Genomic DNA, 108,389 nt, shown 5'->3' with positions numbered 1-108,389 from the left:
GAGGAGCGGGGGGCGGCGGGGTGGTCGGTGCGGGCGTGCGCGGCGCAGGGGCCGGTGCGGACGCTTCGGCGACTCCGGCTCCGAAGCCGCGACCGACGGCCTGCCCCTGGATGATTCCGGCCAGGTCGAGGCCTGTCGCGGAGTGCACGCTGTCGAACACCGAGCGCATGGCCTTCGCGCTGTCGGCGCCCACGACGTTCGACGCGCCGTCCTCGGCGGACCCGCCGACGATCGAGACGCTGCCGATGGCGGCGTAGCCCTTCGCGAACTCCGACATGATCGACGGCAGCACTTCCAGCACGCGCTGCGAGAGGAAGGCATCCTGGTTGGAGGCGATGGCCTTGGCCTCGGCCTCGACAGCGGCTGCACGGGCCTCACCCTCGGCGCGGATCGCCTCGGCCTCGGCGTTGGCGCGGAGGCGACGGGCCTCGGCTTCGGCCTCCGCCTGGGCGCGCAGAGCATCCGCGTCACCGGTCGCCTTCGCGATCGCGGCGGCAGCCTCACCGTCGGCGCGCGCCTTGTCGGCCTGCGCCTGCTGCTCGGCGATGCGGGTGCGCGCCTCGGCCTGCTTGACCTGCTCGATCGCCGCCGCCTCGGCCGCCCGCTCACGCGTGTAGAGCTCGGCCTGCGCGCGGGTCTCCGCCTCGTACCGCTGGGCGTCCGCGACGCGCTTGACGTCGGCGTCGAGCTGCGCCTGCTTGTTCTCGGCCTGCTGCTGCAGCACGGCCTGCTCGGCCTGGGCGCGGGCGAGCTGCTCGGCCTGCTCCGCCTCGGCGCGGGCCCGGCCGATGCCGGCGTTGGCGTTGGCGGTGTTGGTGTCGAGAGCGGTCTGCTCGACGAGGTTCGCCTCCTGGTTGGCGATGTTCTTCTGGTTGATCGCGCGGTCGGCGTTGGTCTGCGAGATCTCCGCGGCCTGGCGCTTGGCCTGGATCTCCGGCGCACCGAGGGACTGGATGTAGCCGACCTTGTCGGTGATGCCCTTGATCTGGAAGGAGTCGAGGATGAGGCCCTGTTCGGCGAGCTCCTGGGAGACGTCGGCGGCGATCTGGTCGGAGAACTTCTTGCGCTCCCGCATGAGCTCCACGACGGAGAGCGTCGCGACGATGCCGCGCAGGGCGCCCTCGAGCTGCTCGGTGGTGAACTGCTCGATGGCCTTGTCCTGGGAGGCGAAGCGCTCGGCGGCCCGGCGCACCAGCAGCGGGTCGGAGCCGATCTTGACGATGGCGACGCCGTCGACGTTGAGCGTCACGTTGTCGAGCGACTGGGCCTCGGCGTTGAGCGACACCTGCCGTGAGCGGAGGGAGATGATCTCGTGGCGCTGGGTGATCGGGTTGACGAGCGACTTCCCGTTCACAATGACCGTGACGGGCGATTCCGTCATCTCCGAGCTGCTGGTGCCGTCGGCGCCGATGACGGCACGCTGCACCTTCTGCTTGCGTCCGGAGATGACGAGCGCTTCGTCGGCGCGAGCCACCTTGATCCAGCTGCGGGCGAACAGCAGCAGGATCAGCAGGACGACGATCGCGGCGACGACCGCGATCCCGATGACGATGAGGATGCCGACGATTCCGGCGATCTCCATGGATGACCTCCCTGGTTCCCCCCGAGGGGGCGGTCCGATATGCCCACGGTCGATGTGGGCGTGCGCAACCCACCCTGCCAGAAAAGAGACGCCCGCCACCGCGTCGGGTGCCATCATGCCGGTATCGGTGGACGTTCCTCCCGCCGCCCTGCCTGCGGAGGAGGGGAGCGGTCAGCGGGTGCGGAGTTTCTCCGCGAGGTCGCGCAGCAGGCGCAGCTCCTCGTCGTCGAGGCGTGACATCCGGTCGGCGATCGACCGGCCGTGCACGGTCGCGAGCGCTCGGAAGGCCCGGGCGCCCTCGTCCGTCGCGCGGATCAGGGCGCCGCGGCCGTCGTCCGGGTCGGCGCACTTCGCGACCAGTCCCCGCGTCACCATCCGGTCGACGAGGCGGGAGACGCTCGGCTGGCTGATGAGCATGTTGGCGGTGATGTCGCGCAGGCGGGCGGTCATCTCCGGCGAGCGTGTGACGGTGAGCAGCACGTCGTACTCGGCCTGCGTGATGTCGCCGGTGTCGAAGTCGGCTGCCATCTCGGTGAACAGTTCGTGCTGCGCGCGGAACAGGCTTTCCCAGGCCTCCAGCGCGAGCTTCCGATCGGTCATCCTCACAGAGTACCGGGCGCAGTAAAGGGCCGGTCGGAGAGGCTCCCGACCGGCCCTTGTCCCTTGCACCAAGAGTGTCCTGCAATCACATGCGGTGGATGCCACAGCAAACATTCACCGTGCGATCACTGTATAACGGCGAGGTAACGAATGCAACGGTTTGATCACAAATGGCAGGCCCCCCGCGACGATGGTCCTGTCCGATCTCACGAAAAGTGTCGGAGTCTCACGAAGGCTGTCGGAGAGTCTCACGAAAGTGTCGGAGTCTCACTAGACGTGTCGGAAGAGCGGCGTGTCGACCAGCCTCGTTGGGTGCCGGACATAGTCTGCCCGTGAGCAGATCCCCAGTCGGGGCATCTTTGTCAGGGCTCAGGACATAGGCCAGTACCGCTCCCCAGGAGAGAGGCTGACTGCCGAATAGGAAGTATCCGTCGATGTCGATTGGATCCCTATGGACCTGACTCAGCAGTGGCCTGTTCCTCCCACCACTAAAGCCAACCGGACGCGAGCTCGCGTTGAGTACCGTCTCGATGGCGTGCAACTAGAGCTCGACGCCGTCGACTGCGACAGCGTGCCCTTCGAACGAGGCGATCCCGTTCGGAACTTTCCCAGTTGGCGGCTCAAGCGTCATTACGACGGCTACCACTGGATGGGTGCGCTTGGCGCGTCTGTCGGATTCGAGTCGCTGACGGAGCGGGGCTGCCTCATCGAATTGGACCGCACCCCGGGCGTGGTTGCGATCGCCAGCCAGCCCATGTGGATCCGATGGACCACACCCGACGGCCCGCGCGAGCACTGCCCGGACTACTTCGTGCGTCTGGACGACGGGCACGCCGTGCTGATGGACGTCAAGCCGGCGACTCAGATCAAGGACGACGTCAGAAGACAGTTCGACATGACAGCGGTGTTCGCCGCTGAGCGCGGCTGGCGGTATGTCGTCTATGACGCGGAATCGGTAGTCCGCGAGGCCAACCTCCGATTCCTGGGCCCGTTTCGAGACTGGGCGAGCAGCGAAGAACTGCCAATGCTCCCAGAAGATGGGCTGCCCCTGGCTGAGGTAGCTGCGCTGCTCGGCGTCGGATCCGAGGGCTTCGCACACTGCTACGCGCACCTCTGGTCAGGGGCGCTCGAGGCAGATCTCGATCAAGCCCTCAACATCAGAACGATCGTGTGGCAAAGGAGCGTGTAATGCGGGTTGTAGTTGGCGGGTCGCTCACGTGGCGTCAACGCAAGTTCTCGGTCTTGTTCATCGAGAAGGATTCGGCGATGCTCCGAGATGAGGACGGAAGTGAGGTCGAAGTCGCTCTCGACGAGCTTCGACATGATGCAACACCGGTGCCTAGCGACACTTCAGGTCTGCTGAACCTTCCTCTGCAGGTGCAGGACATCACGCCGGACATGGATGCGTGGCTGCAATCCTGCATACGTATCGAGGCGACCCGAGAAGAGATCGGGGTCGGGAAGGCTGTTGAAGCAGAGCGCGAGTGGCTGGAGGTGCGCCTAAGTAGAACTGTCTCCACGCGCGCCGTGGAGCGTCGGCTTAAAGCGTTCCGAGAGCAGGGGACGACCACTGCAGGCAAAGGCTCCCCACGCAAGAGCACATGGGATCCACGCCTCGTCGAGGCCATCAACCACGTACTCGGAGGAAAGAGCCGCGCCTCGACTGTGAGTCGAACTACAGCGATCGAACAAATCATGAGGCGCGTCGAACGTCTCCACGGCGATGCGGTGAAGCTGCCGAGCCGAGCGACGTTCTTCCGACTTCTCGAAGCAGACGAGCACGGGCAATTCACCTTCGGTTCGGCCAAGACTCGCGAGTCGCTTGCGCTTCAACCCGACGGCACATTCGGCACTCGCACCGCACTGCGTCCCGGCGAACTGGTCGAGATGGACTCCACGCGGATTGATGTCATGTTGCGGATCGATGACGAAACCGTCGGCCGGCCCGAACTGACGATTCTCCTTGACGTCGCAACGCGCTCGATTCTTGCCGCGATGCTCCGCCCCGAAGGGACGAAGAGCGTCGACCTGGTGGCTGTCCTTGCACGGGCCCTGGTGCCCTATGGCCGGCGTATGGAAGGGGTTCGCGAGACCCGACAGCTGATTTCGACGGCATGGGCTGACGATCAACTGATCGATCAGGAGCGATTTGAGCGATTGCGTATCGCGCAGCCGTATGTGTTTCCGGACACGATCACCACCGACCGCGGACGAAACTATTTGTCGCGGCATTTCCGCGCTGCGTGTGAAACCTTGAATATCTCGCTGATCACCTCGGCGCCGCACACACCAACGGACAAACCGCACGTAGAGCGAGCGTTCGGGGCAATCAACTCAATGCTGCTGCAGCATGTGAAGGGATATGTCGGCCGCAGCGTCGAACATCGCGGGCGCGACACAGACACGGAATCCGACGAACTACTGACGATCGCACAGGCCCAGGAGCTCCTAGAGGACTGGATCGCGGTCGAGTGGCAGAATCGTCCGCATGACGGACTGCGGGACCCGTTGCATCCGCGCATCAAGTTGTCGCCGAACGAGATGTGTCGCGCGTTCCGCGCTTACGTGCCCGAACTCCACGTACCGCTGACGCGAGACGACTACATCGCGCTGCTACCTGTGGACTACCGAGTTCTGAACCGCTACGGCGTGCGCATCGATAACCGCGTCTACAACTCCGAGCGGCTCAAAGGCCTGTGGAGGCGCAAGTCTCCTGACAAAGCGCGGAACGGCCGATGGCCGATCCGCGTAGACCCCTACAATCTGCACGTCGTCTGGCTCGAGCGGGACGGCGAGTTCATCCCTCTGAGATGGTCCAATCAGGTCCATGAACTCCCGATGCTGGGTGATGTCTGGCGGTACGCTCGCACGTCGCGCTCCGGTGGTGTCGCGGATCTCGATGCTGAACGTCGCGAGCTTGCGATGGCGATCAAGGCGTTCGCCGGTCAAGGGAATCCGGCCCCTCGAAGCAACGGTCAGAAGCGAAGCGGGCGAGAGCGCGCTCGATTGGCAGCGATCGCTGAAGATCCGATGAACTTCACCAGTGTGAAGGGCATCGAGGACGAGAAACGACCTGCTGACGATGACAATTCGTCCATCGAGACCACCTCTACTGAGGAATGGCCTAACACCGGTGGCTTCCCTCTCATCGGAGACAGGCTCGACGAGGTGCGGCGGAGGATCGACGAATGATCGAGATCGCGACCAAGGAAGGCTGGCGCGAGCACGTCGACACCGCGTATGAGCGCCCGGCGCCGGTCACATCCGAGGAGCTTCGGGCCATGAGCTTCGGGGACCGCGCGTTATACAACCAGGGACGAGCTCAATACTCGCAGGCAGGCGCCTTCGTGCGGACACCGCAGTTCGAAGCCTTCCAGCGAGCCGTGCGGGATCGCGTCATGCTCAACGCCTACCGACGAGTCGGGAAGCTAGGCCTGATCCTCTCGGGGGAGCCAGGCCAGGGCAAGACTACTTCGCTAGTCGAGATCGGTAGAGCACACGAACGCAGGCGGCGAGACACCGGCCACCCGGCTGCGGGGCCGGGCATGCTCCCAGTCGTGTATGTCGCGGTACCCGCCCAGTGCTCAGCCAAAGCTCTGATGCATGAGTTCGCCCGATTCCTTGGTCTCCCGGTTCTCAGCAGGATGACCTACGGGGACCTGCTGGAAGCGGTCTCGAACGCCCTGCGCAGATGCTCCACCGAACTTGTCTTGGTCGATGACGTGCATCACCTCGATCTGAAGTACCGGCAGAACGTCGAGGCATCAGACATGCTCAAGCAGCTTTCCGAGCGATGTGGAGGCACGTTCGTCTACGCCGGAATCGCAGTTGAGGGGACCGGACTTCTCGACGGCTCACGTGGTGGGCAGATCGGGAAGCGATTCGAAGTGCACGTGGCCTTACCATTTCCTTTGATCTCGACCGCGGAGAAGGCTCGCTGGGGTGATCTGCTTCTCGCCATGGAGAGCTCACTGTGTCTAGCAGAGCAACGGCCAGGATCGATTCTGTCCGCGGCGCCGACACTGCACGCGCTGACGGGCGGGGAGATCGGACTGCTCAAGGACCTCTTGCAGTTCGCTGCCCTGAGCGCGATGGACGACGGAACCGAGAAGCTCGATTCGGCCGCATTTGAACGCGATCTTGCCCGCCGTCAGACGGCCGCAACGCTCCACACAAGCAAGCCGCGACGATCGCGAACGCCTGTGAGTGCGGCATGACCTCGCGTCCCGGGCTTCCGACTTCCGTTCGCCTGTATCCGGGAGAAACGGCGGCGAGCTACTGGGCGCGGCTTTGCGCCGCAAATGCAATCGGCGAAAAGGACCTCTGGTTGGCGTTGCGACGCGAGGATCGAACCCTCCCAATTCGGGTGACACCGAGAAGCGCCCTCCGGAAGATCGAGGCGTTGGGTGGGCTTCCGGATGGTGCATTGCTCCGCGAAGCCGGCGGTCGCGCCTGTGGACATGGTGGCGCCACGCGTCAAGTCGAATGCCCGAGTTGTCGCATGATTCCGGCAGCTGTGGCTCTCTGCAGACGGTGCGCCCGAGGCGATCAGGTCACAGTCGCGCGTATGCACGGTCCGGTCTGCGTGCGACACCGGAGGTGGCACGGAAGCGGCCGAGATATTCCCCTGCCGGGGAGGCACAAGCACCTGCTCGCGCAACGCCTGCTGAATGGAACTCTCACTCTTCGAGGTGTGCCGTATCGGTCACCCGAAGTTGATGCGGCCGCGGAGTTGCTGCGACTGCGAAATCTCGAAGGTGGGTGCGCAGCTGAACTTCTGGATGACGAGATTCTTCAATTTCCGCGGCGAATCGCGCTCACTGCGCGGCTCACTGACGCTCGTCTCGCGAACGTTCTGATGTCGCAGGGTCTCGGTGGGTACGCACTGGCAATGCTGTTCGATCGCGTAGTCGCCGCGCACTCTCTAGGGCATCGCGCCGTGGACGGCATCTTCGACAGCCTGAGAATTCAGGGACGGGAACTCTGGATCGGCAGGTCCGCGGTCGCGACGCAAGGCGGCTGCGTGCTTACGCCCGCTGCCAGGCGCATGCTTCCGAGGGTCAAGGCGATCAGGGCGCATGTGCTGAACCATCGTGTGGAACTGAGGTCGAGGTAGGCATGCGAACTCTTCCCTGTCGTGTGATTCCGCTGCCCGGGGAGACGCCTGCCGGTTTCCTGGCTAGGTTGGCCGTCGCCAACTCGCTCGATCTCAGCGCGCTCACCCACTATTTGGAGCGGACGGTTGGTGCCAACAGGTCGAGCTCGACCAACGCTCGATTCACATCTGCGACTGAGGCAATCGGTGCGCTGCCTCCCGGGTACTTCGCCAAGGAGCGCGCACGCTTCCGTCTGTATCGGCGCTGCCACCACGTTCGGTGGATGCTTCGACGCTGCGCCACGTGCGAAGTTGTTGATCGCGCTCGCTCCGCGTGCTTGGTATGCAGCGACGGAAACCCGACTGAGGTGTTCAGTAGGGGAGGTGGGTTTTGCATTCGCCACCGTCGATGGCACTTCCTCGGTGAAGATGAACTCCTGTCCACCCCGTCGGCGTGCCATCGCGCCGAACAGTCGATTTCAGGAGTCCTTTGGAGACGTGGAGTGACGATGCACACGGGCGAATACGACCTTGCCCTGCGCTTGATCATCGACAGCTGGCAAGAGCGACCTGACGCGCGCTGGCTCCGAGCCTCGTGCTCGTATGCGCCGGCAGTTGACCTGCTCGTGACGCTAACGCACCCTGACGTCACGCTCAGCTTGTTTGCACTCGCCGAGAGCGACTCCCAGCAGGTCGAAGGGCTTATCGGGCTCGTCGTAGGCATTGGAGGTGGAAGCCGGACGGCGGAACTGGAATCGACCGCAGCCACGGTCGTAGCGGTTCACCGCGCCGCGATGTACACCGCGATCCGAATGCCGAAGTCGAGCGGGGCGACGGTATCGAAAACGCCATTTGAGAAGGGGGTCGCGGAAGCGTCCTACCGTGAGAAAGCGGTTCTCCTGCGCCACATCACGCGCTCCGGCAGAAGAGCGGACATCCTGGAGCGTTCTGTGCGTGCGGCACCTGCATCTCGGGTCGTATCCCGGCGCATCGTTCCCGGCTGGGCCGACGATGCACCGTGGGTCACGCAGGGGCCTGAACAGCGCTCAGCGACTTCGAAGATCGGGAGCGTTCCCCGGGACCAGATCGGTCAAGGTGATGCCGAGCACCTGGGTGAGAGCCAGGAGAGTTCGCAACGTCGGGTTAGCCGGGTGGCCGGGGCGTGATTCGCCCTTCTCGTACTTCTGATACGTGTACCGGGTCAGCCCGGCGCGGTAGGCCACGTCTTCCTGGCTCAGATTGGCTTTGTGGCGAGCAGTGCGAAGGGAAGTGGCGAAGCGCTGCGCGAACGCATCCCAATCTGCTTCCAAGTCGTCGTTCCGCTGGCGCACCTTCCAAGCGTCTAGATCCGGGCTCTCATGCTTGGCCTAATCGGTATGGCATAATTTGGGAGGCCATACGAAACAATCATCATCTTCGTCGGATTGCTCCGCTACTCCCTGCACGTGTGCTGCCCATCCCGGTGACTGGCGGTCGCGCCGCGGGATCGGCCCGTGCATGCGACCGCGAAATGTGATGGTGTGCGTCATGTGTGAGGCGTTCCCGATCTGGTGGCAGGACATCACGAGTCCGCCGCCTACAGAATGGGTGTACATGTTCGAAGAGTTCACCGGCGATGACACCGCGGAGGAATGGGCGCTGGCTGCCGCCATCTTCATCGCGCAGACTCGACGCCGCACGGGCCTCGGTCCGACGTTCGCCGAACTCTTCACCCACCTGCTGCCCGACACCGGTGGATTGCCGGGTCCTTTCCCAGAACTCGAGTTCATGGAGCGCCGACGGGCGGTCACGGGATTTCGAGGTCACGCCGCTATCGAGTGGCGTCGTCGAGGAATGATTAGCTTCGACAGGGCCGTGATGCGCAGTCTGCGCGTAGGGCGCGCGTTCCGTGAGCATTCTCGACGGCGGCAACAGTCCCGAGCGTCCCTAGTTGCCCGTAACGGTTCGAAGCATTCCACACTGGTCCTGCTTGCGGAACCGCTGGAGGTGGCTGACGAAACGAACGAAGGTACGTAGGCTCCCATCGAGCCGATGTACCCGTGAGCCACCACTAGCCCGTTCGAGTCGTCTAGAGCGGAGAACGTCGATCAGGAGGGGACGATATGACTGAGAACGCTCCGCCGGGGCTTCGGCGGATCATTGCTCGCATCGAACCTGGCTGGCCTGAGCTCATCGATGTGAGCTCCGGCTGGTACCCGCTTCTCGACCGGCTTGACAGAAAGCTCGCGGCGATCGCTCCGGGCTACGTCGTTCAGCAGATCAAATCAAAGTTTGGCTCTCTCAGCTTTTACGCTCGTGCATCCGACGACGTCTACGACTACAACGAAGTGTTCAGCGACGCCATCCTTGCTGCTGAGTGGGAGAGCACGAGGACCTGCGAAGAATGCGGGGCACCGGCGAGGACCTACACGATCCGAATGTGGGTGTGGGCACTCTGCGCGTCTCACGCTCGTGCCAAGGCCGGGGAAGCATCCGAATGAGGGCCGCCCTGCCTGGCGGACGTTCAGACTACGAGCTGCTCGTCTAGGAACTGATCAATTTGCCCAACATCGGCAAGGGTGAGGCCCACGAACTTGTCGGGGCGGACGACCAGCGATGGGACCTCCGTCATCGCGGTTAGCCGTTGCTCAGCGTCCTCGGGAGCTCGATCGTCTGCCCACACGACCGCATCTGGGCCCGTCTGCCGGATGTGCGAGATGAGGCTCATCGTCCGCCATCCACTCTTTGGCCAGTTTTGCCAGGGCACGTAAGGGCCATTGAGCTTGCCGCGTAACGGCTCGCGGATCAACCAGCCGACCTGATCGCGCGGCCAAGTCGTCAACCACGCGAACTGCACGTCGGCTCGCAGTGCGAGATCGTCAAGCGCGTCCACGAGGTCATCGTCGACCGTCATCCAGGAGCGCCAGCCTTGTGCGTTCTGGTGCAGCGTGCGCTCTTCCTCGCGGTGGATCCTGGAGATCGTGCCATCGACGTCGAGCACAAGCAGTGCGGAGCGCTGATGCGAGCGTCTATCCATGATCAGGCATCTCCCCGTAAGTGCTCGGGGGTTTGGACGTGCAGCCGCCTTGACGTGTCCGACGAAGGCTCCGAGATCGTCATAGCGCGAGCTTACGACCCCCTTGAGTTTGAGGTGGAAGTGGCTAAGCGTGAGTGGTCAGCGACGCCGGGTGCCGAGTGATGCGCCGGAGTGTCTCCTTCGGGTGGGAGAAGCCGCGTGCGTTGAGAGCCTCGTGCGCTTGGTCGGTGGGGTACATGCCGGATGTAGGGGTGGCTCGTCAATTTATGAAGTGCTCGAGCGTAGCTCGGCTGCCGAGGTACGTGCTGAAGATTGGACGGAACTCGGCTAGTTCGTGACGTACTGCAACCACGCGCGGTACTTTGAGCGTACAGCGATCCATCCCAGCGCTCTGGCACGAGCCACAGGTTGGACACGACGAGGCTTGCAAGGGGGCGGCGATGAGAACAGTCGATGATCAGATCCGTAGCGCCGATCGTGCCATCTGTGACAGCATCGCTGCGCTGAAAGGCGATCGTGCACTTATGTCGCTCGTGGTTTTGTCACACCTTCGAAATCTCGTAGAGGGAGCAGCGGTTCGCCTTCACACGGGCCGTGCTGATGCTGACTACGACTACGACGCGATTCAGGCGGCGCTGGTCGCCATCGGGTCAGCGCCGAAGCGCGTTCAGTTCCTGCACCGTTTCCACAAATTGCTACAGGAGAGCGTGTCGCACTACACGATGGATGGTGACACCTCCGAGCGGCTGATGCTCAAGTACTACGAGTACCTCATCAGGCTACGCCTGCTGCTGCGGGCAGCTTGCAAGATTGAGACGCTCAATAATCTGGAGGATTTTCCGGTCAACCTCGATCCTTCACTTCGCGAGTACCACCGCAAGATCGCCGCCCGGATCGATGCCGTCCGCGCCAATCCGACACCAGGAGGTGTTCGGAACCGGTACTACGTCCATCGAATCCGGCCGATCTTCACGAAGGGGCGGATTCTCTACGAGGTAGTCTTCCGCGCGACGACTGATCACTTGCAGAAGGTCGACCGAATCATTGCCTTCACGGACATCGAGATGACGGACAAGTACGCGGCGAACCTTACCGTGGTTTCCGAAGCCATCGACGTGCTCGGCCAGACGATGCCGATCACCATCATCACGGACTGGGAGGTCTCGATTCGTCCGTGCGAGTTCGACAACTTCGCTCGGTTGTTCGGAGTGGCGTCGAAGGTATCGTCAGGGTCCAGTGAGTACCGCGTGCTTATGGAGTATTTGACTCGAACGGAGACTGGACTCCTCGATGTCGTCGCGCTTCCTGACACTAGGTTTGCGGGGCTACGAGAGGATGCCACGCGGCGCGTCCAGAAGGCGGCGATCTTTCCCGTGCTTGAGAGGGCCCGCGATCTGATTTCCCGCCATCGCCCCGGGCACAACATGATCCGCTACCTCATGCTCAGGATGAATAACCTGATCCTCAAGCAGCAGTACAGCTCTCAAACCTCTAGCCTGCTTTCGAATCTCAACCTGGATCGCGGATGCAAGCCATTCGATTCAATGCCCTTCTGCACCTCGCCGAAAAAGCACAACGTCACGTTCTCCGACCTGGTCGAAAGTCTGGACACTCGTGACCGCGTCCACGAGCTGCTTGCTCGTCGTGTAAAGAACAACGTCGAGCAGCACGGCATGCTCTACACACCCGATGAGGAGCTTGAGCGCTTCGGCGACATTGACGCTTTGATCGCGACCTTCAACAGCAAGCTCTGGCACGGGCACCGCCCGGCGCGGGACCTCGTCCACGACAAGAAGCACGTCTTCGTCCAGGAGTACGAAGACGACTCGGTCGAGACCATCGAAGAACTTCAGGCCCACGCCAAATCTGGGATCGGCGGATATACCGAGGCGGTCGAGCGATGGCTTGAGGAGACGCCGACGGTGAACGTGGATGATCCGGTGAAAGAGGCAGCGCTCAAAGCACTGTTCGCGAGTTCCCAGGTCGCCTTGATCTACGGTGCAGCCGGCACGGGAAAGTCGACGATGATCGACCACATCGCTCACTTTTTCAACGACAAGAGGAAGTTGTTCCTGGCGCACACCAATCCGGCGAAGAACAACCTTGAGCGGCGCGTCAGTGCCCAGAACTCCACGTTTCGAACGATCGCGAGCCACCTCTGGAACGACACCGGCACCGAATTTGACGTGCTGTTCATTGACGAGTGCAGCATCGTCAGCAACGACGATCTCCTCCAGGTGCTACGGCGGACGTCGTTCGAACTACTTGTTCTTGTCGGGGACAGTTACCAGATCGAATCAATAAAATTCGGCAACTGGTTCACGTTGGCTCCGGCGTTCCTGCCGGACTCCTCGGTGTTCGAGCTCACCAGCCCCTACCGCACGAAGAGCGCCCAGCTACTGAAGTTCTGGGATGCCGTGCGCGGCATCGAGCCGAACATCGAAGAGTTGCTGGCTCACTACGGCTACTCAGCCGTGCTCGACGAGACCCTCTTCGCACCGCGCAATGACCAAGAGATCATCCTGTGCCTCAACTACGACGGCCTATACGGCATCAACAACATCAACCGGTTCCTCCAGAGCGGCAATCCTGGCGAAGCGACCGTTTGGGGCGTCTCAACGTACAAGATCGGCGACCCCGTCTTATTCGGGGACACCTCGCGATTCAGAGGAGTCATCTACAACAACCTCAAAGGAACGATTGTTGGAATCGAAACCTTCCCCGGTCAGATCCAGTTTGACATCGAGTTAGATCGGATACTCACGGCATTTGATGTCGCGCGAGTCTCCGGATTGCAGTGGCTCGGCGGCTCGACGGTCCGTTTCTCCGTTTCGGAGCAGGGGAGTACCGACGAGGAGGACGAGTCCAATAGCAAGACGGTTCCGTTCCAAGTCGCCTACGCGGTTTCCATCCACAAGGCGCAAGGTCTCGAGTACGATTCCGTGAAGGTTGTGATCACCGACGCCAACGAGGACCGCTTCTCACACAGCATCTTCTACACGGCGGTTACCCGAGCTCGAGAGCGCCTCACGATCTTTTGGACGCCAGAGACCCAACACGCTGTGTTGAGCCGGCTCGAACGACCGCACCAAGGACGGGACCTCGGTCTACTCCGTGGACGCCGCGGGCTCAAGTCGATTGGGTCGAAGAAGCGTCCCTAGTCTCCGGTCGGTGTCGCCACCGGCTGCTGAGCGGGGTCTGGTCAGGCCCAGCGGCAAGATCGGCACCACGACCCGCGTCGCCGAAGTGGGGAACAGCCCGAAATGGCCGACTTCATCTCCACTCGTCTCCGTGCATGTGTGCGGCGCGCGCGGCGGTTGGGGTTCGCGTGCAGTTTCGTGACGGTCAGTCGAGTTGGTCGGAGACGGGGCGGCGGCCGGCGCCGCGTTCGTAGATGACAGACACCCCGTGCGGGACGCGCCAGCTCTCGAGGGGGAGAGAGGCGATGAGGACTTCGAGGAGTGCGGCGGTGTGTGGGTCGTCGATCAGTTGCGCGGTCGAATTGTCGGTGACGGTGTCGTTGTGCACGAGGGTCACGCCGACCTCGCCGCTGCCGAACGGTGGTGCGTGGTAGAAGTTCAAAGCATCGAGGAGGGGTCTGAGGGCCACGACCGCGTCGCCGGGTTCTGGCAGCGACGAGATGTGGTCTTCGAGGACGGTGCCGAGGCAGTCGAAGGTCTCGGAGGTTCTCGACAAGATCGGTTCTGTGGCGTCCCGGAGCGCTGCCTGACTGATCCCTGCGTCGAGCTTGGTCATCGCGAGGAGGAACCGGGCGGTGTGACTTGCTCGTGGAGTCCCGGATAGGGCCTGGATGAGTGTGTTGCGAATGAGGCTTCGTGTGGTGGAATCGGCGCTGGCTGCTGCGGTGAGGCCGTCCGCGAACGCCTGCATGTTGCGTGGTGCCGGGCCGGTCAATGCTCGGAGGGCGACTTGGACGAGTCGGCGCAGCCATTTAGGTGTCTGGGTGGCGAGGCCATCGTCGAGGAGGGCAGCGGCGAGTTCGGGGCCGATCGGGCTCAACCAGCCGGGCCACGTCTCGCCGATGTCGACGTTCTCCACGATGTGGACGATCATTTCTCGTTGTTCGTCGGTGCCGTTGGAGAATACGTATCCGGCCATGAACACCCAGGTTGCGCGCCAGTGCGGGCTGGGGGCGAGGGCGATGAGCCGCGTGCGAAGGTTGGCGTCGTTGGTTTTCACGAGTGACCGAGCAGCCATGAGTTCTTGAAGGCTGCGGACTTCGAAGGCGAACCCGTCGTCTTCGGCGGGCACGAGGAGGACGAGCCGTTCGGTTGCGGCTTGCATGATCCGGTCCCCGATCTGGGTTCGGAGGCGGTCTGTGTCGTGTTCGAGTTCGGTGAGTCGGGCGTCGAGAAGCTCGCGCATCTGCCCGCGGGGCATCACCGATTTTTCGCCTCCGGAAGTTTCCGCCTTGATGTGGAGGACCCGGCCGACCGTTTCGTGCAGATAGATGATGGCGTGATTCTGTGACGCGAGGAGGGGTGCCAGGGTGGTGGGTTTTCCTGCTTCGCGCGTGTACATCGTGTCGAAGTACTGGGAGTAGAGCTGGTAGCGGTCCGAGGGCAGTGTTCCGACTCGCTCCAGGATGATCGTCATGATCAGTACCTGGAGCGGAGTCTTCATGAGGCGTTGCATCGTGCTCAGTGAGAACTGACGTTCCAGGGACGCGAGGAGTGGGTCTCGGCGGTCCGGATCGTCGGCGAGGCGCCGTTGAGTGACCATGCGCCCGTAGCGTTCTGCTGTTTCCCGATCGAGGGAGGTGAGGTTAAGTTGACGGAATCGTTCGGGCATGAATCGTTCCGCGTCGCTGGAGGGGCGGGTGGTGACGATGCAGAGGAGGTCGGCGTTGCTGTTCTCGAGGTCTTCCACAAAGTAGGTGATCGCGTCGAGCACTCGTGGGCGGACCTCGAGCGCGGTCACTTCATCGAGCCCGTCGAGGATGATGATCGACGGCCAGGAGGTGAGCCACCGTTTGAGGACGTTCGGTTTGATGTCGATGTCGGCCCGGCGCGAGATCGTGTCGGCGAGGAATCGGAGCAGCATGAGGTCGCCGCTCGGCCCGATGGCCGCAGCGAAATCCGTGAGCCTGATGAGCACGGGCCATCGCCGCCCGGTAGGACCATCCGTCCCGAGGCCGCGGAATGCTGCCTCGGTTGCTTCGCGGACGTGCCGAGCGGTGGGTGGCAGAGACTCTTCTGCCGCAAATTGTGAGCGAAATGCCTGCGTGACGAATTTCGTGATGGTGCTCTTGCCGCTTCCTGCTCGTCCGGTTATGACGACGTGGGGGCGCTCCACCCGATCGGCCATCATGGGTTTCAGCACAGCGCTTGACCGGGTGAAGATCTCGGAGAGGACCGTAGACTCCGTTGCGTCTTCGTCGGTAGTTTTCAGGTCGATGACGATCTGCTCGACGGACTCGCGGTCGCTGCCGCCAGCTTCTTGAAAATGGACCCAGCGTTCGGCGGACAGCGCCGCTCCCGCGTGGGTGTGTAAGAAGGGATGCAGCTCGTCGGGCCTCAAGGTGTCGGAAATCTGAGTGAGGCGTTCGAGCAGGTCACCCACGGTGAGGAGAGCCCTGAACCCGTTGCGCACGGATCCGTGCGCGGTGAGAAGAGAGTTGACTTTGTCTCGGTGCCACACCCGGATCTGTCGAAGGCCGCGCTTTCGCAGGGTGACTCTCGGGTCGCCGGACGCGGGGTTGTCCAACCATTTGGCAAGGTGCGCGGTGAGGCGGTCGATGCCGGCGCCCGGCGCACTCGAGATGCGGGCGTTCGTGACGAAAAGGAGGTGGTCCGGGACTGAAGCCCGGGTGCTGGACATGTCCAGCCATTTCTCGAGTTCCGCGTCGATCTGCTTGAGAAGCCAAGAGAGGTTGTTAGCGGGATCGACGGAGTGATGCTCGCGCTGTTTCGCTTGGATCACCGTGTACCCATCCCACACGTTCGGATCGTCAGGCTCGGTGCCCCACCGAATGAGCCCACGGAAGGTGGCCTCGCGCCCCCCGTCCGGCCCCGCCCCGAAGGCTTCAAGCCCTGGACCGAACACCTCCTCACACACGGCGATCGTCATTTGTTCGAAAGCGCGCGGACTGAGTTCCTCGAGCGGGTAGTCCTGGGCCATGGGGGCTCCATTCGTGGTCTTTCGAGGCGAGACGATTCAATACGTGACAGATCCAGTCGGTCGCATCAATGTACCGAACAGGGCCACTGTTTCACGGCAGGGTGCTCGCCGAGGCTGCTCGAGCAGGAGCGTTGAAGATTGTGCGAAGCGCCCTCCCTTACGAGTGACCCGTGCCGAACATGTCCGGAGAAGCGCAGAGCGTCGGCCTCGGTAAGATCACGTGACCGCCAGGAGGCCACGTGATCTATCTAGCCGCCCTCGCCTGCGTCGCGCCGGCCCCTAATCCTCTTGCCGACCTGGTGCAGGTGGGGATCCTGGTCGTCGCGGCTGTGGCACTCTTCTGGGCTGTCCGGGAGTGGGTATGGGGCGGCAGCATCCTGAAGGTGCAACTCGAGCTCGGCCGAACCGATGGCCTCCGGATGGTACGTGCCTCTCCGGCAGATATGGAGAACCCCGATGCCATCGACTGGCGGATGCCATACAGACTGGACGGTCCCGCACTCGATGTCGCTGTCATCACAGTGATCAACAAGGGCCGAACCCCGGTGACGGTACTCAGCCCGGCGCTGCTCTTCAGCTCGAAGGGTGCGGAGGACTTGCGAGTGTCGGGTCAGCTGGTAGGCGGCAGCTGGGGAGAGGACGAAAGCCGGATCCGGCTCGAGGTCCATGACTCCTGCGTCTTTACCCTGATGCTGCAGCCGATGGCCGTCATCGCGCGCAGCGACATGACCTTCCAGAAGCCTCAAGGAGCGGGGGGAAATATCTGGGCTCGCGCAGCCGTGACGTCGGGGAAAGGTGGCGTCAAACTATCGCCGAGCTCCGTCCGGTCGAGAGCGAAGTGGTACTCGCTGAACCGCCTGGATGCTCGATGGAAGGTGAGCACTCCGTTGCGCGGGAAACCCCTCACTCCCACCGAAGAGCTGATGGCGCAGTTCCTAGCCCCCGGCGGAGATGTCTACGATCAATCGGTGCTGCTCGGCAGCGTGCTCGGTGCCGCGGAAGCAGGAGAATCCGTGAACGAGCTCGCCGCGCGGGTCGAAGACCGATACGGGATCATGAATGCCGGCAAGATCGCGATGCGCGCGATGGTCCTCGCTGGGAAGCTCTAGGGGCTTCGCGGCCTTCGAGAGTGCAGGCTGACCGCTACGCCAATGGCTGCGCACGGGCACCTCGCCCCGGACGCTTCTGATTGGGGAGGGTAGTGCGGGGTGCAGCTGTGTACGTGAGCGTGAGGATCTCGCCAGCTGCAGGGGTCTTCACGGCGAGTGGTCGATAGGTGCGTTCCCACTCGGCGGGCACCGCGAACTCCGCAGGCGGCTCCAGGTGAGACAGGCGCGTTTCGCGTCGATCGCCATCTGCAGCCCGCCACTATGGCGTAGTTGGTGAAGCCCGCGTGCAGGAAAGTTCTGGTGAGGATCGCGCCTGCCTTGCTGGCCGAGACGGAACTGATGGGCTGCCGGTGCTCTGTCCGTGCTCGGCGCGTCGACTGCGTTGTGCCGAACTCGTCGGTGCTACGGGAACGACTTTTCATCGATTCCGGTGAGATCCCACGGCGACGCGAGCACTGGCTCGGTTTCAGAGCGGACTAACCGTGTGGGGGCCCACGCTACAAGGTGCTCGCCTTGCGGCGGACTCATGATGTAGTCGCGCGGGTGCCCGGGGCTGTCGGTCGCCGTGGTGGGATGCACCTCGAGCTGCTGATGCCAGAGGTGCGTCGCGGGCGTTGGGATCTGTTGCCCGGCGAACGCGATCGATCCCTCCTTGATGGTGATGACCTGCGGTGGATTTCCCGATGGTGAGGTGACGGTCGCGCTCTTTAGGCGGGCATGGACGACTTTGCCTTCCCAGATCAGACGTGTCTGCCGCAGTCTGACGCGTTCCAGGTTAGTGAAGCGTCCGTTGCAGACTCCGATCTCATTTCCCGTGATCCTCTCGATCTCGATCACATCACTGAGCGCCTCCTCGATAACGCGCATCTGGAGTTCCTCTTCGGCGCTGAGGTCCTCCATCGAGATGGTGATGTTTCCGCCGGGGACGTCGAACACCGCGCGATCTGCTGAGTGCAGGCGCCGTGCGAGCTGTGTGGAGCGAAGCTTTTGCGCGTTTGTGAGTTCGAGGTACTTTTCCTCAGCGAGGGTGCATGCGACTGCCCGATCGTTCTCGAATGTGAACGCGAAGGTGAGGATGAGGCACCCATCGACGAAAATGTCCCATTCGACGCCGCCTTCTTCAGGGCGACGGTGCATGACTGCGGCTTCGAGGTTCGTATGCTCGTCGCCAGTCTGAAGGGTGAGGGACACCTGATTGGCGGGGTCCTGCAGGAACAGGTCAGAGACGGTGAAGCGCGACCATTCGGTCGGCAGGTCGCTGCCTTCCGCTAGATCAGGGACCGCGGTGCCGGTGTCGGCGTAAAACACGCGCACATCGATCGGTGACTCCGACTCGTGAACGCTTACCGCGGACGTCCATGCATCATCAGGCAACATGATCAGCGATCGTTCTTGCAGGTCGCGAACAAGGTCCAATGTGTCGAGTGTGAGCATTGCGATGCGCGAGAACACGCGAACCGCCGCGGTGTAGCGCTCCTTGAGATCATGCTCGAGCGCCGCCACCTTCGCTCCGCGGGGGTCCGCGTGGACGAGATCTGCGTAGAGCCAGCCTGCCGCAAGTTGCGTATCCGAGACGATGCTGGTCGGTGCATGATCGGGTCCGACCGCCTGAACGGTGTATCCCTGGACTTGTGTTCCCTGGATTTCCGTAGACCCCCAGGCTGCTCGTAGGGCCGTGATTCGCTGCCTATCGGAAGCTGATGCCGCCCCGGCAGTCAATGCGGTGATCGCGTCGAGGACCCGGTTGTAAAAGATCGGCTCCGACTCGACCGTGAGCGGGCGCAGGCGAGCGACGAGAGACTCGAAGGTCTCCTCATCGGGCAGGTCCTCTACGACGGTAAAGCGGCCCGCGAGATCGATGTTGCCGCGGATCATGGTGTTGGCGAACGCCTGGAGGCGGTCCCTCGACTGCGAGAGTGAGTGCGCGGCAACCCGTCGCGCACGCAGAACAAAGCGTTCCACGATCTTTGCGGGCTCGATCGTCGGTGCCACCTTCTTCTGGCCGCGACGATCGTTCTGAGCCGCCATCAGTCCACACGCCTTGTGAATCCCGTGATCGGGTCGAACGGCCAATCGACGGCGAAGACGCGATTGAAGCTGATCACCATTGCCGATTCCGTTAGTTCATCCGAGGCTGCCATCAAGATGATCTCGCCAGGGCTCGGTTCGTGTGCGGAACGCGCGACCTTGATGGACCTCGCTACGTCGCCGAGCTCAGCCTTCTGGTCACGGGGCACGTCTCGGGCAACGAGGAGCTCAGCTCTCAACGCATCAGCGCGGGGCGTCCGCGGGATCGCGTGCAGCGCAACGCATCCGGCCAAATATGCAGTCTTGACCGCTGCGATGTGCGAACGGGTTGCGTCGACAATCTCGTAGCTCATCTCGAACTCCTGTTCTCCCAAGATCTGAGAGACCGCCGGGTCGTGTTTGCCGTGTTGGAAGAGAACAAACCCGCCGGATGCGTTCTCGCGTAGTAGGTACTCGCCAACGCTGCGGCGGCCGGGAACGGTCTTGCCCGAGAGTCGTACCTTCCCGATCGCGTTCTCATACCAATTGCGCAGGTGCGGCTCGTACTTGCTGCCGAACTCGTTGTTGCAATTTTCACAGGTCATCGTGATCACGCTCCCGCCAACTGAGTGGGGCGGCACATGCTCTCGGCTTCGCGGCTCCGGCGCGAAGCAGATCGGGCAAACACCAAAGTCGACAAAATCGAACGCGACAGGGAGCGCCTGAAAATACCGCTCTGTTCCCAATGGCCGCGGCATACGCACCTCGAGCGTCGACCCATCCTCCAGACGAAGAACGGCCTGGCTGAGCTCAGGGATGCCGCGACCATTCGCACGCCCATTGACGCTTTCAATCACACCGCGTACACGAGGCTGGCCAGACGAATCGCTCACGGGTCAGACTGTACTCGTCGTCCTCGACGTTGCGGGAATGTCCGCTAGCTCTCTAAATCGAGGAAGTAGCGCGACTGCGTCGCCTCTATCGGTGAATTCGCTCAGGCTTCATGACGGATCGCGCTTGTGAGCCGGATGTAAATTCCGGGGCATGCAGAGTCGTTTCTCTCTGGGGTGAACGGAAAGAGTCGTAGCCTGCGCGGGACTTCGTCCCCAACGTTCCGGCCGAGCTACGCCCATTGGTTCGCCTTCGAAACGGGCCGTGTCGGTGTCCGCCGCTAGCATGCACTTGCGGCGGACTGTCGCCGTGGGCTGGGGGAAAGATGCATCGACGAGAGACAGAACCGTCAGAGGCGGGTCGTGACTTGCTTCTCAACCAGGTGAGAGAGCTATATGGGCGCATCGCGTACACGCAGAAGACCCATGAGAAGCAAGCTGACATCTGCGCGATGTCCTCGCGGAGGCAAAGAGTCTGGAAGTTCGTTCTCACGGCGGTCGGATCGGGGACGTTCCTAGCGTCACTCTTCGGGCTGCTGCTGGACCCGCAGTGGGCATCGCTAGCTACCTCCTTCATCGCCGTGCTAGTCACGGCGGCAAGCCTGGGTGACCGGACATTCCGATACGGCGAGGAGATGCAGCAGCACCGCGACACCGCGGCTTTGCTATGGAACTTGCGGGAGTCGTATCTGTCGCTGATTGTGGACCTGAAGTCCGAGTCTCTGCCGCTCGACCAGGCGCGGCAGAAACGAGACGAGCTGCAGAAGGCGGCTCAGGCCGTGCTGAAGGACGCCCCGCGAACGACACCGCAGGCGTATGCCATGGCTCAATCCGGCCTGAAGGACAAGGAAGATCTCACTCTCAGCACGCAGGAGATCGATTTGATGCTGCCGGAGGCGCTTCGAGAGGATTGGGAGCACTGATGTCGCAAACCGGTGACATCTTCGATGGTCTCCTCACCAATCTCAGGGTCAACACTGCTGAGAGCATCGCCGACCGGCGGGACGAAGTAACGAAAGCTCTGAACAGCGAGTTCCGCAGCTTGACCGGCTCCACGGCGAACAAGCTGATGGTCGGTTCCTACGGTCGTTGGACAGCGATCAAAGGTATATCGGACCTTGACCTCCTGTACATATTGCCGTCCAGTCTGCGCGCCTCATACGAGGAGGAAGGCGGGCCGCTCAAAGCGCTGCGGCGCGCCCGCGCTGCGATCCAGAAGCGGTATCCGACGACGACTGTCGGGGTCGACAGGCTGGTCGTCGTAGTGGAGTTCTCGAACTTCACTTTCGAGGTGCAGCCCGTGTTCGAAAACGAGGACGGGTCCTTCGACTACCCGGACACTTACAGCGACTCGTGGAAGATGACGAAGCCTCGCGATGAGATCTCCGCAATCAGCGAGGAAGACTCAGCTACTAGTGGCAATCTGCGACGCTTGTGCAAGCTCGCTCGAGCATGGCGCAACAAGCAAGGAGTCGTGATGGGCGGGCTGCTCGTAGACACCCTTGCGTACAATTTCCTAACGTCTACGACGGAACATCGCTCTGGCACGTCCGAATCCTACGGCGAGATGATGCGCGACTTCCTTCTGTACCTCGCGGACCAGGTGGACCACGATTTCTATCTGGCGCTTGGAAGCCGTCAGCGCGTTCGAGTCAAGAAGCGCTTCCAGAAGAAGGCTGCGTCCGGCGCTGAGCTTTGCACCGAGGCGGTCGACGCTGCTGGTCAGAAGAACGAGTACAAGAAGTGGAGAGCAGTATTCGGAAAGTCCGTCCCAGCAGTAGTGGCTGGAGGGGAGAATGCGCTTGCAGCCAGATCGTTCAACGACACGGAGGAGTTCATCGAGGACACCCATCCCGTGGACATCCGTTTTTCGGTCGAGATCAGCTGTACCGTGACCCAGGACGGATTCCGTCCTACCTCGCTGAACTCATTTCTCAACCTGTTCTCGCTACTGCCCGCAAAGAAACAACTTACGTTCGCGATCGACAACATCGACGTGCCGGGATCATATGAGGTGCGTTGGAAGGTACTGAACCGAGGAGCCGAAGCTGAGCGGCGGGATCACGTACGCGGTGAGATCATCCGTCCGACCCACGGCACCGAGCGCCGCGAAGTGACCTCCTTCCGAGGGAATCATTACGTGGAGTGCTACGTCATCCAGCGCAACGTCGTCGTGGCTCGCGGGCATATCGACATCCCGATCGCAGCAGAGTCTTCCTAGACCGCGCCCCTGGTGCAGTGGGTGCCCATGCCCGCGGCCCTGCGGCGATCCACCCTGCCACAGGTGACTGGCTCCAACGCCTCTCGAGCAAGTCAGCTTGGTCGATCATTCTCGTCGTCGGAATTTTGATAAGCGTCATGAGGCAAGTCGCTCCATGTGCCGGCTACAGCTGTCCCGGAAACTCGCGGGATCGCGATCCGATCTCACGACAACTCTCGTGAGATCGGACATCAAGCAGATTTCGACAGGCCTGTCGTTTCTCACGAAAGTCGTCACTTTCTCACGAATGTTGTCGCAGTTCTCATGGAAGGTGGCGGATTCTCATGAAACCTGTCGCAGCACCGATCGGCGGCGAAGCTACCGACCCCGCCGAGAATGATCGTGTACGGCGGGATGACTCGTACAGCCGCTGAATGGGGTCCAGAAACGTGAGCCGTCAGAGGGTTTTGGCAGGCGTATTCGCTGACCTCTGGCGCTCCGCTCCAGTCAGCTCAACGGTTGAGAAGTGAGCTCTGGATCTTCTCGGATACGGCTTGGCGCAGCGGGCGCACTGCTTCGGCGTCCCAGGACTCCGGGTTGGGGAACGACCATTCCAGCACTTCGCCGCGGGGGGTGGAAGGCAGGGTGAGTCCGGGCTTCATCAGGACCACGATGTCGGCAGTATCCAGGTCGTCGATGGTGACGGCGCGAGGTGCCCGGGCGGTGATGTCCATTCCGAGTTCTGCGACTGTGGTGGCCACGGCGGGGTTCACTTGGTCGGCAGGGGCGAGGCCTGCGGAGGTGGCGCGGAATCGGTCGCCGGCCAGGTGCTCTAGGAGAGCTGCGCCGAGCTGTGAGCGGCCGGCGTTGTGCTGGCAGATGAATAGGACGGTGGGGGTGGTGTCGGTCACGGGTTTTCTTCCGGGTTGGGTTTCAGCTGGCGGCGAGACGGGGCGCGAGTTCCGCGATGCGGCGCTCCAGCTCGTCGTAAGTGGTGTCGAAGGCGTCATCGGTGCCGATCCGCACGGGGTCGGGGATCGACCAGTGCAGGTGCCCGGAGACGCCGAGTTCTTCGTGAGCGTTATCGCACACCGTCACCACGAAATCCGAATCGGTCAGGACCGAAGTCAGGGCGCGCGGTGATTCCGTAGGCAGCGCGAGGGCGTGGCGCTCGGCTGTAGCAACCGCGCCCGGATCTATCCGCTCGGCCGGGTGCGTTCCTCCCGATGACGCCGGGATGCTGCTGCGGGTAGACCACAATGCCGCAGCAAGCTGCGACCGGGCGGAGTTCGCCGTACAGACGAACACGACGCGATCCGCGCGCTCCACTCGGCCCGGAGTGAGCCCGCGAAGTGCAGTTTCGGCCAGGTGAACGTAGCTGCGCCGTTTGTCGGCCTCCGAGCGAGAACGCGAGACCATCCCCACGGACTCCAGCACATTCAGATGGTGCGTGACGAGGTTGGAAGGAAGGCCCAACGCCACCCCGATTTCGGTGGGGGAGAGGTCGCCCAGCGTGAGACGGTCGACGATCCGCAGGCGAGATGGGTCACCCAGCGCGGCGTGCTTCGCCGCGCGCGCCTCCACCTGATCAGTTCGTTCAGTGTTCATTGTTTCAATCTTGACTGAACTACACCTCTCGGGTCAAGATAAGCCGACATGAACATTGCTACCCGCTCCCAGTCCGAGCCCGCGCGACCTCACCTGCTGCGCCGAGCTGCTGCCGAGTTCCTTGGAACTGGCCTGCTCGTCACGATCGTTGTGGGTTCCGGCATCGCGGCGCAGCGACTCTCGCCGGATGACGTCGGCCTCCAACTGCTGGAGAACAGCCTGACCACCGCGCTCGGTCTGACGGTCCTGATCCTCATGCTGGGCCCCGTGTCCGGTGCGCACTTCAACCCCGTGGTGTCGATCGCGGATTGGCTGCTCGGAGGCCGCGCCCGGACGGGACTCCCGCTGCGCGACCTCGCCCCGTACGTGCTCGCGCAAGTTCTCGGCGGTATCACCGGAACGTTCTTGGCGGGAGTGATGTTCGACGCGGCCCCCGCGCTCTCATCGAATGATCGCGCGACCGGTGGACACCTGGTCGGGGAGGTGGTCGCCACGGCGGGACTGGTGCTGTTGATCTTCGCGCTCGCGCGCACGGGCAAGGGATCTGCCACGGCGGCCGCGGTCGGTGCGTACATCGGCGCCGCGTACTGGTTCACAAGCTCTACGTCGTTCGCGAATCCCGCGGTGACGATCGCCCGCATGTTCACCGACACCTTTGCCGGCATTGCGCCCGCCTCTGTCGCGCCGTTCATCGCTGCACAGCTCGTCGGGGCTGCGATCGGCCTCGCTGTGCTGCTCGCCCTCTACCCGACCGCCTCCCGCACGGCCGGCGACGTCGTGGTCCCTCAGCAACTCGAAAACCAGCCCTGAAAGGCACCCTCATGCATCTTGTAGCGATCGGCGGAAGCGACGCTGGAATCTCCACCGCCCTCCGGGCCCGCGAACTCGACCCGTCCGTCGACGTCACCGTCGTGGTAGCCGATGCGTATCCGAACTTCTCGATCTGCGGCATCCCGTACTACTTCTCCCGCGAGGTGCAGCCCTGGCAGTCGCTCGCCCACCGCACCCACGCGGATCTCGAAGCCACCGGCATGAACCTCCGCCTGGACACCCTCGCCACGGGTATCGACGTCGACAGCCGACGACTCACGGTCCGCGACGCGCACGGCAGCGAATCGACCATCGCGTACGACGAACTCATGGTCGGCACCGGAGCATCCCCGTCAATCGCCGGCATCGCAGGCCTCGACCAGCTCGGCCCCGACGACGGCGTGCACCTGCTGCACTCGATGGGCGACACCTTCGCGCTCGAGAAGTACCTCGACGAACATCAGCCCGAGACGGCAATCATCGTCGGAGCTGGCTACGTCGGCCTCGAAATGGCCGAAGCGCTCACCGTGCGGGGCCTCCAGGTCACCCAGCTGCAGCGCGGCCCCGAAGTCCTCTCCACCCTCGATCCCGAACTCGGCTCCCTCGTCCACGACGAACTCACCCGACACGGCGTCGACGTCCTCACCGGCACGCGCGTCGAAGCCGTCGCCCGTGAAGCCGGACGGATCGCCGTCACCGGCACCCGTGACGGCGAAGCATTCTCCCGCAACGCTGACGTGGTCCTCGTCGTCGTCGGCGTGCGACCCAACACCAGCCTCCTCACCGCAGCCGGCGCAACCACGGGAGCGGGCGGCGCTGTCGTCGTCGACGAACAGATGCGCACCGGCCTGCCGAACGTGTGGGCGGCCGGCGACGGGGTGGTCACCCATCACCGCCTGCTCGGCGTCACATACCTTCCTCTCGGCACCACGGCGCATAAGCAAGGGCGCGTCGCAGGGGAGAACGCGATCGGCGGCGACACCCGATTTGCAGGGAGCCTCGGCACGCAGGTCGTGAAGGTCTTCGACGTCGTGGCCGCACGCACGGGGCTCCGCGACCACGAAGCCACAGCCGCCAGCTTCGCCCCGCACAGTCACACCGCGATCGCGGACGACCACAAACGGTACTACCCGGGCGCCACGCCCATCAGCATCCGCATCACCGGAGACACCAACGACGGCCGTCTGCTCGGCGCGCAGCTCGTCGGCACCCGCGGTGCCGAAATCTCCAAGCGCGTCGACACCTACGCCACGGCTCTGCACCACGGCATGACTGTCGCGGCGATGAGTGACCTCGACCTGTCGTACACGCCCCCGCTCGGCTCACCGTGGGACGCCGTGCAGGTCGCAACCCAGGCGTGGGAGCGGGAAACGCGCCGGTCGGCATCTGCGCTGCGACAGCCTGCTGCTTAGGATCGCTCTGACGTGGGGATACTCCGGGCCCACCAACGACGCTGGAAGCCTTACTCGAGTCCTCTTTCGACGATCGCGATTGGTCACCGATGGCTGTATAGTTCAGTACGTGCTGACTATTGCTTCCCGTATCGATGTAATGAACCGGCTTGGCCGGGCGATGGCCGATCCGACGCGCTCCCGGATCCTGATGACCCTGCTCCAGGGGCCCAGCTATCCGGCCGTCCTCTCGCGCGATCTGGTACTCACTCGTTCGAACGTGTCGAACCACCTGACGTGCCTGCGCGATTGCGGAATCGTCGTCGCGGAACCAGAAGGCCGCCAGACTCGCTATGAGATCGCCGATCCGCACCTCGCTGCTGCCCTCATTGCGCTGGTGGATGTGACGCTGGCTGTGGATGAGCACGCGCCGTGCGTGGACTCAGCGTGTACGGTGGCCGGTTGCTGTGCGACGGGGGTGGACGCGTGAGCGCGGCGTGTGGCTGCGAGCACGAGCCTGCCAGCGCGGTGGACGAGGAAATCGAAGAGGCCGAGCGCCCCTGGTGGAAAGACCGCGGAGTTCTGGTGCCGGTTTTCTCCGGGGTCGCGTTCCTGGCCGGCCTGATCTTGGAGTGGTCTGGCCAGGAGATCCCCGCGCTGGTGCTGTTCTGGGTCGGTCTGCTGCTGGGTGCCTCGACGTTTACGCCGGGAGCGGTTCGAAAGCTGTTCAAGGGCAAGCTGGGCATCGGTCTGCTGATGACGATCAGCGCCATCGGTGCAGTCATCCTCGGCTACGTGGAGGAGGCCGCAGCTCTCGCGTTCCTGTACTCGATCGCTGAGGCGCTCGAGGACAAGGCGATGGACCGTGCCCGCGGCGGCCTGCGCGCACTGCTCAAGCTCGTACCGGAAACAGCCACGATCCTGCAGGGCGACACTACTGTGCAGGTGCAGGCGAGAGAGCTGACGGTCGGCCAGGTCATGGTGGTCCGGCCGGGCGAGCGGATCGCGACCGATGGGGTCGTGCGTTCTGGTCGCTCGAGCCTGGATACCTCGGCGATCACCGGCGAATCGATCCCGGTAGAGGTGGAGCCCGGCGATGCGGTGTCGGCGGGTGCGATCAACAGTGCCGGTGCGCTGGAGGTCGAGACGACGGCTGCTGGCACCGACAACTCGCTCACTACGATCGTGGAGCTGGTAGAGAAAGCGCAGACAGAGAAGGGCGAGCGTGCTCGTCTCGCGGACAGGATCGCCCGCCCGCTGGTGCCCGGTGTTCTGATCCTCGCGGCGCTCGTCGCGATCATCGGGTCGCTGCTGGGCGATCCAGAGGTGTGGATCACCCGCGCGCTTGTCGTGCTGGTCGCGGCTTCTCCGTGTGCACTCGCAATCTCGGTGCCACTCACGGTCGTCGCCGCGATCGGCGCCGCAAGCAAGTTCGGCGTGATCATCAAGTCCGGTGCCGTCTTCGAGCGCTTCGGCACCGTCCGGCACGTTGCCCTCGACAAGACCGGCACCCTCACCCGCAACGAGCCCATCGTTACCGCTGTCCTCACCGCAGATGGCGTGTCGGAGGCTCAGGCGCTGGCGTGGGCGGCAGCGCTGGAGCAGCACAGCACGCATCCTCTCGCTGCCGCGATCACGGCGGCCGCTCCGGGTGTCACAGCCGCTGCGGACGTGACCGAGCGGGCTGGTCACGGCATTGACGGCACGGTCGACGACTCGAGAATCACTGTGGGAAGCCCCCGCTGGCTGGACGCCGGCGCGCTCGGGGATCGGGTCGCGGAGCTCGAAGAGCAGGGCATGACCGTCGTGATCGTGCATCGTGACGGGACGCCGGTCGCCGCGATCGGCGTCCGTGACGAGCTGCGCCCAGAAGTCCCCGAGGTGGTCCGAACGCTCACCGGCCAGGGCGTCGGCGTGACGATGCTCACCGGCGACAACGCCCGGACTGCCCGTGCGCTTGGTGCGCAGGCCGGGATCAGTGACGTGCGAGCCGAGTTGCGTCCGGAGGACAAGGCGACCGCGATCGCGGAGTTGTCGAAGGTAGGGCCGGTCGCGATGATCGGTGACGGAATCAATGATGCCCCGGCTCTCGCCGGCGCAGACATCGGCATCGCGATGGGCGCGACCGGCTCCGACGCAGCGATCGAATCCGCCGACGTCGCGTTCACCGGTCACGATCTGCGTCTGATCCCGCGCGCGTTTGACCACGCCCGACGGGGACGACGGATCATCAACCAGAACATCATCCTGTCGCTGCTGATCATCACCGCACTGCTCCCGCTCGCGCTCTTCGGTGTCCTCGGGCTCGCGGCGGTCGTCCTGGTCCACGAGGTCGCCGAGGTCATCGTTATTCTCAACGGCCTGCGCGCCGCCCGCACTCCGCGAGTGAAGAGCTGATGCTCGCGACCATCGGATCAGCGATCGGCCTGTTCGCTGCGACCAACATCGATGACATTGTCGTGCTCACCGTGCTGTTCCTCGCTTCCAGCCGAGGAAAGCCGCGACCGTGGCAGATCGTCGCAGGCCAGTACTTCGGGTTCATCACCCTCGTCGTGATCAGCGTGATCGCCGCGCTCGGCCTCACGATCGTCCCGGACGAGTGGGTGGGCTTCCTCGGGCTGATCCCGCTCGGCATCGGCATCTGGACGCTCGTACGTGGCTTGCGTCGAAACGGTGATGACGATGATGATGACGCCAAGATCACAGCGGTCGGGTTGTGGGGCGTCGCCGGGATCACGATCGCCAACGGGGCCGACAACATCTCCCTTTACACGCCGATCTTCCGCACCAGCGCGCCCGGCGACGTCGTCGTCATGATCGTCGTGTTCCTCATCCTCGTCGCCGTCTGGTGCGCTGCCGGACGGCTGATCGGCACCAACAAGGCCGTCACCGAGGGGCTGGAACGAGTCGAGCACTGGCTCGTACCGGCCGTATTCATCGGTCTCGGGCTGTTCATACTGATCGAATCCGGCGTCATCGTTCGCCTGATTGAGGTCCTCGGATGATGTCGTCCGAGGCCGAAGCTCGCCCGTCTATTGCGCGAAAAGTGCCGTCGGCGCCGCGCTGGCAACTCACGGTTGGAGCGCTCCTGATCGCCGTGTTCGTCGTCCTGATCGATCAGGGAACGAAAGTGTGGGCGGTAGCGACTCTCACGGAGCGCGAGCGCATCCCGCTGGCGGGCGACCTGCTGGGCCTGCAGCTTGCGTACAACCCTGGTGCCGCCTTCTCCTTCGGCGAAGACTTCACCTGGGTGTTCGCGCTGCTCGCTGTCGCCGCCACCGTTACAGCGATCGTGTTCGCGTTTCGAGTTCAACGCCTGGGATGGGCGATCATCATCGGCGCGCTCGGAGGAGCCGCAGCATCACACGCAGGCGACCGTCTCTTCCGAGATCCCGGGTTCGCCCGCGGACACGTCGTGGACTTCCTCGCCTACGGGAACTGGTTCATCGGAAATGTCGCGGACATTGTGATCTTCGCTGCTGCGATCGCCGGAGCGTTCCTTATGATCCGCGGCGGCGATGAGACCCAAGAATGAGACGTCTAGGGCAGCCGCTAATGCGCGGATGCGGTAGGAGGGCTGATTGCGGCGGCAGGACGCGAGAGGGTTCGAACACTCGAGGTCAACGGTTGGTCGCCTCGTCGAGTGCGTTAGTCAGGTCGCTGAGCTGAGTGAGTTCAAGCTTCTCGCCATCCAGGAAAAATGATGGCGTGCCGCTGACCCCAAGATACTGTCCATCGTTGAAGTCAGCTTCGACTCTCTCCCTAGTCGCCGGGGCGGCTACAGCCGCGTCATAGGCACCCAAATCCAACCCGAGGTCCTCCGCGAAGGTACGGAACAGGTCCGCTCGCGAGGTCTGCTGTTCGCCCCACTGAGTCTGCGTTTCGAACAGGCGCTGATACATCTCCTCGAACTTCCCCTGCTCGGACGCGGCTTCCGCAGCCAGGGCGGCGTTCATCGAATTGAAGTGTCCGGGGAGGGGGTAGTAGCGAACGACGTAGTTGATTCCACCCTCGTACTGTTCGCGGATCTGCTCGACGACCGGATAGAACGCACCGCACGCTTCGCACTCGAAGTCGAGGAACTCAACCAGCGTCGGAGCGTCTGGCCCGGCCGCGTCGAGCACATGCGAATCCGCACGGGTACCAGGCAGTGCACCTTCTGTGCGGGATTCCGGAGCTGCGGGGCGGGTCATCAGGACGACCACGAGCGCCATAATGGCGAGCACGGTGAGGGTGGAGCCGGTGACGAGGGCGACCTTGACGGGGGGTTTCAAGACGGATGCTCCAGATCGGTGGCGGGCGTCGCCAAGGTAGGGAGGTTTAGAAGAGGGCGAGTAGGGGCGTCTCGTTCATTGCATCGAGACGAAAGCAAAAGTCAGCACACGCTGACTGTACAGGGACTGCTGACTAACTCTCCTGGTGATCCGGTGGATGGTCGCGTCGCAGACGAAGCGCAACCCACCAGCCGCACCGGCGACAGATGAACACCCCGCGCTTCCCAAGGGCATGCAATTTCCTTCGGGGCAACGATCGCCCGCAACACGTACATGTCTCGTCTGACTCAGCGGCCACGAGTGATGATCGCCTCCCGGATCTGATCAACCGTCGGCGTACCTGCCACGCCCGCGGGTGTCGCGTAGACGCGACACGCTAAGGCGACGCTGTGATCCGCGCCGGGGAACAGATCCTTCCCGTTCAGTGTGATCGTGGGAGACCCGGCAAAGGGAACCGCAGCGGCATCCTCCTCCGTGCGGATGAGTCGATAGCGCAACGGCGTGGCCCCATGGCCTGTCTCCCGAAGCGCCTCGGCAACATTGTGGCCCGCGGCGATCCAGCTGGGACAGCCCGCGATATGCAATAACTCAATCTCCATGATCACAAGGATCCTCCCATCTGCTGCTGACCGCGCAGCATCGCCGGAGGCCTACGCTTCAATCTTTTGTAACGATCGGCTATGGCAAGGCAGCGGTCGTCGTCAACCAGGTGCGCGACCAGCCGAAAACGATCGTTTCCGGCGCGGGCATGACCGGAGGGCGCGGGTCCTGCCGTAAGCAGTAGCCGAAACTGGGTCTTCGGGTGGGTCCGGGTCACTAGGGTGGTTCTCATGGCCAGTCTTGTGTACGGGGATGGCGGGGATCCGATTCATATTGAGGATCGGGCGCTCGCGCATCTGAAGATCGTTATTGCGACGAAGTTGCGTCGTAATGAGAGCTTCACGTTGTCGTGGAAGCATCCCGAGGGTGATCCGGGGGGGGCGTTCGACGATCTGGATTCATCCGTCGATTCCGCTACGGTTCACTTTCGATGAAGTTGAGCCGCCGCCGATCAGTCTCAGGTGGGTCGAGCAGCTCATGCACACCGCGAATTCGTCGGGCGGGATCACGCTCGTCGACGAAGTGCTGGATGCCCCTGAGATCGAAGCTGCTGCAGACTAGAGCAGATCCCAGCTTCCGGACAGGCCGAGTGTCAACACTGCCTGGTCGGAATCCAGTGTCACTTCTTCCTCGGTGATGATCACGTGACTGGAGGGCGTGACCAGGGAACGGACGAGTCGATCTCCTGCATCTTTGAAGCGCACGATTCTTCCTGTGCTGGCGGCGGCCACTTCTAGGTCGTCGCAGAGCTGTTCCGCGTCCTGCGTCGGGGAGAGGATGAAACTTGCCTCGTCGATGGTGACAAGCGTCTGAAGTGTGGTGCGCTCGCTCATCCGACCAGGGTAGGAGCCGGGTGGGTGGGATCCTAAGGGGCTTGCGCGCTGGGGTCAGGCTGGTGCACTATCCAGATCGCGTTCGAGGCGAGTGCCCTCGGCGCGTTCGGGAGTGAGGTACAGGCCCGTGGGAGAGCTGGCGGCGAAGGCGAGAGCAGCGACCCACGCCCGATTGATTGCCGGTTGCCGGCCGCCGAAATACTTGAATACCAGCGCACTTCCGGAGTGCACCCACACCGTTGTGCGGCCACCGCCCGTACCGGCATCGTCTTTCCATGTGAACGCGAAGGGCTCACCACGGCGGAGCTTCGCCGAGATGACGAGCTGTAGATGGCTGAGTGCCCGATCTTCGATGTCGACCTTCAGTCCGCCTTCGTAGAACTTTCCCATGACGTGCACTCCTCGGTCGTATCGCCACGGACACCTCTGCAAGCAGGCGAGACGAAGGAAATCGTCGTGTCGTGAATCTTCATCTCTCACCGATCCTTGACGGCTAGTGTTCGCGTCCGACCAAGACGCTCACCGGCCGCGTTGGCGTGTTTTGACTCTCCGGCGCCCTGGCCCCCGTTGTCTCCGCGGTGCGGGAGACCCGCACGCGAAATAGTGAGACGCAAGCACCGAGTGCCGAGCAGAGAAGTATCCGGTGCCCGCGGGGGCGTGGGCACCGGATACGAGGGAGCGGGATTTGTTAGTTGTCGGACAGTGCGTCCTTGACGTTCTCGCCAGCCTTCTTCGCGCTGGCCTTGGCCTGGTCGGCGTGGCCGTCGGCTGTGGTCGACTTGTCGTTGGTTGCTTTGCCGACAGATTCCTTGGCTTTGCCTTTCAGATCTTCGGCAGTGTTCTTGATGTCATCTCCGATACCCATCGGATTCTCCTTTCAGTGGGGCTGACGACGGGGAGTTGTCAGCGGTCGGTGTGGGTGTCGCCCTCGAGCTCGATCTCTTCCTTGCGGACCTCTGCGCTGACCTGCTCAGTGTCGGTCTTGGTTTCTGTGCCGATGCGGACACGCTCGACCGGCACCGTCTCCTTCTCGACCACGGGGCGCTCCTCCGTGAGGACGACCTCGTGCTCTTCCTCGCTGATGTCCGGACCATCCAGGGCGTCTTCGACGTTCGCCTCCGTGATGGGTTCACGCTCGAGACGAACCTCTTCGTGGCTGACGGGGACCGTGACGGTCTCCTGCTCGGTGACGACGTACTTGCGGAGGCGGGCTCGGCCGGTCTCGACGCGCTCCGTGCCGACGTGCAGCTGCTCCTCGGACCGAGTCATCGCGTCGTCGGTCGTCGGTCCGGAGGTGTCGTAGCCGTCGGTCGATGCCACATCCCGGTCCGCGGGTGCGTTGGCGACGGGAGCGGCGCCGGTTCCGTAGTAGGTGTACAGCTCGTCCTGTTCGTTGTCGGTGAGGTCGGTGCCAACATCGATGCGAGGTGCGTCCTTGACGAAGTCTTTCGCGTACGGGACTCGGAGATCTCCGTCGACGGCGTCGGCCTGGTCGAGCGGGACGAACGATTCCGAGGTTCCGAACAAGCCCGTCGCTACGGTTGCCCAGTTCGGCCGACCGCTGGTGGGGTCGACATAGATCTGGCCGACCTTTCCGATCTTGTTGCCGTCAGTGTCCGTGACGGTGGCCCCGATGAGGCTGGCGATGTTCTGTTCGCTGATCATTGGTGTTGCCTTTCGTTCGGTCGTGCGGGTGGTGGGTGGTTGAGGAAGTCGGTGTGTCAGGGGCGACGACGGCAGGGGTTACCGGCCAAGTCCCACGCGGTCGACCCTGCGGTGGTACCGCATCCCCGCAAGGCCGCCGAGGATCGCGCCGATGAGGGCGACCACAGCGGCACCGAGGGCGGTGAGGATGCCGGTGAGAGTGGCTGTCTCGGGGGCGACGGGGATGCGCGGGAAGCTCTGCAAGTTGGCGAGGATGTCCCACTGGGAACCGGCTATCGCGGTGACGATGGCGAGGATGATCGCGATCACGATCGCCCACAGCCACACCGCGACACCCTGCTTGACTCCACTGAAGCGGGCCATCCGTCCGGCGACGTAGCCCCCGGCGTAGTAGGCGATGAGCAGGACGATTCCGATCGCGATGGCGCTAATGATGCCGGTCGCGTCGACGTTCTCTGTCGCGGCGTCGGCGGCCTCCTCTGGGGTGGTGCCGTTGCCGAGCCCGACAGCGGCCCCGATCGCGGCGACCAGGGCGGTCAGGAGCACGGTGGTGCCCATGGCGGTCAGCCATCCGAAGAACGCGGATCCGAATTTGAACCCGCCGAATTCTGCTTTCTCACGCTCGTGGACATCGGCGCGGAGAGTGTGATTCGCATCGACGGGGACGGCTGCGTGAGAGGAGTCCTTGTCGTAGACGGGTGCGCCGGGTTCCCGGGGCTCGTGGGAATCGTTGCTGTTCATACGGCGAAAGTAGGCGCTTTCGGAACGAGCGCAGGAGGTGGTTGCCTCTGGGGATCGAGGCGCGTACTGTATGCAGGCTTACAAAGTAAGGCTCTTCTGTGCCCGGCCTGAATACACCGTAAGTCTGCTCGGAACAAGGGTCCTGACCGAGGCGGGAGAGACGGTTTAGAACGGGTTCCACCGACTGTTCGGTCGGTCCGCGAGAGGAGCACTAATGTCGGACAACTATGAGACGTCCAGCCCGAGCGGCTCGGGCGTGAACGCCCCCGGTTCTTCGGGCAAGGTGGATGCTGTCAAGCAGGAAGCCACCGACCTGAAAGACACGGCGGCGACCCAGGCGAAGGACGTTCTTGGCACCGCCAAGGATGAGGCTGCGACCGTCGTGGGGGAGGCGAAGACGCAGGCGAAGGATCTGTACGCGCAGACTCAGCGGGAGCTGTCGGAGCAGGCGAACACCCAGCAGCAGCGTCTCGCCGGTGGTCTCCGCTCTGTCAGCGACGAGCTCGGCTCCATGGCCAGCAATTCGGAAGGCAGTGGCGTCGCGAGCGATCTGGTTCAGCAGGTGTCGGGGCGTTTGTCTGATGCCGCGAGCTGGCTCAGCGACCGCGATCCTGGTGCTGTGCTCACGGAGGTCAAGCGGTACGCACGTCGCAAGCCCGGCACGTTCATCCTCGCCGCCGCGATCGGCGGCATCGTTGTGGGACGCCTCACCCGCGCCCTCGCCGCGAACGCCTCCGACGATAAAGACGCCGCACCCGTGTCCGCTCCCGCGCCGGCACCTCCGCAGGTGCACCCTGACCCGTCCGTGCCCGTCCCCGTGGTGAACGACACGGGCGCTGGCACGCCCATGTACTCGCAGGCGGCCGCCAGCCGTCCGGACATTCTGAGGGAGGACGGCTATGACCGACCCGACACCGTCTGAAGCCAAAGCCGCATCGACCTCGATCGGAGATCTGCTCGGGGAAGTGTCCCGTGACATTTCGACGCTGATGCGCCAGGAGGTCGCCCTCGCTAAAGCAGAGTTGAAGGACTCGGCCACGAAGTCCGCCAAGGGTGCGGGCCTGATGGGTGCGGCTGGCTACGGCGCGCTGATGGCGGTGTTCTTCCTGTCCGTCGCGCTGTGGTGGGCTCTGGGAACGCTGATGGGCGGCGGCTGGTCCGGCGTTGTCGTCGCGGTCCTGTGGGCAGTCATTGCCCTGATCCTGTTCCTGGTCGGGCGCAGCCAGATCAAGCAAGTGAAGGGCGTCCCGCAGACCGTGGACACCCTGAAAGAGATCCCCGAAACGCTGAAGAGAAATGAGGAGAACCGATGAGCGATTCACCCGACGAGATCCGCGCCGACATCGAGCGGACCCGCCACGACCTCGGCATGGACGTGGACGCCCTGGCCGATAAGGTCTCCCCGTCGAAGATCGTGGACCGACAGCTCGGCAAGGTGCGCGGTGCGTTCACCTCCGTGCGCGAGCGTGTGATGGGCGCCGCGGATGACGCCGGCTCGTCGCTGTCGGATGCGGGCTCTCACGCGGGAGAGCTGAAGGACCGGGCGGTCGCGAAAGCGGAAGGGAACCCGCTGGCGGTCGGACTGATCGCGTTCGGTGCCGGCCTGCTCGCGGCGTCGCTGATCCCCGCGTCATCGAAGGAGAAGGACCTCGCTGCAACCGTGAAGGAGCAGGCGCAGCCGCTGGTTGACGAGGTCACCGATGCTGCGAAAGAAGTCGGCGAGCATCTGAAGGAGCCTCTGCAGGCGTCGGTCGAATCCGTGAAGTCGTCGGCACAGGACTCCGTCGCCACCGTTAAGGACGAAGTCCAGGGCGCGGCCAGCGACGTGAAAGACCAGGCTCAGCACGCTCGCGAGAACATCTCCGACAGCTGACCCCGCACGAATCGGGCGGGCCCGTCAGACGACGGGCCCGCCCCTTTACGAAGGAACCTGCGATGACCAGCACAGCCCCCGCCGCCCCGCGCAACGCCCCGGGCCCCGAAGCATCAGGCAAGCCGGATTCCCCGGACGATCTGCACAAGAGGTCCTGGAAGTACGTACTGCGGAAGACTATTCGCGAGTTTTCCTCGGACCAGTGCACGGACATCGCTGCGTCGCTGACGTATTACGCTGTGCTGTCGCTCTTCCCGGGCCTGATTGCGATCTTCTCGCTGCTGGGTGTCTTTGGGCAGGGGAAAGCCGCCAGCGATGCGGTGCTGGGAATCATCGAGCAGGTCGCTCCCGGCGACACGGTTGACACGATCCGCGGGCCGATCGAGCAGATCGCGGAATCCCCCGGTGCCGGATTTGCCCTCGTCACCGGCATCCTGCTGGCGATCTGGTCAGCATCCGGGTACGTGGGAGCGTTCAGCCGTGCGATGAACCGGATCTACGAGATCGAGGAGGGGCGCCCGTTCTGGAAGCTGAAGCCCGCCCAGCTGCTGGTCACCGTGATCACGATCGTGCTGCTCGTGATCGCCGCGATCATTCTTGTCGTCTCCGGCTCGGTCACCAAGGCGATCGGCGACGCACTCGGCATCGGCGACGTGCCCCAGACGGTCTGGTCCATCGCCAAGTGGCCGTTGCTCATATTCATCGTGGTGTTGGTCGTCGCCATCCTCTACTACGCCACCCCAAACGCGAAGCAGCCGAAATTCCGGTGGATCAGCATGGGCGCCCTGCTGGCAATCATCGTGCTCGCACTCGCCACCGCAGCCTTCGGGTTCTACGTCGGCAACTTCTCCAACTACGACCGCACCTACGGCTCGCTCGCGGGCGTCATCATCTTCCTGCTCTGGCTGTGGATCGCCAACCTCGCGCTGCTGTTCGGGGCAGAGTTCGACGCTGAGCTCGAGCGCGGCCGCCAACTGCAGGCCGGCATCGCAGCGGAGGAGGACATCCAGCTCCCGCCACGCGACACGCGCAAGAGCGACAAGGCCGCCGCAAAGGAGCAGGAGGATGTCGAGAAGGGCCGAGAGATCCGACAGAACGTGGACCCGGACGATGACACAGCCGAGGACACCACCACTCGAGGAACGCCTCGGAAACGCTGACGTCTGCCCGGCCTTGGGCGCTCACGTCATGTCTATTGGGTCAGCTCTCGGGCGAGACGGTCGAGGAGTACTTCTAGCGATACCTCGAACTCTTCGTCAGAATGGTCCTCGCTCAGAAGAGCCCGTAGCCGACGGACCTCCGGAGCGTCATCCAAGCCGATGCTCCCGTCACGCTCGGGAATATCCGCGCCTCCTTCGTCCAGCGGTTCTTCCACCGGGCCCGTCTCAGCCCCCCGAACCGCGGACTCCAGCAAGAGTTGACCCAGTAGGAAACTACTGAAGGCACGGTACGCATCCACCGCTTGAGCGTCGGTGAACCCATGCCCCAGCAGGGTGCTGAGGAACGTGTTCACCACCTCGACGCTACGAAGCGGCGGGCGCAGCCAAGGGGCCGCGGGATGCCGGGTCGCCACTAACGGAAATGCCTGAGGATGATCGATCGCGATCTGACGCACCTTATGGGCGACATCCTGCAGAAAGCCTTGCCAATGCTCGGCCAACTCCTCATCCAGGTCCGATGTCAACTGTCCGAGGAGCAGAGCGATCACACCCTCAAGCAGATCCTCACGCCCGTGCACGTACCGGTAAAGAGACATCGCCTCCACACCCAACTCCTGAGCGAGCGAACGCATCGAGAGCCCCTGCGCACCAGAGCGATCAATCTGGCCAAGAGCAGTCTCGATAATGAGTTCGCGGCTCAGGCGGCCGGCCGCTGACCCTCTGGACTCCCGGCTAGATTCTCTCGACATGACGCGTCATCCCTCCCACCGGTCAAAGCACGCACCCTATCCGCGAGTGCAGCAGGACCGACCGATGTATGCCCACGGTAGACCCGCTTACGTTGTAAGCAGGGCTACCGACCCCCGCGCTGTCCGAGACTCGCCGCGCGACTCCGACCACTAGACGGGTTGAGCTCGATTGGCGGACCAGAGAGAGTGCTTCGGTCGTAGGCGATAGTCGGGAGCGTCAGTTGTCCCCGTCGGCGGCTTCGTCTTCTTCTGGGTTAAAGTGCGAAGGTGAGTCGGAGAGGCCTGCGGCTACCCCGTCGGGGTTCGTGGGGATGGTGTTGTCTTCCCCCAGGCCCCCGGGCTTGACTGTCCCATCGGAATCGTTGGTCGGAACATCGGTGTCGGAGTATTCACGGCTCGAAGCATTGCTATCGTTCGTCATCGGCTTCTGCTTTCACTATGTCCTGTACTGCAAGAGACGGCAAGAATACCTCCTGCGACACGTTAGTTAGCACCCCACTGCCTATGAACCCAGGTCACGGTCGACCGAGGTTGGGAATTTCGCCACGCCTCAGCGTCAAGACGGTCTCACGACGCCGCGACTCAAGTCGGACGCTAGCGTCGACTGCTGCGCATGACCAGGTATCGGGACTAGGCCCGCGATGCTCCGGCCCGTCGGGATAGTTGCCGACCGAAAACGATCGTTTCCGGCGAGCTCGCGTCGCACGTCATCGTACGCCCGCCGTTAACGTTCGCCGGTATCTGCTTTCGGTAGACGTTTCCGGCGTTCAGGTAGCTGATCTTGCTCGTCGTCCGTCGATGCGAGTTGGCGTGGTTGGTTTCGTTCCGCGCGGAGTTGTTGCTCGATCTTGGCGTGTGCTTTTCGTTCGTTGCGGTCGGCTCTGATGATGGACCGCAGGACGAACCAGAATGCTGCGACGACGGCGATCGTGGGGATGACGGACCAAAAGGCGTTGGTCCAGTAGTCATTGAGATTCATCCGCGCCTCCCGGGGGCTCACGCAGCACGAGCGCCAGTCCGACGATTGCGAGGATGAACGCTGTTTCGTAGCTTCCGAGCGTGTATGCCCAGAGTGACCATTGGTCTGGAACGGTTGTGTCGATGAGGAGATGAGCCGCGATCAGTGCGACGGCGGCCAGGAGAAGGAAGGCCCCGACACGTACGAGGCGATCGTGACGCCGCTGTGGGGACACGTGGCTGGTGCGCGTGGGAACGTGTGCTGGTGGACGGTGCCGAGCTGGGTGCAGGTGGCGGGTCATCTGAATATGGCTCCGATGAGGTAGAAGCTCGCAAGGGCGAGAAGCAAGGCGAGGACTGTGGCGCACGCGATGAAGATGGATATGCGGCGGAAGGGATTGCGGCGGGGGACCATGGGTGGCCGTTCTGGTGGTGGCGTTCTCTACCGGGCGGGGGCGAGGATGGTTGTGTCGTCGGCTGTGATCTGGACGATGCCTCGGTCGTCGACAACGATGAAGCGTTCGTCATCGATCGCGGTGAAGGCCTGAGCGGCCCCTTGAAGCGCGTCGAGGCGTTGCCATGTTCCTTCGGTGTTCTGTGACCAGAGGGCACCGTCGGTTCCGACTCCTGCGAGCGAGCCATTGGGTTTGGCGTCGAGTGTGTAGAGCAGTGGGGCGTCGGCGATGGGGGTGAAGGTGGCGCCGTTGTCGGTGCTGAGGAGCAGCCCTTCTTCTGCGGCCGCGTAGAGACCGTCGCCGGTGGCCGCGAGGTCTGCCGCGGAAAGTGTTGCGCCGCGGGTCCATTCGAGACCGTCGTCCGTGCTGACGAGGAGATCGACGCCATCGGACGCGATCCCGTAAAGAGTGCCGTCTGGTCCGGCGGTGAGGACATGGAAGTCCGTGCTGCCAGTGAGCGCGATCGGTGACCACGATTCGCCGAAGTCGTCACTACGAATGACACCTAGGTTCGGGGAGCCGAGCTGTGCGGGTGTCTGTGTGCCCGGGTGTCCGGATGCGAAGAGGGCGTCGTCGAGGACGGTAAAGCCCATCGCATCGAAGTCGTGGCCTCCGATGGGACCGGCGATCGCACCTTCGGGCGTGAGGGTGAAGAGTCCTCCGTGGGTGGCTACGAAGAGGTCCTCACCGCGGGGGTCAGCGGCAACACCGTGAATGTGTTGGATAACGGGGGGCACCGCGTTGGCGCCGGGGGCCTGCGGCGCGGCGCAGCCGGTGAGGGCGACGGCTACGAGAGCGATCGCGAAAGCGGGTAAGGGCGAGTGGCGGTTCATGAGACTCCGACGTGAAGAAGTGCATGCGGGTGCGCGGCCGGTACGCGAATGAGAGTCGCGACATGGCGCCAGCGCGGTGGCGTGGGTTACTGCGAGAAGGCCAGTTCGGGGGTGCGGGCGAGCGCCGCACCCCCGAAGGTGGATCAGAGCGTGTCGAGGAGGTCTTCCATCGTGGCGATCTCCGTGGTCTGCGCCTCGATGATCGTCTCGGCCAGAGCGACCGCGTCGCTGTTCTGGCCGTTGTCGACCTCTTCTTGGGCCATCTCGACGGCACCCTCGTGGTGCTGGATCATCTGCTCGAGGAACAGGCGGCTGGCGTCCGCGCCGGTGGCATCCTCGAGAGCCTGCATGTCATCTTCGGACATCATGCCGCCCCCGTGATCCATGCCCTCCATGTCGGAAGTGTCAGCGCCCCACTCTTCGAGCCACTGGTCCATCTTCTGGATCTCGGGCTCCTGCGCGGCCTTGATCTCTTCCGCAAGGGCGACGACGCGTTCGTCGACGCCCTCCTTGCTGAGAAGCATGTCGGACATGTCGATGGCCTGGGCGTGGTGCTCCTTCATCATGCTGGCGAACATGATGTCGGCGTCATTGGCGTCCGCGGAGGCCGGGGTGGAGCTGCTGCTTTCATGGTTCATGCCGGGCATGTCGCCGCCGGCGGTGTTACTGGCGCAGCCGGCGAGTCCAAGCACTGCGGCGAGGGTGAGTGCGGCAGTCGCCGCAAAACGGGTCTTCATGATGGGGTTCTCCAAGAGTCGATGGTAGTGCCCAGCGAGAGAGGCTGGGCGAGGGCGTTACCCGCAGAAGGCGGGCACGCCTGCCATCACGTGCGACTGATGCAGAGAACGGTGAGAGACGGAGGCCGCAGCGGATGCAGCGCATCCCGGAGGTGTAGGCGGGACACGGGCGTTCCCGGGGAGTGCGCGACGGCTCGCCACCAGGCGGACGGCCGGGTGAGCAGCACGACGGCAATGAGGAGCGCGAGAACGCAGGCCATCCACGCCATGCCGTGATCGTCAGAACACGTGGCGCACCCCGCCTCGTCCATCGCTGCGGCGTCGCCTGAGGCGTGTGCGGGGTGAGCGTCGGCATGCGCGGGTGCGACGGCGATGGTCTCACTGTGCCCGGAGGGCATGGTGTGCGTGTTCATCGAGTGCATAGCCAGAAGCCCGAAGATCACGGAAAAGGCGACGGCGACGACGGCCAGGAGGGTGCGGGTGAGGGTGCGCTGGTTATGCACGCGGCGTGCGATCGTCATCAACACTGTCCCACCTCCCTTTCTTCCAGGGTACGTCGCTGCCGCCCATGCGCCTACTTGTCGACGACGTCGCCCGGGCTGAGGTTCAGCCGTCGCAGCAACTGCGCATTCAGCGCGACAACGATCGTGGACAGTGACATCAACACCGCCCCGACCGACATCGGCAACACGAACCCGACGGGGGCGAGCACACCGGCAGCCAACGGCACCGAGAGAAGGTTGTACCCGGCGGCCCACCAGAGGTTCTGTTTCATCTTCCGGTAACTGGCCCGTGACAGCTCAATCACGGAGATCACCGATCTGGGGTCGTCGCTGGCGAGGATGACACCCGCGGAGGCGATCGCGACGTCCGTTCCTGCGCCGATCGCAATCCCCACGTCCGCCTGGGCGAGGGCGGGGGCGTCGTTCACGCCGTCACCGACCATCGCGACCTTGCGGCCTTCGTTTTGCAGTTCTTTCACCTTGGAGGCTTTGTCCTCCGGACGGACCCCGGCGAAGTACCGGTCGATACCCAGCTCGTCGGCGACGGACGCGGCTACCGCGTCAGCGTCACCGGTGATCATGACGACCTGCACGCCGCGCTCGTGAAGCGCATCGACTGCGTGACGCGACTCGGAGCGGATCTCATCCGCGAGGCGCAACGCACCCGTCACCTGACCGTCGACGAGCACGTGGAGGATGATCGCACCCTCACCGCGCCACTCGTCGGCAACCGGCAGCTCGGCGGCGTGTTCTTGCTCGAGCATGTACGGGCCACCGACCTGCACGACACGACCATCGACACGGGCGCGCACCCCGACCGCAGGCGAGGACTCGAAGTCGGACGAGCCCGGAACGGTGAGGTTCTTCTCCTTCGCCGCGTTGACGATCGCGCGGGCGAGGGGATGCTCGGAGTCCGCTTCCGCGGCCGCAGCCCACGCCAGCAATTGATCCGCGTCGATCCCCGTGATGGGATCGATTGCGGTCACGGCAGGGGTGCCCTTGGTGAGCGTGCCGGTCTTGTCGAACAGCACCGTATCGACGGTGCGCATGCTCTCCAGAGCAAGACGATCCTTGATCAGAACGCCACCACGAGCGGCCCGCTCGGTCGCGATCGAGACGACAAGCGGGATCGCCAGGCCAAGAGCGTGCGGGCAGGCGATCACCAGCACCGTGATCGTACGGATCACGGCAGCGTCCGGGAAGCCGACGATGGTCCAGACGATGGCGGTGATCGCGGCGGCGCCGAGCGCGAACCAGAACAGCCATCCCGCCGCCTTATCCGCGAGACGCTGGGCCCGCGACGACGAGCTCTGCGCTTCGGTGACGAGCTTCTGGATGCCCGCGAGAGCGGTGTCCTCACCGATGGCGGTGATCTCCACTCGCACACCGGAGTCAGTGGCGACGGTGCCGGCGATGACCGGGTCACCGTCGCTGCGGCGTACCGGCCTGGATTCTCCGGTGATCATCGACTCGTCCATGCTGGCCGAGCCCTGCACGATCCGCCCGTCCGCAGGAATCCGCCCGCCGGGGCGCACGACCACGACATCGCCCACCTGCAAGTCGGAAGGTGCGACCGTGACGGTCGTGTCACCGTCGATCTTTTCGGCCTCGTCGGGCAGCAACGCGGCCAGGGAGTCCAACGCCGATGTCGTCTGTGCGAGGGAGCGCATCTCGATCCAGTGCCCGAGCAGCATGATCACGATGAGTAGGGCCAGCTCCCACCAGAAGTCCAGCTCGTGGTGCAGCAGGCCGAGGCTCGCACCCCACGAAGCGAGGAATGCCACGGTGATCGCGAGGGCGATCAGAAGCATCATCCCGGGCTTGCGGGCACGGAGCTCACTCACCGCGCCGGTGAGGAACGGGGTCCCGCCCCACACGTACATTACGGTTCCGAGGACCGGGGAGATCCACGCAACCCACGCGGCATCGGGCAACGGATAGCCGAGGATCGTCGAGAACATCGTCGAGAACCCGACCACGGGCACCGCGAGGAGCAGCATGATCCAGAACAGGCGCCGGAACTGGCCTACGTGATCTCCGTGGCCCCCGTGGCCGCCGTGACCCTCGTGCCCGCCGTGACCTGTGTGTTCTGGTGATGCGCCGTGGTCGTGGCCCATCGCCGCGTGGTCGTGCTCTGTTGTGGGCGCCCCGCCGTGTTTGGCGTGTGCGGTGTGATCGGTGTGGTCGTCGTGCTGGCTCATCGGAACTCCTTGCTCGAATCCGCCCGGGTCGGGCCGGACGCTCTCAGGTGCGACTCAGGCGTGGTTGGTCGCGAGGGCGTAGCCGGCCTCTTCAACCGCAGCCTGCACGGCAGCGGGGTCGACAGGGCTGGTGCTGTGAATGGTCACCCGGGAGGGGCCGCCAGCGTTCAGATTTACGGTGACGGACTCGACGCCGTCGACAGCGCTCAGTTCCTCACTGACGCTCGACACACAGTGCGAGCACGTCATTCCCTCGACCAGCACGTCCTGCGTAACCGCAGACGCCACGGGTGCGGATGTCTCCGCGTTCAAGGGGGTCGCGCAGCATGCGCAGCCCGCGTTCGCGTCCTTCAGTCCGAGTTCGATGCGATCAGTCATGCGTGTGTTCTCCTTCAACTAGACAGACGTGGGGGTCATGAACGGACCAGGCGGGCGATTGCTTCGTTGGCCTCGCGGACCTTTTCTGCAGCGACCGCCCCGCCTGTGGCGCTCGCTTCGGTGACGCAGTGACTCAGGTGATCGCTGAGCAGTGACAAGGCGACCGTCTCCAGGGCCTTCGTCGCCGCAGAAACCTGGGTGAGGATGTCGATGCAGTACTTGTCCTCATCGACCATCCGGGCAATCCCTCGCACCTGACCCTCGACACGGTTCAACCGCTTGCGCAGATCGTCCTTGTTTCCGTCATACCCGTTCATGATTCGAAGATACCCCCTGGGGGTATGCAACTCAAGTGGTTCCGGTTCCATTCCCGACGTGAGTACTTTGTGTCCACCTCGCTCACGCTGCGACCCGTGATTCGTCGGCGGTGCTGTCGCGAGTATCCGGAGTTGCGGCGGAGACTCGCGCGAACGCGGCCCACCACAGCTAACACACCCCGGCGGGGTACTCAAGGGCCTCAATGAGTGGAGGGCGCGAGCGTACCTTCGTGGCTCACGAAGCTCGTGGCTCACGAAAGGACCCCCTCATGTCTACTACCGAGGAAATGCTCCGCACCTACCCGAAAGACCTAGGCGGAATCGATCAGGAGAAGCTTGCTGAGTGCATCGACGCGTGTCTGGAATGTGCGCAAGCATGCACCGCGTGTGCCGACGCCTGCCTCAGCGAGGACATGGTCGCTGACCTGACCAAATGCATCCGCACGAACCTGGACTGCGCAGACCTTTGCGCCACCACAGCCCGCATCCTCTCCCGCCACACCGGGTACGACGCCAACCTCACCCGCGCCGCGCTTGAAGCCTGTCGAACGGCCTGCACGAGCTGCGCCAACGAGTGCGAACAGCACACCATGCACGAGCACTGCACGATCTGCGCCGAGGCATGCCGGCGCTGCGAACAAGCCTGCACTGCGCTGTTGGAGACGCTATGACACAGCACCACGCCGACAACGGGGCACGCCCGCCCGTACCGGAATCTCACGAACAAGACCACGGCGGAATGTCGAGCTACCTCAAACTCGCCATCTCCCTGACGCTCAGCTTCGTCGTGATGTACTTCCTCACGTTCGCGATGATCAACGTCCTCGATGACCTCTTCCTCAACATCAGCAACCTCTACATGGCTCTGATGATGGTGTTCCCCATGGGCATCATCATGGTCATCGTGATGTGGAAGATGTTCCCGAACAAGGCGGTGAACGTCGGGCTGCTCGTAGGCTTCGCCGCACTATTTCTGGTCGCGTTCTTCATGGGCCGCGCAGAAGCCTTCGTCGGTGACGACCAGTTCCTCCGCTCCATGATCCCGCACCACTCGCGAGCGATCCTGGTATGTGAGCAATCAGATATCAGCGACCCGGAAATCCAAGACCTCTGCAAGCAGATCATCTCTTCACAACAAGAAGAGATCGACCAGATGAACGACATCCTCGACCGGCTCAACGAATAGTCAACCGACCTTTGGCGACGAGTGAGCCCGAAGAAGGACTCCGGACCCACCGCCGATCAGCGGGGTCTAGGCCGACTCGGCACACACTACGCGTGGGGACCTCCGTGAACCACCGAAAACGATCGTTTACGGCAGACGCACGGAGGTCGCCGGCCGATCGCACGACACGCCGATCGCGCACCCGCCGAAACCCCCTGCCGAAACCAGATGCGCCGAAACTGGCCGTTCGACGTTTTAGGCAGCGTGAGAGTGGAAGGTGATTTACGACATCTTTCGTGAGACAGCCGGCAGCCTCGACCGTGCATCACTCACCCGTCTTCCCGGGAATGTTCTGTCTCACCGACCGACAGCTTTCGTGAGATCGGACAGGTCCGCGCATCGCCTCAGCCGATCACATCGCGGCGTCGCAGCGCCCAGGCGCTTCCGGCGACGAATGCGACGTTCACCGCCCAGAGCGCCACGGTGCCGCGGGGATCGAACCCCTCCGCGAGCGGAGCCTGGTGGAACGCCCAGGAGTACGGTGAGATCGCCCGGAGCCACTCGGCGTTCTCCACCTGGTTCGCGATCGCGTTGAAGGCGTACCCGGCGACGGCGATTCCCGCGCCCCCTGCGACAGCCCAGGAAGTGCGACCGAAGAGAGCGCCCAGCAGGAGCGCGGCGCTCCCCGAGAGCATCGTGAGGCCGACGAAGACGACGGTGGTGTCGATGATGCGGATCGGATCGATGTCGAGCTGTGCCGAGTCGTTGAGCAGGGCGACGACAGCGCCCGCGAACACGCCCAGCCACGCGAGCCGGGCGAGGATGGCGAAGGCGGACGCGATCGCGTATCCGACCCGTCCCACACCGTGAGCCAGGTCGAGTTCGAGGCGCCCTGACGCCTCCGCGCCGGCGATGGCGCCCGCTCCCCAGGACGTGCCTGCGATGGTCAGGAGGAGGAAGCCGATGAGGCCGTAGAAGGTTCCCTGGGCGTAGCCCGCCCCGGTGCCGATCTGGTCGTAGCCGAGTGCTCCCACGAGCTCCGGGGGCAGGCTGTCGATGATCTGCTGCATCTGCCCGTTGCCGCCGATGCTCGGGAACAGGGGCAGGTACAGGAACAGCACTGCCGCGACGCCGATGGTCCAGCCCACCGTTCCGCGCCAGGTTTCGCGGAGAGCGCGCCGGAAGATGGGAAGCGCGTCACGCATCGCCCTCACCCGCCTCGAGACGCGAGGAGTCACCGTAGAGCCGCAGGACCGATTCCTCCAGGTCTGGTTCCTCGATCGCGAGGTCGAGGACGTGGTGCTGCGCCAGCACCTTCACCAGCGGGTCGATGGCACCTTCGACGGTGGCATTCACCTGCACGATGTCCGTCTCGCCGCGGACGTCGAGCTCGGAGATCTGCGGCAGTGCACCGAGTTGCTCCCGGATCAGGGTCGCTGCCGTCGTATCGAGACCGACGCGTACGCGCCGGATCGCGCCGAGTCTGAGTGAGGCCACATCACCCTCCGCCACGACCCTCCCTCGACTGAGGACGGCGACGATGTCGGCCGTCTGCTGGATCTCACTCAGCACATGGGAGCTCAGCAGCACGGTCTGGCCGCGATCTCTGGCTTCGGTGACGAGGTGGAGGAACTCTCTCTGGACGAGCGGGTCGAGCCCGCTGGTCGGCTCGTCCAGCACGAGCAACGGCGGTTCGTGCATGAAGGCTTGGACGATCCCGAGCTTCTGCTTGTTGCCCTTCGAGAGCGCGCGCACCGGTCGACTCAGATCGAGGTCGAGTCGGTCCGCGAGGCGGTCGATCGTGCCGGGGTTCACCGGGCCGGACACCTCGGCGTAGAAGTCGAGCATGCGGCGTCCCGTCGTGCGGTCGTCGAGTCGGAGCTCGCCGGGGATGAAGCCGATGCGTCGTCGGAGGGCCGGGCCGCCGCGGCGCGGGTCTTCGCCCAGGACGCGGATAGCGCCCGATGTGGGGCGGATGATGTCGAGGATCATGCGCAGCGTGGTGGTCTTTCCTGCGCCGTTAGGGCCGATGAGCCCGAACACGGTGCCGGGATCGACGCGGAGATCGATGGAGTCGACCGCTGTGTGCCGACCGTACTGTTTGCGAAGGTGAGTGAGCTCGATGGCAGGGGTCATGGCCCTGCTCCTTTCGGAGGGTGAAGGGGACCAGGTTCGGAGATCTCGTCAGCGGGGAGGATCCGGGTCCTGATTCGGGTCGTTCTCGCCCTTGTCCGAGGAGGGCCCGCTGCTTCTGGCGAGCGCTTCCTTCGCGGCGACGAGCAGATGGTCGTCGGCGTAGAGCCCGTGCGTGTAGAGCTCCAGCACGGGAATGGTCGACCGTTCCAGCAGCGATGTCGTCAGCGTGCTCTCTCCGAAGGCGCGCGCGAGGTGCCGCCGCAGGATGACGGGACCGAGACCGTAGAGGGTCATATACACGGCAGTGGCTTCCAGGTCGGACTGCTCGCGCATCGTGCCCGCGGCGATCTGTTCGCGCAGCATGTCTCTGGTGCTGGCGAGGAACATGTCGAAGAGATGGTCGGACGCGGCGGAGTCGTCGAGAAGCATCCGGGCGAGGTAGTCCAGTGCGACATTGCGACCCTCTAACGAGTCCAATGCCTCCCGCATCAGGCGCGCGGCGTCGGCACCCGTCATGCCGTCTCGCTCGGCGAGGAAAGTGCTCACGACGTGCGCGTCGCACACGTCGCGCAGTCCTTCCTTGCTTCCGAAGTGGTGCAGGATCAGCGCCGGGCTCACGCCCGCATCCTGCGCGATCTGCCGCAGACTCGTGCCGTCGAATCCGCGCTCGCTGAACCGGACGATCGCGGCGTCGCGAATGCGCGCCCTGGTGGTGAGGTCGTCGGCTCCTGAACGCATAGTCAGCATGCTAAACGAGCGTTCAGTCCGGGACAAGGGTCAGGGTCATCTCCGTTCCGTCGGTCTCGCAGACTGAGCGTCTGAGGCGGCGATGGATGTGGTCATCGCCGACGCGACGCGGGGAGATCGATCGGTCCCGTGACCGACAACTCGTCCTCCCAGACCTCGATCCCGCTGACCTCCGGAAGACGTGCCCTCGTGAAGACCGGGTCCAGCCCTTCTCGTCGTTGCTGGGTGTAGTCCTTCAGCAGCTTGAAGGCGATTCCGGACAGCAGCGCGATCGCGACGAGGTTGACGAGGGCCATGAATCCCATCGCGCCGTCGGCGAAGTTCCACACGACATCGGCGGAGACGAGGGCCCCAGCGAACACTGCGGCGATCGCGAAGAGACGATAGCCGAGCAGGACTCCGGTGCGGGAGGTGATGAACTCCACGTTGGTCTGCCCGTAGTAGTAGTTGCCGAGGATCGAGCTGAACGCGAGCAGGAAGATGATGACGATCAGGAGGATGTTCGACCAGGTGCCCAGCGCGCTGACGACCGCGCCCTGCGTCAGCCCGATGCCGCGTTCGGCGCCGGCCAGGTCTGGAACCGAGACCAGGATGATGAACGCGGTGATCGAGCAGACGAGGAAGGTGTCGAAGTACACGCCCAGCGTCTGCACGAGACCTTGTTTGACCGGGTGTGTCACCGCCGCGCTCGCTCCTGCGTTGGGGGCCGACCCCAGTCCGGCTTCGTTGGAGAACATCCCCCTCTTGACGCCGGTGAGGATGATGTAGCCGAGCGCTGCGCCGACGACCTCGTTCGGGCCGAAGGCTTCGAGGAAGATCGTGGCGAAGACTCCGGGAAGGCGCTCGATGTGCATCGCGACGATCACCACGCCGAGAAGCAGATACAGCAGTGCCATGATCGGGACCAGCGTCTGGGTGACGGAGGCGATGCGGCGCACGCCCCCGAAGATGACGAGCCCCATGAGCAGTGCGAGTGCGCCGCCGGTGACCCACGGCAGCCAGGCAGCAGACTCTCCGCCGAGGCTGCCCGCGATCGTCGCCTGGATGGTGTTCGCCTGCAACGAGCTGAAAGCGATGGGGAAGCAGATGATGAGGATGACGGCGAAAAGCACGCCCATCCATCGCGCTCCGAGTCCGCGTTGCATGTAGTAGGCGGGGCCGCCGATGAACCCGTCCCTATCGCGCCTCTTGTACAGCTGTGCCAGCGAGGACTCGATGAACGCGGACGCTCCACCGATGAATGCCATCAGCCACATCCAGAAGACCGCGCCGGGACCGCCGATCGCGATCGCGGTTCCCACTCCCGCGATGTTGCCGACGCCCACTCGTGAAGCGGCGGAGATGGTGAATGCCTGAAAGGAGGAGACCGATTGAGGCTCGCCGGTCTCCGTGCGGGGCGTTCGATCCTTCAGAGTGCGGAACATCTCCGGAATCAAACGGAACTGCACGACGCCCGAGCGAATCGTGAAGTAGAGCCCGAGGAGGACGACGATCGGAAGGACGATCCATGTCCACAGGTTGTCGCCCCAGGTCAGCAGCCACTCGTTAACAGCATCCATCCGCACAGTATGGCGACGTCGACGCCGGCTCACCAGGCTGAGAAAAATCCAGGAGCTGAGAAGCTGCCGGGGCCGCCGGTGTCTGCCCGCCCTGCGGAAGACGAGGAAGGCCCCGATCGGGCGGATACTGGAAGGGACGGTATCGAGAGCCCCCGCCTCCGCACCGCGCGGCAGACCTCTCGACGCCAGGAAGAAGATGCTCATGAAAGCTCTCCGCTACGTCGAGATCGGCAAGCCCCCGGTGGTGGTCGACATCCCGATTCCGAAGCCCGGCCCCGGCCAGGTCCTGCTCAAGATCACCGCGGGTGGTGTCTGCCACTCCGACGACTACGTCATGGGGCTCCCCGAGAAGGACTACCACGAGCAGGGTTACCCGCTGCCGCTGACGCTCGGGCACGAAGGCGCTGGCATCGTGCACGAGATCGGCGAGGGCGTCGACTCGACGCTCAAGGTCGGGGATGCCGTGGCCGTCTACGGTCCGTGGGGCTGTGGTCGCTGCCACAACTGCTCGATGGGCAAGGAGAACTACTGCACGAACGCCGCCGCCGAGGGCATCCGTCCTCCGGGGCTGGGCAGCCAGGGCTCGATGGCCGAGTACATGATCGTCGACGACGCGCGCCACCTCGTGCCGCTCGGTGACCTCGACCCCGTGCAGAACGTCTCGCTGACCGACGCGGGTCTCACCCCGTACCACGCGATCAAGAACTCGCTTCCGAAGCTCGGCGCCGGCACGTTCGCCGTCGTGATCGGCACCGGCGGTCTCGGCCACGTCGGCATCCAGATCCTCAAGGCCATCTCGGGGGCCACGGTCATCGCCCTCGACGTGAACGACGAGAAGCTGAAGCTCGCCACCGAGGTGGGCGCCGATCACGTGCTGATCAGCGATGCATCGGCCGCCGAGAAGATCCGCGAGCTCACCGGCGGTCTCGGCGCGAACGCGGTGTTCGACTTCGTGGGCGCGAACCCGACGATCGCCCTGGCCCAGAGCGTGGCCGCGCTCGAAGCCGACATCACCATCGTGGGCATCGGCGGGGGCAGCATGACGCTCGGGTTCGGCTCGATCGCCTACGACGCCGCCGTGCGCATTCCCTACTGGGGCTCACGCGCCGAACTGATCGAGGTGCTGGACCTCGCCCGCGCCGGGAAGATCCACGTCCAGACCGAGAGCTACACGCTCGACGACGGCCCGAAGGCGTACGAGGACCTCGCGTCGAACAGTATCCGCGGACGCGCCGTCATCGTCCCTTGACGCCGGCAGGGGAGCGCCCGGGAGGACTCACCTCCCGGGCGTTCTTCTTCTGGTTGCGCCTCCGCAGACCATTCCCCGCACGTCCTTCGATGCTCGGCGCGTCGCGTGGTAGATACTCAATTGACTTGAATATCATGTCGACATGACTACGAGAGAGATGCGTGAGCCGACGTTCCTGATTCTGACCGCACTCGCCGGAGGGCGAAAGCACGGTTACGCGCTCATCGCCGAAGCAGACGAGCTCTCGGCGCACCGCGTTCAGCTCAAGGTGGGCACTCTCTACGCAGCGTTGGATCGTCTGGGAGCTGAAGGGCTGGTGAGGGCGGCGGGGGACGAGGTGATCGATGGTCGTGTCCGTCGCTACTACGAGCTGACGGACGAGGGGGCGGCGGCGTTGGCTGCCGCCGCAGAGCGATCCGCCCGGATTGCGGCCGAGGCTCAAACGAGGTTGAAACGAGCCCGTCCGGCGTTCGGCATGACCGTGAGCGTCGCATGACCGCGCTCGATCCCCAGCGATTCCGACGCGCTTTCCTGCTGCATCCGCGAGCGTGGCGCGAACAGAATGAAGCGGCGGCGGTAGGCGTGCTCATGGATGCCGCGGAGTCCTCGGGTGAGGCGCGGCTGCCGTTCGCAGAGCGACTGAGTATTTACTTCCACGCGGGGTCTGCGTGGCTTGAGTATGCCCTTGGCCCCGCGCGCAACGCGACCGCCTCGCTCGGACTGGGCACCGGCATCGCCGTAGCTGCTGTCTACCTGGCGGCCTTCGTGGTGGCCCCCGTAGCGGCGCAGGAGTTCGTCCCCGCGAGCATGGCGCTCGTCGGCGTGGCACTCGTCGTCCCGTGGGTCGCTGCGGGGTTCCTGGCGATGTCCGGATATGGGCGCGCAAGTCGGTGGGCTGTTGTGGCCGCAGCGCTCGCATGTCTCGCGGTCGGCACGGCGCGTCTCTGGCTGCCGCATTTGCCTCTTCCGTCAACGATGACCCTGTTGTTCTTCGCCCTGTCGGCTGTCGTCGCTCTGCTGGGCCGTCCCCGAGCGTCGGTTACCTGGGGAGCACTGATCGGGGTCGGGCTCTTCGTCGCGGCGATCGCGCTGGCGTCCGGGTTGTTCGGGAGTTTCACCGATTGGCGCCTGTGGGTGCAGTCGTCCTACTTCTTGATCTTCGTCCTGAGCGCCTGGTTCGTCGGTCTTCTCACGGCTGCCGCTTGTGGGCACGAGTCTGTCGCGCTGGCGGGCATGGTTTACGCCGCTCCCTGGGCGATCCTGATGGTCGCTGGGGCAGGGAGGGGTGGCGCCCCCGCGTGGGCCCTGTTTCTGATCGTTCTCATCTGGCTGTGTGCATCCGTCGCAGTAGCCGTTACCGTGCGTGTTCGGGGTTCGCGTCTGCGACGTCGCACGTACGTCCGTTGATCTGAGCTGCGGCACGTCGGAAGTCAGACCGCAGCCATCCTGGTGAGGCCAGGGAGGAGTCGCGGCGGCTGGCCCTCAGGCGCGGCGTCGCCGGTCGGCGAGGAGGGCGAGCGCCGCGTCGATCGCACTCGCCGCGGCGTCGGGGGCCACGCGGACGAGGGCGAATGCGGAGACCACCAGACCCGTAGAGGCGTCCGCCAGGGTCGCGACTTCCGTTCCCGCGAGCTCGGGGAGGGCGGCCCGGACGCCGCGGGCGAACGCCGCACGGAGCTCCGCGCGATAGGAGGCGACGACCCGGGCGACCGCGTCGTCGGTGCCGATGGGGGCGGCGGCGGTGTTGACCAGCAGGCAGCCGCTCGTCGCCGGGAGGCTGCCTGCTGTCAGCAGTGCCGTACGCAGTCCGCCGAGGTAGGTCTCCAGAGCCTCCGGCGCCACGCTCTCACCCGTCAACGGGGCGAGGCGCGGGCGGATCACCTCGTCCAGATAGCTCTCGACGGCGGCGTCGAAGAGTCCGCGCTTGGAACCGAAGGCGTGATAGATGCTGGAACGACTGAGGCCGGTCGCGCGCTCGAGCTCCGGCAAGGGAGCGCTCTCGAAGCCGCGCTCCCAGAACACGCCGCGTGCCGCGCGGACCGCTTCCGCGGTGTCGAAGGTCTGTGTGCGCCCCATTCGCCGTGCTCCTGCCCCTTTTGTGAATCGCTCGATCCAGTATATATTGGAACGACCGATACAGAATGCGCGGCCTCGCCGCGTCGAAGGGGGACTGTCATGGTCATCGCCGGACTCGTGCTCGCAGGCATCGCAGCACTCGTGCACGTCTACATCTTCTGGCTCGAGTCGTTCGCCTGGACGAGCGCGCGCGCTCGCCGCACGTTCGGCACGGGCACGGCGGAGGAGGCCGCGCGACAAAAGGAGCTCGCGTTCAACCAGGGCTTCTACAACCTGTTCCTCGCGGTCGCCGTCCTCCTCGGCATCGTCCTCTTCGCCACGGGAGCGACGGCCGTCGGCGCGACTCTCGTCTTCACCGGCGCCGGATCGATGGTCGCCGCGAGCCTCGTGCTGCTGCTGTCGAGCCCCGACAAGGCGTCCGCCGCCCTGAAGCAGGGCGTCATCCCGGCGCTCGGCGTCATCGCGCTCGCCATCGGCCTCCTCGTCTGAGTCCGGCCGCAGCACCCCTAGATCCTCACGAAGGAGAGAAATGTCCCACGCCATCAGCACGCAGATCCAGCTCGCCCGCCGCCCCGAGGGGTGGCCGACCCACGACGACTTCCGCACCGTCGAGGTGGAGCTGAGCGATCCGGCGCCGGGGGAGGTGCGCGTGGCGAACGAGTTCGTCTCCGTCGACCCCTATATGCGCGGGCGGATGAACGACGTCCGCAGCTACGTCGCCCCCTACGCCCTCGACGAAGTCATCGCCGGTGGCGCCATCGGCCGGGTCGTCGCCTCTGCGGCGGACGACCTCCCCGTCGGCACCGTTGTGCTGCACCAGCACGGCTGGAGCGATGTCGTGCAGGCGGACGCGTCGACCTTCCGGGCCGTGCCCGAGGTGCCCGGCATGCCGCTGTCGCTGCGCCTGCACATCCTCGGCATGACCGGCCTCACCGCGTACGTCGGGCTCACCGCGATCGCCGGACTCGCCCCGGGCGACACCGTCTTCGTCTCCGGCGCCGCCGGTGCCGTCGGCACGGCTGTCGGTCAGATCGCCAAGCTCCTCGGCGCGGGCCGCGTGATCGGCTCGGCGGGCTCGCCCGAGAAGGTCGCCCTGCTGACCGAGAAGTACGGCTACGACGCGGCGTTCAACTACAAGGACGGCCCGGTGCGCGAGCAGCTCGCCGCCCTCGCGCCCGAGGGCGTGGACGTGTTCTTCGACAACGTCGGCGGCGACCACCTCGAAGCCGCGCTCGACGTGATGAACGACGGCGGTCGGATCGCGCTGTGCGGCGCCATCACGAGCTACAACACCACCGAGCCGGTGCCCGGCCCCGACAACATGGCGAACATCATCACGCGCGGTCTCCGTCTCCAGGGATTCACCCTCGCGAACTACCTGCACCTGTCGCCGGAGTTCAGCGAGAAGATGACCCGCTGGTTCGCAGAAGGGCGGATCGCGTACGACGAGACCATCGTCGACGGCATCGAGAACACGGTCGACGCGTTCCTCGACATGATGCGCGGAGCCAACACGGGGAAGATGCTCGTGCGGGTCGCACCCTCCGCCTGACGTCGGAGCGGGCCGCCCGCGCATTTGAGATATATTGCTTGAGACGTAGAACTTCACTCTCCATGACCCCCACTGGAGGCAGTGTGACACTCTCTGGCGGCCCCCTCGAACGCCGGTCGATGAGCGACGAGGCTTTCGTGCGCCTGCAGGATGCCATCATCAGCGGCGAACTCCAGCCCGGCGAGCGCCTGCGCGATTACGAACTCGCCGAACGCCTCGGCACCTCGAAGACGCCGATCCGTCATGCCCTCGACCGCCTGGCCGACAACGGCCTCGTCGAGATGCAGCGGAACCGGTACACCCGCGTGGCCCCGATCGATCTGGAGCGCGTGCGGAACGCGGTCGACCTGTTCGGCGACATCTGGATCGGCTCGGTCCGTCACGTCATGCCGGTCATCCAGGACGACGATGTGGCCTACCTCGTCGAGCTGGCCGACGACATGGCGGCGTCGGTGCAGGAGCGGGACATCATCGCGTTCGGGGCGGCGCTCCGCAGCGCGGCGACGGGCTTCGCCCGGATCGAGGGCAACGCCACGCGCGCCAACTCCATCGAGCGCCTCGGGCCGCAGATCCGTCGCTTCACCCAGCATGCGAAGGACGCCGTGGACTGGTCCGCCGTCGAGGAGTTCGTCGGCGCGATCCGCGAGGCGACGTCCGAACGGGACGCAGTCAAGACCCGGGCCGTCCTGGTGAGCTTCTTCGACGAGACGCTCCCCGCGATCATCGATCGGGCCGAGCAATCGGGGCTGGCCGAGATCACGGAGTGATCCGCCGCTGACGAACGAGGGCGACCGCACACCGCGGTCGCCCTCGTCGCGTCCCGGGGCTACGGCGTGAGGCGATGGACGTCGCGCGGGAACAGCGTCACCTCACGCACGTTGGTCGCCTCGACCAGTCGGCCGACCCAGCGCTCCAGTCCGATCGCGAAGCCGCCGTGCGGAGGCATCCCGTGCGCGAACGCCTCGAGGTAGCCGGCGTACGCCGAGGGCAACTCGCCCCGAGCTTCGATCGCCGCGATGACCTCGCTGTGCCGATGCAGCCGCTGTCCGCCGGTCACGAGCTCCAGACCGCGGAACAGGAGGTCGAAGCTGTTGCTCCCCTCCGTGTCGTCGGGCTGCGGATGCGTGTAGAACGGGCGCTTGCGCATCGGGTATCCCTCGACGGCCAGCACGTCGCTGCCGAACTCTTCCTTCGCCCACGCCCCGAGCGTCCGCTCGTGTGCGGGGGACAGGTCGGGCTCGTCGGCCGGAGCACCGACCCGGCGCAGCGCATCCCGGAAGTGCACGACGGGGATGTCCTCGGGGATGACGGGGAGCGTCACGTCGAGCAGCGCGAGTTCCTCCGCGGCGTCGGTACGGATGCCGTCGAGCATGCCGCGCAGCACGTGGCCGAGGAGGCGCAGGATGTCGCGGTGGTCGTGGATGAACCCGAACTCGACGTCCAGCGACACGTATTCCGAGAGGTGCCGCACGGTGTCGTGCGGCTCGGCGCGGAAGACGGGACCCACCTCATAGACGCGCTCGAACACCCCCACCAGCTGCTGCTTGTAGAACTGCGGACTCTGCGCGAGATATCCGGTCCTGCCGAAGTAGTCGACCGGGAACACGTTCGCTCCCGACTCCGTCACGGTGTCGACGATCTTCGGGGTCTGCACCTCGGTGAAGTCCGCGGCGTCGAGCACCCGGCGGAACGCGCGCACGCTCGCCGCGGCGATCTGCCAGGTCGCGCGGCGTGCCGGATGGCGCCAGGTCACCGCGGCGTGATCGAGCAGCGTCGGCAGGCTCGTTTCGAGTGTCGGACGCCACAGTTCCACGACCGGCGGTGCGGCCGGCTCCGACAGGCTCTCGATCTGCGGGTCGACGATCTCGACGCCGCCGGGGGCCTGCGGGTTCGCGGCGACGGTCCCCGTCACGCGGACGACCGTCTCCTCCGGAGGGAGCCCGCCGGCCGGAGCCTGCGCGGGGCGGACGACGACCTGTGCGAGTCCGGAACGGTCGCGGATGATCAGGAACGCGACGGTGGCGAGCTCCCTCCGGCGGTGGACATGGCCGAGCAGCGTGACGCGGTGGTCGGGGGCGGCCTCGGCGAGCTCCGCGGCGAGCGTGCGGGCGGGGTCGGGTGATCTCATTTCTCCTCCAGGTTGTGGGAGCCCTGGAGGTGTGGGCGGGGGCCAGATCGCGGTGCCACCACACCTTCGCCGGTGAGAAGCCGGCCTCTCGTCGGTACGCCGGACGCGCGGGGACCGCCTGCCCGGAGGCCGGAGGTCGTCACGCTCCGGCGGTCGCCGCGTCCAGTCTAGGGGCGCTCTCGGCAGATCCACAGAATCCCGCGGCCACCGTCTCGTACCCTGGATTATCCAAGGGGAGTACTCCGACACGGTCGGGTCGTCATTACGGATGCGTCTGCATCCCGGCCCACCGGTCCCGCTCGGCGGGATGGGGAAGACTTTGGCGCTGTTCCGTCACGCCCGAGTCTGGAGTACCCGTTGGAAATCACCCCCTTGATCTGGGTCATCACGATCGCGGTCACCATCGCGTTCTTCGTGTACGAGTTCTTCGCGCACGTCCGCAAGCCGCACGAGCCGAGCATCGGCGAGTCCGCACGCTGGTCGATCTTCTACATCAGCCTCGCGCTGCTCTTCGGCGTGGGCATCGGCATGGTGTCCGGCTGGACGTACGGCGGCGAGTACTTCGCCGGCTACCTCACCGAGAAGGCGCTGTCGATCGACAACCTCTTCGTGTTCCTCATCGTGATGACGGGCTTCGCGGTGCCGAAGATCTATCAGCAGAAGGTGCTGATGATCGGCATCGTGATCGCGCTGATCCTCCGCGGCATCTTCATCGCGGTCGGCGCGACCCTCATCGAGAACTTCTCCTGGATCTTCTACGTCTTCGGCGCGCTGCTGCTCTTCCTCGCGTACCGCCAGGCCTTCAGCAGCCACGAGAGCAACCCTGCGAACGGTCGCTTCATGACCTTCGTCCGCCGCCACCTTCCCGTCAGCGAGGAGTACAACGGCGACAAGCTCACGGTCGTCCAGAAGGGCAAGCGCTACGTCACGCCGATGCTGCTGACGATCATCGCGATCGGTTTCATCGACCTCGTCTTCGCCGTCGACTCGATCCCCGCCATCTACGGCCTCACGGACGAGGCGTACATCGTGTTCACCGCGAACGCGTTCGCTCTGATGGGTCTGCGTCAGCTGTACTTCCTCATCGGCGGCCTGCTCGAGCGCCTGGTCTACCTGGCTCAGGGCCTCGCCGTCATCCTCGCGTTCATCGGTGTGAAGCTCGTGCTGCATGCCCTGCACGTCAACGAGGTGCCGTTTATCAACGGCGGCGAGCCGATGCTGTGGGCGCCCGAGATCCCGATCTGGTTCTCGCTGCTGTTCATCGCCGCGACCATCGCGGTCGCCACCGTCGCGAGCCTGATGAAGACGCGCCGGCACCACAACACCCTCTCTTCCCCGACCGATTCCACCCCCACCATCGACAAGGAGCACTCTTGAGCGCGCAGCGCTGTTCTGACTCTTCGGACTCTGACAGTACGAGCACCCGGTTCATCCCGGGTGCTTACCCCGCCACCGAGGAGGTCGCCCGCTGATGGGCGATCTGCTCTGGAACATCGCCCTCGTCCTGCTCTTCGTGCTGATCGGTGGTGTCTTCGCTGCGACGGAGATGGCGCTGGTCACGCTCCGTGAGAGCCAGCTCAACGCGATCGCCGCTCGTGGCCGTCGCGGGGCGAAGGTCGCCGCGTTGGCCCGCAACCCCAACACCTTCCTCTCGGCGGTGCAGATCGGCGTGACCGTGGCGGGCTTCGCGTCCGCCGCCTATGGGGCGACCTCGATCGCGCCGTCCGTCGCGCCGCTGCTGCAGGGCTGGGGCGTCGCACCTCCGCTCGCGATGACCCTCGCGACCATCGTGCTGACGCTCATCATCGCGTACCTGTCGCTCGTGCTCGGCGAGCTCGTGCCGAAGCGGCTCGCGATCCAGCGCAACGCGCAGTTCGCGTATGCCGTGGCGCCGGCGCTGAACGGCTTCGCGACCGTCATGCGTCCGGTGATCTGGCTGCTGTCGGTCTCGACGAACGCCCTCGTCCGCGTGCTCGGCGGCGACCCGCACAAGACGAGCGACGAGCTCACCGATGAGGAGGTGCGCGATATCGTGGCGACCCACCAGGGCCTCCCCGACGACGAGCGCCGCATCCTCGACGACGTGCTCTCGCTGCGTGGGCGCCAGGTGAGCGAGGTCATGCGCCCGCGACCGGAGGTCGTGGCGCTGGACGAGGCTGCCACGGTCGGGGCGGCGGTGGAGCAGGTGCGCGAGCTGCCCTACTCCCGGTACCCGGTGTCGCAGACGTCGATCGACGACATCACCGGCTTCGTGCACGTACGTGACCTCTTCGAGGCGGCGGCGGACGACCCGGAGCGCCCGCTGCAGGGGCTCGTCCGCGACATCCCCTACATCCCGTCCACGGCAGGCGTGCTGCCGACTCTGACCCGCATGCGGGCGGAGGGACACCACATCGCGGTCGTCGTGGACGAGTACGGTGGCACCGACGGTCTGGTCACGCTGGAGGACCTCGTGGAGGAGGTCGTCGGTGAGATCTTCGACGAGTACGACGCCGAGGTGTTCCTCTCCGCCGACGACGGGCTGGACGGGCGCCTCAACCTGCAGGACTTCGAGGAGGCGACGGGGCTCGCGATGCCGCGCGGTTCCTCCGACACCATCGCCGGATTCGTCACGGAGCAGCTCGGACGGCTTGCCGTGGTCGGCGACACCGTCGAGGTCCCGGGTGCGACGATCCAGGTGGTCGAGATCGATCGCCGCCGCATCGCACGGGTGCGGGTCTCGATGCAGACCGATCCGGCAGCGGGACGAGGCGCCGAGGACTGATGCACGACCGGGTGGCGGGGTGCGTCAGTCGCGCGCCCCGCTGCCCAGCTCGCGCAGTCCGTCGTGGAGGACCTCGGTGAGGAGCCGCGCGTAGCGGCCATCCGGATCGAGGTCGGGATCGAAAACGGTGATGCTGGCTCCGATCGCCCGCGGGGCGAGGGCGCGCAGGAGAGCGGTGAGCTCCGCCGCGTCGAGACCGCCGGGGTCAGGGCTGTCGACGGCGGGCATCACCGACGGGTCCAGCACATCGACGTCGAGTTGCAGCCAGTAGCGACCGCCCGCGGACGCCGCCGTCTCGGCGGCGACCGCATCCGCTCCTCGCGCCCGCACATCGGCCGCAGGTGTGACACGTGCGAGGAGGCTGCGGACCTCCGCCTGCTCCTCGTCATCATCACGGTGCCCGATGTGGGCCGTGCCAGCGGTAGAGAAGTACGGCGCGAGCCCCTCGATGTCGGCGATGGCCGGCCAGTGCGCGCCGACGGCGGCCGCCAGCGCTTCGCCCGCCACGCTCGCGCACTCGTCGCTGTTGCCCGGGTGGCGGAAGTCGGTGTGTCCGTCGATGTGCACCAGGCCGGCCCCGCCGCGGCGCTTCACCGCGATCCCGGCGGCGACGAGGATGCCGCAGTCGCCGCCGATCACGAGCGGCGCCCGACCATTATCGAGGGCCTCGCCGATACGTGACGCCAGCCGGCGGGAGTGGTCGACGAAAGCGGCCTCGTTGCGCACCCGGTCGGCGGGCCGGGTCGCGTCGTCGTCCACGTAGCGCCCGGCCAGCACGATGCCGCCGTCAGTCGCTCCCCGATCGGTGAAGCGCCGGAACAGCCCCGCTTCGCGGAACGCCTCGGGGGCCTTCGCGGAGCCGGGCACGCTGCCGGGCTCCGGTGGGCGCAGGCCGAGGTTGCTGGGGGCGGACAGCAGCGTGATCATGCGCTCATCCTGCCCCGGGCGTCCGACATCGCCGTCGATCAGCGGATGGCGTAGACGGCGCTGCCGACGATCACCGCGATGACGGTCGTCCAGCCGATGATCGCGACGGCCTGCCAGACGAGGATGCGTCCCTTGCCGATGCCGGACGCGGCCAGCATGGTGGCGGTGAAATGGGTCGGCAGCAGCAGCGGTCCCAGCAGGCTCACCCCGGGGACGCCGTAGCGCTCGAACGCGCGCTGGAACTTCTCCCGGCGGGCGGACCCGCGTCCGGTCTCCGCCGGGACGCCGTCGGCCTCCAGGCTCATCCCGCCGCCCACCGTCACCGGCTGCTTCGCCCGCGAGCGGTCCACGATGGCCCGACGGGCGCCCGCGCTGGCGAGCACCAGGATCGCGACGCAGAGGAAGTTGCCGACCATCGCCGCGACGGCCGCGACCACGGGCGGGATGCCGCCGAGGATGCCGATGCTCGCGGCGCCCTCGCCCTCGACGAACGGCACCGCACCGGCGAGGGCGACGATGAGCGGCTGGACGAGGTCGGGGACCTGGGCGACGAGGTTCTGGAAGGTCTCGATGAGGTTCATGGGGGAAGCTCCGGGTGTCGGTGCGGACGGTCTCTCCGTCGCGATGACCCCAGTCCAGTCGAAGCGGCCCCGGCGCGGCAGTGTCGCCGCGTCACCGCTCTCCATGCGGTTCGCACCGGATCCCGTGACATGTGTCACGCCTCTATCGTGGGGAGCGTGAGCAGTCCTTCCCCCGCCCTCTCCGATCCCGGCCCCGGTGCCCGCCAGCTCGCGCGGGGCATCACCGCCACCTGGTGGTACACGGTCGGCGGGGTGATCTTCATCGAGCTCATGCTGGTGGCCGCCTGGCTGGGCATCGCCGTGGCACTGGATCGCTCGGGCGTCGCGCTGCTCGTCGTGGGAGTCGGGGGCGTGCTCTGGGCGGCGTCGACCGTCCTGCTGCTGGCCGACTACCGCCATCGCGTCGAATCCGGCCCCGGGGTGGGCTGGGCTCGCCTGGCCGTGCCGACCCTCGTCGCCCTGATCTACGGCGGCGCGGCGGGGGCTCTCGTCGGCAGTTGGCAGCTCGCCGCGATGCCGGTGGTGCAGGTCTTCGTGCTGGTGAGCTGGCCCCGCGGGATCCGGGTGCGGGTGGCCGTGGCGGCGACGGTCGTGCTCGTCGCTCTCGCGCTGCTCGACTCGACCACGACCTTCGGCTCCGGCGTCCCGGTGTGGGTGCCGGTGCTCTACGGAGTCATGCTCCCCGGGATGACCGTGAGCTCGCTGTGGTGGTGGGACGTGCTCATGGCCCTCGATCGGGCGCGCGCGTCCGAGGCGCGACTGGCGGCGACGCAGGAGCGCCTGCGCGTGGCGACCGACGTGCATGACCTCCAGGGGCATCACCTCCAGGTGATCGCCCTGCAGCTCGAACTGGCCGAGCGCCTCCTCCCGACCGATCCGCAGGCGGGGATGGATCAGCTCCGTGCGGCCCGGGCGAGCGTGGACGACGCGCGGCAGGGCACCAGAGACCTCGCCACGCGGTTCCGCTCGGTGCCCCTCGGCGACGAGCTGGCGAACGCCCGAGACCTGCTCGTGGCGGCAGGGCTGACGGTGGATGCGCGGATCCACCCGGATGCGGACGCGGCGCCCGCGGCCGACCTCGGCCCCGTGATCCGGGAGACGACCACGAACGTCCTGCGGCACGGACGCGGTGGTCACGCGCGCCTGATCCTCGACCGGACGAGGGATGCCTGGCGGTACGAGGTCGCCAACGACGCGGACCCCGCGTCCGAGGACGGGGCGGGCGGCTCCGGGCTCGACGGCGTCCGCCGGCGGATCGGCGAGGCGGGCGGCACGTACGAGCAGCGGAGGGACGCCGACGAGTTCGTCGTGACGGTCACCGTGCCAGCGCAGGCGGAGATCGTCCGATGATCCGGGTGCTGCTCGCCGACGACGAGGGGATGATCCGCTCCGCGCTCGCCGCTCTGCTGCGCCTCGAGGATGACATCGACGTCGTCGCGGAGTGCGCGGACGGCGAGGAGGCCGTCGCCGCCGCCACCCGGCTCGAACCTGACGTGTGCCTGCTCGATCTGGAGATGCCGGGGCTCGACGGCGTGCAGGTCGCCGAGAGACTCAACCGCACGATCCCCACCCGCTGCATCGTCGTCACCCGGCACGCGCGTCCAGGGTGCTCCGGCGGGCGCTCGCCTCCGGCGTCTCGGGTTTCGTGCCCAAGTCGCGGGGCGCGGACGAGCTCGCCGCGATCATCCGCCGCGTCGCGGCCGGCGCCCGGTACGTCGATCCGGAGATCGCCGCGGATGCGCTGAGCGACGAGCGCTCGCCGCTCACGGACCGCGAACTGGACGTGCTCCGCGCCGGGCGCCGAGGGGAGACCACGGGACAGATCGCGCGGGCGCTGGCGCTGGCGCCGGGGACGGTGCGCAACCACATCTCCGTCATCCTCGGGAAGCTCTCGGTGAGCACCCGTCAGCAGGCCGTGCTCGTCGCCGAGGAGCGCGGCTGGATCTGACCGTCGTCACGCGTCCGTTTCGGTGGCCACGGCCTGCGAGAATGGAGGCGCCGAGTCCCGAGCCGAGGAGCACACGTGCCGTTCATCTCCACCCGCGGCGGCATGCAGCCGCAGTCGTTCAGCGAGACGCTGCTGGAGGGCCTGGCGCCCGACGGCGGTCTGGCCGTTCCCGATGTCATGCCGGAGGTCGACGGCGAGACGCTCGAGCGCTGGCGGGCGCTGACCTATCCGCAGCTCGCGACCGAGGTCCTCGGCCTCTTCGCGACCGACATCCCGCGAGAGGACCTCGCGCGGATGACGGCGGCGGCGTACGCGGACTTCCCGGACGGCGTGGTCCCGCTTCGTCGCGTGGACGACGACCTCACGCTGGTCGGCCTCTCCGAAGGCCCGACGCTGGCGTTCAAGGACATGGCCATGCAGTTCCTCGGGCAGGTGCTGGAGTACACGCTCGAGCGCCAGGGCGCAGTCCTCAACATCCTCGGCGCGACCTCGGGCGACACCGGCTCGGCTGCGGAGCACGCGCTGCGCGGCAAGGAGCGCGTCGCGGTGTTCATGCTCTCGCCGCAGGGCCGGATGAGCGCGTTCCAGCGGGCGCAGATGTTCTCGCTCGACGACGCGAACGTGCACAACATCGCGGTGGAGGGCGTCTTCGACGACTGCCAGAACCTCGTGAAGAAGCTCGCCGGCGACCTCGACTTCAAGCGCGCCCAGCACCTGGGGGCCGTGAACTCGATCAACCTCGCCCGCATCACCGCGCAGACCGTCTACTACTTCTGGGCATGGCTGCGCGCGACCGACGCCGGCGGCTGGACCGAGGTGTCGTTCACCGTCCCCTCGGGGAACTTCGGCAACATCCTCTCCGGGTTCTTCGCGAAGCAGATGGGACTGCCGATCCGGCGGCTCGTCCTGGCCGCGAACGAGAACAACGTGCTCGACGAGTTCTTCCGCACGGGGGTGTACCGCCCGCGTAGCGCCGCGCAGACACTGGCGACCTCGAGCCCGTCGATGGACATCTCGAAGGCGTCGAACCTCGAGCGGTTCATCTTCGAGCTCGTGGACCGCGACCCCGCGCGCGTCGTCGGCGCCTGGGACGACCTGGAGGCGCAGGGCTTCTTCGACTTCTCGGCCGAGCAGGCGCGCTTCACCGAGGAGTTCGGCATCGTGAGCGGCACCTCGACGCACGAGGACCGGCTCGCGACGATCCGGGACGTCTACGAGACCTCCGGCGAGGTGATCGACCCGCACACCGCCGACGGGGTGAAGGTCGCGCGGGAGTATGTGGAGCCCGGAGTGCCGATGCTCGTGCTGGAGACGGCCAAGCCGGAGAAGTTCGCCGAGACCATCCACGAGGCCATCGGGGTCGAGCTGGCGTACGCCCCCGAGCTCCGCGCCATGCTCGACGCCGCTCAGCACGTGACCGAGATGCCCGACGACGAGGACTCTCTCCGCGCCTTCATCGAGGCGAACGCTCTGCACTGATCCGCAAGACCCCGCTTTCGCGCCGAAACCCCCTGTCCCCGACGCCGGAGACAGGGGGTTTCGACGTGAAGCCGGGGTCTCGGCGAAAAGAGGAGGGGGTGGGCAGTATGCACAGGAGGAAGGCAGATCAGGGCGGAGTGCACATGTCGGGAAAGGTGGCGGCGTGAGTACCGTGGCGGACAACCCGTTCCCTCCTCCCGAAGGACTCCCATGGCACGCACGGCGCACGCAGACGACTTCGCGCTCTCCCGAGTGACTCCCGAGGCCCGCAAACCCTGGTTCGGAATCGCCGTTCAGCGATTCGGGCAGGTCTCGGCCCTCTCGCAGTTCCTCCTCGGCGCGACCCTCGGTTACAGCATGACCTTCGGCGAGGCCGTCCTCGCCTTCCTCTTCGGCTCGCTCATCCTCGAAGTGATCATGTGCGTCGTCGGCTTCATCGGCCAGCGCGAGGGTTTGAACACGGCGCTCCTCGCCCGCTGGACCGGCTTCGGCGAGATCGGCGCCTCGCTCGTCGGCCTCGCGATCGGCATCAGCCTCATCGGCTGGTTCGGCATCCAGTCCGCGATCTCCGCGCAGTCGCTCGACGCGCTGATGCCCGGCGCGCTGCCCGTCTGGGCCTGGAGCCTCATCTTCGGCCTCGCCGTCACCGCGATCGTCGCCTTCGGCTTCGTCGGCATGCAGTGGCTCGCCAACATCACGGTGCCGCTGTTCCTGATCCTCGTGGGCTGGTCCGTCATCTCCGAGCTCACCCGCCACGACATCGGCGAACTGCTCACCGGCCCGGCGCCCGGCCCGACCATGAGCGTCTGGGCGGGAACCGGCATCGTCGCCGGGGGCCTCATCGTCGGCGCCATCATCACCGGCGACATGACCCGGTTCAACCGCTCGCGGGCCGACGTCGTCAAGCAGACGGTGCTCGGCGTCTCCCTGGGCGAATTCGTGATCGGACTCGCGGGCGTCCTCCTCGCCCACGCGGCGGCGACCGGCGACATCGTCGCGATCGTGACCTCGTCCGTCGGCTTCATCGGTCTGTTCATCGTCCTCACCGGCACGCTGAAGATCAACGACTGGAACCTGTACTCCTCCACTCTCGGCCTGGTGAACTTCATCTCCACGGCCTTCGGCAAGAACCTCCACCGTGTCACCACTACGATCGTCCTCGGAGTGGTCGGCTCGGTGCTGGCCGCCGTCGGCATCCTCGGTCAGTTCACCGAGTTCCTCGTCGTGCTCAGCGTCGCGTTCCCGCCGATCGCCGGGATCATGGTCGCCGAGTACTACGTGGTGCGCCGCTGGCGTCCCGAGCTCGACGCGACCCGTGCCGCGGGGACCCTGCCCGCCACCGCCCCGAGGATCGTCCCGGCCACGATCGTCGTCTGGCTGGTCTCCTCGCTGGTCGGCTACTTCGTGACCTGGGGCATCCCGTCGCTGCTCAGCCTCTTCCTGTCGATGGTGCTCTACATCGTCGCCGGCAAGCTCGGCTGGGTGCGCGGCGTCGGCGTCGCGACCACCCGGCAGGCGAGCCCCGTCGACAGCACCCCCGCCGCGGTCTGAGCAGACGCGCCGGAAAAGAACCACCTCCACGAAAGCGAGCACCATGCACATCGGCATCGACGTCGGCGGTACCAACACCGACGCCGTCCTCATGGACGGCACCCGCACCCTGGCCGGGGTGAAGCACTCCACGACCCCGGACGTGACGAGCGGGATCGTCCAGGCCATCGAAGACCTCCGTGCGGGGCACGCCTTCGAGGGCGCCGACATCGATGCGGTGATGATCGGCACGACGCACTTCATCAACGCGCTCGTGCAGGCGAGCCGGCTCGCCCCGGTGGCGGCGCTCCGGCTCGGCCTGCCCGCGACGCGCGCACTGCCCCCGTTGATCGACTGGCCGGAGGTGCTCGTCGCCGCCACCCGGGCGCGCAGCTACCTGGCGCACGGCGGCTACGAGTTCGACGGCCGTCCGATCTCGCCGCTCGACCCCGATGAGATCCGCGCGCACGCCGAGGACATGAAGGCGCACGGCATCCGGTCCGTCGCCATCTCGTCGGTGTTCAGCCCGGTCAACCACGACCTCGAAGTGCAGGCGGCCGAGATCGTCGCCTCGGTGCTGGGGGAGGACGCCGCCATCTCGCTCTCGCACGAGATCGGCCGCATCGGGCTTCTGGAGCGCGAGAACGCGACGATCATCAACGCCGCCCTCCGGGAGCTCGCGTCGGAGATCGTCGACGGGTTGACCTCGGCGGTCCGCGCGCAGGGCATCGAGGCGCCGATCTTCCTCAGCCAGAACGACGGCACGCTGATGGACGAGGACTACGTGCGCCGGTACCCGGTCGCCACGTTCGCGTCCGGACCGACGAACTCGATGCGTGGAGCCGCGGCCACGAGCGGACTCGTCGACTGCGCCGTCATCGACGTGGGCGGCACCACCGCCGACATCGGCCTGCTCATCAACGGCTTCCCGCGGGAGACGGCGAACGAGGTGAAGGTCGCCGGCATCCGCACGAACTTCCGGATGCCGGACGTGCTCTCCCTCGGCATCGGTGGCGGCAGCATCGTCGACGAGGAGACCGCCGAGGTCGGCCCGGCCTCGGTCGGCTACACGCTGACGACGGAGGCGCTGGTCTTCGGCGGCTCGACCCTCACGGCCACCGACATCGCGGTCGCCGCCGGTCGCGCGCAGGTGGGAGACCCCGCCAAGGTCGCGCACCTGGACCCCGCTTTCGTGGAGCGGGTGCTCGCCCGGATCGCGGAGCGGGTGGCGGAGGCGGTGGACCGCATGCGCACGTCGCCCGAACCCATCGCGGTCGTGGCGGTCGGTGGCGGGTCCATCCTGCTGCCCGACGAGCTGCCCCTGTTCGGCACCGTGCATCGGCCGGAGAACTATGCGGTCGCCAACGCCATCGGCGCCTCGATCGCGCAGGTCGGTGGCGAGATCGACAAGGTCTACGCGATCGAGCCCGGCCGTCGCGATGAGACCATCGCCGAGGTGCGCGCGGAGGCCGTCGACAAGGCCATCGCGGCCGGTGCCAAGCCCGCGACCGTGACGATCATCGACTTCGACGAGGTCCCCATCCCGTATCTTCCCGGCAACGCCACGCGCATCCGCGTGAAGGCGGTCGGCGACCTCGACATGGGGGCCTGACATGAGCACGACGATCACCGCGGCCGACATCGACGGCCTCGCCCGCGGCGCGGCCGTGCTCGGCACCGGCGGGGGTGGCGACCCGTACATCGGCGCCCTCCTCGCCCGCCAGGCCCTCGCCTCCGGAGACGTCACGGTCGTGGCGCTCGACGAGGTGCCGGACGACGCCCTGGTGCTGTTCGTCGCGATGATGGGCGCGCCCACCGTCATGGTCGAGAAGCTGCCGAGCCTCGCGGAGGTCATCGAGCCGGTCAAGGCGCTCGGCATCCACCTCGGCCGCCCGGTCACGCACATCGCCTGTGCCGAGGTGGGCGGGGTGAACTCGACGATCCCGATCGCCGCCGCCGCCGCGCTCGGGCTTGCGCTCGTCGATGCGGACGGCATGGGGCGCGCGTTCCCCGAACTGCAGATGGTGCTCCCGACGCTCTACGGCGTGACGGCCTCGCCGCTCGCCTTCAGCGACGAGAAGGGGAACACGGGCGTGCTGCAGACCGCCGACAACTCCTGGACCGAGCGCATCGCCCGTGTCGCGTGCGTCGAGATGGGCTGCTCCGTCATGATCTCCGGCTTCTCGATGTCGGGTGCCGCCGCACGTCAGTCGCTGGTGGCGGGATCGCTGTCCCGGTGCATCGACATCGGTCAGCGGATCGCGGAGGCCCGCGAGGCGAAGACCGACCCGGTCGCCGCTGTCGTCGAGCTCCTCGGCGGTCGCGAGCTGTTCGGCGGCAAGGTGGCCGACGTGAACCGGGCCACGACCACCGGCTTCGCGCGCGGCAGGGCACGGATCGATGGAGACGGCGGCACCTCGCTGACGCTGCAGTTCCAGAACGAGCACCTCGTCGCCGAAGCGGACGGACGGGTGCTGGCGACCACTCCGGACCTCATCATGGTCCTCGACGGCGAGTCGGGGGAGCCCGTCACGACCGAGGGGCTGCGCTACGGACAGCGCGTCCGCGTGATCGCCGCTCCGGCCGACGACCGCTGGCACTCGGATGCGGCTCTCGCGATGGTCGGCCCGGGATATTTCGGCTACGACATCCCGGCGCATCGCTTCGACGGCACGGTCTCCGCCGGAGACGCCGCGGCAGGGGCCGCCGCATGAGCTGGGAGCTGACGGCGGCGGACCTGCCCGACCTCGCCCGCGGTGCGACGCTGCTCGGCACCGGCGGCGGGGGCGACCCCTACATCGGCAAGATGCTGGTGGAGCGGGTGCTCGGCGACGGGACCATCACGATCCTCGATCCGGACGACCTCGCCGATGACCTCTTCGTGATCCCGACCGCGCAGATGGGCGCGCCGACCGTGATGGTCGAGAAGATCCCCGCCGGCACCGAGCCCACCCTCGCGCTGCGCACCCTGGAGGACCACCTCGGACGTCGGGCCGATGCGACCATGCCCATCGAATGCGGCGGGATCAACTCGATGATCCCGCTCATCGTCGCCGCGGAGACCGGACTGCCGGTCGTCGACGCGGACGGCATGGGACGCGCCTTCCCCGAGCTGTCCATGGAGACCTTCGCGGTGTACGGCGTCCACGGCTCGCCGCTCGCCCTCGCCGGAGAGCGCGGGGAGCGGGTCGTCATCGACACCGGGGACGACGACCGCCAGATGGAGTGGCTCGCCCGGGGCATCACCATCCGGCTGGGTGGCGTCGGTCACATCGCCGAGTACGCCATGAGCGGCGCCGACGTGCGACGCACAGCGGTGCCGCGGACCATCTCGATGGCCCTCGCGCTGGGTCGGGCGATCCGCCTCGCCCGGGAGGAGCACCGCTCGCCGTTCGAGGCCATCGCCGCGACGCTGTCGACGACGCTCTACCCGCATATGCGCGAGCTCTGCGTCGGGAAGGTGATGGACGTCGAACGACGGACCACCGAGGGTTTCGCGAAGGGGCGGGCGGTCATCGCTCCGCTCGGTGCCGTGGAGGACGACACGTTCGAGATCGCGTTCCAGAACGAGAACCTCACCGCGCGGCGGGCTGGACGGCTCGTCGCGATCGTCCCCGATCTCATCTGCGTCGTCGACCACGAGACGGCCGAGCCCATCACCACGGAGGGCCTCCGCTACGGTCAGCGCGTCCGGGTGCTCGGCATCTCGACGCCGGCGATGATGCGCACCCCCGAGGCGCTGGCCGCCTTCGGGCCGTCGGCCTTCGGCCTGACCGAGGAGTTCGCTCCCGTCGAGGGGATGGCCGCGTCCTAGGCTGGATCCCATGAGGCTGGAGCGGGACGACCTGGAGGCGCTCGCCGGCGGGTACGCCCTGCTCGGCTCCGGCGGCGGCGGTTCCACGACGATGCTCGAACTCATCCTCGACACCACCGCGGGATGGCCCCTCGAGGTCGCGCCCGTGGATGCGCTCGATCCCGGCACGCCCTGTCTCGGCGTGGCCTTCGTCGGGTCGACGATGCTGCTCGGCGAGCGGATGCCCGGCGCCGCGCCCTTCGCCCCGCTGCTGCGGGCGGTGGAGCGGTGGCTCGGGCATCCCGTCCCGGCCGTGTGCTCCCTCGAGGGCGGCGGCATGAACGGCCTCGCGCCGCTCACCCTGGCCGGATCGCACACCGTGGTGGACGCCGACTGCACGGGGCGTGCGGTGCCGGGACTCGATCAGATGTCCCTGTTCGTCGACCGCGTGCCGGGACTGGTCTTCGCGTGCGAGACCGGCGCCGACGGGGTGGCGCTGGTGGAGGCGACGAGGGCCATCGATGCGGAGCGTGTCGTCCGTTCGGCCATCATCCAGGCCGGAGGCGTCGGCTGCGCTGTGCTCGCCGGCTTCACCGTCGGCGACCTGCGGGAGCACGCCATCGCCGACCACCTCGCCCGCGCGCTCGCCCTCGGTCGCAGCTTCCTGGCGCACCGGTCGGCGCCGCTGCCGGTCCTGGCCGACGTGCTCGGCGGGACGCTGCTCGCCGAGGGTCGCATCGTGGCCGGTGCGTCCTCCGGCACCGATCCGCACGTGAACGCGGTCGAGATCGCCGGACTCGGCGGAGCGGTGCATCGGATCGTCACCCGTTCCGAGACGCTGGCGGTGCTCACCGACGGCCTGCTCGTCGCCGCGGCCCCCGAGATCATCGTGCTCCTGGATGCCGTGTCCCGGGAAATCCTCGAGGTCACCGAACTCGCCCCCGGGCGCACGGTGGCGGCCGTCGCCCTTCCCGCGCCGGAGTGGTGGAACGCCCGCCCTGAGCGGCGGGCCCGGGTCGTGCCTTCCGCCTACGGGCTCGTCGATCTGGACGCCGCGTGAACGGCGCGCTCGCCCTGGGGGCCCTTCTGGCGCAGGAGGAGAACGGCGTCCTCCGCCATGTCGCCGGCCCGCGCGACGTCGGGTGGGACGCGGTCGTGGTGGAGGCTGCGGAGTCCGACCTGCCGGACGAAGGGACCGCCCGGCTCGCCATCCTCACGGCGGGGGCACCGCTCGCCACCTGGCAGCAGGACGCGATGCTGCGCCGGGTCCGTGACCGCGGGTTCACCGGACTCGCGCTCCCCGGCGCCGCCGGTGTCGATCCCGGGGCGCTCCGCCTCGCGGACCGGATCGGTCTCGCCCTGCTCGACGTGGAGAGACCGGTGCAGCTCGCCCGCGCCTGTTGGATGCTCATCGAGGTGAGAGACGCCCTCACGCTCACACGGGTGCGCAAGGTCGCGCAGTCCTTCGAATACGCGGCCGACGACCTCGGCGACCTGCTCGGACACCTCGCGGCGAACCTCGGGCTCGGCGTCGCCCTCGTCGACGCCGCGGGAGTGCTGCGTCAGGCCGGAGGACATCTGGGTGCCGACCTGCACGCGGCGATCCGCTTCGACTCGTGGAGCGATGGCGCCAGGGCGGGGGAGGGCGCGGCCGCCTCGGTGCGCGTGGACAGCCCCGGCCGGTCCGGTCTGCGCCTGGTCCTGTTCGGCGACGGCTTCGGAGAGGCGCAGCTGCAGTCGCTCCTGGTGGCCGCGGAGGTCGCAATGCCCGCGGTGGCCGCCCGCATCCTCATCGACGAGATCGCGGCCGTCAACGACGTCGCCGCGTCGTCCGGGCTGCTGCGGGACTTCGTCGAGCTCCGCGGAGCCGCCGATGCCGATGTCGAACGGCGCATGGCGGAGCGGGGGTGGCGCACCGGTGGGCATCACCTCGGGTTCCGCATGGTGGCGCGCAGCCGGGTGGAGCCGCTCGCGCTCCTTCGTGCGATCAGGCCGGGGCTCAGCGCGATCGACGCCGAGGCGCACGCGACCACCGCGGGTCGAGGCCTCAGCGGTTGGCTCTCCTTCGCCGAAGCCCCCGGTCCCGACCGCATCGAGCGGGCCGTGGCGGCGCTGCGCGACCTCCACCTCGCGGCCCTGCGCGACTTCGCGGTGGCGACCGGGGTGGGCTCGGCGCAGACCGGGCCGGAAGGACTGGCGGCGACCCTCGACGAGGCCGGCGATGCCGCACGGATCGCCGCGGCCCGGTCGGCGACCGGATGGTTCGTCCGCGTCGACAGCCTCGGGCTCGAACAGCTCCTGCTCGCCTGGACCGGGAACGACACCTTCGTTCCGGCCGCGCAGTCGCTGCTGGCACCCCTGGGGGAGGGGAACGGCGAGTTGCTCACGACGCTGTCGGCGTACCTCGACCATGAGTCAGGCATCGCGGCCACGGCGGCCGCTCTCGGGCTGCATCGCAACACGGTCGCCGTGCGGATCCGGCGGGTGCAGGAGCTCCTCGGGATCGACATGAGCGACCCCGAGGCGCGGCTGGCGTTGCACCTCGCGTGTCGCGCCGTGCTGCCGCGCTGAGCCCGGCGGTCACTCCGGGTCGCCGTGCAGCATCCAGGCGATCCCGAAGCGGTCGACGAGCATGCCGAACGTCCCACCCCACGGCGGCACGTCGAGCGGCATCGTGATCGTGGCGCCCTCGGAGAGCCGGTCCCACACCTGTCGGGTGACCTCCTGTGTATTGCCGCTCAGCGAGACGGAGATGCCCTGCGGTCTCTCGTAGGTCATGCCCTCCGGAGTATCCGAGGCCATGAGCACGAGACCGTCGGGGGTCGTGAGCTGCGCATGCATCACGAGATCCTTCTGGCTCGGATCCTGCACCATGTCGGGGAAGTCGCCGAAGACCGTGATGTCGAGGTCTCCGCCGAGGACTCCCCGGTAGAACTCCATGGCCTCGCGGGCCTCGGTGCGGAAGGACAGGTAGGGATTGAGGTTCGCCATGCGTGCTGCTCCTGGTCGCTCGACTGCTGGAAAGACCCCCGCCCCTCCTCAGTCTGCGCGCGCCGGCACCGCTTCGGCAAGCCATTCCGCGAACGTCTGCGTCCCGCGAATCGCGTCTGGTCCCGGCAGCGCCTTCCCCGCGCGCATCCCCGCCATCTGCGGACCTGGCACGTTCAGCGCCGGGATCCAGCCGCGGTACCCGATGCGTCGCGCGTACGCCCGCACCATGTCGGCGAGCTGCTCTTCGCGGGGGCCGGCGAGGTCGGGCACTCGGCCCAGCGCGTTCCCGGTCGCGAGCGCGACGAGCTGTTCCGCGACCTCGCGGGCCGCCACCGGCTGCGTGCGCGCACGCGGGGCGAGATGCAGCGGACCCGCCTTCGCGCGCGCGAACATCTGCGCGGCGAACTCGTGGAACTGCGTGGCTCGGAGGATCGTCGAGGGGACGGCGGACGCGGAGACCAGCTTCTCCTGGGCCACCTTGCCCGCGTAGTAGTCGTAGGGGATCCGGTCGATGCCGACGATGGAGAGCAGGACGACGTGTCCCACGCCGGCGTCCGCGGCGGCGGCGAGGAGGTTCCCGGTGGCGGCCGTGAAGAACTCGATCGCCGTGCTCGCCTTCAGCGTCTCGACGCTCACGACGTCGATCACGGCGTCGGCTCCGGTCAGCGCCGCCTCCAGCCCGCGCCCGCTGACCAGGTCGACGCCGTGCGAACGACTGAGCACGACGGCCTCATGACCCGCGCTCCGGACGGCCTCCACCGTGGGCGTGCCGACGACGCCGGTTCCTCCTGCGACGACGATCCTCATGCGTCGATCCTCACTCCCGATCCAGTCCGAAGGTGCGCTTCACGAGCGCCTGCACATCACGATCGAGTCCGTCGATACGGGCGTTGACGCCGTCGATGCGGGTGCCGACCGCGTCGAACCGGGTGTTGACCGCATCGAAGCGCGCGGTCATCTCGTTGCGCAGGCCGCCGAGCTGACCGTTCATCTCGTTGCGCAGGCCGCCGATCTCGCTGCGCAGGACGCGGATGAACAGCGTCGAGACGACCGTGAGCATGCCCATCATCAGCGCCGTGAAAGCGCCGATCATGGTCCAGACCTGTGCACCGTCCATGGTTTCCATCCCCTCATCGTGGCACCGGACCCTTCAGCCTGCCAGCATCCTGGCGGACGCCACGCTGGGCGACCCGCGCTCTGTGGAGACACCAGGAATCGCGCGGATTGGGGAGGAAGGGCCGGGCGAGGATCCTTCTCACCCGGCCCTCGGTCAGTCGCCCTTCACGTTGACGAGCTGCCGCAGCGTGTGCCGGATCCGCACCAGGCTCGCCGCATCCGCCATCACGCGATCGATGGGCTTGTACGCCTGCGGGATCTCGTCGATGAAGGCGTCGGTGTCGCGGAACTCGATGCCGGCCATCGCCTCGCGCAGCTGCGCATGCGTGAACGTCTTCCGGGCCGCGGACCGCGAGTACTCGCGCCCGGCGCCGTGCGGTGACGAGTTCAGCGACAGCGGGTCGCCGAGCCCTTCCACCACGTAGGACGCCGTGCCCATCGACCCGGGGATGAGTCCGGGCCGACCCGCATCCGCCTGGATCGCGCCCTTCCGGGACACCCAGACGCGCTTCCCGAAGTGCATCTCCGACTCCGTGAAGTTGTGGTGGCAGTTGATCCGCTCCTCCTCCTCGACCGGGGTGCCGAGGAACTCGGAGAGCTGCCGGATGACGCGGTCCATCATCTCCTCGCGGTTCAGCAGCGCGAAGTGCTGCGCCCACCTGAGCTCCCGGATGTAGCGGGTGAACTCCGGCGTGCCCTCGACGAGGTAGGCCAGGTCGGGGTCGGGGAGGTCGATCCACCATTGCTTCGCCAGACGCTGTGCGACGGCGATGTGGTGCCCGGCGATCCTGTTGCCCACGCCGCGGGAACCGGAATGCAGGAACAGCCAGACCCGGTCGAGTTCATCCGCCGACACCTCGATGAAGTGGTTTCCCGACCCGAGGGTGCCGAGCTGGAGCCGCCAGTTCTTCGCGTAGCCCTCGGGGTCGAACTCGGCCGCGGTGGCCCGCTCCTCCAGCTCGACCACGCGAGGAGCGGCCGTCCCCACGACCTTGTTGTTGTAGCGCCCGGCGGACAGCGGGACCGCGCGCTCGATCTGCTCCCGGAGCGCGGCGAGGTCGCGCCCGTCGAGGTCGTCCTTCGTGAACGGCGTGCGGACGGCGATCATGCCGCAGCCGATGTCGACGCCGACGGCGGCGGGGATGATCGCGCCGAGCGTCGGGATGACCGACCCGACGGTCGCCCCCTTGCCGAGGTGCGCATCCGGCATCAGCGCCAGGTGCGGGTGGATGAACGGCATGCGTGAGGTGGTGCGCGCCTGATCGAGGGTCTTCTCATCGATCAGGGACGCCCACGACAGCAGCCGTGCGGAGAGCCTCTCCATGATTCCTTTCCTTGTGGTGATGTCCAGCCCACAGGTCAGGGGAGTCTTCCGACGGAAAACGCCCCGGACCTGACGGTGCGGGGCGTTGCGAGAGCGGATGCTGTCACACGGCGCGCGCCGGAGGGTACGACTCGTCGCGGTCATTGCGCTTCTGCGGAAGCGGCAATGCCGTGATCGGGTGGAGATTCCGCGGGGCGGTCATCCGTCGTCTCCTCGGCTGGTGTGCGGCGCCGGTCGGCACAGCCTTGCCACCCTAGGCGGCGACACGCCCGGGCGTCAAGCGTCCCTCGGCGGGTTGTACATGAACTCGAGCCGGATGCCGTCGGCGTCCTCGACGAAGGAGGCGTAGTACCGCTCGCTGTACCGCGGATATTCCTTCGGGTCCCGCACGGCGGTCCAGCCGGATTCGAGCGCGAGATCGTGGAGCCTGTCGACCTCGGCGCGCGACGGCACCGCGAAAGCCATGTGCTGCCAGCCCACGCGGCCGTGCCGGTGGGGCGTGGAGTCGTCGTCCCAGGTGTAGAGGATGATCTCGGTCTCGTCGCCGGTGTGCCAGGAGATCGAGTGATCGTCCTCGCCGCCGAGTTCGTAGCCGAGCGCGGTGAGCACGGGATGGAACTGCGCCCGTCCGCGTTCGAGGTCGGCGACGGTGATGCCCAGGTGATCGAGGAGAGCCATGCGCCCAGTCTGTCAGCGCATCGACCCGGTGTCAGTGGGGAGCGTGGTATTCGGCCTCGCCGCGCTTCCAGTAGCCCTTCACGACGGCGTTCGCGTTGTCCACGCCCCAGCGTGCCAGCAGGGCCCGACCGGGCTTCACGATGGACTGCTCGGCGGCGATGAAGACGAACGGGTCGGGTCCGACGACCTCGTCCTCGGTGAGCGCGTCGAGGAAGGAGATCAGCGCAGAGCCGGCGGGAGCGGCGCCGCGGTGCAGCCACTCGACAGCCACCGGAGCTTCGAGAGCGACCTCGCCGGCTGCCGACGTGGTCTCGATGACGATGCGTGCCGGCGTGCCGTCGGGGATGAGGGCGGCGAAACGGCGGATCGCGGGGATGGCCGTCTCGTCACCGACGAGGAGCCACGATCCCGGCTCTCCGGTGAGGACGGCGGCGCCGCGCGGCCCGCCGACGCCGATGGTCGACCCCAGCGGGGCGTTCGCGGCCCACGGTGCGGCCACGCCCTGATCGCCGTGCACGGCGAACTCGACATCGAGCCAGTCGTCACCCCACGCGAGGGGCGTGTACTCGCGGCTCGGGGCGGCGCGCAGCTCCTCCACCGAGCCCACGGGGCCGCTCGGGAAGAAGAGCCGCATGTGGTCGTCTGAGCCCGGGGAGTCGAAGCCGGCGAGGTCGGGGCCGGACAGCCGGACGCGCACGAAATCCGGAGCGAGCCATTCGCGGGCGCTCAGCGTGACGTTGCGGAAGCGCAGCTCGAGGCCGCGACGCTCGATCGAGAAACCGGATTTCGTATCGCTCATAAAGTAAGGCTAACCTAAAAACCGACGCGGTCGGCTCGCCCGCCCGTCGGACCGGCGCCCCACGAGGGTGCACACATCCCCGCAGAACAGGAGTCTCTCCATGTCCGTGCCCAGAACCCTCACCGCCACGAGCGTCGCTCTCGTCGGCCTGCTCGCCCTCTCCGGCTGCGCGTCCGGCGGCGAAGCCGAACCCGAAGCGACGACCGCGGGATCGGGGACCGTGACCATCGAGGACAACACCGGCACGCATGAGATCACCACGCCGCCGACCTCGGTCGTCGCTCTGGACAACCGGACCTTCCAGACCCTGTCCGACTGGGGTGTCGAGCTCTCCGCCGGTGCGGTCTCCCTGATGCCGGAGACCGTCTCGTACGCGAAGGACGAGGACATCGTCGACATCGGCCTGCATACCGAGCCCGACCTCGAGGCCATCGTCGCCGCCGACCCCGACCTCATCATCAGCGGTCAGCGCTTCACTCAGCACAACGAGGCCATCGCGGAGCTGGTCCCGGACGCGACGATCATCGACCTGGAGCCCCGAGACGGCGAGCCCTTCGATGAGGAGCTCAAGCGGCAGACGACCGTCCTGGGCGAGATCTTCGGCACGCAGGACGAGGCCCAGAAGCTCGTCGAGGAGTTCGACGCCGCGGTGGACCGCGCGAAGGCGGCCTACGACGACGCCGACACCGTCATGGCCGTGAACACCTCGGGTGGCCAGATCGGCTACCTCGCTCCGACGGTCGGCCGCTCGCTCGGCCCGATCTACGACATGCTCGGCCTCACTCCGGCGCTGCAGGTCGACGATGCGAGCGACGACCACCAGGGCGACGAGATCTCGGTCGAGGCCATCGCCGCCTCGAACCCCGACTGGATCCTGGTGCTCGACCGCGACGCCGTGTTCGCCGCGGAGACGCCGGACTACGTGCAGGCGGCGGAGATCATCGAGAACTCCGAAGCGCTCGCCGGCGTCACCGCGGTGAAGGACGATCAGATCGTCTACATGCCCACGGACACCTACCTCAACGAGAGCATCCAGACGTACACGACGTTCCTCAACGACCTCGCCGACGCGCTCGAGAAGAGCGCCGACAAGTAAGGGCTGGGCGGCGGCGTCCCGACCGGGGCGCCGCCGCCGGCATCCCCCCATGACCTCTCCTCTCCTCACCTCGACACCGCGATCGTCCGCACGGCTTTTCGATCCGAAGCTGCTCATCGGCGTCCTCGTCGTGGCGGCGCTTCTGGTGATCTCGCTCTTCACCGGTGTGTACGACATCGCCGGCGCGGACGACGGCGCGCAGATGTTCCAGATCACCCGCGTCCCCCGGACGATCGCGCTCGTGCTCGCGGGCGCGGCGATGGCGATGGCCGGTCTCGTGATGCAGCTGCTCACGCAGAACCGCTTCGTCGAGCCGACCACCACCGGGACCACGGAGTGGGCGGGACTCGGGCTCCTCACCGTGATGGTGCTCGTGCCGCAGCCCTCCCTTCCGCTGCGCATGGCCGGGGCCGTGCTCGCCGCGTTCGTCGGCACGATGGTGTTCTTCGCGTTCCTCCGCCGGGTGGCGTTGAAGTCGTCGCTCATCGTGCCCATCGTCGGCATCATGCTGGGCGCGGTGGTCGGCGCGATCACGACCTACTTCGCCCTCGTCACGAACTCCCTGCAGATCATCGGTGTCTGGTTCGCGGGCAGCTTCACCTCGGTCATGCGCGGACAGTACGAGATGCTGTGGATCGTCGCCATCATCGGCGTCATCGTCTTCCTCGTGGCCGACCGACTGACCATCGCCGGGCTGGGGGAGGAGATCGCCACCAACGTCGGGGTGAACTACAACCGGATGATCCTGCTCGGCACCGCGCTGATCGCGGTGACGACCGGTGTGGTCACCGTCGTCGTCGGCAACCTTCCCTTCCTGGGGCTGATCGTTCCGAACATCGTCTCGATGGTCCGTGGCGACGACCTGCGCAGCAACCTGCCGTGGGTGTGCCTGCTCGGCATCGCGATCGTCACCGTCTGCGACATCATCGGCCGGACGATCATCATGCCGTTCGAGGTGCCGGTGTCGCTGATCCTCGGTGTCGTCGGCGCCGTCGTGTTCGTGCTCCTCCTCCTGCGGCAGCGTCGTCGTGGCTGAGGCGACGATGACGGCGACGACGGCCTCGCGGACGACGCGCTCGGCCGGGGCGTTCACGACCGTGCGGGCGCGTCGCCGCTACATCGTCGTGCTCGTGGTGCTCGGCGTGCTCGCCCTCGGTTCCGCGTTCGGTCTCCTCGCCTGGGACAACCCGCTGCCCGTCGGCACGCCCGGGTTCTGGCGCATCGCCCAGCACCGCGCGACCGCCGTGGTCGTGATGGCGCTCGTCGCCGTCGCCCAGGCCGTCGCCACGGTCAGCTTCCAGACGGTCACGAACAACCGGATCATCACTCCCTCGATCATGGGCTTCGAGTCGCTGTACCGTGTCGTCCAGACCACGACCGTGTACCTCTTCGGCGTCGCCGGGCTGGTGGCGATCCAGGGCGTCGGCCAGTTCGCCCTCCAGGTGCTCATCATGGTCGCGCTCGCCGTCCTCCTCTACGGGTGGCTCCTGTCCGGGCGCTACGGCAACCTCCAGATCATGCTGCTCGTGGGCATCGTGATCGGGGGCGGCCTCGGGGCGATCGCCACGTTCATGCAGCGGCTGCTCACCCCCAGCGAGTTCGATGTGCTCGCCGCCCGGCTGTTCGGCAACGTCTCCAACGCCGATCCCTCGTATCTCCCGCTCGCGATCCCGCTCGTGATCGCGGCCTCGACCCTCCTGTGGCTGCGGTCCCGGCGTCTGAACGTGCTCGCGCTCGGCCCCGATGCCGCACGATCGCTCGGCCTCGACCACCGGCGGGAGCAGTTCCTCGTCCTGACCCTCGTCGCCGTGCTGATGGCCACCTCCACAGCCCTCGTGGGTCCGATGACCTTCCTCGGCTTCCTCGTGGCGACGCTCGCGTACCAGTTCGCCGACACGCACGACCATCGGCTGATCTTCCCGGTCGCCGTCCTCACCGCGTTCTCGATCCTGGCGGGGGCGTACTTCGTCATGAAGAACGTCTTCTACGCGCAGGGCATGGTCTCGATCCTCATCGAGATCGTGGGCGGCACCGTGTTCCTCATCGTCATCCTCCGAAAGGGCAGACTGTGATCGCACTCGACGGCGTCCGCCGTGACTACAGCAGCGAGGTCGCGATCGGCCCCGTCGACCTCCGCATCCCCACCGGCGGGATCACCGCCCTCATCGGGCCGAACGGTGCGGGCAAGTCGACGCTCCTGACCATGATCGGCCGGCTGAACGGGATGGACGCCGGGGCCATCGAGATCGCGGGCCTCGACGTCGCCTCCACGAAGTCGAAGGACCTGGCCAAGGTGGTCTCGATCCTCCGCCAGGAGAACCACTTCGTGACCAGGCTCACCGTGCGGCAGCTCGTGGGTTTCGGCCGCTTCCCGCACTCCCAGGGCCGGTTGACGAGAGCCGACGAGGAGGTCATCAGCCAGGCGATCGACTTCCTCGATCTGGGGGCGCTCGAGGGGCGCTACCTCGACGAGCTCTCCGGCGGGCAGCGGCAGCGGGCTTACGTGGCCATGGTGCTCGCGCAGGACACGGAGTTCGTGCTGCTCGACGAGCCCCTCAACAACCTCGACATGCGGCACGCCGTGCAGATGATGAAGCACCTGCGGCGCGCGGCGGAGGAGCTCGGGCGGACGATCGTCATCGTGTTGCACGACATCAACTTCGCCGGACACTACGCCGACCACATCTGCGCCATGAAGGACGGTCGGGTGGTGGAGTTCGGCCCGCCGGCGGCGATCATGACGGACGACGTGCTGAGCCGCGTGTTCGACACCCCCGTGCAGGTCGTGGACGGACCCTCGGGCCCCCTCGCCGTCTATTACTGACGCGGGCCGGCGATCCGAGGGGCCCGGAGGTCGTCGTTCTCCACGATCACCGCGGCGTGCCGCTCCGGGTCGTCCTCTCGCAGGTACATCCGCTGACCCTCGACGTAGCGTCGGTCGCTCGCCGCCTCCGGGGCCACCGTGGGGTGCCGCGGCGCGAGGAGTTCGGCGATCTCGTCGGCGAACACCGTCTTCCCCGAGCCGTCCACGCCGTCGATGCCGACGAACACGTTGCGGCGGAGATCCTCCGGCCGCGGAATCACCGACACCACGGCCGTGAGCACGGCCCGACGGCCGGCGCTGGACTGCCGCTCCATGGCGTCAGAGCTCGACGCCGTTGTCCTCGTCGTTCACGCCCGCGTTGTGACCGCGGCGGGACTCGTAGCCGAGGAACCAGCCGAACCACACGATCGCGGCGAGCAGCACGCCCAGCCACACGTTCTGGAAGATGAGGCCGAGGACGACACCGGCGATCAGCAGGCCGACCGTGACGAAGATGCGCAGGGCGGTACGGGACATGCGCTCAGCATACGTCGGCCGCTCCGGGAACGGGCCGGTCAGCGTCGGCGGTGGTCTTCCGGGGCGAGCCGGGGTCCGCGCCGCGCCTCGGCGACGCCGCTCGCGAAGATGAGCCGGATGACGCGCTGCCGGTGACCGGCCCAGGGAGCGAGCAGCTCGACCATGCCGGCGTCATCCGTGCGGTGCCCCGTCAGGGCATGTCCGACCTCGTGCGCCAGATGGTAGTCGCCCACGCTGACGGCATCGGGGTCGCCCAGCGCGCGGATGCGCGTCTCCGCAGCGGTCCAGACGCCGACCCCGGGCAGGCTCGTGAGGACGCGGTCACGGTCAGGGCCGGTCGTGGCCGCTCGGACGGCATCGGCGATGCGGTCGCCGCGCTCCGCCGCCCGCACGATGGTCTTCGACTGCGGCGGCTCCACTCCGGCGCGGTGCCACGCCCAGGACGGGATGCGTCGCCACTGCGCCGCCGTGGGAGCGACGGCCATCGGTCGCGGCGTCGGCCCCGGCGCCGGGTCGCCGAAGCGCGACACGAGGTATCGCCAGGCGCCGAAGGCCTGCATGGAGGTGACCTTCTGCTCCAGGATGCCGCAGGCGAGGGCATCGAAGACCTCATCCGTGCGTGCGAGCCGGATGCCGGGGTGTCGTCGGGCCGCCTCGGCGATGAGGGGGTGCAGGGAGGGATCGAAGCCGGTCGGGTCGTCGCCGGCACCGCACAGTGCCGGCACGAGGGCGAGTGCGTGCTCGGCGCCCGGACCCCAGGCGGTCGCCGTGACCTCGTTCCCCGACATCCGCAGGGCCAACGTCGACGGACCCTGTGGCGTGCGGACCGCGCGCCAGATGACGGGGCCGTCGAAGACCGTCGTCGGATCGGTGCCGCCGCGGCGCAGCATGCCGACGGTACGCCGGAGATCGAGCGGGTGCGGCGGGCGGTACGTCGTCTCCCGCGGAGCATCCGCGCGGACGGCGCCCGCCGTCGCGGGGGCGGCGGCGAGGGTCATGCGCCCACCCTACGCGCGGCTCCTGACACCGGCCTCCGGGTCGAGCAGGAGCGGGTCAGAAGCGGTCCGGCGACGGGGTTCCGTGGCCGTAACGGATGACGACGTCGGCGTGACGGTCGAAGCGGTAGCCGATGCCGCGCACGGTACGGACGATGTCCTCGTAGCGGCCGAGCTTCGCCCGCAGCCGGCGCACGTGCACGTCGATCGTGCGCTCGCCAGGGGTCTCGTCGTCCTGGGCCTGCCAGAGGGCGGCGACGAGCTCGCTGCGCTCGATCGTGCGGCCCTCGCGGAGGACGAGGTACTGCAGCAGCTCGAACTCCTTGTAGGTGAAGGCGGCGGACTCGCCGTCGATGAGCACGCGCTTGCGGGAGATGTCGACGGTGACGCCGGACTCCTCGGGCGTGGTCTCCTCCTCGGCGGCGGCCTTGGTGCGGGCGATCGCGCCGGGCTCCTGCAGGGCGAGACGCACGACGTCGAGGTCGCGGCCGCCGGAGCCGTGCGGGGCGAGGGCGACGGTGGCGTGGGTCTCGGCGCCGGGCGCGAGCTCGGCAAGCGTGCGGCGGAGGGCGTCGACGAGCAGCGGAAGGCTCACACCGGCTTCGGCGGCCTTGATCTCGTCCAGGCCGACGTAGAGGGCGAAGCCGCGGGGCGAGCGGACGGCGGGGAGGTCGGCGCCGGCCGGGGCCAGCGGAGCCGACGACTCGGCGGGTCGGACGGTGCGGTTCGGGGCGGTGACGGCGGGACGCTCGAGAAGGGCGGAGTTCGACATGATGATGGGTCCTCAGGACGTGAGCCCGACGGGAGGGGGCTCGGATGCGTTGCACGAATGACCGGCGGAGCCGGGGAAGCGAGCACGGGTGTGTGCTCGGGACACTGCTCTCGCAGATGGCGAGGAGTCAGGTCAGACGAGGTGGCTGTTCGTTCAGCGACACATTCGGCAACACATGTCAACGCGACCGGGCATCATCATCCCGGCAGTCCCGTTCGCCTCCTGGGCGGACAAAGGGCGTGCGTTGATGGTCATGGGGGGATTATGTCCGATCGTGACGGGACATGTCAAAACGCCCGGGCGCGTCGCAAGAGGCGTAACGTGACACGGATGACGATCTCGCACACCGTCGGCGGCTTCATCCTGACCGACGAGAAGGACGCATCGCGGTACACCCTCACGCGCGACGGGAAGCTCGTCAGCGTGCTCGACTACCGGGACGACGGCCACACCGTCGCGCTCACCCGGGCCTACACGGTCCCGGCATTCCGCGGAAACGGATACGCCGGGAAGGTGGTCGAGGGGGCCGTGGCCGACATCGCGGAGCGCGGCGACCGCAAGGTGGACGCCGTCTGCTGGTACGTGGCGGAGTGGTTCACCGCCCACCCCGAGCAGTCCGGACTCCTCCGCTCACGCTGACGCTCCGGCTGTATGACGAACTGTTACGGCCGCCGCCTGCGAGGATGAGGACATGAGACTCGCCGAAGCCCTGGCCGCCCGCGCCGACCTGCAGCGCCGCATCGAGCAGCTGCGGGCGCGCATCGTCGCGAACGCCCGGTACCAGGAGGGTGAGGAGCCTGCGGAGGACGCGGCGGCGTTGATCGAGGAGGCCGATGACGCACTGACTCGGCTGCAGAGCCTCATCCGCCGCATCAACGTCACGAACTCCCGCCTCGACCTCGGCGCGGACGGCACGATGACCGACGCGCTCGCCGCGCGGGACGTGCTGCGCCTGCGCCACTCGGTGCTCGCCGACGCGGCGGCCGCCGCGTCCGGGGCGAGCGAGCAGTACCTGCGTCAGATGCGCTCGGAGCTGAGGCAGGTGTCGGCGCTGCCGGTCGCCGCGCTCCGGGCCCGGGCGGACGCCGTCGCCCAGGAGCTCCGTGCGCTCGACAACCGGATCCAGCAGGCGAACTGGTCGCACGACCTCGAGGAGGAGAGCGGAAGTCGGTAGTCGCGACGGAGCGGGCACAACCCTCAGCCGGCGGGGCAAGCCGGCACCTGTGGGCGGAGGGCAGCCCTGATCTCGCATCGCGCAGCCCCGCACGTCGCACAGGTGAAGATGCACGGTGCATCTCGCATCACCACGTGCCGGTCGTCGCGACGAGGGTGGGTCAGGGGACCTTCCGCCTTCTCCTCGGCCGTCGGGAGACGGCGGTCCCGGCACGCCTCGGACGGAATGTCCGAGGGGCTTCGTACCGTGGGGGTATGCGGATCCTGCACACCTCGGACTGGCACATCGGCCGGACGTTCCATGGCAACTCGACCATGGACGCGCTGGCCGAGGTGCTCACCGCCCTGACCGCGCAGGTCAGGGAGCACGAGGTCGACGTCGTGATCGTCGCGGGCGACGTGTTCGACTCCGCCACGCCCTCGGCCGCCGCCTATACGCTGCTCGGAGACGCCCTCGTCGATCTGCATGAGACGGGTGCACGGGTGGTCGTCACCAGCGGGAACCACGATTCCGCCGCGCGGCTGGGGTTCCAGGCCCGGCTGCTGCGCGACGGCATCCACGTGCTCACCGACCCCCTCGCGGTCGGTACCCCCGTCACGATCGACGACGCTCACGGTCCGGTGCATTTCTTCGGGATCCCGTATCTGGAGCCCGCGATCGTCCGCCAGCACTGGCCGGAGGGCGACGCCGAGGGACGGCAGCTGCGCACGCAGGCGCAGACCATGACGCACGCGATGACCCTCGTCCGCGCGGGCATGCAGGAGCACGCGGGTCGGTCGATCGCGATCGCCCACTGCTTCGCCGCGGGGGTGGAGCCGACGGAGGGTCTGGAGCGCGAGGTGCGACAGGGCGGCCTCGACGTCGTGCCGCTCCGGGCGTTCGACGGCCCCGACTACGTCGCACTGGGTCATATCCACGGTCGTCAGCAGGTCAGCGAGCGGGTGCGATACGCCGGCGCTCCGCTGCACTACAGCTTCGGCGAGCAGCACAAGCCGCGCGGCTCCTGGCTCGTCGACCTCGATGCCGACGGGCTCGCGGGCGTCGAGTGGCTGGAGCTGCCGGTTCCGCGGCGCCTGGTCACCCTGACCGGCGCCTTCGAGGAGATCCTCTCCGCAGAGAACATCGCCGCGCACGCCGACGCCTGGGTGTGCGCCGTCTACACCGACGCCGTACCGCAGACCGAACCCATGCGACGGCTGCGCGAGGCGTACCCGCACTGCGCCATGGTGCAGCATCAGCCCGCGACGGTCGGGGAGGAGCGTGAGCGGTCGTACGGCGAGCGGCTGCGCTCCGCGGTGACCGACGCCGACCGGATCGAGGCGTTCCTCGAGCATGTGCGGGCGGGCCAGGGAGCGACCGAGGTCGAACGCGAGCTGATCCGCGAGGTGCTCGACGACCGGGTCCGCGCGGAAGCCCTCGTCTAGTGCGGCTGCATCGGCTGGAGGTCGAGGGTTTCGGGCCGTTCCGCGCGCGTCAGACCGTGGACTTCGACGCCTTCGCCGACGACGGGATCTTCCTCATCGCCGGCCGCACCGGAGCGGGGAAGTCGAGCATCCTGGACGCGGTCTGCTTCGGGCTGTACGGCGGGGTGCCGCGGTACGACGGCGGGGAGAAGAGGCTCCGCAGCGATCACAGCGAACCGGACGATCCCTCCGAGGTGGTCGTCGAGTTCAGCACGCCGTCCGGTCGCTACCGGGTCACGCGTTCGCCCGAGTACCTCCGGCCGGCTCGGCGCGGCGGAGGCCTGACCAAGCAGGCGGCTGCGGTCTCCCTGGAGGAGCTCACGGACGACGGCTGGGTGGGTCGCGCGGCGCGGGCGGTCGACGTGGCGCACGAGCTCGATGACATCCTCCAGCTCAGCCGGGAGCAGTTCCTGCAGGTGATCCTTCTGGCGCAGAACCGCTTCTCGGAGTTCCTCCTCGCGGGTAGCAGGGATCGGCAGGCGCTGCTGCGCCGGCTCTTCGGCACCGAGCGTTTCGAAGACGTGCAGGCGCGGTTCGACGAGCGGCGGCGCCACGCTGAGCAGGGGCTCGGCGCGCGCCTGGCCACCGTCTCCGCGCGGCTGGACGAAGCGGAGCGCCTGGTGGCGGATGCCGCCCTCGGGCGCGACGGCGGTGACGACGAGGGCGGCATCGCGTCGGAGGTGCAGGGCGCTGGCACCACGACCGCCGATCGCCTGGCGGAGCTCGAACGGGCGCAGGCGCGCGCTGCGTATCGGGCGGAACGGCGCGCCGCCGATCGCCTGGAGGCGGAGAAGCGGTTCGAGGTCGCCGATGCTGCTCTGGCTGCGGCGCGCGAGGATCAGCGCGCGCAGAAGGAGCGAGACCGTGCCCGCGCGGCGATGGCCCGTCTGGATGCCGAGGAAGCGGCGGTCGCCGCGGCGAAGGCGGAGCTCGCCAGGGCGCGGGCAGCCGAGGTGCTCCGTTCCTCGATCGCCGCGGCCACACGCGCGGCGGCGGCAGCGGACGAGGCGGCCGCCACGGAGGAACGGGCACGCGCGGCCTGGGCCCGGCTCGGCGTCGAGACCGACGACCTCGACGCGTGGATCGCGGAACGGACGCGTGAGTCCGGGATCTGGGAGCGCGCCGTCACGCTGGAGGCACAGGCGCCGTCCCGCACCACCGAGCGCGGGACGGCGGAAGCGGCTGTCGTCGCCGCCGAGCGCCGGTGCGAGGACGGGCAGGCGGAGCGCGCTGCCCTCCCCGGGCGGATCGCGGCCGCAACCCTGGAACGGGACGACGCCCGTCGACTCGCCGACCGCATCGCGGAATGGGAGAGCGTGCGCATCGCCGCGGCCGTTCGCCGCGAAGCCGCGGTAGAGGCGGAGACCCTGCAACAGGAGTGCACCTCCGCCGAGCGGGTCCTCGCCGAGGCGACGTCTGCACAGGCCGCCGCACAGTCGGCTCTCGCTGACCTGCGGCAGCGCCGGATCGACGGCATGGCGGGGGAGCTGGCCTCCGCCCTCGTCGACGATCACCCCTGCCCGGTGTGCGGTGCGCGAGAGCACCCGGCCCCGGCAGACCACGGCGCGACGGTCTCCGCGGAGGACATCGCGGCTGCGGAGGTCCGGAGGGACGAGGCGGCGCGGCGCGAGCAGCAGGCGGCGTCGACCTGCACGACGTTGCAGGTCCGACTCGCCGCGGCCACGGCGCGCGCGGACGGACGGGACGTCGAGACGGCGGGAGCCGAGCTCGATGCCGCCCTTGCCGCGGAGAAGGAAGCCCTTGCCGCCGCCGAGACCGCGCGGCGACGCGATGTCGTCCTCGCCGAGCTCCGCGAGCAGCAGGACGCCCTGGAGCTCCGCCGTGTCCAGGACGAGGCGGCCCTCGCCGCAGCCCGCGAGCAGCTGGCTCTGGTGGTCCAGCGAGACGATGACGCCCGCAGGGCGATCGACGAGGCGCGAGGGAGCTACGCGTCGGTCGCCGAGCGGACGGCGGAGACGACCGCCCACCTCGCCGTGGCCCGACGCCTCCTGGACGCCGAGGCCGAACGTGCGCGGAGACAGCAGGCGGCGACGGAGGCGGCCGCCGAGAGAGACGTTGCACTCGATGCCTCCGAGTTCCCCGACGTCACGGCCGTCGTGGAGGCGTTGCGCCCGCCGGCGGTGCAGGCAGAGCTCGATGAGCGGGTGACGACGCACGCGGTGCAGCGGGAGAAGGAGCGTGCACTTCTCTTCGACCTCGAACTGCGGACCCTGCCGGAGGAGCCGATCGACCTCGCGCCCATCGAGCAGGCAGCGCTCGATGCGAGGGCGGCGTGGACCGCCGCCGTCGACGAGGCCACGAGGACGGCGGGCGACGCTGCGCGGCTGGCCGGCCTCATCGACGCCGCGAAGGACGAGCACGCCCGCACAGCAGAGGACGCGGCGGCGTTCGAGGTGCTCCAGGCCCTCGCCGACACCATCGCCGGACGCGGTGCGAACACACGCAAGATGACGCTGGAGACCTTCGTGCTGGCGGCAGAGCTCGAAGAGATCGTCGACGCCGCGAACCGCCGCCTCCACGACATGTCGGAAGGACGCTACCGGCTGCAGCACTCCGATGCCCTGGCGGCACGCGGTGCCGCGTCCGGACTCGGCATCGTGGTCGCCGACGCGTTCACCGGGCAGACCCGCCCGCCACAGTCGCTGTCCGGCGGCGAGACGTTCCTCACGTCCCTGGCGCTCGCCCTCGGGCTGGCCGAGGTCGTGACGGCCCGCGCCGGCGGCATCCGCCTGGACACGCTCTTCATCGATGAGGGATTCGGCTCGCTCGACGGCGACACACTCGACGTCGCGATGCGCACGCTCGACGAACTGCGGCAGGGCGGGCGCACGGTCGGGGTCATCAGCCACGTCGAGGCCATGCAGGAACAGATCCCGGCTCAGCTCACCGTCCGCGCGCTGCCGAACGGGCCGAGCGTCATCGAGATGCGCTGAGCTCAGACCCCGTATTCGGCGCGGATGACTTCGCGCAGCTCGATGCTGCATCGGGCGATGGCCTCGCGGAAGTCGGCCAGGGCGCCGTCCTCGGCCTGGTCGGAGACGGCGCGGAAGGCGCGGATGGGCACGCCGAACTGTCCCGCGACCCAGATGTACGCGTAGGTCTCCATGTCCACCAGTGCGGCGCCCATCGGCCGGATCACCGCCGTGACCTCGGCGTCGTTCACGAAGTGGTCACCCGTGGCGATCACGACGCCCTCGCGGCCCGTGGTCACCTGCGGCGGAAGCGAGACGTGCCGTCCGACGACGCCGTCGAGATCGATCACGTCGTGCTGCACCGCCGTCGCGATCTCGTGCACCGCGTACGGACGCCCCTTCTCGATGGAGCCCGCGGTGCCGACGACGACGACCTCGTCGTAGGTCTTCGCGTCGAGGGCCCGGGTCAGCGCGTACGTCGCCGGCAGCTTGCCCGGGCCGGTGACCAGACGGTCGAAGCCGTCGAGCTCCTCGGGGAAGGCGGACAGTTCGGACTCGAGGGCGGCGACGAGGAGCTTCACCGCTTCAGTCTCTCAGGTCGCGGCTGGATACCGCGTCCTGGCGCAGTGGCGTGACCCGCAGGAAACACGGAAGGGCGATACTGGAGTGAACCGATGAGCGGAGGACAACGTGTCGTTGCAGAAGCAGATCGCGGAAGACCTGGGCGCCCGGCCCGACATCGACCCCGAAGCGGAGGTGGAGCGTCGCGTCGGCTTCCTCGCGGACTACCTGCGCACGACGGGCGCGAAGGGCTTCGTCCTCGGCATCTCCGGCGGACAGGACTCGACGCTCGCGGGGCGCCTCGCCCAGCTCGCGGTGGAGCGCGTGCGTGCCGAGGGCGGGGAGGCGACCTTCCTCGCGGTGCGCCTGCCCTATCGCGTGCAGCACGACGCCGACGACGCGCAGGCCGCGCTGGACTTCATCGCGCCGGACTCGTCGATCGAGGTGAACATCCAGAACGGGGTCGAGGGTGTCGAGAAGGACATCGAGTCCGCCGTCTCCAGCGACATCTCCGACTTCAACCGCGGGAACATCAAGGCCCGCCTCCGCATGGTCACCCAGTACGCGCTCGCCGGGCACGAGGGTCTGATCGTGATCGGCACCGACCATGCCGCCGAAGCCATCACGGGCTTCTACACGAAGTTCGGCGACGGCGCGGCCGACGTCCTCCCGCTCGCCGGGCTCACGAAGCGACAGGGTCGCGCCCTGCTCCAGTTCCTCGACGCCCCGGAGCGCCTGGCCTTCAAGGTGCCGACGGCCGACCTCCTCGACGACCAGCCGGGGCGCACCGACGAGGACGAGCTCGGGCTGACGTACGAGCAGATCGACGACTTCCTCGAGGGCCGGGAGGTCGACCCCGAGGTCGCCGGGCGCATCGAGGCGCGGTATCTCGCGACTCAGCACAAGCGTCATCTGCCCGTGACGCCCGACGACACCTGGTGGCGCTGACCCGGGGCGCCTCACGCGGGACCGCCCGCTTTTCGCCGTGTCGGATGCCGCGGATAGTGTCGAAGCAGCCGACAGAACGGGAGAATCGTGCGGATCGACACAGAGGCGCAGCGGGTCATCTGGAGCGCGAGCGACCTCAAGGCGGCCGCCGAGTGCGAGTTCGCCTGGTCCCGCGCGATCGATGCGAAGCTCGGTCGGGTCCCCGCGGTGGAGGAGCCGGAGGACGCGACGCTCCTCCGCGCGGCCCAGCTCGGAGACGTGCACGAGCAGAACGTGCTCGAGCGCTACATCCGGGAGCTCGGCGACGAGCGGGTGCATCGGGTCGCCAAGGTCTCGTCGAGCGATCCTGACGCGCTGGCTGCCGCCGTCGACGAGACGTTGAGCGCTCTGCGGTCCGACGCCCTGGTCGTCTTCCAGGCGGCCTTCGCCACCGACGAGTTCGTCGGGTTCGCCGACTTCCTCCGCCGCGATGCGGACGGGCGTTGGCGCGTGCAGGACTCGAAGCTGGCCCGCAAGGCCCGGGTGACCGCGCTCATGCAGCTCGCGGCATATGTCGACCAGCTCGACCGGCTCGGCATCCCGCGTGCGGACGAGGTCGACCTCATCCACGGCGACAACAGCGTCAGCACGCATGCGGTCGAGGACCTCCTCCCACTGTTCCGCGTGCGCCGGGCGCGGCTGCGCGCTCTGATCGCGGACCGCTCCGTGGCTGACGGCGCGGCCGGGGCGCCGCTCGCGTGGGGCGACGACCGCGGCGATCTGCGCGTGGTCGCCTGCGGACGTTGCGCCACGTGCGAGGAACAGGTGCTGGCCCATCGCGACCTCCTCATGGTGGCCCGCATGCGGCCGGTGCAGCGGGCCCGTCTGCGCGCCGCCGGGATCCTCACCATCGACGACCTGGCCGCGGCGACCCAGGCACCGGAGGGCATGAACGTCGACACGTTCGAGAACCTCCGCGCCCAGGCACGCGTGCAGCTGCGGGCGGATGCCGAGGGGGCGGCGACGTACGACGTGCACTATGCCGCGGCGATCCACACCCTCCCTGTGCCCAGCCACGGGGACATCTTCTTCGACTTCGAGGGCGATCCGCTGTACACCGAGCCCGCTCCCGACGGCGAGGCCGAGTGGGGCATCGACTATCTGTTCGGCTGGGTCGACAACGCCGACCAGTACACCGCGCTCTGGGCGCACTCGTTCGCGGAGGAGCGTCGGGCACTGGAGACCTTCCTCGATTTCGTGAAGGTGCGTCGCGCCGCCCACCCCGGCATGCACATCTATCACTACGCCCCCTACGAGACCTCCCACCTGGTCGCGATGGCCGCCCGCCATGGGGTGCGCGAGGGTGAGGTGGACCGCCTGCTCCGCGAGGGCGTCTTCGTTGACCTGTACCCACTGGTGCTGCGCACCGTCCGCGTGGGTTCGCGGTCCTACTCGATCAAGAAGCTCGAGCCCCTCTACATGGGGGAGGACGTGCGCACGAGCGACGTCCAGAAGGGCGACGACTCCATCGTGCAGTACGTCGCGGCGCGGGAGCTCGCGGCAGCGGGGGCGCAGGCCGAGGCCGACGCGGTGCTCGCCGACCTCGCCGACTACAACCGCTACGACTGCGTCTCCACCCGGCGGCTGCGCAACTGGCTCATCGACATCGCCCGCGCGGAGGGGGTCACGCCGGCCCCGCCGGACGACGCGGACGAGGTCATCTACGAGCCGTCGCCGCGTTCGCTCGCGCTGCTCGGCGACGCGGAGCGTGCGGTGGAGGTCGGTGGCGATGGGCTCGTGCACCGGCTCGCGGCGGCCGCCATCGACTACTTCCCACGCGAGGCGAAGAGCTTCTGGGTCGCGCACTTCCAGCGGCTGCGGGAGCCGGTCACGATGTGGGACGGCACCCGCGATGTGGTGAAGGTCGATGCGACCCGCTCGCGGGTCCGCCGGGACTGGAGCATCGGCGAGGGCCGCAGAGTCCTGTCGCGCGAGCTGGAGATCCGCGGCGAGGTGTCCCCTGGCACGACGCTCGGTCCGGGTGCCCAGCCGTTCGCGCTCTACGACGTCCCGGCGCCGTTCGACACCGACGTCCCGTCGCGCGCGGTGCACGTGCCGCACGGGGTCACGGTCGTCGAGGTGCTGGACGACGGCTATCTCGTGGCGGAGTCCGCGGTCCAGGGGCAGACCTGGAATGACCTCCCCGTCGCCCTCACCCCCGCCGCGCCGCCACGGGTGGTGTCGCTGCAGCAGGCGATCGACGAATGGGCCGATGCGGTGCACGCGGCCGCTCCGGACTTCCCCCAGGACGCGGCGACCGACATCCTCCGCCGCCTCCCTCCGCGCACCGTGTCGGGGAACGCGCTCCCGGCCGCCGGCGACGACCCGATCGACGCGATCGTCCGCGGGATCCTGGACCTCGACCGCAGCTATCTCGCCGTACAGGGGCCTCCAGGTACGGGGAAGACCTACACGGGCTCCCAGGTGATCGCCCGGCTCGTCACAGAGCACGGCTTCCGGATCGGCGTCGTCGCGCAGTCCCACGCGATCATCGAGACGCTGCTGGAGCGCGTCGTCGCCGACGGTGTCGCCCCGGGTCACGTGGCGAAGTGCCCCAAGGACGCGAACGCCGATCCCGGGTACACGGTGATCCCGAAGACCGGCATGGCCGCCTTCCTCGCGGAGCACGCAGACGGGGGCGCCGTCGTGGGCGGTACCGCCTGGGACTTCAGCAACACGCAGCGGGTGGCCAGGGGAGAGCTCGACCTGCTCGTGATCGACGAGGCCGGGCAGTTCTCGCTCGCCTCGACGATCGCGGTCGCCACGGGCGCGCAGAGGCTTCTCCTCCTCGGCGACCCGCAGCAGCTGCCCCAGGTCAGCCAGGGCGCCCACCCGGAGCCGGTGGACACGTCCGCGCTCGGCTGGGTGATGGACGGCGACCCCGTCGTGCGCCCGGAGTACGGCTACTTCCTCGCGCGCTCCTGGCGGATGCACCCGCACGTCGCGGCTCCGGTGTCGAAGCTCGCCTATGCCGGGAAGCTCGCCTCCGCACCCGGTACCGAGCGGCGCGCGGTCGAGGGCATCGACCCGGGCCTCCACGTGGTGCCGCTGCGCCACCGCGGTAACGCGACCCAGTCGCCGGAGGAAGCAGAGGAGGTCGTGCGCATCGTCCGCGACCTCGTGGGCCGCGCCTTCCACGACAACGATGCGGCGGGCACCGTGCGGCCACTGACGCCGGAGGACATCATCGTCGTGGCGCCGTACAACGCGCAGCGGCAGCTCGTGCACGACGCGCTCGCCGCGGCGGGTTTCGGCGGCGTTCCGGTGGGCACGGTCGACAACTTCCAGGGCAAGGAGGCCGTCGTCTCGATCACGACGCTCGCGGCGTCGAGTGGCCGAGACGCTCCCCGGGGCCCGGAGTTCCTGCTGCTGCAGAACCGGCTCAACGTGGCGATCTCCCGGGCGCAGGTCGTGGCCTACCTCATCCACTCGCCGGCGCTGCTCGACGACCTGCCGTACACGCCCGAGGGCGTCGCCCGGCTCAGTGCCTTCGCCCGCCTGGTGGGGGCCGCGGAGGAGGAGGGTTCATGACGACGACGGTTCCTGCACCGGCCGCCGACGGCACGCCGACCGAGGCGGACATCCTCCGTGCCGCCGCCGCGTGGGCCTGGTTTCCGCGCGGCAGCGAGCATGTCCGCGGCGACCTGCTCCTCGTGCGGTACCCGGAGCGGTTCGGGGGCGGCGTCCGCGGCTCGCAGGTGACGTCCGCGCGCCCCGCCGCCGAGGTGCTGGACGGGGCGCTGGAGCGCACCAGAGCCTGGGGCGAGAGCGTGTTCACGTTCTGGACGAATCCCGCCGACGACCCCGACCTCGAAGAGGAGCTCCGACGCCGCGGTGCCGTGCACTTCGACACCGTCACCGTGTTCGCGCGTCCGACCAGTGGAGCCGCGGTCGGCGTGCCGCCCGGGGTCTCCGCCGAGGTCGTGCGGACCGTGGATCAGCTCCGCGAGGTCGATGCGATCAACGTCCCGGTCTGGGAGCAGCAGCCCCTCGACGACGACGGTCTGCGTGCCGAGTTCGCCGAGCTGACCGAGGCTCTCGATGCCGGTACCGGTTTCCGGGTGCTCGGGCGCATCGACGGACGCGCGGTGAGCACGGGGGGATGCACCATCGTCGACGGGTTCACTCGACTGTGGGGAGCGGCGACGCTCGAAGCCGATCGTGGTCGCGGCGTCTATCGAGCGGTCCTCGCGGAACGCCTGCGGCAGAGCGCCGCGCGCGGTGCGAGGACTGCGCTCGTCAAGGGCCGTGTCTCGACATCGGCGCCGATCCTCGCGAGAGCCGGCTTCACGCGCTACGGCGACGAACGCGGCTACCGCCTGGCCCTCTGACGTGGGAGCGGCGGCGACGGCCTCAGACGGTGCCGTACAGCCGGTCTCCCGCGTCGCCGAGACCGGGCACGATGTACCCCTTCTCGTCGAGGCGCTCGTCGAGCGCTCCGAGGACGAGGGTCACGTCACGGTCGCCGGCCATCGCCTCGATCGCCGCCACACCCTCCGGAGTGCCGAGCAGGCAGATCGCGGTGACGTCCTTCGCACCGCGATCGAACAGGAACTGGATCGCGGCGGCGAGCGAGCCGCCCGTCGCCAGCATCGGGTCGATCGCGAAGCACTGGCGGTCGGAGAGATCGTCCGGAAGCCGCTCGGCGTACGTGGTGGGCTCGAAGGTCTCCTCGTCGCGGACCATGCCGAGGAAACCGACCTCCGCGGTGGGGAGGAGCTTGACGAGGCCTTCGAGCATGCCGAGACCGGCGCGCAGGATGGGGACGACGATGGGTCGCGGCTCCGAGATCTTCACGCCCGTGGTCGTGGTGACCGGCGTCGTGATCTCGATCGGAGTGACCTTCACATTCCGGGTCGCCTCGTACGCGAGGAGCGTCACGAGCTCTTCGGTCAGCTGGCGGAAGACCGGCGACGGGGTGCGCGCGTCGCGCAGCACCGAGAGCTTGTGGGTGATGAGAGGGTGGTCGGCGACGTGGACACGCATGGATACAGGCTAATGCGCCCCGCGTCCGCGCACGACATCGGGTGCCGTGGCGGACACCGCGCGCTGTCGTAGGCTCGGGGCATGACCGCCGCCGACCGCCGTGCGATGCAGCGTGCCCTCGAGCTCGCCGCCGAGGCCGCGGACGCCGCGGAGATCCCGGTCGGCGCCGTCGTCCTCGATGCCGACGGGAATTTCCTGGCGGAAGGACGGAACACCCGCGAGACCACGCACGATCCGACCGGGCACGCCGAGATCGAAGCCATCCGGGCTGCGGCGGCGCACCGGGGATCGTGGAATCTCGACGGCTGCACGCTCGTCGTCACGCTCGAGCCCTGCGTGATGTGCGCCGGCGCGATCCTGCAGGCACGCATCGGCCGCGTGGTCTTCGGCGCGTGGGATGACAAGGCGGGAGCGGCCGGATCGATGTACGACGTGCTGCGCGACCGGCGCCTGCCCTACCGCGCCGAGGTGATCGGCGGCGTGGACGAGCACGCGTCCATCGCGCTGCTCCGGGCCTTCTTCGAGGACCGTCGCTGAACGCTCAGTCCGAGGACTTGAGGACGAAGACGTCCGTCGAGGGCTCCGGATCGATCGCGGGACGGTAGACGTCCGGCTCGATGTAGACGACCCGGGCGACCGGCACGGCGGCGCGGATGCGAGCCTCGATCTCGTCGATGTCGTCGGCGACCTCGCGCAGCGGCTTGTCGGCGCTGAGCGCGATCTTCGCGGCGACCATCAGCTCGTCGGGCCCCAGGTAGAGGGTCTTCATGTGGATGATCTTCTCGATCTCCGGGCCGTCGTTGATCGCGTCCACGATCCGGTCGTAGTCGGCGGGAGTCGCTCCCTCGCCGACGAGCAGGCTCTTGGTCTCCACACCCAGCACGATCGCGATGACCACGAGCAGGACGCCGATCATCACCGTGCCGAGGGCGTCGAAGACGGGGTTGCCGGTGAGCAGCGTGAGACCGACGCCGAGCAGGGCGAAGGTGAGTCCGGTGAGGGCACCCACGTCCTCGAGGAGGACGACGGGGAGCTCCGGCGCCTTGGACCGTCGTACGAAGGAGAACCACGACTGCCCCTTCTCGCGCACGACGTTGCTCTCGCGCACGGCGGTGCGCAGCGAGAACGACTCCAGGCCGATCGCGATGAACAGCACGACGAGGGGGAGCCACCACCAGGTCTGATCGATCTCATGCGGATGGGTCAGCTTGTCCACACCCTCGTAGATCGCGAAGAGCCCGCCGACGGAGAAGAGGATGATCGACACGACGAAGGCGTAGACGTAGCGCTCGCGGCCGTAGCCGAACGGGTGCGAACGGTCCGCATGGCGCTTCGCCTTGCGCCCGCCGAGCATCAGCAGCAGCTGGTTGCCGGAGTCGGCGACGGAGTGGATCGCCTCCGCGAGCATCGATGCCGAGCCGGAGAGAGCCCACGCGAGGAACTTCGCGAGGGCGATGCCCAGGTTCGCCAGGAACGCCGCGACGATGGCCTTGCTGCCTCCGGATGCACTCATGCGACGAGTCTAGGACGGCGACCCGGCCGCCACAGGAGCGCCCGCCGTAGGATGACGACATGGCTGATGCGCTCCCGTCCCTCGCGTTCCTCGGTGCCGGATCGATGGGGGGAGCGATCCTCCGCGGCGTACTCGCCTCGGGCGTCCCCGTGCAGGGAGGGATCACGGCCACGAACCGCACGCCGGAGAAGGCGGCGGCGTTCGCGGGTCTCGACGGCGTCACGAGCATCGCGCTGTCCGAGCGGCCGGAGGGCAACGCCGAGGCCGTGGCCGGCGCACGGGTGGTCCTGGTCGGGGTGAAGCCGGCGATGGTCCCCGACCTCCTGCGCGAGATCGCGCCGCACCTGGCCGCGGAGACCGTCGTGGTGAGCCTCGCCGCGGGTGTCACGCTGCAAACCTTCGCCGACGTCCTCGGTGCCGAAGCCCGCGTCATCCGCTCCATGCCGAACACCCCGTCGACGATCCGCAAGGGGGTCACCGGGCTCGCGGCCGGCGCCGCGGCGACCCCCGACGACCTCGCGCTCGTGCGTCGTCTGTTCGAGACGGTGGGCGCGGTGGTGGAGGTCCCCGAGTCGCAGATCGATGCGCTCTCGACGATCTCGGGCTCCGGTCCCGCGTACGTCTTCCTCCTCATCGAACAGTTCACCGCAGCCGCGCGGGAGATGGGCTTCGCCGACACGGACGCCCGTCTGCTGGCCGAGCAGACCTTCATCGGCGCGACCGCGCTGCTGGATTCGACGGGGGAGGACCCCGCGGAGCTCCGCCGCCGGGTGACGAGCCCGAAGGGGACGACGGAGCGCGCGGTCGCCGTGCTCCAGGACGCGCACCTGTCCGACACCTTCGCCGCCGCTGCTGCCGCCGCCCTCGCTCGCGCGAAGGAGCTCGCCGCCGGCGTCTGATCCCGCCTGCCTGTTCTCGCGCGCTTCCATCCCGCGAAGGGAGGCTTTCACGCGAGTTCAGGCAGCCAGCACTCCTGGAGCCTGAACCCGCGCGAGTGCCTGTTGTGGCGAGGGCGGCGGGGAGCAGGCGACCACGCGAGTTCAGGCGGCCAGTGTTCCTGGAGCCTGAACTCGCGCGAGTTCCTGTTGTGGGCGAGGTGTCGTGCGGCTAGGCGTCGCTGGCGACCTCGGTGAGCACCTCGGGCCAGCGCCGTTGCAGGACGTGACCGCCGAGCACCGTGCCGCCCCAGAGGGCCGCGCCCCCGAGGACGACGGCGGCCGCGAGGCTCGCCCAGCCCAGGGGCGGGATCCAGATCGACGCGATCGCGAAGCCGAGGGCGGGGCCGCCGAGCAGCAGCGTGATCGGGGACATGATGAGCATCGCGAGGAAGGACTGCGCGCCGCCGGAGGAGCCGCGTCCGAACGGGTTGGCCTCGGGTGCCGGAGCACGTCCCGGCAGGAACGCCCCCACCCAGGACCCCGCTCCCGCCGACACCGCCATGAGCCCGAGAGCGGCGCCCAGGCTGCCCGGAAGCAGATCCGCACGCCCGGCCAGCAGGCAGCTCGCGACGCAGAGGAGGACCGTGATCGGCACCGCGATCAGCGCGAACCCGAGCAGCCGTCCGACGCGGTCGGCCGCGCCGCTCACCCCGGTGAGGATGTGCAGCGCGACGGCGTCGTTGTCGTAGGCTATCGCCATCTGCACGATGCTCCCGGCGAGGAGGGCGTTGATCGCCGGAATGAGGGTGATCGCGGGCGCGAAGCCGGCACTGTCCTGCTGCATTCCGTTCATGAGCGCGAGTCCGAGGAAGATCGCCGGGAGCAGCAGGAGCATCACGATGTTGACGACCTGACGCGGATCGCGGCGGAAGTAACGGAGCGTCCGTCCCGCGATGGCACCGACGGGGCCCGCGGGGAGCAGGCGGTCGAGCAGGCCGCCCGAGCGCACGCGTCCGCCGCCGCTCGACTGCAGCGGCGCGACCAGGCGCGCATCGAGCATCCGGCGCGCGGCGACCCAGAAGACGACGAGGGTGCCGGCGGCGACGAGCAGTCGCAGGAGGGCGGTGAGCACGTCGCCCTGTGCCACCGCGGCCGGGACCCCGAACACGGCCGCCACCGGCGTCCACGCGGCGATCTCGGCGACCGTCGTGAAGGCGCCGCCGACGTCGCGCACGGTCGACAGTGCCTGCAGCCCGATGTTCAGGAGGAGGCCGGAGGAGGCCAGCAGCACGACGCCGAGGGTGAGGACGAGGTCTCGCGTCCGCCGACGGGCGAGCCACCCCGCGAGCAGACCGCTGACGACGCGGGCGCCGAGGACGCAGGTCGCGAGGGCCACCGGGACCATGAGCACCGCGACGAGGAGGGCCGGAACGCTGACCGACCATCCCACGAGCATCAGCAGCAGGGCCAGGGCGGTGCCGATGCCGCCGATCGTCGTCATCCCCGCCACGACCAGTCCGGGGAGGAGAGAACGGGCGGTCACCGGGAGCAGGGCGAAGCGCTCAGGTGCCAGCGAGTCGTCCGCACTGACCAGGATCGACCCGATCCACCACCCGAGCACGATGACGGCGCCGGTGAGCACCATCGCGGTCACGGCGGCGTCGGGAGCTCCCACCCGCAGGGCGATCAGCCCGACGGTGAGCAGCCCGAGCATGCTCAGCGCGATGAGACCCACGATCGCGAGGGTCACGATCATCCAGGGGTTGCGCCTGAGCTGATGTCCGAGCTGTCGCAGCCGCAGGCCTACGAGGAGCGCAACCACGCGAGCGTCTCCGTTCCGAGGTCGTGCGCGCCCACGAGGGTGAGGAAGCGCTCCTGCAGCGTGAGCCCGGCGCGCACCTCGTCGAGCGCACCGTGTGCCAGCAGGCGGCCCTCGGCGACGATGGCGACGCGGTCGCACAGCGACTCGACGAGCTCCATGACGTGGCTGGAGAGGACGACCGTGCCGCCGCCGTCCACGAAGGAGCGGAGGATCTGCCGGATCGTCTGTCCGGAGACCGGGTCGACCGCCTCGAGCGGTTCGTCGAGGATCAGCAGCCGCGGCGCGTGGATGAGCGCGCAGGCCAGGCCGATCTTCTTCTTCATGCCGGCCGAGTAGTCGACGACGAGCGTGTCGCGGGCCTCCGTCAGGCCGAGCGCGTCGAGCAGCTCACCGGAGCGGGAGACGACCTGCGCCTCCGGCATCCCGCGCAGCAGGCCGGTGTACCGCAGCAGCTCGGCGCCGGTGAGGCGGTCGAGCATCCGGATGCCGTCAGGGAGCACCCCCATCCGCGCCTTCGCGGCGGCAGGGTCCTGCCAGACGTCGGCGCCGAGCACCCAGGCGGTCCCGGCGTCCGGGCGCAGGAGCCCCGTGGTCATGGCGAGCGTCGTCGTCTTGCCCGCACCGTTCGGGCCGAGCAGCCCGAGCATCGAGCCTGCGGGGACGTCCAGGGACAGCGCGTCGACGGCGACCTTCTGCCCGAACTGCTTGCGGAGCCCGCGGAGGGCGAGGACGGGCGGTGCGGGGGCGTGATCGCTCATGCCCCCATCCCACCACGGCGGCCGTGGCGGGCGCATCCGCCGTGGGGAGGACCCGGTTCAGCGGTCGAGGGCGGCGAAGCGCTCGATGTCGCTGTTCGTCCCGGAGACGATGATGAGGTCGTGGTTGGTCACGATCGTGTTGGCCTCGGCGTACCGGAACGGCTTGCCAGGGCTCTTCACGCCGACGACCGTGACCTTGTACTTCGAGCGCACACCGGATTCGTTCAGGCCGACGCCGCGGATGAACTTCGGCGGGTACATCTTGGCCAGGACGAAGTCGTCGTCGAAGCGGATGAAGTCGAGCATGCGCCCGCTCACGAGGTGCGCGACGCGCTCGCCGGCCTCGCGCTCGGGGTAGATGACGTGGTTGGCGCCCACCCGGGCGAGGATCTTGCCGTGCGACTGAGAGACGGCCTTGGCCCAGATCTGCGGCACCTTGAGGTCGACGAGATTGGCCGTGATGAGCACCGACGCCTCGATCGAGGAGCCGACGGCGACGACCGCGACCTGGAAGTCCTGGGCGCCGATCTGACGGAGCGCGTCGATGTTGCGCGCATCGGCCTGCACGGTGTGCGTGACGCGGTCCGACCACTTCTGCACGAGCTCGAGGTTGTCGTCGATCGCGAGCACCTCGCGGTCGAGGCGGTCGAGTTCGCCGGCGCAGGCGGCGCCGAACCGGCCGAGACCGATGACGAGGACGGGAGCGTCCCCCCGAAGGACTTCAACCAACGATCGGCCTTTCCACGGGCAGTGAGTAGTACTGCGTGCGCGATGTCGCGGCGACTGCCGCAGCGAGAGTCACTGTACCAACGCGGCCCATGAAGATCGTCGCGGCCATGACGTACGAGGCGGAATCCGGCAGCTCCCCGGTGAGGCCGGTGGAGAGCCCGACGGTGCCGAACGCGGAGATGACGTCGAAGAGCACGTGGCTGATGTCGGCCTTGGTGATCTGCGCGATCACGATGGTCGACAGGGCGACGATCGTGGCACCCCAGGCGACGACGCTGAGGGCGACGCGCTGCACGTCGCTGGGGATGCGGCGGCCGAACGCCTCGACGGACTGGCGGCCCTTCGCTTCGGACCAGACGGCGATCGCGAGGACCGCGAGCGTGGTCACCTTGATGCCGCCCGCCGTCGACGCGGACCCGCCGCCGACGAACATGAGCATGCTGGCAGCGAGCAGCGACGAGCCGTTGAGGTCGTCCATCTCGATGACGTTGAAGCCGCCGGAGCGGGTCATCGCGGAGAGGAAGAACGCCTGGAAGGTCGTGTCAGCGGCGTCCATCGAGCCGAAGGTCTTCGGGTTGTTGTACTCGAGGATCAGGAAGGCGGCCGCGCCGAGGATGAACAGCAGCACCGTGGTGACGATGGTGAGCTTCGAGTGCAGCGACCAGCGCTTGACGTGCCAGACGTGCTTCGCGAGCGTGTAGATCACCGGGAAGCCGATGCTCCCGAGGAACACGCCGACCATGAGCAGCGACAGCACGAGGTAGTCGTCGGCGAAGACGGCCACTCCGCCGTCGTTCGGTGCGAAGCCGGTGTTGGTGAACGCCATCGCCGAGAAGTACGGGGCCTCCCAGAGCGCGGCGATCGGGTCCACCCCCGCCATCACCAGCGCCGGGTAGAGGAGGGCGGCGAGGGCCGCTTCGATGAAGAGGGCGGAGAGGGCGACCGTGGTAAGCAGCTGGCCCACCTCGCCCAGGCGCACCGTCTGGCTCTCGTTGACCACGCCGCCGTGCGCGCGGAGCGGATTCGTGTCGCCGGCCGCCATGAGCTTGGCCCGCAGGCCGAGGCGCTTCGAGATGAGCATCCCCATGAGGGAGGCGAGGGTCAGCACGCCGAGGGCGCCGATGTTGACGCCGATGAACACGACGACGTGGCCGAAGGGCGACCAGTGGTTGGCCATGTCGACGGTCGCGAGGCCCGTCACGCAGATCGTGGAGACGGCGGTGAAGAGCGCATCGCTGAGCGGTGTCACCGTGCCGCTGGCGGAGGCGATCGGCAGCGAGAACAGCACCGTGAACACGAGGATCAGCAGCGCGAAGACGGCGATCGCGAACCGGGAGGGCGACGAGGTGATGAGGTGCTTCACCCGGCCGGCGGCTCCGGGGAGACCGGTGCGAGGAGACGACGCCGAAACGATGCCCGACATCGCTGCCCCCTTCTTCTGCGCCGTCCGTTCCCCGGCGGCAGCACGGCGCCTCTCGCCGAGCCTTCGTCATGGTACTCCGTGCCGGGGCGCACTACCCTGATCACATGACGGACATCTTCGACGTGATCGCAGACGGTACGAGGCGCGACATCCTCCAGCTCCTGCTCCGCCGCACGTCCGAAGGCGAGTCCGGCACGAGCGTGAGCCAGATCGTCGCCGACCTCGGCATCAGCCAGCCCACGGTCTCCAAGCACCTCAAGGTGCTCCGGGACGCCGAGCTGGTGACCGTCCGCGAAGACGGCCAGCGCCGTTTCTACAGCCTGTCCGTCGCGCCGCTCGAGGCCGTCGACGACTGGCTGGTCCCGTTCCTCGTCGACGCGTTCGGCGACACCGCGCCGGACATCGCATACCCGGGCGCTCCGATCCCCGACGGTGCTGCGCACGCGGCCGAGGTCGTCGGGCGTGCAGCGGCATCCGCCAAGCACGTGGTCGCCAACGCGCTAAAGCGCCTCGGCGCCTGACCCGACGCCCCGCCCGGACGGAGAACCGCCCCCGACGGCAGGGGGGATGCCGTCGGGGGCGGTGTGCGGACCCCAGATCCGCGCGGACTCGGCAGGTGCCGGCACGGGTCCTGCACTCGACACTGGCAGGGCTGTCTGAGCGATCGGGCAATGCGGGCTATGCGCGGGCTGGACGTCGGCGTGCCGGCGGGGCAGGGCGGGTCACGCATCGTTCCGGAGGAGCCCGTCGGGCAGGATGGGCACATGACGGACGAGTACCGCGCGCACTTCGACTTCGCGATCACCTTCGCCAACGGCGGCGGCCTGCAGGGGCAGGGTTTCCGACTCGATCTGCCGAGGAAGGACATGACGGCCGAGGAGGTCTCGAGCCTGCTCGTGTCACACCTCGGCCTGACGCTCGTGGGCAGGGTCGAGCTCCGCGACCTGCAGATCGTCTCCGAGCCGCACCGGGGCAGCCGCGGCGTCGCGGCACCGGCTCCTGCAGATCGCGCCGACCGAGTCGTCGACCTGAGCCACCCGATCGCCGAGGGCATGGTCACGTATCCCGGGCTGCCCGCGCCGAGCATCACCCCGCACCTCACCCGCGCGGCCTCTCGCGAGCGCTACGCGCCGGGGACGGAGTTCGCGATGGACGTGATCACGATGATCGGCAACACCGGGACCTACCTCGACTCCCCGTTCCACCGCTATGCGGACGGCGCGGACCTGGCGGCGCTCGACCTGGAGACCCTCGTGGATCTCCCCGCCGAGGTCTTCCACCTCCGCGACGCCTGGACGCCGCAACGGCGGGGCATCAGGGCGGCGACGCTCGCCGACCGCGAGCTCCGCGGCAGCGCGGTGCTCCTGGACACTGGCTGGAGCCGCTTGTTCGGCACCCTCGACTACGGCACGGGCGCACCCTTCCTCGCCGAGGACGCCGCGCGATTCCTCGTCGATGCCGGGGTGCGCCTCGTCGGCATCGACGCGCTCAACATCGACGACACGGAGAGCGGCGGGGAGCGACCCGCGCACAGCATCCTCCTCGCAGCGGGCGTGCACGTCGTCGAGCACCTCACCGCTCTTGACCGCCTCCCCGCGCGCGGGGCGCGGTTCACCGCGGCCCCTCCGGCGATCCGCGGGTTCGGCACGTTCCCGGTCCGGGCGTTCGCGACCATGCCGATATCTCACTGATCACAGCAGTCACGCGGGTTTACACGCGTCCCAGCGACCCCATAGAGTGTGCTCATCGAGAAAGGGGTACGTGGGATGCCCGAGGTTCCAGACGTCCGATTCCTGACGGTGGCCGAAGTCGCCGAGCTCATGCGCGTGTCTAAGATGACCGTGTACCGGCTCGTGCACGCCGGTGACCTTCCCGCCATCCGGTTCGGACGGAGCTACCGCGTGCCGGAGTCCGCCGTCGCGGAGGCTCTGCAGCGGCCCATCGCCGACGCCGGCTGACGGAGGGCGCGGGGCACCCTCCTGAGTTTGCTAGGATGATCCGAGGCATTTTTCGTGCTCGTACCCGGGTGTCCGATTCCGGCGACACCCAGCCCCTGACTTAGTGAGGTTTCCGTGGGTTCTGTCATCAAGAAGCGCCGCAAGCGCATGGCGAAGAAGAAGCACCGCAAGCTGCTTCGCAAGACTCGCCACCAGCGCCGCAACAAGAAGTAAGCGGCCAGACACCGAGCGCCTGTCTTCGGACGGGCGCTTTGTGTCTCTGCGCGCCGTTCCGCACCGCCGAGAGGATGTCATGAAGTCGATCACCGTCGCCGAACTCGCCGAGCGCTCCGGCACGCCCCTCATCGATGTCCGGGAGGTGAACGAGTTCCAGGCAGGACACGTCCCCGGCGCCGTGAACATCCCGATGTCCGAGATCGGCAACCGCCTGGAAGAGCTTCCCGCGGAGTCGTTCGACGTGATCTGCCAGGCCGGCGGCCGCTCGGCCCGTGTGGTCGAAGCGCTCGAGGCCCGCGGCTACGACGCCACCAATGTCGAGGGCGGCACCGGCGAGTGGATCGCGCAGGGACGCGAGGTCGAGGTCCCGTCGTCGTGACGACGCTGACCCTCATCGGCAAGCCCGACTGCCATCTGTGCGCGGTGGCCTCCGAGGTCGTCGACGCGGTCGTCGCCGAGCTGCCGGATGCCGCCGCGGAGCGCATCCAGATCGTCGAGGCGTCGATCCAGGACGACCCCGCCCTGTACGAGCAGTGGTGGGAGAAGATCCCGGTCGTCCTCATCGACGGGCGACTGCACGCGCACTGGCGCGTGTCCCCCGACCGCCTGCGTGAGGCGCTGGAAGAAGCCGTCGACGCCGAGGCCCGCGCCGACCAGAAGGAGCTGCGATGACCATCCGCCATGTCGTGACCTGGAAGCTGGCCGCGGAGGACGCGGGGGAGCGGAAGGCTCAGGCGGCTGAGGTCGCCCGGCGTCTGAACGCCCTCGACGGCGTCGTACCGCAGTTGCGCAGCATCTGGGCCGGCGCGAACGACGTGTACCCCGACGCCAACTGGGACGTCACCCTGGTCGCCGACTTCGACTCCGTCGCGGACCTCGAGCAGTATCAGGTGCACCCCGCGCACGAGGAGGTCGCCGGGTACATCCGCTCGGTCGTCGCCGGTCGCGTGGCGGTCGACGCCGAGGTCTGAGCGTCGAGGCTCGTCTCCGCGGCACCGAAACACAAACGTGATGCGGCGCGAGGGGATGTCATTGGTCACGCGACGAGCCGCATGTTTAGATGAACTCCTACCCGTCCGTGGGCGCACCCGCCCCCCGACTCTCAGGAGCCGACATGTCCCGTCGTAACCTCTTCGCCGGCCTCGCGATCGCGGCCACCGCCACCCTCGCGCTCGCCGGATGCGCCACCGGCTCCTCTGACGCGGGCAGCAGTGGCGAGCCCGCCGCGGGCGACGAGTACGGCCTCGTCGAGGCGGGCACGCTCACCGTCTGCTCCGACATCCCCTACCCGCCGTTCGAGTTCGAGGGTGACGACGGCGAGTACACCGGCTTCGACATCGACCTCCTCGGCGCGATCGCCGAGCAGCTCGACCTCGAGCTCTCGGTGCAGGATGTGGGCTTCGACGCGCTGCAGTCCGGCACGACCCTCGCCGCCGGTACCTGCGACGTCGGCGCCTCGGCCATGACGATCACTGACGAGCGCAAGGCCAACATCGACTTCTCGGACCCGTACTACGACTCGCTGCAGTCGCTCCTCGTGCGCACCGATTCCGGCATCACGTCCATCGACGACCTCGACGGCAAGAACGTCGGCGTGCAGCAGGGTACGACGGGTGAGGCGTACGCGACCGAGAACGCTAAGGGCGCGCAGCTGGTCCAGTACCCGTCGGACGGCGAGCTGTGGCCGGCCATCCAGGCGGGGCAGATCGACGCGATCCTGCAGGACCAGCCCGTCAACCTCGAGCACGAGAAGGCCGACTCCGCGTACGAGATCGTCGAGACCTACGAGACCGACGAGTCCTACGGCTTCGCGTTCGCGAAGGGCGAGAAGGACGAGCTCCTCGACGCCGTGAACGGTGCGCTCAAGGACCTGAGGGACAACGGCGAGTACCAGAAGATCTACGACCAGTACTTCACGGCGAACTGAGCCGGGGAACACGGAGGTCGGGAGGACCTTGACAATGGCGTTGAGGCGCACCACCAAGCAGAAGCTCTACCGGTACACCGTCTATGCGGTGCTGATCGCGATCGCCGTCTGGGTCGCGTTCAGCACCGACTGGTCCCGGCTCGGGCAGCTCTTCTTCAACCCCGAGGTCGCAGCCAAGATGCTGCCGGGGATCATCACGACCGCGCTCGTCAACACGCTGTGGTTCACGGCGGTGGCGTTCGCCGGCGGCCTTCTCCTCGGCGTGATCCTCGCGCTGATGAAGCTGTCCGAGATCGGTCCGTTCCGGTGGATCGCGACCGTCTGGATCGAACTGTTCCGCGGGCTCCCCGCCCTGCTCACGATCTTCGCCATCGGGTTCATCGTGCCGATCGCGCTCGGCGTGCGGGCGCAGGAGCTCGGCGGTCCCGTGGTGCTCGGCCTGATCGGTCTCGTGCTCGTGGCGTCGGCGTACATGGCCGAGACCATCCGCGCGGGACTCCAGGCGGTGCCGAAGGGGCAGACCGAGGCCGCGCGATCGCTCGGCATGTCGCCCATGAAGACGACCTTCTGGATCGTCGTGCCGCAGGGCTTCCGCATCATCATCCCGCCGCTGACGAACGAGTTCGTGCTGCTGCTGAAGGACACATCGCTGCTGTTCGTCGTCGGCACGTTCATCTGGTCGAAGGAACTCACGACCTTCGCCCGTGACGCCAGCACGCAGAACGCCAACGGAACGCCGCTGATCATGGCGGCGATCCTCTACCTGATCGTGACGATCCCGCTCACGCGTTTCAGCGCGTGGCTGGAGCGTCGGATGGCGAGGACACGATGAGCACCGACCTGATCGACGTGCAGGCCCCCGCGATCGCGATCCGGGACCTGCACAAGAGCTTCGGCGACAACGAGGTGCTCAAGGGCATCGACCTGACGGTGCTCGCCGGCGAGGTCGTCTGCGTGATCGGCCCGTCCGGGTCGGGCAAGTCGACGTTGCTCCGCTCCGTGAACCTCCTGGAGGAGCCCACGGGCGGCAAGGTGCTCATCGAGGGCATCGACATCACCGATCCCGACATCGACATCGACCGCGTGCGCACCCGCATCGGGATGGTGTTCCAGAGCTTCAACCTGTTCCCGCACCTCAGCGTGCTCGGCAACCTGACGATCGCGCAGCAGCGGGTCAAGAAACGCTCGAAGGCCGAAGCGGAGAAGGTGGCCCGCGCCATGCTCGAGCGCGTCGGGCTCGCGGAGAAGGCCGACGCGTACCCCGGGCACCTGTCCGGCGGACAGCAGCAGCGGGTGGCCATCGCGCGGGCGCTGTGCATGAACCCCGACATGATGCTGTTCGACGAGCCCACGTCGGCCCTCGACCCCGAGCTCGTCGGCGAGGTCCTGCAGGTCATGCGGTCGCTGGCCGATGAGGGCATGACGATGCTCGTCGTCACGCATGAGATGGGCTTCGCGCGCGAGGTCGGTTCGCGGCTGATCTTCATGGACGGCGGACAGATCGTCGAGGAGGGCGACCCCCGCGAGGTGCTGGCGAATCCGCAGCACCAGCGCACGAAGGACTTCCTCTCCCGCGTCCTGTAACTTCTCC

113 protein-coding genes and 2 pseudogenes are annotated in these 108,389 nt (G+C 67.3%); 65 read left to right on the top strand and 50 right to left on the bottom strand.

Annotated features, from left to right (window positions below; genetic code table 11):
• Together M4D53_RS09000 and M4D53_RS08995 are read right to left on the bottom strand one after the other, a co-directional pair.
• The coding region (locus M4D53_RS09000; RefSeq protein WP_259953533.1) for an SPFH domain-containing protein at window positions 1-1,582 on the bottom strand (1,582 nt) is incomplete at its 3' end.
• 171 nt (window positions 1,583-1,753) lie between these two features.
• Window positions 1,754-2,182 carry a MarR family winged helix-turn-helix transcriptional regulator gene (locus M4D53_RS08995; RefSeq protein WP_025104537.1) on the bottom strand — a complete coding sequence of 143 codons (429 nt, stop codon included), beginning with the start codon at window positions 2,180-2,182 and terminating at the stop codon, window positions 1,754-1,756.
• A gap of 451 nt (window positions 2,183-2,633) precedes the next feature.
• Between M4D53_RS08995 and M4D53_RS08990 the strand changes: the two genes are divergently transcribed.
• From M4D53_RS08990 to M4D53_RS17510, 5 genes are all read left to right on the top strand, one after another.
• Entirely contained in the window at window positions 2,634-3,371 is a 738-nt protein-coding gene (locus M4D53_RS08990) for a TnsA-like heteromeric transposase endonuclease subunit (protein ID WP_082066568.1), read from the top strand.
• A gap of 53 nt (window positions 3,372-3,424) precedes the next feature.
• Window positions 3,425-5,374, top strand: coding sequence for a TnsB C-terminal domain-containing protein (locus M4D53_RS08985; protein ID WP_259953532.1), 1,950 nt, complete (start codon window positions 3,425-3,427; stop codon window positions 5,372-5,374).
• Window positions 5,371-6,399, top strand: coding sequence for an AAA family ATPase (locus M4D53_RS08980; RefSeq protein WP_045264203.1), 1,029 nt, complete (start codon window positions 5,371-5,373; stop codon window positions 6,397-6,399). The genes M4D53_RS08985 and M4D53_RS08980 overlap by 4 nt, the downstream gene beginning before the upstream one ends.
• Window positions 6,396-7,298, top strand: a complete 903-nt coding sequence (locus M4D53_RS17545; protein ID WP_153243565.1) for a TniQ family protein — start codon at window positions 6,396-6,398, stop codon at window positions 7,296-7,298. The genes M4D53_RS08980 and M4D53_RS17545 overlap by 4 nt, the downstream gene beginning before the upstream one ends.
• A 482-nt stretch (window positions 7,299-7,780) precedes the next feature.
• Window positions 7,781-8,443: a hypothetical protein gene (locus M4D53_RS17510; protein WP_045264201.1), complete on the top strand. Its 663-nt coding sequence runs from the start codon at window positions 7,781-7,783 to the stop codon at window positions 8,441-8,443.
• Here M4D53_RS17510 and M4D53_RS17505 read toward each other — a convergent pair.
• A complete protein-coding gene (locus M4D53_RS17505) occupies window positions 8,324-8,608 on the bottom strand; it encodes a helix-turn-helix domain-containing protein (RefSeq protein ID WP_197073245.1) in 285 nt (94 codons plus the stop codon). The two genes, M4D53_RS17510 and M4D53_RS17505, sit on opposite strands and share 120 nt — an antisense overlap.
• A gap of 262 nt (window positions 8,609-8,870) precedes the next feature.
• Between M4D53_RS17505 and M4D53_RS08970 the strand changes: the two genes are divergently transcribed.
• Both M4D53_RS08970 and M4D53_RS08965 read left to right on the top strand, forming a co-directional pair.
• A complete protein-coding gene (locus tag M4D53_RS08970; RefSeq protein ID WP_156149170.1) occupies window positions 8,871-9,293 on the top strand; it encodes a hypothetical protein in 423 nt (140 codons plus the stop codon).
• A gap of 86 nt (window positions 9,294-9,379) precedes the next feature.
• The gene (locus M4D53_RS08965) at window positions 9,380-9,757 is read left to right on the top strand and encodes a hypothetical protein (RefSeq protein ID WP_045264199.1); all 378 of its coding nucleotides are present in this window, start codon (window positions 9,380-9,382) and stop codon (window positions 9,755-9,757) included.
• 23 nt (window positions 9,758-9,780) lie between these two features.
• On the opposite strand, the gene M4D53_RS08960 is transcribed toward M4D53_RS08965, so the two are convergent.
• Complete coding sequence (locus M4D53_RS08960) at window positions 9,781-10,257, bottom strand: HAD domain-containing protein (protein ID WP_045264198.1); 477 nt, start codon at window positions 10,255-10,257, stop codon at window positions 9,781-9,783.
• Window positions 10,258-10,733: 476 nt separating this feature from the next.
• Between M4D53_RS08960 and M4D53_RS08955 the strand changes: the two genes are divergently transcribed.
• Window positions 10,734-13,454, top strand: a complete 2,721-nt coding sequence (locus M4D53_RS08955) for an ATP-dependent DNA helicase (protein ID WP_259953531.1) — start codon at window positions 10,734-10,736, stop codon at window positions 13,452-13,454.
• A gap of 184 nt (window positions 13,455-13,638) precedes the next feature.
• Here M4D53_RS08955 and M4D53_RS08950 read toward each other — a convergent pair whose 3' ends face one another.
• Window positions 13,639-16,434 (bottom strand): NACHT domain-containing protein, encoded by a 2,796-nt coding sequence (locus tag M4D53_RS08950; RefSeq protein WP_046746359.1) that lies wholly within the window; start codon window positions 16,432-16,434, stop codon window positions 13,639-13,641.
• A gap of 239 nt (window positions 16,435-16,673) precedes the next feature.
• Between M4D53_RS08950 and M4D53_RS08945 the strand changes: the two genes are divergently transcribed.
• Window positions 16,674-17,543 carry a hypothetical protein gene (locus M4D53_RS08945; protein WP_259953529.1) on the top strand — a complete coding sequence of 290 codons (870 nt, stop codon included), beginning with the start codon at window positions 16,674-16,676 and terminating at the stop codon, window positions 17,541-17,543.
• Between the two features lie 402 nt (window positions 17,544-17,945).
• Here the strand turns inward: M4D53_RS08945 and M4D53_RS08940 are convergent, their stop codons facing one another.
• The gene (locus tag M4D53_RS08940) at window positions 17,946-19,571 is read right to left on the bottom strand and encodes a restriction endonuclease subunit S domain-containing protein (protein WP_046746362.1); all 1,626 of its coding nucleotides are present in this window, start codon (window positions 19,569-19,571) and stop codon (window positions 17,946-17,948) included.
• Window positions 19,571-20,443: an HNH endonuclease gene (locus tag M4D53_RS08935; RefSeq protein WP_153243569.1), complete on the bottom strand. Its 873-nt coding sequence runs from the start codon at window positions 20,441-20,443 to the stop codon at window positions 19,571-19,573. The genes M4D53_RS08940 and M4D53_RS08935 overlap by 1 nt, the downstream gene beginning before the upstream one ends.
• A 365-nt stretch (window positions 20,444-20,808) precedes the next feature.
• Here M4D53_RS08935 and M4D53_RS08930 point away from each other — a divergent pair, with 365 nt between their 5' ends.
• Window positions 20,809-21,363: an SLATT domain-containing protein gene (locus M4D53_RS08930; RefSeq protein WP_197073244.1), complete on the top strand. Its 555-nt coding sequence runs from the start codon at window positions 20,809-20,811 to the stop codon at window positions 21,361-21,363.
• Window positions 21,363-22,661, top strand: a complete 1,299-nt coding sequence (locus M4D53_RS08925; protein ID WP_045264191.1) for a nucleotide-binding domain-containing protein — start codon at window positions 21,363-21,365, stop codon at window positions 22,659-22,661. Before M4D53_RS08930 ends, M4D53_RS08925 begins: the two co-directional genes overlap by 1 nt.
• Before the next feature lie 491 nt (window positions 22,662-23,152).
• On the opposite strand, the gene M4D53_RS08920 is transcribed toward M4D53_RS08925, so the two are convergent.
• A complete protein-coding gene (locus M4D53_RS08920; protein WP_259953528.1) occupies window positions 23,153-23,551 on the bottom strand; it encodes an arsenate-mycothiol transferase ArsC in 399 nt (132 codons plus the stop codon).
• A 22-nt stretch (window positions 23,552-23,573) separates the two neighbouring features.
• Window positions 23,574-24,248 (bottom strand): arsenate reductase/protein-tyrosine-phosphatase family protein, encoded by a 675-nt coding sequence (locus M4D53_RS08915; RefSeq protein WP_259953526.1) that lies wholly within the window; start codon window positions 24,246-24,248, stop codon window positions 23,574-23,576.
• Window positions 24,249-24,296: 48 nt separating this feature from the next.
• Here M4D53_RS08915 and M4D53_RS08910 point away from each other — a divergent pair, with 48 nt between their 5' ends.
• The 6 genes from M4D53_RS08910 to M4D53_RS08885 all read left to right on the top strand — a co-directional run bounded on the left by M4D53_RS08910 (window position 24,297) and on the right by M4D53_RS08885 (window position 29,984).
• Window positions 24,297-25,058: an MIP/aquaporin family protein gene (locus M4D53_RS08910; protein WP_259953523.1), complete on the top strand. Its 762-nt coding sequence runs from the start codon at window positions 24,297-24,299 to the stop codon at window positions 25,056-25,058.
• 11 nt (window positions 25,059-25,069) lie between these two features.
• The gene (locus tag M4D53_RS08905) at window positions 25,070-26,470 is read left to right on the top strand and encodes an FAD-dependent oxidoreductase (RefSeq protein ID WP_045264187.1); all 1,401 of its coding nucleotides are present in this window, start codon (window positions 25,070-25,072) and stop codon (window positions 26,468-26,470) included.
• A gap of 109 nt (window positions 26,471-26,579) precedes the next feature.
• Complete coding sequence (gene cmtR / locus M4D53_RS08900; protein ID WP_045264358.1) at window positions 26,580-26,939, top strand: Cd(II)/Pb(II)-sensing metalloregulatory transcriptional regulator CmtR; 360 nt, start codon at window positions 26,580-26,582, stop codon at window positions 26,937-26,939.
• Window positions 26,936-28,846, top strand: coding sequence for a heavy metal translocating P-type ATPase (locus M4D53_RS08895; protein WP_182252218.1), 1,911 nt, complete (start codon window positions 26,936-26,938; stop codon window positions 28,844-28,846). The genes cmtR and M4D53_RS08895 overlap by 4 nt, the downstream gene beginning before the upstream one ends.
• A complete protein-coding gene (locus M4D53_RS08890; RefSeq protein WP_045264185.1) occupies window positions 28,846-29,454 on the top strand; it encodes a cadmium resistance transporter in 609 nt (202 codons plus the stop codon). The genes M4D53_RS08895 and M4D53_RS08890 overlap by 1 nt, the downstream gene beginning before the upstream one ends.
• A complete protein-coding gene (locus M4D53_RS08885) occupies window positions 29,451-29,984 on the top strand; it encodes a signal peptidase II (RefSeq protein WP_227991975.1) in 534 nt (177 codons plus the stop codon). Before M4D53_RS08890 ends, M4D53_RS08885 begins: the two co-directional genes overlap by 4 nt.
• Window positions 29,985-30,069: 85 nt before the next feature.
• Here the strand turns inward: M4D53_RS08885 and M4D53_RS08880 are convergent, their stop codons facing one another.
• Window positions 30,070-30,723, bottom strand: coding sequence for a DsbA family protein (locus M4D53_RS08880; RefSeq protein ID WP_045264183.1), 654 nt, complete (start codon window positions 30,721-30,723; stop codon window positions 30,070-30,072).
• Window positions 30,724-31,010: 287 nt separating this feature from the next.
• On the bottom strand, window positions 31,011-31,322 hold the full coding sequence (locus M4D53_RS08875) for a hypothetical protein (RefSeq protein ID WP_045264357.1): 312 nt from the start codon (window positions 31,320-31,322) through the stop codon (window positions 31,011-31,013).
• 231 nt (window positions 31,323-31,553) lie between these two features.
• Between M4D53_RS08875 and M4D53_RS08870 the strand changes: the two are divergent.
• Window positions 31,554-31,884, top strand: a pseudogene (locus M4D53_RS08870) (DUF7882 family protein).
• Here the strand turns inward: M4D53_RS08870 and M4D53_RS08865 are convergent.
• The 5 genes from M4D53_RS08865 to M4D53_RS08845 all read right to left on the bottom strand — a co-directional run bounded on the left by M4D53_RS08865 (window position 31,881) and on the right by M4D53_RS08845 (window position 34,562).
• Complete coding sequence (locus M4D53_RS08865) at window positions 31,881-32,156, bottom strand: hypothetical protein (protein WP_259953516.1); 276 nt, start codon at window positions 32,154-32,156, stop codon at window positions 31,881-31,883. The pseudogene M4D53_RS08870 and the gene M4D53_RS08865 overlap by 4 nt on opposite strands.
• 54 nt (window positions 32,157-32,210) lie before the next feature.
• Entirely contained in the window at window positions 32,211-32,546 is a 336-nt protein-coding gene (locus tag M4D53_RS08860; protein ID WP_259953514.1) for a DUF7882 family protein, read from the bottom strand.
• Between the two features lie 298 nt (window positions 32,547-32,844).
• The gene (locus M4D53_RS08855; protein ID WP_082066565.1) at window positions 32,845-33,021 is read right to left on the bottom strand and encodes a CsbD family protein; all 177 of its coding nucleotides are present in this window, start codon (window positions 33,019-33,021) and stop codon (window positions 32,845-32,847) included.
• A gap of 38 nt (window positions 33,022-33,059) precedes the next feature.
• Window positions 33,060-33,821, bottom strand: coding sequence for a DUF2382 domain-containing protein (locus M4D53_RS08850; protein WP_259953513.1), 762 nt, complete (start codon window positions 33,819-33,821; stop codon window positions 33,060-33,062).
• 78 nt (window positions 33,822-33,899) lie between these two features.
• Window positions 33,900-34,562: a hypothetical protein gene (locus M4D53_RS08845; protein WP_259953512.1), complete on the bottom strand. Its 663-nt coding sequence runs from the start codon at window positions 34,560-34,562 to the stop codon at window positions 33,900-33,902.
• A 214-nt stretch (window positions 34,563-34,776) separates the two neighbouring features.
• Here M4D53_RS08845 and M4D53_RS08840 point away from each other — a divergent pair, with 214 nt between their 5' ends.
• The 4 genes from M4D53_RS08840 to M4D53_RS08825 all read left to right on the top strand — a co-directional run bounded on the left by M4D53_RS08840 (window position 34,777) and on the right by M4D53_RS08825 (window position 37,595).
• Window positions 34,777-35,484 (top strand): hypothetical protein, encoded by a 708-nt coding sequence (locus M4D53_RS08840; RefSeq protein WP_259953511.1) that lies wholly within the window; start codon window positions 34,777-34,779, stop codon window positions 35,482-35,484.
• Complete coding sequence (locus M4D53_RS08835; protein WP_046746438.1) at window positions 35,462-35,875, top strand: phage holin family protein; 414 nt, start codon at window positions 35,462-35,464, stop codon at window positions 35,873-35,875. Before M4D53_RS08840 ends, M4D53_RS08835 begins: the two co-directional genes overlap by 23 nt.
• A complete protein-coding gene (locus M4D53_RS08830; RefSeq protein ID WP_259953508.1) occupies window positions 35,872-36,435 on the top strand; it encodes a DUF3618 domain-containing protein in 564 nt (187 codons plus the stop codon). Before M4D53_RS08835 ends, M4D53_RS08830 begins: the two co-directional genes overlap by 4 nt.
• Before the next feature lie 62 nt (window positions 36,436-36,497).
• Window positions 36,498-37,595: a YihY/virulence factor BrkB family protein gene (locus tag M4D53_RS08825; protein ID WP_259953506.1), complete on the top strand. Its 1,098-nt coding sequence runs from the start codon at window positions 36,498-36,500 to the stop codon at window positions 37,593-37,595.
• A 32-nt stretch (window positions 37,596-37,627) separates the two neighbouring features.
• Here M4D53_RS08825 and M4D53_RS08820 read toward each other — a convergent pair whose 3' ends face one another.
• The 3 genes from M4D53_RS08820 to M4D53_RS08810 form a co-directional block, all read right to left on the bottom strand.
• Window positions 37,628-38,344, bottom strand: coding sequence for a TetR/AcrR family transcriptional regulator C-terminal domain-containing protein (locus M4D53_RS08820; protein WP_259953504.1), 717 nt, complete (start codon window positions 38,342-38,344; stop codon window positions 37,628-37,630).
• A gap of 217 nt (window positions 38,345-38,561) precedes the next feature.
• A complete protein-coding gene (locus M4D53_RS08815) occupies window positions 38,562-38,765 on the bottom strand; it encodes a hypothetical protein (RefSeq protein ID WP_259953503.1) in 204 nt (67 codons plus the stop codon).
• Window positions 38,766-39,068: 303 nt separating this feature from the next.
• Complete coding sequence (locus M4D53_RS08810; RefSeq protein WP_074731521.1) at window positions 39,069-39,323, bottom strand: hypothetical protein; 255 nt, start codon at window positions 39,321-39,323, stop codon at window positions 39,069-39,071.
• A gap of 130 nt (window positions 39,324-39,453) precedes the next feature.
• Here M4D53_RS08810 and M4D53_RS08805 point away from each other — a divergent pair, with 130 nt between their 5' ends.
• Window positions 39,454-39,627, top strand: a complete 174-nt coding sequence (locus M4D53_RS08805; RefSeq protein WP_153243572.1) for a hypothetical protein — start codon at window positions 39,454-39,456, stop codon at window positions 39,625-39,627.
• A gap of 116 nt (window positions 39,628-39,743) precedes the next feature.
• Here the strand turns inward: M4D53_RS08805 and M4D53_RS08800 are convergent, their stop codons facing one another.
• From M4D53_RS08800 to M4D53_RS08775, 6 genes are all read right to left on the bottom strand, one after another.
• Window positions 39,744-40,589 carry a F510_1955 family glycosylhydrolase gene (locus M4D53_RS08800; RefSeq protein ID WP_046747253.1) on the bottom strand — a complete coding sequence of 282 codons (846 nt, stop codon included), beginning with the start codon at window positions 40,587-40,589 and terminating at the stop codon, window positions 39,744-39,746.
• Between the two features lie 143 nt (window positions 40,590-40,732).
• Window positions 40,733-41,326 (bottom strand): DUF305 domain-containing protein, encoded by a 594-nt coding sequence (locus M4D53_RS08795; protein ID WP_259953535.1) that lies wholly within the window; start codon window positions 41,324-41,326, stop codon window positions 40,733-40,735.
• 86 nt (window positions 41,327-41,412) lie between these two features.
• On the bottom strand, window positions 41,413-41,847 hold the full coding sequence (locus tag M4D53_RS08790; protein WP_052748655.1) for a DUF6153 family protein: 435 nt from the start codon (window positions 41,845-41,847) through the stop codon (window positions 41,413-41,415).
• 53 nt (window positions 41,848-41,900) lie between these two features.
• Window positions 41,901-44,030: a heavy metal translocating P-type ATPase gene (locus tag M4D53_RS08785; RefSeq protein ID WP_396817728.1), complete on the bottom strand. Its 2,130-nt coding sequence runs from the start codon at window positions 44,028-44,030 to the stop codon at window positions 41,901-41,903.
• A gap of 54 nt (window positions 44,031-44,084) precedes the next feature.
• The gene (locus M4D53_RS08780) at window positions 44,085-44,408 is read right to left on the bottom strand and encodes a heavy-metal-associated domain-containing protein (protein WP_046747256.1); all 324 of its coding nucleotides are present in this window, start codon (window positions 44,406-44,408) and stop codon (window positions 44,085-44,087) included.
• A 35-nt stretch (window positions 44,409-44,443) separates the two neighbouring features.
• A complete protein-coding gene (locus tag M4D53_RS08775) occupies window positions 44,444-44,725 on the bottom strand; it encodes a metal-sensitive transcriptional regulator (protein WP_046747257.1) in 282 nt (93 codons plus the stop codon).
• Between the two features lie 269 nt (window positions 44,726-44,994).
• Here M4D53_RS08775 and M4D53_RS08770 point away from each other — a divergent pair, with 269 nt between their 5' ends.
• Both M4D53_RS08770 and M4D53_RS08765 read left to right on the top strand, forming a co-directional pair.
• Entirely contained in the window at window positions 44,995-45,396 is a 402-nt protein-coding gene (locus M4D53_RS08770; RefSeq protein WP_046747258.1) for a four-helix bundle copper-binding protein, read from the top strand.
• On the top strand, window positions 45,393-45,911 hold the full coding sequence (locus M4D53_RS08765) for a DUF305 domain-containing protein (protein WP_227991980.1): 519 nt from the start codon (window positions 45,393-45,395) through the stop codon (window positions 45,909-45,911). The genes M4D53_RS08770 and M4D53_RS08765 overlap by 4 nt, the downstream gene beginning before the upstream one ends.
• Before the next feature lie 383 nt (window positions 45,912-46,294).
• On the opposite strand, the gene M4D53_RS08760 is transcribed toward M4D53_RS08765, so the two are convergent.
• The 4 genes from M4D53_RS08760 to M4D53_RS08745 form a co-directional block, all read right to left on the bottom strand.
• Window positions 46,295-47,095: an ABC transporter permease subunit gene (locus M4D53_RS08760; protein WP_259953498.1), complete on the bottom strand. Its 801-nt coding sequence runs from the start codon at window positions 47,093-47,095 to the stop codon at window positions 46,295-46,297.
• A complete protein-coding gene (locus M4D53_RS08755; protein WP_259953496.1) occupies window positions 47,088-48,026 on the bottom strand; it encodes an ABC transporter ATP-binding protein in 939 nt (312 codons plus the stop codon). Before M4D53_RS08755 ends, M4D53_RS08760 begins: the two co-directional genes overlap by 8 nt.
• Before the next feature lie 48 nt (window positions 48,027-48,074).
• Window positions 48,075-48,764 (bottom strand): TetR/AcrR family transcriptional regulator, encoded by a 690-nt coding sequence (locus tag M4D53_RS08750; protein WP_259953495.1) that lies wholly within the window; start codon window positions 48,762-48,764, stop codon window positions 48,075-48,077.
• A gap of 101 nt (window positions 48,765-48,865) precedes the next feature.
• The gene (locus M4D53_RS08745) at window positions 48,866-50,332 is read right to left on the bottom strand and encodes an alanine/glycine:cation symporter family protein (protein ID WP_259953493.1); all 1,467 of its coding nucleotides are present in this window, start codon (window positions 50,330-50,332) and stop codon (window positions 48,866-48,868) included.
• 202 nt (window positions 50,333-50,534) lie between these two features.
• Here M4D53_RS08745 and M4D53_RS08740 point away from each other — a divergent pair, with 202 nt between their 5' ends.
• The 3 genes from M4D53_RS08740 to M4D53_RS08730 all read left to right on the top strand — a co-directional run bounded on the left by M4D53_RS08740 (window position 50,535) and on the right by M4D53_RS08730 (window position 52,988).
• A complete protein-coding gene (locus M4D53_RS08740; protein WP_259953491.1) occupies window positions 50,535-51,581 on the top strand; it encodes an NAD(P)-dependent alcohol dehydrogenase in 1,047 nt (348 codons plus the stop codon).
• 142 nt (window positions 51,582-51,723) lie between these two features.
• Window positions 51,724-52,077, top strand: a complete 354-nt coding sequence (locus M4D53_RS08735; protein ID WP_259953489.1) for a PadR family transcriptional regulator — start codon at window positions 51,724-51,726, stop codon at window positions 52,075-52,077.
• The gene (locus tag M4D53_RS08730) at window positions 52,074-52,988 is read left to right on the top strand and encodes a hypothetical protein (protein ID WP_259953487.1); all 915 of its coding nucleotides are present in this window, start codon (window positions 52,074-52,076) and stop codon (window positions 52,986-52,988) included. The genes M4D53_RS08735 and M4D53_RS08730 overlap by 4 nt, the downstream gene beginning before the upstream one ends.
• Before the next feature lie 75 nt (window positions 52,989-53,063).
• On the opposite strand, the gene M4D53_RS08725 is transcribed toward M4D53_RS08730, so the two are convergent.
• Window positions 53,064-53,657, bottom strand: a complete 594-nt coding sequence (locus M4D53_RS08725; RefSeq protein ID WP_259953485.1) for a TetR/AcrR family transcriptional regulator — start codon at window positions 53,655-53,657, stop codon at window positions 53,064-53,066.
• Window positions 53,658-53,756: 99 nt separating this feature from the next.
• Here M4D53_RS08725 and M4D53_RS08720 point away from each other — a divergent pair, with 99 nt between their 5' ends.
• The 3 genes from M4D53_RS08720 to M4D53_RS08710 all read left to right on the top strand — a co-directional run bounded on the left by M4D53_RS08720 (window position 53,757) and on the right by M4D53_RS08710 (window position 55,976).
• On the top strand, window positions 53,757-54,146 hold the full coding sequence (locus M4D53_RS08720; protein ID WP_187663270.1) for a DUF1304 domain-containing protein: 390 nt from the start codon (window positions 53,757-53,759) through the stop codon (window positions 54,144-54,146).
• Window positions 54,147-54,186: 40 nt separating this feature from the next.
• Window positions 54,187-55,209, top strand: a complete 1,023-nt coding sequence (locus M4D53_RS08715; RefSeq protein WP_259953484.1) for an NADP-dependent oxidoreductase — start codon at window positions 54,187-54,189, stop codon at window positions 55,207-55,209.
• A gap of 119 nt (window positions 55,210-55,328) precedes the next feature.
• Window positions 55,329-55,976 (top strand): GntR family transcriptional regulator, encoded by a 648-nt coding sequence (locus M4D53_RS08710; protein ID WP_187663272.1) that lies wholly within the window; start codon window positions 55,329-55,331, stop codon window positions 55,974-55,976.
• A gap of 59 nt (window positions 55,977-56,035) precedes the next feature.
• Here M4D53_RS08710 and aspS read toward each other — a convergent pair whose 3' ends face one another.
• The gene (gene aspS / locus M4D53_RS08705; RefSeq protein ID WP_259953482.1) at window positions 56,036-57,337 is read right to left on the bottom strand and encodes an aspartate--tRNA(Asn) ligase; all 1,302 of its coding nucleotides are present in this window, start codon (window positions 57,335-57,337) and stop codon (window positions 56,036-56,038) included.
• A gap of 357 nt (window positions 57,338-57,694) precedes the next feature.
• Here aspS and M4D53_RS08700 point away from each other — a divergent pair, with 357 nt between their 5' ends.
• On the top strand, window positions 57,695-58,714 hold the full coding sequence (locus M4D53_RS08700; RefSeq protein ID WP_187663274.1) for a TerC family protein: 1,020 nt from the start codon (window positions 57,695-57,697) through the stop codon (window positions 58,712-58,714).
• Between the two features lie 94 nt (window positions 58,715-58,808).
• A complete protein-coding gene (locus M4D53_RS08695; protein ID WP_259953481.1) occupies window positions 58,809-60,101 on the top strand; it encodes a hemolysin family protein in 1,293 nt (430 codons plus the stop codon).
• Between the two features lie 24 nt (window positions 60,102-60,125).
• Here M4D53_RS08695 and M4D53_RS08690 read toward each other — a convergent pair whose 3' ends face one another.
• The gene (locus tag M4D53_RS08690) at window positions 60,126-61,028 is read right to left on the bottom strand and encodes an arginase family protein (protein WP_259953478.1); all 903 of its coding nucleotides are present in this window, start codon (window positions 61,026-61,028) and stop codon (window positions 60,126-60,128) included.
• A gap of 38 nt (window positions 61,029-61,066) precedes the next feature.
• A complete protein-coding gene (locus tag M4D53_RS08685; RefSeq protein WP_259953476.1) occupies window positions 61,067-61,609 on the bottom strand; it encodes a small multidrug efflux protein in 543 nt (180 codons plus the stop codon).
• 156 nt (window positions 61,610-61,765) lie between these two features.
• On the opposite strand from M4D53_RS08685, the gene M4D53_RS08680 reads away from it, so the two are divergent.
• The 9 genes and pseudogenes from M4D53_RS08680 (at window position 61,766) to M4D53_RS08640 (ending at window position 72,930) form a co-directional block, all read left to right on the top strand.
• A complete protein-coding gene (locus M4D53_RS08680) occupies window positions 61,766-62,959 on the top strand; it encodes a sensor histidine kinase (RefSeq protein WP_259953474.1) in 1,194 nt (397 codons plus the stop codon).
• Window positions 62,956-63,557 (top strand): annotated as a pseudogene (locus M4D53_RS08675) (response regulator). Before M4D53_RS08680 ends, M4D53_RS08675 begins: the two are co-directional and overlap by 4 nt.
• Window positions 63,558-63,632: 75 nt before the next feature.
• Complete coding sequence (gene thrC / locus M4D53_RS08670; protein WP_187663280.1) at window positions 63,633-65,036, top strand: threonine synthase; 1,404 nt, start codon at window positions 63,633-63,635, stop codon at window positions 65,034-65,036.
• A 210-nt stretch (window positions 65,037-65,246) separates the two neighbouring features.
• On the top strand, window positions 65,247-66,587 hold the full coding sequence (locus tag M4D53_RS08665) for a purine-cytosine permease family protein (protein ID WP_259953473.1): 1,341 nt from the start codon (window positions 65,247-65,249) through the stop codon (window positions 66,585-66,587).
• 43 nt (window positions 66,588-66,630) lie between these two features.
• Window positions 66,631-68,178: a hydantoinase/oxoprolinase N-terminal domain-containing protein gene (locus M4D53_RS08660; protein ID WP_259953472.1), complete on the top strand. Its 1,548-nt coding sequence runs from the start codon at window positions 66,631-66,633 to the stop codon at window positions 68,176-68,178.
• 1 nt (window position 68,179) lies between these two features.
• Window positions 68,180-69,280: an S-methyl thiohydantoin desulfurase family protein gene (locus M4D53_RS08655; RefSeq protein WP_259953470.1), complete on the top strand. Its 1,101-nt coding sequence runs from the start codon at window positions 68,180-68,182 to the stop codon at window positions 69,278-69,280.
• Complete coding sequence (locus M4D53_RS08650) at window positions 69,277-70,380, top strand: S-methyl thiohydantoin desulfurase family protein (protein WP_259953469.1); 1,104 nt, start codon at window positions 69,277-69,279, stop codon at window positions 70,378-70,380. The genes M4D53_RS08655 and M4D53_RS08650 overlap by 4 nt, the downstream gene beginning before the upstream one ends.
• Window positions 70,381-70,390: 10 nt before the next feature.
• A complete protein-coding gene (locus M4D53_RS08645) occupies window positions 70,391-71,419 on the top strand; it encodes an S-methyl thiohydantoin desulfurase domain-containing protein (RefSeq protein ID WP_259953468.1) in 1,029 nt (342 codons plus the stop codon).
• Window positions 71,416-72,930, top strand: a complete 1,515-nt coding sequence (locus M4D53_RS08640; protein ID WP_259953467.1) for a helix-turn-helix domain-containing protein — start codon at window positions 71,416-71,418, stop codon at window positions 72,928-72,930. Before M4D53_RS08645 ends, M4D53_RS08640 begins: the two co-directional genes overlap by 4 nt.
• A gap of 9 nt (window positions 72,931-72,939) precedes the next feature.
• Here the strand turns inward: M4D53_RS08640 and M4D53_RS08635 are convergent, their stop codons facing one another.
• The 6 genes from M4D53_RS08635 to M4D53_RS08610 form a co-directional block, all read right to left on the bottom strand.
• Window positions 72,940-73,350 (bottom strand): VOC family protein, encoded by a 411-nt coding sequence (locus M4D53_RS08635; protein WP_187663287.1) that lies wholly within the window; start codon window positions 73,348-73,350, stop codon window positions 72,940-72,942.
• Between the two features lie 48 nt (window positions 73,351-73,398).
• Window positions 73,399-74,157: an SDR family oxidoreductase gene (locus tag M4D53_RS08630; RefSeq protein ID WP_259953466.1), complete on the bottom strand. Its 759-nt coding sequence runs from the start codon at window positions 74,155-74,157 to the stop codon at window positions 73,399-73,401.
• Between the two features lie 10 nt (window positions 74,158-74,167).
• Window positions 74,168-74,476 (bottom strand): hypothetical protein, encoded by a 309-nt coding sequence (locus tag M4D53_RS08625; protein ID WP_187663289.1) that lies wholly within the window; start codon window positions 74,474-74,476, stop codon window positions 74,168-74,170.
• A 144-nt stretch (window positions 74,477-74,620) separates the two neighbouring features.
• Window positions 74,621-75,790 (bottom strand): RtcB family protein, encoded by a 1,170-nt coding sequence (locus M4D53_RS08620; protein ID WP_187663290.1) that lies wholly within the window; start codon window positions 75,788-75,790, stop codon window positions 74,621-74,623.
• 276 nt (window positions 75,791-76,066) lie between these two features.
• Window positions 76,067-76,468, bottom strand: a complete 402-nt coding sequence (locus M4D53_RS08615) for a VOC family protein (RefSeq protein WP_259953464.1) — start codon at window positions 76,466-76,468, stop codon at window positions 76,067-76,069.
• A gap of 31 nt (window positions 76,469-76,499) precedes the next feature.
• On the bottom strand, window positions 76,500-77,267 hold the full coding sequence (locus M4D53_RS08610) for a siderophore-interacting protein (RefSeq protein ID WP_259953463.1): 768 nt from the start codon (window positions 77,265-77,267) through the stop codon (window positions 76,500-76,502).
• Between the two features lie 100 nt (window positions 77,268-77,367).
• Between M4D53_RS08610 and M4D53_RS08605 the strand changes: the two genes are divergently transcribed.
• The 4 genes from M4D53_RS08605 to M4D53_RS08590 are packed head-to-tail and all read left to right on the top strand — an operon-like array spanning window position 77,368 to window position 81,187.
• Window positions 77,368-78,363, top strand: a complete 996-nt coding sequence (locus tag M4D53_RS08605; protein ID WP_259953461.1) for a siderophore ABC transporter substrate-binding protein — start codon at window positions 77,368-77,370, stop codon at window positions 78,361-78,363.
• Window positions 78,364-78,412: 49 nt separating this feature from the next.
• The gene (locus tag M4D53_RS08600) at window positions 78,413-79,399 is read left to right on the top strand and encodes an ABC transporter permease (protein WP_259953459.1); all 987 of its coding nucleotides are present in this window, start codon (window positions 78,413-78,415) and stop codon (window positions 79,397-79,399) included.
• Between the two features lie 7 nt (window positions 79,400-79,406).
• Window positions 79,407-80,435: an iron chelate uptake ABC transporter family permease subunit gene (locus tag M4D53_RS08595; protein WP_259953534.1), complete on the top strand. Its 1,029-nt coding sequence runs from the start codon at window positions 79,407-79,409 to the stop codon at window positions 80,433-80,435.
• Window positions 80,432-81,187 carry an iron ABC transporter ATP-binding protein gene (locus M4D53_RS08590; protein ID WP_187663295.1) on the top strand — a complete coding sequence of 252 codons (756 nt, stop codon included), beginning with the start codon at window positions 80,432-80,434 and terminating at the stop codon, window positions 81,185-81,187. The genes M4D53_RS08595 and M4D53_RS08590 overlap by 4 nt, the downstream gene beginning before the upstream one ends.
• Here M4D53_RS08590 and M4D53_RS08585 read toward each other — a convergent pair.
• The 4 genes from M4D53_RS08585 to M4D53_RS08570 are packed head-to-tail and all read right to left on the bottom strand — an operon-like array spanning window position 81,181 to window position 83,470.
• On the bottom strand, window positions 81,181-81,501 hold the full coding sequence (locus M4D53_RS08585) for a nucleoside/nucleotide kinase family protein (RefSeq protein ID WP_187663296.1): 321 nt from the start codon (window positions 81,499-81,501) through the stop codon (window positions 81,181-81,183). The genes M4D53_RS08590 and M4D53_RS08585 overlap by 7 nt on opposite strands.
• 4 nt (window positions 81,502-81,505) lie before the next feature.
• On the bottom strand, window positions 81,506-81,703 hold the full coding sequence (locus tag M4D53_RS08580; RefSeq protein WP_259953455.1) for a hypothetical protein: 198 nt from the start codon (window positions 81,701-81,703) through the stop codon (window positions 81,506-81,508).
• Window positions 81,704-81,741: 38 nt separating this feature from the next.
• On the bottom strand, window positions 81,742-82,701 hold the full coding sequence (locus tag M4D53_RS08575; protein ID WP_259953453.1) for a DNA-3-methyladenine glycosylase family protein: 960 nt from the start codon (window positions 82,699-82,701) through the stop codon (window positions 81,742-81,744).
• A 55-nt stretch (window positions 82,702-82,756) separates the two neighbouring features.
• Entirely contained in the window at window positions 82,757-83,470 is a 714-nt protein-coding gene (locus M4D53_RS08570; protein ID WP_060921402.1) for a winged helix-turn-helix domain-containing protein, read from the bottom strand.
• Between the two features lie 330 nt (window positions 83,471-83,800).
• Between M4D53_RS08570 and M4D53_RS08565 the strand changes: the two genes are divergently transcribed.
• The 4 genes from M4D53_RS08565 (at window position 83,801) to M4D53_RS08550 (ending at window position 89,061) form a co-directional block, all read left to right on the top strand.
• A complete protein-coding gene (locus M4D53_RS08565; protein WP_187663299.1) occupies window positions 83,801-84,109 on the top strand; it encodes a GNAT family N-acetyltransferase in 309 nt (102 codons plus the stop codon).
• Between the two features lie 52 nt (window positions 84,110-84,161).
• Window positions 84,162-84,644 (top strand): DIP1984 family protein, encoded by a 483-nt coding sequence (locus tag M4D53_RS08560; RefSeq protein ID WP_187663300.1) that lies wholly within the window; start codon window positions 84,162-84,164, stop codon window positions 84,642-84,644.
• Between the two features lie 254 nt (window positions 84,645-84,898).
• Window positions 84,899-86,068 (top strand): exonuclease SbcCD subunit D, encoded by a 1,170-nt coding sequence (locus M4D53_RS08555; protein ID WP_259953451.1) that lies wholly within the window; start codon window positions 84,899-84,901, stop codon window positions 86,066-86,068.
• Complete coding sequence (locus tag M4D53_RS08550; protein WP_259953449.1) at window positions 86,068-89,061, top strand: AAA family ATPase; 2,994 nt, start codon at window positions 86,068-86,070, stop codon at window positions 89,059-89,061. The genes M4D53_RS08555 and M4D53_RS08550 overlap by 1 nt, the downstream gene beginning before the upstream one ends.
• A 2-nt stretch (window positions 89,062-89,063) precedes the next feature.
• On the opposite strand, the gene M4D53_RS08545 is transcribed toward M4D53_RS08550, so the two are convergent.
• Window positions 89,064-89,621, bottom strand: a complete 558-nt coding sequence (locus M4D53_RS08545; protein ID WP_187663303.1) for a phosphorylase family protein — start codon at window positions 89,619-89,621, stop codon at window positions 89,064-89,066.
• Between the two features lie 109 nt (window positions 89,622-89,730).
• On the opposite strand from M4D53_RS08545, the gene nadE reads away from it, so the two are divergent.
• From nadE to M4D53_RS08530, 3 genes are all read left to right on the top strand, one after another.
• Window positions 89,731-90,549: an NAD(+) synthase gene (gene nadE, locus M4D53_RS08540; RefSeq protein ID WP_062635667.1), complete on the top strand. Its 819-nt coding sequence runs from the start codon at window positions 89,731-89,733 to the stop codon at window positions 90,547-90,549.
• An 87-nt stretch (window positions 90,550-90,636) separates the two neighbouring features.
• Complete coding sequence (locus M4D53_RS08535; RefSeq protein ID WP_259953448.1) at window positions 90,637-94,119, top strand: TM0106 family RecB-like putative nuclease; 3,483 nt, start codon at window positions 90,637-90,639, stop codon at window positions 94,117-94,119.
• A complete protein-coding gene (locus M4D53_RS08530; protein ID WP_259953442.1) occupies window positions 94,116-94,919 on the top strand; it encodes a GNAT family N-acetyltransferase in 804 nt (267 codons plus the stop codon). The genes M4D53_RS08535 and M4D53_RS08530 overlap by 4 nt, the downstream gene beginning before the upstream one ends.
• Window positions 94,920-94,941: 22 nt before the next feature.
• Here M4D53_RS08530 and upp read toward each other — a convergent pair whose 3' ends face one another.
• Window positions 94,942-95,574, bottom strand: a complete 633-nt coding sequence (gene upp, locus M4D53_RS08525) for a uracil phosphoribosyltransferase (protein WP_025104476.1) — start codon at window positions 95,572-95,574, stop codon at window positions 94,942-94,944.
• 81 nt (window positions 95,575-95,655) lie between these two features.
• On the opposite strand from upp, the gene M4D53_RS08520 reads away from it, so the two are divergent.
• Window positions 95,656-96,111 carry a nucleoside deaminase gene (locus M4D53_RS08520; RefSeq protein WP_259953440.1) on the top strand — a complete coding sequence of 152 codons (456 nt, stop codon included), beginning with the start codon at window positions 95,656-95,658 and terminating at the stop codon, window positions 96,109-96,111.
• 4 nt (window positions 96,112-96,115) lie between these two features.
• On the opposite strand, the gene M4D53_RS08515 is transcribed toward M4D53_RS08520, so the two are convergent.
• Complete coding sequence (locus M4D53_RS08515; protein WP_259953438.1) at window positions 96,116-97,087, bottom strand: cation diffusion facilitator family transporter; 972 nt, start codon at window positions 97,085-97,087, stop codon at window positions 96,116-96,118.
• Window positions 97,088-97,146: 59 nt separating this feature from the next.
• Between M4D53_RS08515 and proC the strand changes: the two genes are divergently transcribed.
• On the top strand, window positions 97,147-97,986 hold the full coding sequence (proC, locus tag M4D53_RS08510) for a pyrroline-5-carboxylate reductase (RefSeq protein WP_259953436.1): 840 nt from the start codon (window positions 97,147-97,149) through the stop codon (window positions 97,984-97,986).
• A gap of 208 nt (window positions 97,987-98,194) precedes the next feature.
• On the opposite strand, the gene M4D53_RS08505 is transcribed toward proC, so the two are convergent.
• The 4 genes from M4D53_RS08505 to M4D53_RS08490 are packed head-to-tail and all read right to left on the bottom strand — an operon-like array spanning window position 98,195 to window position 102,697.
• Window positions 98,195-99,787 (bottom strand): hypothetical protein, encoded by a 1,593-nt coding sequence (locus M4D53_RS08505; protein WP_259953434.1) that lies wholly within the window; start codon window positions 99,785-99,787, stop codon window positions 98,195-98,197.
• A complete protein-coding gene (locus M4D53_RS08500) occupies window positions 99,769-100,545 on the bottom strand; it encodes an ABC transporter ATP-binding protein (protein ID WP_187663311.1) in 777 nt (258 codons plus the stop codon). The genes M4D53_RS08505 and M4D53_RS08500 overlap by 19 nt, the downstream gene beginning before the upstream one ends.
• 57 nt (window positions 100,546-100,602) lie before the next feature.
• Window positions 100,603-101,274: a potassium channel family protein gene (locus tag M4D53_RS08495; RefSeq protein ID WP_025104470.1), complete on the bottom strand. Its 672-nt coding sequence runs from the start codon at window positions 101,272-101,274 to the stop codon at window positions 100,603-100,605.
• Window positions 101,267-102,697, bottom strand: a complete 1,431-nt coding sequence (locus tag M4D53_RS08490) for a TrkH family potassium uptake protein (protein WP_187663312.1) — start codon at window positions 102,695-102,697, stop codon at window positions 101,267-101,269. Before M4D53_RS08490 ends, M4D53_RS08495 begins: the two co-directional genes overlap by 8 nt.
• A 104-nt stretch (window positions 102,698-102,801) precedes the next feature.
• On the opposite strand from M4D53_RS08490, the gene M4D53_RS08485 reads away from it, so the two are divergent.
• From M4D53_RS08485 to M4D53_RS08440, 10 genes are all read left to right on the top strand, one after another.
• Complete coding sequence (locus M4D53_RS08485; protein ID WP_187663313.1) at window positions 102,802-103,218, top strand: ArsR/SmtB family transcription factor; 417 nt, start codon at window positions 102,802-102,804, stop codon at window positions 103,216-103,218.
• A gap of 243 nt (window positions 103,219-103,461) precedes the next feature.
• Window positions 103,462-104,388, top strand: a complete 927-nt coding sequence (locus M4D53_RS08480; protein ID WP_259953429.1) for a cyclase family protein — start codon at window positions 103,462-103,464, stop codon at window positions 104,386-104,388.
• 75 nt (window positions 104,389-104,463) lie between these two features.
• Window positions 104,464-104,655: a helix-turn-helix domain-containing protein gene (locus M4D53_RS08475; RefSeq protein WP_025104463.1), complete on the top strand. Its 192-nt coding sequence runs from the start codon at window positions 104,464-104,466 to the stop codon at window positions 104,653-104,655.
• 114 nt (window positions 104,656-104,769) lie between these two features.
• Window positions 104,770-104,868: a 30S ribosomal protein bS22 gene (locus tag M4D53_RS08470; RefSeq protein ID WP_003792170.1), complete on the top strand. Its 99-nt coding sequence runs from the start codon at window positions 104,770-104,772 to the stop codon at window positions 104,866-104,868.
• Window positions 104,869-104,947: 79 nt separating this feature from the next.
• Window positions 104,948-105,250, top strand: coding sequence for a rhodanese-like domain-containing protein (locus M4D53_RS08465; protein WP_187663315.1), 303 nt, complete (start codon window positions 104,948-104,950; stop codon window positions 105,248-105,250).
• Window positions 105,247-105,543, top strand: a complete 297-nt coding sequence (locus M4D53_RS08460; protein ID WP_025104461.1) for a glutaredoxin family protein — start codon at window positions 105,247-105,249, stop codon at window positions 105,541-105,543. The genes M4D53_RS08465 and M4D53_RS08460 overlap by 4 nt, the downstream gene beginning before the upstream one ends.
• The gene (locus M4D53_RS08455; protein WP_259953426.1) at window positions 105,540-105,842 is read left to right on the top strand and encodes a Dabb family protein; all 303 of its coding nucleotides are present in this window, start codon (window positions 105,540-105,542) and stop codon (window positions 105,840-105,842) included. Before M4D53_RS08460 ends, M4D53_RS08455 begins: the two co-directional genes overlap by 4 nt.
• Window positions 105,843-105,985: 143 nt before the next feature.
• Window positions 105,986-106,798 carry a basic amino acid ABC transporter substrate-binding protein gene (locus M4D53_RS08450; protein WP_187663317.1) on the top strand — a complete coding sequence of 271 codons (813 nt, stop codon included), beginning with the start codon at window positions 105,986-105,988 and terminating at the stop codon, window positions 106,796-106,798.
• A 34-nt stretch (window positions 106,799-106,832) separates the two neighbouring features.
• The gene (locus M4D53_RS08445) at window positions 106,833-107,630 is read left to right on the top strand and encodes an amino acid ABC transporter permease (RefSeq protein ID WP_187663318.1); all 798 of its coding nucleotides are present in this window, start codon (window positions 106,833-106,835) and stop codon (window positions 107,628-107,630) included.
• Window positions 107,627-108,382, top strand: a complete 756-nt coding sequence (locus M4D53_RS08440; protein ID WP_259953425.1) for an amino acid ABC transporter ATP-binding protein — start codon at window positions 107,627-107,629, stop codon at window positions 108,380-108,382. The genes M4D53_RS08445 and M4D53_RS08440 overlap by 4 nt, the downstream gene beginning before the upstream one ends.
• Window positions 108,383-108,389: the final 7 nt, after the last annotated feature.

This window comes from Microbacterium meiriae, assembly GCF_025143875.1.
GTDB classification, from domain to species: Bacteria; Actinomycetota; Actinomycetes; order Actinomycetales; family Microbacteriaceae; genus Microbacterium; species Microbacterium meiriae.
The sequence above is the reverse complement of the archived record's forward strand: the minus strand, read 5'-3'. Positions and strand labels throughout refer to the sequence as shown.

Excerpts from the sequence above, each read along its gene's own strand:
- M4D53_RS08475 (WP_025104463.1), top strand. The coding sequence starts at position 104,464 with ATGCCCGAGGTTCCAGACGTCCGATTCCTGACGGTGGCCGAAGTCGCC.
- M4D53_RS08995 (WP_025104537.1), bottom strand. The coding sequence starts at position 2,182 with ATGACCGATCGGAAGCTCGCGCTGGAGGCCTGGGAAAGCCTGTTCCGC.
- M4D53_RS08445 (WP_187663318.1), top strand. The coding sequence starts at position 106,833 with ATGGCGTTGAGGCGCACCACCAAGCAGAAGCTCTACCGGTACACCGTC.
- M4D53_RS08890 (WP_045264185.1), top strand. The coding sequence starts at position 28,846 with ATGCTCGCGACCATCGGATCAGCGATCGGCCTGTTCGCTGCGACCAAC.
- M4D53_RS08750 (WP_259953495.1), bottom strand. The coding sequence starts at position 48,764 with ATGCGTTCAGGAGCCGACGACCTCACCACCAGGGCGCGCATTCGCGAC.
- M4D53_RS08610 (WP_259953463.1), bottom strand. The coding sequence starts at position 77,267 with ATGAGCGATACGAAATCCGGTTTCTCGATCGAGCGTCGCGGCCTCGAG.
- M4D53_RS08765 (WP_227991980.1), top strand. The coding sequence starts at position 45,393 with ATGACACAGCACCACGCCGACAACGGGGCACGCCCGCCCGTACCGGAA.
- M4D53_RS08910 (WP_259953523.1), top strand. The coding sequence starts at position 24,297 with ATGAACATTGCTACCCGCTCCCAGTCCGAGCCCGCGCGACCTCACCTG.
- M4D53_RS08835 (WP_046746438.1), top strand. The coding sequence starts at position 35,462 with ATGACCGACCCGACACCGTCTGAAGCCAAAGCCGCATCGACCTCGATC.
- M4D53_RS08915 (WP_259953526.1), bottom strand. The coding sequence starts at position 24,248 with ATGAACACTGAACGAACTGATCAGGTGGAGGCGCGCGCGGCGAAGCAC.
- M4D53_RS08580 (WP_259953455.1), bottom strand. The coding sequence starts at position 81,703 with ATGTCCCGTACCGCCCTGCGCATCTTCGTCACGGTCGGCCTGCTGATC.
- M4D53_RS08575 (WP_259953453.1), bottom strand. The coding sequence starts at position 82,701 with ATGACCCTCGCCGCCGCCCCCGCGACGGCGGGCGCCGTCCGCGCGGAT.
- M4D53_RS08630 (WP_259953466.1), bottom strand. The coding sequence starts at position 74,157 with ATGAGGATCGTCGTCGCAGGAGGAACCGGCGTCGTCGGCACGCCCACG.
- M4D53_RS08480 (WP_259953429.1), top strand. The coding sequence starts at position 103,462 with ATGACGGACGAGTACCGCGCGCACTTCGACTTCGCGATCACCTTCGCC.
- M4D53_RS08745 (WP_259953493.1), bottom strand. The coding sequence starts at position 50,332 with ATGGATGCTGTTAACGAGTGGCTGCTGACCTGGGGCGACAACCTGTGG.
- M4D53_RS08500 (WP_187663311.1), bottom strand. The coding sequence starts at position 100,545 with ATGAGCGATCACGCCCCCGCACCGCCCGTCCTCGCCCTCCGCGGGCTC.
- M4D53_RS08530 (WP_259953442.1), top strand. The coding sequence starts at position 94,116 with ATGACGACGACGGTTCCTGCACCGGCCGCCGACGGCACGCCGACCGAG.
- M4D53_RS08615 (WP_259953464.1), bottom strand. The coding sequence starts at position 76,468 with ATGGCTCTCCTCGATCACCTGGGCATCACCGTCGCCGACCTCGAACGC.
- M4D53_RS08455 (WP_259953426.1), top strand. The coding sequence starts at position 105,540 with ATGACCATCCGCCATGTCGTGACCTGGAAGCTGGCCGCGGAGGACGCG.
- M4D53_RS08805 (WP_153243572.1), top strand. The coding sequence starts at position 39,454 with ATGAGCCGCGATCAGTGCGACGGCGGCCAGGAGAAGGAAGGCCCCGAC.
- M4D53_RS08775 (WP_046747257.1), bottom strand. The coding sequence starts at position 44,725 with ATGAACGGGTATGACGGAAACAAGGACGATCTGCGCAAGCGGTTGAAC.
- M4D53_RS08465 (WP_187663315.1), top strand. The coding sequence starts at position 104,948 with ATGAAGTCGATCACCGTCGCCGAACTCGCCGAGCGCTCCGGCACGCCC.
- M4D53_RS08785 (WP_396817728.1), bottom strand. The coding sequence starts at position 44,030 with ATGAGCCAGCACGACGACCACACCGATCACACCGCACACGCCAAACAC.
- M4D53_RS08660 (WP_259953472.1), top strand. The coding sequence starts at position 66,631 with ATGCACATCGGCATCGACGTCGGCGGTACCAACACCGACGCCGTCCTC.
- M4D53_RS08665 (WP_259953473.1), top strand. The coding sequence starts at position 65,247 with ATGGCACGCACGGCGCACGCAGACGACTTCGCGCTCTCCCGAGTGACT.
- M4D53_RS08450 (WP_187663317.1), top strand. The coding sequence starts at position 105,986 with ATGTCCCGTCGTAACCTCTTCGCCGGCCTCGCGATCGCGGCCACCGCC.
- M4D53_RS08440 (WP_259953425.1), top strand. The coding sequence starts at position 107,627 with ATGAGCACCGACCTGATCGACGTGCAGGCCCCCGCGATCGCGATCCGG.
- M4D53_RS08790 (WP_052748655.1), bottom strand. The coding sequence starts at position 41,847 with ATGACGATCGCACGCCGCGTGCATAACCAGCGCACCCTCACCCGCACC.
- M4D53_RS08840 (WP_259953511.1), top strand. The coding sequence starts at position 34,777 with ATGTCGGACAACTATGAGACGTCCAGCCCGAGCGGCTCGGGCGTGAAC.
- M4D53_RS08850 (WP_259953513.1), bottom strand. The coding sequence starts at position 33,821 with ATGATCAGCGAACAGAACATCGCCAGCCTCATCGGGGCCACCGTCACG.
- M4D53_RS08605 (WP_259953461.1), top strand. The coding sequence starts at position 77,368 with ATGTCCGTGCCCAGAACCCTCACCGCCACGAGCGTCGCTCTCGTCGGC.
- M4D53_RS08955 (WP_259953531.1), top strand. The coding sequence starts at position 10,734 with ATGAGAACAGTCGATGATCAGATCCGTAGCGCCGATCGTGCCATCTGT.
- M4D53_RS08855 (WP_082066565.1), bottom strand. The coding sequence starts at position 33,021 with ATGGGTATCGGAGATGACATCAAGAACACTGCCGAAGATCTGAAAGGC.
- M4D53_RS08560 (WP_187663300.1), top strand. The coding sequence starts at position 84,162 with ATGAGACTCGCCGAAGCCCTGGCCGCCCGCGCCGACCTGCAGCGCCGC.
- M4D53_RS08905 (WP_045264187.1), top strand. The coding sequence starts at position 25,070 with ATGCATCTTGTAGCGATCGGCGGAAGCGACGCTGGAATCTCCACCGCC.
- M4D53_RS08810 (WP_074731521.1), bottom strand. The coding sequence starts at position 39,323 with ATGAATCTCAATGACTACTGGACCAACGCCTTTTGGTCCGTCATCCCC.
- M4D53_RS08600 (WP_259953459.1), top strand. The coding sequence starts at position 78,413 with ATGACCTCTCCTCTCCTCACCTCGACACCGCGATCGTCCGCACGGCTT.
- M4D53_RS08845 (WP_259953512.1), bottom strand. The coding sequence starts at position 34,562 with ATGAACAGCAACGATTCCCACGAGCCCCGGGAACCCGGCGCACCCGTC.
- M4D53_RS08730 (WP_259953487.1), top strand. The coding sequence starts at position 52,074 with ATGACCGCGCTCGATCCCCAGCGATTCCGACGCGCTTTCCTGCTGCAT.
- M4D53_RS08795 (WP_259953535.1), bottom strand. The coding sequence starts at position 41,326 with ATGAAGACCCGTTTTGCGGCGACTGCCGCACTCACCCTCGCCGCAGTG.
- M4D53_RS08635 (WP_187663287.1), bottom strand. The coding sequence starts at position 73,350 with ATGGCGAACCTCAATCCCTACCTGTCCTTCCGCACCGAGGCCCGCGAG.
- M4D53_RS08990 (WP_082066568.1), top strand. The coding sequence starts at position 2,634 with ATGGACCTGACTCAGCAGTGGCCTGTTCCTCCCACCACTAAAGCCAAC.
- M4D53_RS08555 (WP_259953451.1), top strand. The coding sequence starts at position 84,899 with ATGCGGATCCTGCACACCTCGGACTGGCACATCGGCCGGACGTTCCAT.
- proC (WP_259953436.1), top strand. The coding sequence starts at position 97,147 with ATGGCTGATGCGCTCCCGTCCCTCGCGTTCCTCGGTGCCGGATCGATG.
- M4D53_RS08650 (WP_259953469.1), top strand. The coding sequence starts at position 69,277 with ATGAGCTGGGAGCTGACGGCGGCGGACCTGCCCGACCTCGCCCGCGGT.
- upp (WP_025104476.1), bottom strand. The coding sequence starts at position 95,574 with ATGCGTGTCCACGTCGCCGACCACCCTCTCATCACCCACAAGCTCTCG.
- M4D53_RS08625 (WP_187663289.1), bottom strand. The coding sequence starts at position 74,476 with ATGGAAACCATGGACGGTGCACAGGTCTGGACCATGATCGGCGCTTTC.
- M4D53_RS08820 (WP_259953504.1), bottom strand. The coding sequence starts at position 38,344 with ATGTCGAGAGAATCTAGCCGGGAGTCCAGAGGGTCAGCGGCCGGCCGC.
- M4D53_RS08490 (WP_187663312.1), bottom strand. The coding sequence starts at position 102,697 with ATGTCGGGCATCGTTTCGGCGTCGTCTCCTCGCACCGGTCTCCCCGGA.
- M4D53_RS08860 (WP_259953514.1), bottom strand. The coding sequence starts at position 32,546 with ATGGGAAAGTTCTACGAAGGCGGACTGAAGGTCGACATCGAAGATCGG.
- M4D53_RS08950 (WP_046746359.1), bottom strand. The coding sequence starts at position 16,434 with ATGGCCCAGGACTACCCGCTCGAGGAACTCAGTCCGCGCGCTTTCGAA.
- M4D53_RS08970 (WP_156149170.1), top strand. The coding sequence starts at position 8,871 with ATGTTCGAAGAGTTCACCGGCGATGACACCGCGGAGGAATGGGCGCTG.
- M4D53_RS08830 (WP_259953508.1), top strand. The coding sequence starts at position 35,872 with ATGAGCGATTCACCCGACGAGATCCGCGCCGACATCGAGCGGACCCGC.
- M4D53_RS08735 (WP_259953489.1), top strand. The coding sequence starts at position 51,724 with ATGACTACGAGAGAGATGCGTGAGCCGACGTTCCTGATTCTGACCGCA.
- M4D53_RS08925 (WP_045264191.1), top strand. The coding sequence starts at position 21,363 with ATGTCGCAAACCGGTGACATCTTCGATGGTCTCCTCACCAATCTCAGG.
- M4D53_RS08885 (WP_227991975.1), top strand. The coding sequence starts at position 29,451 with ATGATGTCGTCCGAGGCCGAAGCTCGCCCGTCTATTGCGCGAAAAGTG.
- M4D53_RS08800 (WP_046747253.1), bottom strand. The coding sequence starts at position 40,589 with ATGAACCGCCACTCGCCCTTACCCGCTTTCGCGATCGCTCTCGTAGCC.
- M4D53_RS08695 (WP_259953481.1), top strand. The coding sequence starts at position 58,809 with ATGGGCGATCTGCTCTGGAACATCGCCCTCGTCCTGCTCTTCGTGCTG.
- M4D53_RS08725 (WP_259953485.1), bottom strand. The coding sequence starts at position 53,657 with ATGGGGCGCACACAGACCTTCGACACCGCGGAAGCGGTCCGCGCGGCA.
- M4D53_RS08565 (WP_187663299.1), top strand. The coding sequence starts at position 83,801 with ATGACGATCTCGCACACCGTCGGCGGCTTCATCCTGACCGACGAGAAG.
- M4D53_RS17545 (WP_153243565.1), top strand. The coding sequence starts at position 6,396 with ATGACCTCGCGTCCCGGGCTTCCGACTTCCGTTCGCCTGTATCCGGGA.
- M4D53_RS08740 (WP_259953491.1), top strand. The coding sequence starts at position 50,535 with ATGAAAGCTCTCCGCTACGTCGAGATCGGCAAGCCCCCGGTGGTGGTC.
- M4D53_RS08875 (WP_045264357.1), bottom strand. The coding sequence starts at position 31,322 with ATGGAGATTGAGTTATTGCATATCGCGGGCTGTCCCAGCTGGATCGCC.
- M4D53_RS08515 (WP_259953438.1), bottom strand. The coding sequence starts at position 97,087 with ATGAGTGCATCCGGAGGCAGCAAGGCCATCGTCGCGGCGTTCCTGGCG.
- M4D53_RS08760 (WP_259953498.1), bottom strand. The coding sequence starts at position 47,095 with ATGCGTGACGCGCTTCCCATCTTCCGGCGCGCTCTCCGCGAAACCTGG.
- M4D53_RS08655 (WP_259953470.1), top strand. The coding sequence starts at position 68,180 with ATGAGCACGACGATCACCGCGGCCGACATCGACGGCCTCGCCCGCGGC.
- M4D53_RS08815 (WP_259953503.1), bottom strand. The coding sequence starts at position 38,765 with ATGACGAACGATAGCAATGCTTCGAGCCGTGAATACTCCGACACCGAT.
- M4D53_RS08940 (WP_046746362.1), bottom strand. The coding sequence starts at position 19,571 with ATGGCGGCTCAGAACGATCGTCGCGGCCAGAAGAAGGTGGCACCGACG.
- M4D53_RS08685 (WP_259953476.1), bottom strand. The coding sequence starts at position 61,609 with ATGAACCTCATCGAGACCTTCCAGAACCTCGTCGCCCAGGTCCCCGAC.
- M4D53_RS08780 (WP_046747256.1), bottom strand. The coding sequence starts at position 44,408 with ATGACTGATCGCATCGAACTCGGACTGAAGGACGCGAACGCGGGCTGC.
- M4D53_RS08595 (WP_259953534.1), top strand. The coding sequence starts at position 79,407 with ATGACGGCGACGACGGCCTCGCGGACGACGCGCTCGGCCGGGGCGTTC.
- M4D53_RS08485 (WP_187663313.1), top strand. The coding sequence starts at position 102,802 with ATGACGGACATCTTCGACGTGATCGCAGACGGTACGAGGCGCGACATC.
- M4D53_RS08690 (WP_259953478.1), bottom strand. The coding sequence starts at position 61,028 with ATGATCACGCTGCTGTCCGCCCCCAGCAACCTCGGCCTGCGCCCACCG.
- M4D53_RS08645 (WP_259953468.1), top strand. The coding sequence starts at position 70,391 with ATGAGGCTGGAGCGGGACGACCTGGAGGCGCTCGCCGGCGGGTACGCC.
- M4D53_RS08710 (WP_187663272.1), top strand. The coding sequence starts at position 55,329 with ATGAGCGACGAGGCTTTCGTGCGCCTGCAGGATGCCATCATCAGCGGC.
- M4D53_RS08755 (WP_259953496.1), bottom strand. The coding sequence starts at position 48,026 with ATGACCCCTGCCATCGAGCTCACTCACCTTCGCAAACAGTACGGTCGG.
- M4D53_RS08720 (WP_187663270.1), top strand. The coding sequence starts at position 53,757 with ATGGTCATCGCCGGACTCGTGCTCGCAGGCATCGCAGCACTCGTGCAC.
- M4D53_RS08620 (WP_187663290.1), bottom strand. The coding sequence starts at position 75,790 with ATGGAGAGGCTCTCCGCACGGCTGCTGTCGTGGGCGTCCCTGATCGAT.
- M4D53_RS08570 (WP_060921402.1), bottom strand. The coding sequence starts at position 83,470 with ATGTCGAACTCCGCCCTTCTCGAGCGTCCCGCCGTCACCGCCCCGAAC.
- M4D53_RS08585 (WP_187663296.1), bottom strand. The coding sequence starts at position 81,501 with ATGGAGCGGCAGTCCAGCGCCGGCCGTCGGGCCGTGCTCACGGCCGTG.
- M4D53_RS08865 (WP_259953516.1), bottom strand. The coding sequence starts at position 32,156 with ATGAGCGAGCGCACCACACTTCAGACGCTTGTCACCATCGACGAGGCA.
- M4D53_RS08980 (WP_045264203.1), top strand. The coding sequence starts at position 5,371 with ATGATCGAGATCGCGACCAAGGAAGGCTGGCGCGAGCACGTCGACACC.
- M4D53_RS08965 (WP_045264199.1), top strand. The coding sequence starts at position 9,380 with ATGACTGAGAACGCTCCGCCGGGGCTTCGGCGGATCATTGCTCGCATC.
- M4D53_RS08715 (WP_259953484.1), top strand. The coding sequence starts at position 54,187 with ATGTCCCACGCCATCAGCACGCAGATCCAGCTCGCCCGCCGCCCCGAG.
- M4D53_RS08520 (WP_259953440.1), top strand. The coding sequence starts at position 95,656 with ATGACCGCCGCCGACCGCCGTGCGATGCAGCGTGCCCTCGAGCTCGCC.
- M4D53_RS08770 (WP_046747258.1), top strand. The coding sequence starts at position 44,995 with ATGTCTACTACCGAGGAAATGCTCCGCACCTACCCGAAAGACCTAGGC.
- aspS (WP_259953482.1), bottom strand. The coding sequence starts at position 57,337 with ATGAGATCACCCGACCCCGCCCGCACGCTCGCCGCGGAGCTCGCCGAG.
- M4D53_RS08825 (WP_259953506.1), top strand. The coding sequence starts at position 36,498 with ATGACCAGCACAGCCCCCGCCGCCCCGCGCAACGCCCCGGGCCCCGAA.